A 115,343-nucleotide genomic window follows, 5' to 3' on the forward strand; every position below is an offset into this window, starting at 1 on the left:
TCGGCGACTGCGATCTCGGAAAAGTTCGATGACGGCTATCTAGTCGCCCCCAGCGGGAAGGCTTCGCCAAAGTCCCCACCTTCCCCGCCAACGGCCCGAATGGCAGCGAATGTTCCGATTGGCACATAGGGCGCTCACGCTCACGAACGGTTCAGCGACTGACTAAATTTTCACCTGTCACAGGGTAATCGCGCGGCTTACGCTGAGTGCGATCCCCCGCTCCAACATCGCGCAACCGTTCCCCGGAGACATCATGCCCCTCCTCATCCGCGGCGGCACCGTCGTCAATCACGATCATTCGCGCCGCGCCGACGTCCTGATCGACGGCGAAAACATCGCCGCAGTCGCCAGCGCGATCGATGCGCCCGCGGGCACCGCGATCATCGATGCCGGCGGCTGCTATGTAATGCCGGGCGGCATCGATCCGCACACCCATCTCGAAATGCCCTTCATGGGCACCGTCACTGCTGATGATTTTGAATCCGGCACCAAGGCGGCGCTGACCGGCGGCACCACGATGGTGGTCGACCACTGCCTTCCCGATCCCGGCCAGTCCTTGCTGTCGGCCTATCAGGACTGGCGGCGCAAATCCGAGCTAGCGGTTGCCGACTATGGCTTCCACATGGCGGTGACGTCGTGGTCGAAGCAGATCCACGACGAAATGGAGATTGTCGTCAAGACCTACGGCATCAACACCTTCAAGCATTTCATGGCCTACAAGGGCGCGCTGATGGTGAATGATGACGAGCTCTACAATTCGTTCGCCCGTTGCGCCGGCCTCGGCGCGATGCCGCTGGTGCATGCCGAGAACGGCGACATCATCGCGCGCATGCAGGAGGCGATGACGGCGCGCGGCATCACCGGGCCCGAGGGGCACGCCTATTCGCGGCCGCCGGAGGTCGAGGGCGAGGCCACCAACCGCGCCATCATGATCGCCGACATGACTGGCACGCCGCTCTATGTCGTGCACACCAGTTGCCGCGAGTCGCATGAGGCGATCGCGCGGGCGCGCGCGGCGGGCAAGCGCGTCTATGGCGAGCCGCTGATCCAGCATCTGCTGCTGGATCAGCGCGAATATGAAAGCAAGGATTGGAACCATTCCGCGCAGCGCGTGATGTCGCCGCCGTTCCGCGACAAGGTGCATCAGGACAGCCTGTGGGCCGGCCTGCAAGCGGGATCGCTGCAGGTCGTCGCGACCGACCATTGCGCCTTCACGACCGAGCAGAAGCGGTTCGGGCTCGACGATTTCCGCAAGATTCCGAACGGCACCGGCGGGCTGGAAGACCGCATGCCCCTGCTCTGGACCGCGGGCGTCGGCACTGGACGGTTGACAAAGGAGGAGTTCGTCGCGGTGACGTCGGCCAACATCGCCCGCATCCTCAACATCTATCCGCGCAAGGGCGCGGTCGCCGTCGGCTCCGATGCCGATCTCGTGGTGTGGGATCCCGCGGCAACCAAGGCGATCCGCGCCAAGACGCAATTCAGCCGGATCGATTACAACGTGTTCGAAGGCTTCACCTGCACCGGCGCGCCGGCGATCACGCTGTCACGCGGCAGGATCGTCTGGAAGGACGGCGACCTTCGCGCCGAGAAGGGCGATGGCCGCTACATCGAGCGGCCTGCCTTCCCGCCGGTCCATGTCGCGAACTCGACCTGGAAGGAATTGACCGCGCCGCGTGCCGTTCCACGCGGCCCCGTCACGCCATGACGAAGCGCATAAGCCGGCTACACGCTGGTTCGGCGCAGCGTGATACGCGTCAGCTCTGATGGCCGGCCGAGCCGCAGCGCGAAGCCGGGCCACAGCCCTGTGCCGTTGTTGACATAGAGCGTCATCCCGCCGATCTGGTACCTGCCTGAGACGAAGCCACCGTTGGCGCGCCTGGCAAGCCGGTCGAGTCCGACGATCATTCCGCCGTGGGTGTGCCCGGACAGTTGCAGAACGACACCGCGCGCCGCGGCGTGACGCGCATTTAGCGGTTGATGGTCGAGCAGGATGACGGGCGCGTCGCCGGGAGCGTTGCTGATGGCTGCGGCAAAGTCCGGGCCAGGGTTACCGGTTCTGGGTGCCGACTTGTCGGTGACGCCGGCGATCACCAGTCTGTCGCCGTCGCGATCGAGAACGACATGGTCGTTCGCGAGCACGCGCATGCCCATCGCCGCGAAATATGCCATCCAAATGCGGTAGTCGAAGAAATATTCATGATTTCCCGGGATCGCATAGACGCCATCCACTGCGCGCAGATCCCGCAGCGGCTCTACGTCGGCGCGACGCGACGCAAGGTCGCCGTCGATCAGGTCGCCCGTGATCAGGATCAGGTTCGCGCCGAGGCCGTTTGCCCGCTCGACGACCGCGCGGGCCCAGGCCGCTGGAAAAAGCCGGCTAATGTGGAGGTCGGTGAGCTGCAACATCGTGTAGCCATCGAACCGAGACGACAGCCCGGCGATGCCGATCTCGATGTCGCGGACCGGCGGCACGATCGTCGCCTGGCGCACGGCGATCGCGGCGGTCAAGGCAGCGATGGCGGCAATGGCATACCGGACGCTATCGGGCACGGTCATCCCGCTATACACCAGCATTGCGGGCAGTGTGACGACGTCGAGCAACACTTGCAACATGGCCAGAAACAGGATGGTCCCGAACGCCCAATTGAAGAGGATGACGATCGCGCGCGGAAATTCGGGCGAGAACATGGATCCCGAAGAGAGCCGGCTCCAAAAATGGTACTGTGAAACTCCGAGCATCGAGGCAGCCAGGATGATCTTGATCGGCATCGGGAGCGCCAGCGGCCAGACGAAGCGGGTGATGACCAGCAGACTGGGCAGGGTGAGTATGAGGGAGGGAATTGGATGCTCCTTGCAAAACACTTGCGGCTCCAGGCGAGCCTGTGGCCGTCTTCCGCGAAATCTTCGTCGAGTGCCGCTCTTTGCCCGCCTTTTCTTGGCCTGCCTTTTCTTGGCCTGCGTTTTCTTGTCGAGACCGGCGACACCAGCGACAAAGGCGAAGCCTTTGCGCGGGGATGACGTGACGAATAGCGTGTCTACCTGCAAAGGGCGAGCGCAGATTGCGGCGCTATCGCTGCGCGATTGACAGACAAATCCTTTCCTCAGCACAATCGCCGTCACCGCGCACGGATGCGCCGCGGGCAACGATCCGCCGGCAAGGCGGACGGAAAAAATGGGGAGAAAACGACTGTGAGACGAACCATCCTGGCCTGCGCCATGCTCGCAAGCCTGTCATCAATGGCTTCCGCGCAGGTCTCGGACGACGTGGTCCGCATTGGCGTGCTGACCGACCTGTCGAGCTGGGGGCGGGATAACTCTGGCCCCGGTTCAGTCGAAGCGGCCAAGATGGCGGTGGAGGAATTCGGCCCGACCGTGCTCGGCAAGCCGATCCAGATCATCTCGGCCGACCATCAGATGAAGACCGATGTCGGCGTCCAGATCGTCCGCGATTGGTTCGACAACGGCAAGGTCGACGCCGTTGCCGATATCCCGAACTCCGGCATCGCAATCGCGGTTCACAACATGGTCCGCGAGCGCAACAAGATCGCGCTGCTCTCCGGCCCGGGCGCAAGCTCGTTGACCGACGAGCTGTGCAGCCCCAACACCGTGCACTTCTCCTATGACACCTACGCGCTATCAAAGGTAACGGCGTCCGCCGTGATCAAGGAGGGCGGAAAATCCTGGTTCTTCATCACCGCGGACTATGCCTTCGGCCAGCAGCTCGAAAAGGACGCCACCCACTTCATCAAGGAGCTCGGCGGCACGGTGGTCGGGGGCGTGCGCCACCCGACCAACACCGCGGACTTTTCCTCCTTCGTCCTGCAGGCGCAGAGCTCGAAGGCCGACGTGGTGGCGTTCGCCAATGCCGGCCAGGACACCGACAATTCGATCAAGCAGGCCGGCGAGTACGGACTGGTCAAGGGCGGCCAGAAGCTCGTCGGTCTCCTGATGTTCGACACCGACGTGCACGCGATCGGGCTCGAGGCAGCCCAGGGCACCTATATGACGACGGCGTCCTACTGGAACATGGACGACAGGACGCGGGCCTGGTCGAAGAAATTCTTTACCCGCACCAACGTGATGCCGACCATGATCCATACCGGCGTCTACGGCTCGGTGCTGCATTATCTCAAGGCGATCCAGGCCGCCGGCACCGACGACCCGCAGAAGGTGATGGCCAAGATGCGCGAGCTGCCGATCGAGGATACCTTCGTGCATGGCGGCAGATTGCGCGAAGACGGCCGCGTGATTCGCGACATGTATCTGGCGAGGGTCAAGAAGCCTTCGGACTCGAAGGAGCCGTGGGACTATCTCGATATCGTCAAGACGGTGAAGGGCGAGGATGCCTTCCGCCCGGTTTCCGAATCCAAATGCCCGCTGTTGAAGAAATAGGATGGTGACGTGACAAACGGAAATGGGACGCAAGAAGCCCAAAAAGCCTATGACGAGATATATGACTGCGATGCGCTCGTCGTCGGCTCCGGCTGTGCCGGACTGTCGGCGGCGGTTACCGCGGGCCATCACGGCCTGAAGGTCCTGGTGGTCGAAAAGGAATCGAAGTTCGGCGGCACCACCGCGCGCTCCGGCGGCTGGCTGTGGATTCCCGGTACCTCGCTGGCGAAGGCCTGGGGTATCGCAGAGAGCCCGGACCAGGCGAAGACCTACCTGCGCCACGAGGCCGGCAACAGCTTCGACGCCGCCCGCGTCGATGCGTTCCTGACCGAAGGGCCGAAGGCGGTCGACTTCTTCACCACAAAAACCGCGGTGCGCTTCGACATGCCGCTGACCTTTCCGGACTATCATGCGGAAGCACCCGGCGGCGCGCAGGGCGGCCGCTCGATGGTGACGCGCCCGTTCGACGGCCACGAGCTTGGCGACGCCATCAAAAACCTCGGCGCTCCCCTGCCCGAGTTGACCGTGTTCGGCATGATGCTCGGCTCCGGCAAGGAGATCATTCATTTCATGCGCGCAACGCGGTCGCTGACCTCGGCGGCCTATGTCGCCAAGCGGCTGTCGAAACACGCCGTCGACGTGATGCGCAACGGCCGCGGCATGACGCTGACCAATGGCAACGCGCTCGCCGGGCGGCTGGCGAAATCCGCGTTCGATCTCAATATCCCGCTGTGGCTGTCCTCGCCCGTGCAGGAGCTGATCGTCGAGGATGGCGCCGTGCGCGGCGCGATCATCGAACGTGACGGACGCACGATCCGCGTCAACGCCAGCCGCGGCGTGGTGCTGGCCTGCGGCGGCTTCCCGCACGACGTCGCGCGACGGCAGAAGATGTTTCCGCATGCGCCGACCGGGAAGGAGCATTATTCGCCGGGCCCGGTCGGCAACACCGGCGACGGCTTGCGGCTCGCCGAATCCGTCGGCGGCCGCGTCGAGGACAGTCTGCCGAACGCCGCCGCCTGGGTGCCGGTCTCCATCACGACGCGCAAGGATGGCAGCAAGGGCGTGATGCCGCATTTCATCGATCGCGCCAAACCCGGTGTGATCGCCGTGATGCGCGACGGCAAGCGCTTTGCCAACGAAGGCAATTCCTACCACGACTTCGTGCAGGAGATGATGAAGGCGGCCAAGCCCGGCGAGGAGATCGCGGCCTTTTTGCTTTGCGATCACCAGACCTTGCGCCAATACGGCCTCGGCTGCGTGCCGCCGCGCCCGATGCCAACAGGCCATCATCTCAAGACCGGCTATCTCAAGCGCGGCGCGACGCTTTCAGAACTCGCCGCGCAAGCCGGCATCGACGCGAAGGGATTGGAAGCAACGGTCGCAGAGTTCAACAAGACGGCAGCAGAAGGCCGCGATCCCGCCTTCGGCAAGGGCTCGCGCGCTTACAACCGCTACCAGGGCGACGCGCTGCGCGGACCGAACCCGTGCGTCGCGCCGATCGAGCACGGGCCGTTCTACGCCATCAAGATGGTGATCGGCGATCTCGGCACCTATGCCGGCATCAAGACCGACGCCAATGCGCGCGCACTCGACGCCGACGGCCGCCCGATTCCGGGCCTCTATGCCGCCGGCAACGACATGGCCAGCATTATGGGCGGCAACTATCCCGGCGCCGGCATCACGCTGGGGCCGGCGCTGACGTTCGGGTACATCGCGGGAAAGCATATCGCGAGCGTGAGCACATAAGCAGCGCGTCATTGCGAGGAGCGATAGCGACGAAGCAATCCATCCACCCCTACGGGCGGTGAGAATGGATTGCTTCGCTTCGCTCGCAATGACGGGGATAGCGCAATGAGCGCGATCTGCCGTCGTCAGGTGCCCGCCCGATCCTTCACCCGCCGCGCGACGATTCCGAGCAGACGGCCCAGCGTGCCGCTGGCCGGTCCTTTCTTCCGCGCCAGTGCGAGCGGGGCGACCAGGCCCGCGGCGCGGTCGAGGCGGAGATAGGCGACACCGGCGGTCTCCAGCCGCGCCATCGATTCAGGAATGATCGAGATGCCGAGCCCCGCCGCAACGAGGCTCAGCGTCGACACCATCCGCGATGCCTCCTGCGCCACCTTCGGACTGAATCCCGCTGCGCGGCAGGCGGCGATGATGCTGTCATAGAGGCCGGGTCCGGTCGGGCGGCGGTAGAGGATCAGCGGCTCGTCGGCGAGCGCGGACAGGGAAATCCGGCGGCGCGTGTCCTTGCGGGCGCGCGGATGGTGGTCCGGAACCGCGACCAGCATCTCCTCGTCCAGCAGATGAGTGATCGTGAGGCCCTCCAGCCGCTCGCTCGGCGAGCGCACGAACGCCGCATCGAGGCGGTCGGCCTCGATGGCCGCGATCAGCTCCGCGGTAGAGGCCTCTTCAAACGAGAGCGTGATCGCCGGCGCGTGCTCGCGCATTTCGCGCATCACGCCGGTGACGAAGGGATGGAACGCGGCCGAACTCGTGAAGCCGATGGCAAGCTGGCCTTCCTGACCGCGGCTCGCGCGGCGCGCCGCCTCCACCGCGAGGTCGACGTCGCGCAGGATCAGCCGCGCTTTGTCCACGAAGGCGCGGCCGGCAGCGGTCGGCTCGACGCCGCGCGGCTGCCGGCGAAATAGCGGCGCCCCGATCGCGACCTCCAGCGCGCGAATCTGCTGGCTCAGCGGCGGCTGCTGGATGCCGAGCCTGGCGGCGGCGCGGGTGATGTGGCCTTCCTCGGCCACAGTGACCGCATAGCGAAGGTGGCGCAGTTCGATCATCCGAAAGCATCCATATCTAATGGATATGTATTTTGCCGTTTCCATATATTTGAAATTTGGCGCCCGGCAAACTAGTGGTCTACCACAGTGATTTTGACTCTTTGGCGGTGGCTGGATAGGCGCGGCCGAGTTTGGCGCGGGCTTTGTCGGTTGTGAACATCCATTTGATTCGGGCTCGGGTTTTATTTCGCCGCCGTTGCCATGCTGTGATCTCATTTCGGAGCCTTTTGGGGTCGTCGATGCGGCGGCCGAGACACTGGCGCTGAAGCACGCTGATCTCGCACTCAACCATGTTGAGCCAACTGGCGTGCTTCGGGGTGTAGTGGAATTCGAGGCGGCACAGGATGCGTCGGGCCTCGGCGGGCGCGAAGGCCTCATACAGCGCCCCAGGCTTATGGATCGACAAATTGTCCTGCACGACACGGATGCAGGCGGCGTCGGGATAATGGACGTCGACGAGCTCACGCATGCAGTGGGCGTAGTCCACGGCGGCGCGGCGGTCGGTGAGCTTGACGTTGCGCCAGCCCCGATACGGATCGAAGGTGACGAAGAGATTGACGGTGCCGTTGCGGCGATACTCGTAATCGTAGCGCTCGCGCTGTCCCGGTTGGGCCGGGACCGGCTGGCGCACCTCGCCGATCAGCTGGACGGGGGTCTCGTCGAAGCAGACCAGCGGCCGGGCGGGATCCGGCGTCTCGGCGTAGAGATCGAGCACGTCCTCCATGCGGGCGACGTATTCGCCGTCGACATGGGGAATGCACCACATGTCCCTGCGCCATGGTTTGAGGTCGTTCTCGGCCAGCCGGCGACGCACGGTCTCGCCCGACAGGCTGTCGTGATCGGTGAGCTTGACCATCGTGTCGGCCAGCAGCGTCAGCGTCCAGCGTTTGCGGCCGGCAGGCGGCTTGGCGCATGCCGTCGCCACCAGCAGGGCCTCCTCCTTTCCGGTCAGCTTGCGCTCTGCGCCCGGACGCGGCTCCTCACTCAAGGCCCGCTCCAGATTGCCTTCCACGAAGCGGCGCTTGGTCCGGCTGAGGGTGGAAAGGCTGACACTCACGGTCCGGGCAATCTCCTCGTCGCTGCGGCCCCTATCGGCCGCCAGCAAAATCTGCGCCCGCTTGAGCTTGCGGGCGGCGTGCTTGCCGCCGCCGAGCATCGCCGTCAGTTCGTCGCGCTCGGCTTGGCTCAATTCGACCCGATAACGTACATTCATGCTTTGCCTCCTTGTCGGAGGCCGGGACGAATCGATCCATGAGTCAAAAATCAGGCGCGCGCTTAACCGAGAAGCAGGGTCACTACCTCGCTTTCATCCATACCTATTCGTACATGTTCGGACAGCCGCCCGCCGAAGCCGACATTCAGCGCCATTTCCGCGTCAGCCCGCCGTCAGTCCACCAAATGATCGTCACCCTCGAACGAAACGGTTTCATTCGCCGTCAGCCCGGCGTTCCCCGAAGCATCGAGATTCTCCTGCCACCCGAAAACTTGCCGATCCTCGAATGGCTCGGTATCAAAACGTCAAAATCACTGTGATGAACCACTAGGTTTGAATCGAAACGATTGATACGGAGCCGATCCGCCGATGGACGCCGCACCCGCCACAATGACGATCAAGCAGGACACTCCGAGCGTTGCCGACTTGTTCACCGGCTTCTTCATCCTCGGACTGACCGGCTTCGGCGGCGTGCTGCCGCTATCGCGGCGCATGATGGTGGAGAAGCGCGGCTGGCTGACCAGCGCCGAATTCACCGACCTGCTCGGGCTCTGCCAGTTCCTGCCCGGCGGCAACATCATCAACATGTCGGTGGCGGTGGGGCTGAAGTTTCGCGGCATTGCCGGCGCCTTCGCGTCGATCCTCGGTCTGATCGCGGCGCCGACGGCCGTCGTGATCGCGCTCGGCGTGGTCTATGACCGCTACGCGAACGAACCGACCGTGCGTCATTTGTTCGGGGGCCTGGCCGCCGCCGCGGCAGGGCTTTTGATCTCGATGGCGATCAAGATTGTCTGGCCGCTACGGCGGGACGTGGTGGGGCTGTTGATCGGAGCGCTCTGCGTGCTGGCGATCGCGGTGTTCAGACTGCCGCTGCTGCCGACCCTGCTGACGCTGGCGCCACTCAGCATCTTGCTGAAATCGAGGTTCACGCCATGAGCGGAACCCTCGTCACGCTCGCGCTGATCTTCGCTGAACTGTCGCTGCTCGCCTTCGGCGGCGGCAACACCATCCTGCCTGAGATGCAGCGTCAGGTCGTCGATATCAATCACTGGATGACGGCGCAAGAATTCAGCGCGCTGTTCGCGCTCGCGCAGGCGGCGCCCGGTCCGAACATGATGGTGGTCCCGCTGGTGGGCTGGCATGTCGCTGGCTTCGCAGGCGTGCTGGTGACGTCGCTTGCGAAGTTCGGTCCCTCCTCGCTCGTGACCGGCTTTGCGCTCAAGCTCTGGGAGCGCTTCAAGGACCGGCCGTGGCGGCGGAAGGTGCAGGCCGGACTGGTTCCGGTCACGGCGGGCCTGGTCACGGCCAGCGCCATCGTCATCACCCACGCCTCGGCCGCGAGCTGGAGCCTCATCCTGATCGCGGCACTGGTGGCTGTCGCCACGACCACAACCCGCATCCATCCGCTGCTCGCACTTGCTGTGGGCGCGGCGATCGGCCTCACCGGCATCGGGCAGCTGTAACGGCAGCATCGGCCGGCGCGAGCACGCGCGCGCCCCGCGCTCATCCGCGCATGTGGCCATTTGACCCAAGCCGGGCATCAGCCGTCGAATATTTCAGAACGACGCTTTACGTTGGCACGACCAGATGCGGTGGAAGCGCCTGGAGTTCCACAAGCCAGCCCGGAAGCAGACCGGATGCGTTGGTGTCAGCATCTTGCCGAAGAGACGCGATGGGACCGATCACCTACAGCCTCTGCAACAAGGACATCATCGGGCTCGCCATGTGGATCACCGGGTTCTGCGCGTTTCCACCGCTGATCCCCGCGACCGAAGTTTCCCTGCGCGATCCGGGTTTGATCCTCAGCAAGGAGTTCAACGCGCCGGTCGACACATCGTATCTGCTGAGCCTCAGGTTCGTTTTTCCCTCCGCGGAAGCCCGCATCAAGGACCGGTTGGTGGGCGACGGCCGCAGCAGCGACTACTGCAACGGCGACATCGCGTATGACACTATCCCCGAACACGAACGCCCCGGGCTCGGCCTTCCGATTCCGTTCAAGGTCGTCGTGCGCGGTGAGCCGGACGGAGCTGCCGTGGTCGAACGGACCTTCCACTCCCTCTGTCATGTCGCCCACGCGCGAATCGACAAGCACAGGAATGTCGGTCGATTGCACCTCGACAGGGGCACTTATCGTATCGAGGTCACCAATCTGCAGCCGCAGCTCGCCTTCGGCGACATCACGATCGAGATCAGTCTCGTCAGCGGCGACGCGAAGTGATGCCGCGCCGATCCTGATCTTGCCATGTCCTTTACGCGGTCGCCTCGTCGCTGACCGGCGAGGTGATGACCAGGAACACGAGATCGACCAGGCCGGAGTTCGAGATCGCGTGCTCGACGCCGGGCGGCAGGAAGATCACGTCATGCTTGCGCACAACCATGCTTTCGCCCGCGATCTCCATCAGCCCTTCGCCCTCGAGCACATGATAGATCTGCTCCTGGACCTGATGCTTGTGCCGCGCGACATGGGCCATCGGCTGATACAGCGAGATGCGATAGTCGAGATGATGCGAGCCCGCGGTCTCCGGCATCACCAGCGGCTTCGACAGCGCGCCGCCGAAATGATTGGGAAATTCGCGCCATGGCACCTCGGCGATATTGCGGATCGAGGCGCCGTTTCGTTCTGAAGCCATTGCAGTCTCCATGCTGCCACGATTGGATCAGGGCCGCTGCGATCACGCGGGCTGATAACGCGTGCCGATGCCCGGCTTGCTCTGGCCGAGCCCCGGCAGTTCCCACACGCCGGCGCCGGACGGATTGACGTCGGCGGCGATGTCGACGTCGATCAGATACGGCTTGTTGGCGGCAATCCCCTTGCGTATGGCCTCACCGAGGTCGCCGGCGCGATCGACGCGCACACCCTCGACGCCGCAGGCGCGAGCCATCGCGGCAAAATCCGGATTGTAGCGCTGGCCGGAGATCGCATCGTGGAAGTCGGTCGCAAGCTCGCGGCCGCCGAGATAGCCGCGCTGCAGGCCGCGGATCGAAGCATAGGCGTAATTGTTCCAGACCACCCAGACGACGGGCAGATTGTATTCGACCGCGGTGCCGAGCACGTTGGCGTGCATGAAGAAGGCGCCGTCGCCGCACACCGACACGCAGGGCCGGTCGGGTGCGGCGAATTTCGCGCCCATCACGCCGGCGACGCCGAACCCCATCGGGCCAAAACCCATCGAGCCGATCAGCGAATCCGGCCGCCGTGGCTTGCAGAAGCCCAACAGCCAGTTGTGATGCACGCCGATATCGCTGACGAGGATCGCATTCTCCGGCAGCGCCTTGTCGATCTCGGCGGCGGCGCGCTGCGGATTGATCGGCGAGGTGTCGTCGGAAAAGCCCGGCGCTACGAAACGGTCCCACTCCTTGCGGTAGGTGTCGATCTGCGCCAGCCACTTCTGGCGCGCATCGGCCTTCGCCGTGACGCTGGCACGGCGATCCAGCTCGGCATGCACCTGTTGCAGGAAAACGCGTACGTCGGCCATCAGGCCGAGCGCCACCGGGTAGTTGCGGCCGATCTCCTCTGGGTCGATGTCGACATGGATCAGCCGCGTCGGCGGGATCGTGAAGGAGTAGCCGGGAATCCACGAACTGGAAGTGCGGTCGTCGAAGCGCACGCCGAGCGCCAGCAACACGTCGGCCTGCCGCGTGGCGTGGTTGGCCTGATAATGCCCGGCGCGCGCGACGAGGCCGAGCGCCAGCGGATGATGACAGTCGAGCCCGCCGAGGCCGCTTGCGGATGCCGCGACGGGAATCTGCAGACGTTCGGCGAGCCGCTTCAGTTCCTCGGCAGCGCCGCCATAGCGCACCCCCTGCCCGATCAGGATCACCGGGCGATCGGCGGCGAGCAGCATGTCGACGGCCTTGACGACGCCTTCGGGATCGGCGCCGCAACGGCTGGAGATGTTGGCGTTCCAGGCTTGCGCGTTCGGCGCCTCCTCCGCCGCGGACTCCATGAACACGTCGAAGGGCACGTCGAGCACCACGGGGCCCGGCCGGCCTGATGTCATCGTCTTCCACGCCTGCCGCACAGCGAGCGGCACCATCTCGCCGCGGGTCGGCTGGAACACCTTCTTGCACATGGTGCGCACGGTCGAGGGAAAGTCGGCCTGGTAGTGCCGATACATCTCCTGGAAGGCGCCACGATTGAACTGGCTGGTCGGCACGTTGCCGGTCACCGCCATGAACGGCACCGAGTCGAGGAACGCATTAGCCAGCGAGATCGGCAAATTGGCCGAGCCCGGACCGCAGGACGTGAACGTTGCAGTCGGCCGCCCGGAGACACGGTAGTACACATCGGCCATGAAGCCGGCCACGCTCTCGTGATGCACGGAGATCGTCTTGATGTCGGCCGAGCGTTCGTAGAGCGCGTCGATGAACTGGATGTTGCCGTGGCCGCAGAGGCCGAACACCTGCGGCACCTTCTCCTGGATCAGATAGTCGACGATCACCTGAGCCCCGTTGAGCATGTTGCGCGACATCGACTGCATTCTCCCTCGGGACTCAAAGGCGGCCGGTTGACCCGGCCTTGGCGGGCAAACCGTATGTCTCATAATACTGTACGTCAATTGCTATTGTGGTATACGAATCTTGGGGCGTCGTGTCGAGCGCCAGACAAAAAAGAGGCTCCGTGAAACCGCGCACCAAGGACAAGACCGCCGCAAAGCCCGCTAGCTTGCGCAAGGCCGCGATCGCCAGGCTCGTGCAATCGCCGCATCGCGATATCGACGAGGAGGCCGAGAGCCGTGCGCGCGGCGGCGTGCAGTCGCTCGGCCGCGCCTTCTCGATCCTCGAAGAGGTCGCACGGCATCGCGACGGCATCGGGCTTGCGGATCTGAGCAAGCTGGTCGGATTGCACAATTCCACCACCTTCCACCTTGCCAAGACGCTTGTCTCGCTCGGCTATCTCCGCCAGGAGAAGGATTCAAAGCGCTATCGCATCGGCCGTCCGCTGTTTGCGCTTGCCGCGAACGCGCTCGACGAGATCGAGATGGTGAACGTCGCGACGCCGATCCTGGAGGATCTGTCGCGCGAAACCGGCGAGAGCGGCCATTTCGCCGTGCGCATGGGCGATGCGGTGGTGGTGATTGCGCGAACCGCTGGCCCCGGCGCGTTCCAGCTCACCGACCGCGTCGGCGTAGTGCGGCCGGCGCATTGCACCGCGCTCGGCAAGATCATCCTTGCGTCATTGCGGCCGGATCAGCTCACCCGCTACCTCGAGCGCATCGAGTTGAAGCCGTCGACGCCGAAGTCGATCACCGAAGGTCCGGTGCTGCTGAGCGAGATCGCCGAGATCAAGCGCAGCGGAATTGCCTTCGACGATGGCGAGTACAATGCCGAGGTGCGCTGCATCGCCGTTCCCGTGATGGACTTCACCGGCCAGACCATCGGTGCGCTCGGCATATCCGGACCGATCTGGCGGTTGACCAACCAGGCGCTGCAGACTCACGCCAAGGCGGTGCGCGCCACCGCCAATCGCCTCTCTGTCGAGTTCGGTGCCAAGGGCGTCGTCAGGGATCTCGCCAAGCCTTGAGACACAAGCCTTGAGACACAAGCCTTGAGACACAAGCCTTGAGACACAAGCCTTGAGACAAAAACCCTGAGGCACAGGCACGCATCAGACCAAAGGCGTGTAACCGCTGTTAAGCGTTGACAGCGGCCGTCGCGTCCGGAAATATCCTCCAATAATAACAACAGGTCTCTCACAATGTCGCATAAGTGACGGGAGACAACGCGGCACGCCCCCGGGAGGAGACCATGATCCGCCACAGCCGACGTAAATTCCTGAAAGGCAGCGCTGCGCTTGCCGGCGCCGCCGCGATCGGATCGCCATCGATCGTTTACGCGCAGGCCGAGAAGATTAAAATCGGCCACCTGACACCGCTGACCGGCTTCCTCGGTGCACTCGGCGCCTATGCGCAGCTCGGCATCCGCATGGCGGAGGAGGAGATCAACGCCGCTGGCGGCGTGATGGGCCGGCCGCTCGACATTCTCTCGGAAGACTCGGTCAATCCCGCTACAGCGGCGACCAAGGCGCAGCGCATGCTCGACCAGGACGGCGTCGCGGTCTTGATGGGCGAAATCAACTCGGCGTCGGCGCTGACCATCATGCAGGTCGCCGAGCGCAACAAGCGGCTGTTCATGCAGATCGGCGCGCGCTCCGACGCGCTGCGCGGCAAGAACTGCAACCGCTACGCCTTCCACGTCGACATTCCCTCGACCGTGATGGTGAACGCGGTCGGCAAGGCGCTGGTGCGCGCGGACATGATGAAGGACAAGAAATTCTACACGCTGACCGCGGACTACATTTTCGGCCACGATCTGGCACGCGCCGCGAAGGCATTCTTCGACGGCAATGGCGGCAAGCTGATCGGCGACGAACTGGTGGCAACCGACGTGACCGATTTCAGCCCGTATCTCCTGAAGATCCGGCAGTCGAAGCCCGACGTCGTCTGCTCCAACCTCGCCGGCAACCAGGTCACCAACCTGATCAAGCAGTATGCCGAGTTCGGCCTGCCCTATCCGATCGTCGGCTTCAATCTCAACACCGCGGACGCCTGGGCCGCCGGCGACGGCAATCTCAGCGGCACTTGGCCGACGGTCTGGTACCACACCCTGGATGTGCCGGCGTCGAAGACTTTCGTCGCCAACTTCGCCAAGAAGTACGGCAAACCGCCTGAGAACCACGCCTGGATCGAGTACGTCTCGCTCAGGATGATGGCGCAGGCGATGAACGAGACCAAGTCGACCGACACCGACACGCTGATCGGCTATTTCGAGAAGCAGACCGAGTTCGACATCCTGAAGGCCCGCAAGGCCTATTTCAGGGCCTGGGACCATCAACTGATGCAGGAGGCCTATCCGTTCACGGTCAAGCCCAAGGGCAAGGCCAAGGATCAGTGGGACACGCTCGAACTCGGCGCCGCGATCCCCAACCCCAACGAGCCGCTGGAATCGATCGCGCTGACGAAAGAGCAGAATCCTTGTTCGATGTGAGCCCGCACGCAATGCGGTGGCCGCAAACTCAGTTCACCTCTCCCGCTTGCGGGGGTCGAGACGAGCGAAGCTCGCTCTTAGGTCGACGCGCGCAGCGCGGCGGGTGGGGCTTTCTCCGCGATGTGACTCGTTGCGAGACCCCCACCCCAACCCTCCCCCGCAAGCGGGAGAGGGAGTCCAATCCCTGCGCGGACACAGTTCGACCTAGTCTCACCAGGCTCTAGACAATGCAACTCGGGTTCTTGCTGGAACAGGTGGTGAATGGCCTCGTGCTCGGGGGCTACTATCTGCTGATCGCGCTCGGCCTGTCGCTGATCTTCAGCGTCGGCGGCATCGTCAATCTCGCCCATGGCGCGTTCTACGCGCTTGGCGCCTACCTGTCGGTCGAGATCACGCGCGCGCTCGGCTTCGGCCCGGCGATTGTGCTGTCGCCGTTGGCGGTCGCGCTGCTCGGCATCCTCTTTGAACGCTTCATCCTGCGCCGCTTCTACACATCGGATCCGATCCTGAGCCTGCTCGTGACGTTCGGACTCGCGCTCGTTGCCGAGCAGGCGATCCGCATGATCTGGGGCGCGGCACCGCTGTCAGCCTCGATCCCGTCAGCGTTTCGCGGCTCGATCATCGTCGGCGACTTCCTGTTCTCGCGCTATCGCCTGCTGATCCTCGCGGTGGTCGCGGCCGTGCTGCTGGGCGTCTGGCTGTTGCTGCACAAGACCTCGTTCGGCCGCGTGGTGCGCGCCGGCATCCAGCGGCCCGACATGGTTGCGGTGCTCGGCATCCGGCTGGAGCCCTACATGACCGTGATCGTGATGCTCGGCGTCGGCATGGCCGCGCTCGGCGGCGCGTTCTTCGCGCCGATATCAATCGTGCATCCGGCGATGGGCGCCGAGATCATCACGATCGCCTTCGTCGTCGTGGTGATCGGCGGGCTCGGCAGCTTCTGGGGCGTGGTGCTCGCGGCGCTGCTGGTCGGGGTCGTCAGGGGCATCACCATCCACTTTGCGCCGGCCGCGGGCGAGGCCTCGATCTACATCCTGATGTTCCTGGTGCTGCTGGTGCGGCCGCGCGGCCTGCTCGGCGAGCGGATCGAGAAGTTCGAATGATCGTATCCGCGACGGAGAAATATCGCCCGCTGCTGTTGGCGACGCTGACGCTGATCGCGCTGCCGTTCCTGCTGCGCGTGCTCGGGCTGTCCCTGAACAGCGGCACGATGGTGGTGGCGCTGGCGATCGCAGCGTTAGGGCTCAACCTCTGCATCGGCTACACCGGCCTCGTCTCGTTCGGCCACGGCGCCTGGTTCGGCATCGGCGCCTATGCCGCCGGGCTGATCCAGCTGCATTATTTCCCTGGCGAGATCTGGCTGCCGCTGCTGCTCGCCATGGTGGTGGTCGCTGTCACGGCGACACTGGTCGGCATCGTCATCCTGCGCCGGCGCGGCGTCTATTTCTCGCTGCTGACGCTGGCGCTCGCGGCGCTGACCTACACCACCGCGTTCCGCTGGAGCAGCCTGACCGGCGGCGAGGACGGGCTCGGCGGATTGAAGCGGGGCCATGTTGGACCGCTCAATCTCGACGATACGCTGACGTATTATGTCGTGGTCGCGCTGATCGCAGTCGGCGTGCTCTATCTGCTGCTCCGGCTGGTGCGCTCGCCGTTCGGCCACGTGCTGGTCGCGATCCGCGAGAATCCATTGCGCGCGAGCTTCCAGGGCTACCGGATCGAACGCTACAAGCTCGCCGTATTCGTGATCTCGGCCGTGGTCACCGGGCTCGCCGGTGGCCTGACCGGCTTCCAGAACTATCTCGTATCGGCCGACGCGGTCTCGGTGCCGTTTTCCGGCGAGATGCTCGCGATCGTCGTGATCGGCGGCATGCGCAGCATGCTTGGTCCAGCGCTCGGCGCGCTGTTCTTCATCCTGTTCCGCGAACTGCTCTCGATCTGGACGCCGAACTGGCTGTTGTGGTTCGGTCTGATCTTCGTCGCCTTCGTGATGTATTCGCCCAACGGTCTGGTCGGCATCTGGTCGCAGGTCGCGCGCCGCCTGTGGCCCGCGCAGGAAGAGGCCGCCGCGATGAGCCGGCGCAAGACCTATGACGGCCTGCTGCTGCCGGACTTCCTGATCCCGGAAACCCGCGTCGGTGTCGTGCTCGAGGTCGCCGGCGTCTCGAAATCGTTCGGAGGCATCCGCGCGGTGTCGAATGCGAGCTTGAAACTTGCCGCCGGCGAAATTCACGCACTCATCGGTCCGAACGGCGCCGGCAAGACCACGCTGTTCAACCTGGTCTCGGGGCTCTATCCGACCGACCGCGGCACGATCACCCTCAACGGTCGCGCGATCCAGGGCACGCCGCCGGACCTGATCTGCCATCAGGGCCTGTCGCGGTCGTTCCAGATCACCAATCTGTTCAAGGGCCTCTCGATCTACGAGAATCTGCGGCTGTCGCGGCAGGCGCAGCATCCCAAACGCTTCAACTTCTGGCGCGACATCGACAGCTATACGGACATCCACGCCGAGACGCAGGCGCTGGTGAAATTCCTCGGGCTCGAAGGCATCGAGACGATCGAAGGCGGCGCACTGTCCTATGGCGGCCAGCGGCTGGTCGATCTCGGCATCGCACTCGGCTCGAAGCCGAAGGTCCTGCTGCTCGACGAGCCGCTGGCGGGGCTGGCCGCCGCCGAGCGCGAGCGCGTCTCCAACCTGATCCGGTGCGTCGCGGCGAAGATCCCGATCCTGATCGTCGAGCACGACATCGATCGCGTGCTCGGCTTCTCGCACCAGGTCACCGTGATGAACCAGGGCGAAGTGCTGATGACGGGATCTCCAGCCGAGGTGCGCTGCGACGGTCGGGTGCAGAAGATCTACACCGGCTCGGGCATTCCGCCGGTCGAGCATGCGGGACATGCCGGCGCCGCGGCGGATACCGCGCCGCTATTGCGCGTCGATCGCGTCAACAGCTTCTATGGCAAGAGCCATATCTTGCATGACGCGACCTTCGATGTCCGGCGAGGCGAGATCGTGGCGCTGCTCGGCCGCAACGGCGCCGGCAAGTCGACGCTGCTGAAGACGCTGGTGGGCCTCGTGCCGGCAGCCTCCGGCAGCATTGCCTTCGACGGCCGCAACATCTCCCGCCTCGCAGCGCCTGACATCGCGCGGCTCGGCATCGGCTACGTGCCACAGGGGCGCGGCCTGTTCGCCGGCATGACGGTGCGGGACAATCTGGCGCTCGGCCGCCTCGCCCGCGCAACCGACGGAATCCGTGGCGTGGTCTGGAGCGAGGCTGACATCCTCGACCATTTCCCGCGGCTGAAGCAGCGCATGGACGTCGCCGCCGACTATCTCTCCGGCGGCGAGCAGCAGATGGTCGCGGTCGCCCGCGCGCTGTCGGGCAATGTCGAACTGCTGCTGCTTGACGAGCCGTTCGAGGGACTGGCGCCCGCCGTGATCCTCGACCTCTTCAAGGTGTTCGACCGCCTGCGCGACAAGATCTCGATCGTGATCGTCGAACACAATCTCGATCTGGTGCTCGCGCTTGCCGACCGCGTCTTCGCGCTGGAGCGCGGCGCGGTGTTCCACGAGGGCCCGGCCAACCAGTTGCTGGTCGATCTCGACTACAGGAAGAAGGTACTGTGGTTGTGACGACGCGGGGTCAGGTATCGTCGTTAACACCGGCTTGCTATATTAGACCGCGACTCATTGGACGATGAACTCACGGGGACCATGGCAAGGTCGGTACAGACGAGCGGACTCGTCTACAAGCGCTGTTATGTCGATTGGGGTGGGCGCTGCGCCTATTGCGGCACGGGGCTGCCGCGGATGAAGCGCGTCGGCAAGGTCCAGGCCAGCGTCGACCATTTCATTCCGCTGGCCAAGGGTGGCCTTAATTCGCGAGGCAACCGCGTGCTGGCTTGCTATCCCTGCAACCTCGCCAAGGCCGACATCGACCCGCGCGAGACCCGACAGTGGCCGCACATCGAACAGCGCCTCGCCGAGCTCGCCACCGCGCCGAAGATGGGTCAACGGAAGCTCAAGATGCTTGCGCTCGAACTGGCCGCGCAGGTGTTTCCCCAGCGTGATGCCGATGTGAACGAAGAGAATTCCCTCATGTCGCCGGCGCCGATCCGACACGGCCGTCCGAACTGACCATCGTCAGCGGCAGCAAGACGGAAACGTTCAAGCGCGCCGACTGATTTTTCATCGGCCGCGCTTAACTCTCACGCGGTAGCGGAGCCCGTCACTCGCCGCCGGATCCGCCCTGCACGATCTTCTCGCTCAGCCTCGCGTCGACGATCTCGACCGTGCGGTCGATCTCCGCGCTGGGCGTGCCGAGCCGATGCGAGATCAGTTTCACCAGCAGGTCGACGCGCTCGATGAAGGGCGCGCCGGCCGCCACCGCACGGGCGGCCGAGGACGGCTTGAGCAGGCTTTCCGCCGCCTTGGCATATTTCCCGAACGGGACCTGATCCGCAGGATCGGCTCCGAGACGGCGCGCGATGGCGTCGACATGATCATAGATCGACTGCGACAGTTTCAGATCGCCGTGCACGGCGTCGCGGATCGACTGCGGCTCCGATGGCGTGATGCAGCGGTAATTTCCGGTCAGCAGCTGCCCTATCTCAAGCGGATTGGTGCGGCGGCATGTTCATGATCGACAGGCACGGCAGCTTCGCCGCCGCGATCTTGATCATCAGAACACGAACCGTGTGGTTGGTGTATTGCGGCTCCTGCATCGCAAGACCGACCAGATCGTAACGGGACACATCGACGTCAGCCGGCGTGACGGCATCGAGCTTGCCCGGCAGGTCGCGCGAGACAATCGAGCGGTGGTCTTTTTCGTCGCGCAGCTTGATGCGAACTTCGGTGCCCTCGCGGTTGATCAGCTCCGCGGTGTTCTTCCGGCAGACGAGGGTCACGTTGTGACCCGCCATCAAGAGCTTGGTCCCAAGCAGGGAGCCGTACGAGGCTCCCAGGATCAGAATGTTGCGCGCCATGCTCTCTCTTTCAAAGCCAATTCCGGAAGCCAAGTCTGGTATACCACGGGAGCAACCACTTGCCGCACGGCACGCCGGTGTCCAGCGCAAAGTGATGGACGCGACAATTGCGCTTCTCGCGCGACAATCCCGATGCAAGACTCAAATCACGCGATCGCTGAAATCGTTCGGGAACCGCGACTTAGGTCTAATGTCGCCGCGGCTTTATTCCTCACTGCGGGAAGAGGCGATCCGGGGAGATATTAACTGAGCGCTTGCTCACTTTTGCGGGACAGTCAGGCGCGACCCATGTCCGAACCGGACTTGTCAATCCCTGGTTCGCGCAGTATCGCTACCGATGTTGCGCTGCAAAGTCAGCGACCAACTATCAAACAAACTCAATCGTCAACGAGGAAACGACAAGACATGCGCCATCTTCCCTTCGCCGTGGCTGCGGCTGTCCTGATGCTTGGTGGCGCGGCGTCCGCGCAGGAAACCGTGAAGATCGGTTATATCGATCCGCTATCCGGCGGTGGCGCAAGCGTTGGCGAAGGCGGCCTCAAGACGTTCCAGTACCTTGCCGACGAGTTGAACGCCAAGGGCGGCGTCCTCGGCCACAAGGTCGAAATCGTGCCGCTGGACAACAAGACCAATCCGCAGGAAAGCCTGATCCAGGCGCAGAAGGCGGTCGACGCCGGCATCCGTTACATCACGCAGGGCAACGGCTCTTCGGTCGGCGCTGCGCTGGAGGATTTCGTCACCAAGAACAACTCCCGCAACCCCGGCAAGGAACTGCTCTACTTCAACTACGCCGCGGTCGATCCCGCCTTGACCAATGAGAAGTGCAGCCACTGGCACTTCCGCTGGGATGCGGGCTCGGACATCAAGATGGAAGCGCTGACCAACTACATGAAGGATCAGCCGTCGATCAAGAAAGTGTACCTGATCAACCAGGACTATTCGTTCGGCCAGTCGGTGCGTACTGATGCGCGCAAGATGCTTGCGGCCAAGCGGCCCGACGTCCAGATCGTCGGCGACGAGCTGCATCCGCTGCTCAAGGTCACCGACTTCTCGCCCTACATCGCCAAGATCAAGGCGTCCGGCGCCGACAGCGTCGTAACAGGCAATTGGGGCCAAGACATCGCGCTGCTGCTGAAGGCCGCGGCCGACGCCGGCCTCAAGGTCAACTGGTACACCTATTATGCCGGCGGCGCCGGCGGACCGACCGCGATCAAGCAGACCGGCCTTGATCACCAGGTGTTCCAGATAACCGAAGGCTTTGCCAATTCCGGCAACAAGGCGGCGATGGATTTCGAGAAGGACTTCCGCGCCAAGACCGGCATCTCCGTGTGGTATCCGCGCGCGGTCAACGAGATGCGGATGTTCAAGGCGGCCGCCGAGAAGGCCAACTCGATCGATCCGGTGAAGGTCGCGGCCGCGCTCGAGGGCATGAAGTTCGACGTGCTTGATGGCGGCGACGGCTTCATGCGCAAGGACGATCACCAGTTCTTCCAGCCGATCTATATCTCCTCGCTCGGCACGCTGGCCGACAAGACCAAGGAGCCGTTCGACGAGGAGAACACCGGTTGGGGCTGGCACCTCGTCTCCAAGATCGACACCGCGCAGGCGATGGTTCCGACCACCTGCAACATGAAGCGGCCCTGATCGGCCCTTCCTGTCATTCCGGGGCGATGCGAAGCATCGAACCCGGAATCTCGAGATTCTCAGGTGCGCTAGTGCGCACCTTGGTTCGCTCGCTAACGCGCGTGCCCCGGAATGACAGCCATCTCATTTCGTTCGACAGGTCTTTGCCCACGTGAACCATTGTTGTCTCAATCGAGTGCGCCATGGCTGAGTTGATCGTCATTTCGACTCTCAACGGCGTGCTGTTCGGCATGCTGTTGTTCCTGCTGTCGAGCGGGCTGACCGTCATCTTCAGCATGATGGGCGTGCTCAACTTCGCGCATGCCAGCTTCTACATGCTGGGCGCGTTTTTCGGCTATCAGCTGACCCGCTGGATCGGCTTCTGGCCGGCGCTGGTGCTGGCGCCGCTATTGGTCGGCGCCGTCGGCATGGCGGTCGAGCGCTATGGCTTGCGCAACACCCACAAGCACGGGCATGTCGCCGAGCTGCTGCTGACCTTCGGTCTTGCCTTCGCCATCGAGGAAATCGTCTCGATGATCTGGGGCAAGAGCCCGATGGATTACCGGGTTCCCGCGGCGCTCGACTTCCCTGCCTTCACCATCTTCGCCACCAATTATCCGGCCTACAAGATCTTCATGCTGGTGGTGTCGGTCACCATCTTCGTGGCGCTGCTGATCACGCTCAAGAAAACCCGGGTTGGCCTTATCGTGCAGGCCGCGCTGACGCATCCGAGCATGGTCGGCCATCTCGGCCACAATGTCGGGCGCGTGTTCATGCTGGTGTTCGGCGTCGGCAGTGCGCTTGCGGGCCTCGCCGGCGTCATCGCCGGTCCCTCGCTGGTGACGCAGTCCGACATGGCGGCGCTGCTCGGCCCGATCCTGTTCGTGGTCATCGTGTTCGGCGGTCTGGGCTCGCTGCCCGGCGCCTTCATCGCATCGCTGTTGATCGGGCTGATCCAGACCTTTGCGGTCGCGCTGAACGGTTCGCTGGCGAGCCTGTTCGGCCCGCTCGATCCGAGCCTTGGACCCTCAGTTCTCACCGACATCTGGAATGTCACGATCGCGCAGATCGCGCCGATCCTGCCCTACGTGCTGCTGGTGTTGATCCTGATCTTCCGCCCCATGGGCCTGTTGGGGACGCGCGAGTCATGAGCAATGCTGCCACGCCCGGCCCCACCATCGCCAAACAACAAACCGGCGGCGCCTTGAGCTTCTATGGCGTCTGGCTGATCGCGGCCGCCCTGCTCGTGATCCTGCCGTTGATCTTCTCCTCCGGCGGCTCGCTGACCTCGTTCAGCTTGATCGGCATCGCCATCATCTTCGCGCTCTCCTACAACATCCTGCTCGGCCAGACCGGGCTATTGTCGTTCGGGCATGCGGTTCAGTACGGCCTCGGCGGCTTCCTCGCCGTTCACACCATGAATGCGGTGGCCAATCACCATTGGCCGATCCCGTTGCCCCTCATCCCGTTGTTCGGCGGCTTCGGCGGCCTCGCCTTCGCGATTCTGGTCGGCTGGGTGATGACCAAGCGCGCCGGCACCGTGTTTGCGATGATCTCGCTCGGCATCGGCGAGCTGGTGGCGTCGTCGTCGCTGATTCTGCGCAGCGTATTCGGCGGTGAATCCGGCATCACCACCGACCGTACGGCGCTGGCGCCCATCTTCGGCTGGACCTTCGGGCCGCAGCTTCAGGTCTATTACCTGATCGCCTTCTGGGTGATCGTCTCGGCGATCGCGATGTATGCGCTGACCCGCACGCCGCTCGGGCGGATCTGCAACGCGGTCCGCGACAATCCGGAGCGTGTCGAGTTCATCGGCTACGATCCGCACGTGGTCCGCTATCTCGCCTACGGCTTCGCCGGCTTCTTCGCCGGCATCGCGGGCGGTCTCTCCGCGATCAATTTCGAGATCGCCAACTCGGCCTATCTCGGCGCGACGCAATCCGGTCTGGTGCTGTTTGCGGCATTCATCGGCGGCACCGCCTATTTCTTCGGTCCGATCCTCGGCGCCATCCTGGTGACGTATCTGCAATTGGGGCTGACCGATCTCACCACGGTCTGGCAGCTCTACTTCGGCATCATGTTCATCGGCATCGTGATGTACGCGCCGGGCGGCATCGCTGGCATCCTGATGAAGCACCGGCCGCTGATCCGCGCCGGCAATCTCGGCACCGTCATCCCGTCCTATCTGGTCGCGGCTCTCCCGACGCTGGCGCTGGCGCTCGGCGTCATCCTGTCGATCGAGACGGTCGCGCGCTACACGTCGAGCGAAGGCGGCGGCAACACCATCAACATGTTCGGCATCCCCTTCGTGGCGACGGCGCCGACGACCTGGGCTGCCGCAGCCGTTCTCGTTGTCGGCGGCTTCCTGGTCTCCCGCATCACCTGGCGACGTGTCACCGAAGCCTGGGATCGCGCCGCTACCGTGGCGCGCGATCGGGGGTATCTCGCATGACATCAGCCATTGAAGTCAAAGCCGTCGAGAAGCGCTTCGGCAATGTCAGCATCATCCGCGATCTCAATCTGAGCGTCGCCAAAGGCGAACGCCACGCCATCATCGGCCCGAACGGCGCCGGCAAGTCCACGACGTTCAACCTGATCAGCGGCCACATCGAACCGACCTCGGGCGAGATCCGCCTCAACGGCGATGTCATCTCGGGCCTTCGTCCCTTCGAGATCAACCGGCGCGGATTGTCGCGCTCGTTCCAGGTCACCAACGTGTTCGCCCGCATGACGGTATGGGAGAATGTCCGCTGCGCCGTGCTGTGGGCGACCGGCCACCGCTACGCGTTCTGGAAGAACGTCGACAGCCTGCCCGAGGTGAGACAGCGGACCGCGCAGATCCTCGACGACATCCATCTCGCGCATCGCCGCGATGTGCCGGCAGGATTGTTGACCTACGCCGAGCAGCGCGAGCTCGAGATCGGCATCACCATCGCGGGTGGCGCCAGTGTCATCATGCTGGACGAACCGACCGCGGGCATGAGCCATGCGGAGACCGAGCGCGCCGTCGCGCTGATCCGCCGCCTGACCGAGGGGCGTACGCTCGTGATCGTCGAGCACGACATGAGCGTGGTGTTCGGCCTCGCCGACCGCATCTCGGTGCTAGTGTACGGACACATCATCGCAACAGGCACGCCCGAGGAGATCCGCGGCAATCCGAAGGTCAAGGAAGCCTATCTCGGCGAGGAGGTGGTCTGATGCTCGAGGTCAGAAATCTTCACGCCTATTACGGCAAGAGCCATATCCTTCAGGGCGTCGATCTCGATATCGCCGCCGGCGAGGTCGTCAGCCTGTTGGGACGCAATGGCGTCGGCCGCTCGACGACCGTCAAGGCGATCATGGGCGAGGTGCCGCCGCAGGGCACGATCCGCTTCAAGGGCCAGGACATCGCAGGCCTGCCGAGCCACAAGATCGCCCGCCTCGGGCTCGGCTACGTGCCGGAGCATCGCGATATTTTCCCCGGCCTCACGGTTCGCCAGAACCTCATCCTCGGCATCAAGGATCCGCGCCGCCCGGGCAAGTGGCGGCTTCAGGACATGCTCGACATGTTCCCCAATCTGGCCGCCCGCGCCGACACGCCGGCAGGCGTGCTGTCGGGCGGCGAGAAGCAGATGCTGACCACCTGCCGCACGCTGCTCGGCGATCCCGAGTTGATGATGATCGACGAGCCGACCGAAGGACTTGCGCCACTAATCGTGCAGCAGGTCGGCGATCTCATCGCGCGCATCGCGAAGGCCGGCGTCGCGATCCTGCTGGTCGAGCAGAAGCTCTCGATCGCGATGAAGATCTCGAACCGGGTCTACATCATGGGCCACGGCCGCGTCGTGTTCGAAGGCACGCCAGACGAGCTCAGGTCGAATGCCGCCATTCGCGAGGAATGGCTCGAGGTGTAACGCACGGCGCTGCGGCCGCAACGCGCCACTCCGCTAGAGCATTTTCGGTTCTGATTGAATCAGAACCGAAGCTCTAGATTCTTGTTTTGACGCGTTTTCTTCACGCGAACCGGCGTCCACTTCGCTCAAAAACGCTCTAGGTCGATGAAGCCGCGCCTGCCGCAACGTCATCGAAAAGCGCACGCTGATCGGCACACTCAGCATTTCCCGGATTCGCCCTGAAGCGAGCTTGCGAGGAGCTTCGCCGGATTTGCCGTACCTGTTCGCGATGCATAGAACCGCCTTTTTGGCGCTCGTCCCATGTCGCAGCGGACGGCAACTCGATCACCCGGCCATACCGGGATCTGATCTGTGGCACCTCCCGATACCGGCTCTTCACGATGGCGTGTCTACGGGAATCGCGTCCTTGTTTTTTTCATAAGCAAGCTTACCATTTTCATAAGCAAGCTTATCATAAGCTCGCACAGGAGTTACCGCTGTGGAAATCGAAACCCCCACGCTTGGCTTTTTGCTGCACGAAGTCGCGCGGCTGCTCAGGAAAAGGTTCGAGCAGATTTCCCGTGAATCCGGCTTGACGCGGTCGCAATGGCAGGCGCTGGCGTATCTGGATCGGAACGAGGGCATCAACCAAAGCGGATTGGCTGACATCCTCGATGTGGAGCCGATCACGCTGTCCCGCATCCTGGACAAACTGGAGGCCTGCGACCTGATCGAACGACATTCGCACCCGTCCGACCGGCGGGTCCGGCTGCTCCGGCTTAGGCCGGCGGCCCGGCTTAAACTGGTGCAGGCGCGTCAGCTCGGCGAGATCACCCGCTGCGAGGCATTGAGCGGCCTGTCCGAAGAGGAGGGCTTGCACCTGATGGAGACCCTGAAAGTCCTGAAATTCAACCTCACCGAAGCGTGCGATTCGTCAATGGAAAAGCAGAAGCGAGCAAGTCATGGTTAGTACCGGCGACGCAAATCCCAAACGGCATGGTGCCGACGCCGAAAACGCTGTTCTCCAGGGCGATACAAAAGGCGCCGAGGACAAGGTCTATCGTTTGATGCGCCATCCGCCCGAAGCAGCGGAGGCTCCGGAGATCGATGCTCCGGCCGAGCCGACAGCGAAAGAGTGGCCGGGCAATCGCAGGCCGCATGGCGAACCACAGCAGCAGCCTGCGTCGGCCGCTCCGGGAGCACCAAAAAAATCCCGAAAGCGAATTGTGATGTTTGCGTTGCTGCCGGTTGCGCTGATTGCCGGCGGCTATTTCTATGTGACCGGCGGCGCCGTCATGTCGACCGACAATGCCTACGTTCAGGCCGACACGGTCGGATTATCGACCGACGTTTCCGGGATTGTCGCCGGCGTGCTCGTTCACGACAACCAAAAGGTCGCGAAGGGCGAGGTGCTGTTCAAGCTCGACGATCTGCCATTCCGGCTGGCGCTGGACCGCGCTGAAGCCCAGATCGGAACCACGCGCAACGATCTCCTGGCCCTGCAGGCCAGCTATCGGAACATGCAGACCCAGGTCGAGCAGGCCAAGATCAACGTCGATTTCAACAACGTCAACTTCAAGCGCCAGCAGCAATTGATCACCAACGACTTCACCCCACGAGCGACATTCGACGCGGCTCGCAACACGCTGCAAGCATCGCAGCAAACGCTGGCCTCGCTGCAAGCGCAGCTTGCCGGAATAGCTGCAAACCTGAACGGCAATCCGGATGCGCCGATCGAGGATCATCCGCGCTACAAGGACGCGCTGGCGGCACGCGACGAGGCCGCGCGCCAACTCTCCCATACCATTGTCAAAGCTCCCTTCGCCGGCATCGTGACCAACGTGCCGTCGTTGCAGCCCGGCCAATACCTCACCGCTGCGGCGACGGCCTTCAATATCGTGTCGATCGATCATGTCTGGGTCCAGGCCAGTCCGAAGGAGACGGAACTGACCTATGTCCAGCCCGGCCAGAAGGCCACGATCGAGGTCGACACCTATCCCGGCAAGCACTGGGCCGGCACGGTCGACAGCATCAGCCCCGCATCGGCATCGAGCTTCTCGCTGCTGCCGGCTGAAAATACCAGCGGCAACTGGGTCAAGGTGGTCCAGCGTATTCCCATGCGTGTCCGGGTCGACAATGCGCCGGGCAAGCCTGCGTTGCGGGTTGGCATGAGCGTCGAGCTGAATGTCGACACCGGGCACGAACGTGGGCTTCCCAACTTCATCACCGACCTGCTCGGATTCTCGGAAGCCGCAAATGACTGAGTCCGCAGCCGCCGAGGCCCGGCCGATCAACCGGCCTGCCATCACGGCGTGCGTGATCCTCGCCGTGATCATGCAGGCGTTGGACACCACGATCGCCAACGTGGCGCTGCCGTACATGCAGGGAAGCGTTTCGGCCAGCTCGGACCAGATCAACTGGGTGCTGACGTCCTACATCGTGGCTGCCGCGATCATGACTCCGCCGTCCGGATTCCTCGTCAGCAAGTTCGGCCGGCGGCGCGTCCTGATGGCCGCGGTCACCGGCTTCGTTGTCGCTTCCGTGCTGTGCGGCATCGCGCAGTCGCTGGTCGAGATCGTGGCGTTCCGGCTGCTTCAAGGCTTCTTTGGCGCGGCGCTGGTGCCAGTGTCGCAATCGATCCTGCTCGACATCTACACCCCCGAAGAGCGGGGATCGGCGATGGCATTGTTCGGCGTGTCCGTGATGGTCGGGCCGGTGCTCGGCCCGGTGATCGGCGGCTGGCTGACGGACCATTACACCTGGCGCTGGGTCTTCTATATCAACGTGCCGCTTGGCGCCCTCGCCTTCGCCGGCATCTCGATCTTCCTGCGGGAAACCAAAACCAGCGCCGCCGCCAAGCTCGATTGGATCGGATTTGGCAGCCTGAGTATCGCCATCGCCGCCATGCAGGTCTTCCTGGATCGGGGGGCGCAGCTCGACTGGTTTTCCTCCTTTGAGATCCTGGTCGAGGCCGTCGTCGCGGTATCGGCGTTCTATGTCTTCCTTGTTCATACCTTCACGGCCGGCGATTCCTTCGTCAATCCGAGGCTGTTCCTCGATCGCAACTTCACGGTGGGAATGCTGTTCATTTTCATCGTCGGCGTCACCTATCTGGCGTCGCTGGCGCTGATGACGCCCTATCTGCAAACCCTGATGGGGTACCCCGTCGTCACGGCCGGGCTCGTGATGGGCCCGCGCGGATTGGGCACCATGGTCTGCATGTTTGTGGTCGGCAAGCTGATCGGGCGGATCGATACCAGGGTGCTGCTCACCATCGGTCTGCTGCTGACGGCGTGGGCCATGTACGACATGACCGGCTGGAATCCGAACGTTTCGCAATGGACGATCGCGGTGACCGGGTTCATCCAGGGCGCGGGACTTGGATTCCTGTTCGTTCCTCTGACCACCGTGACCTTTGCCACGCTTGCGCCGGAGCAGCGGGCCGACGCAACCGGCCTGTACAATCTCTCACGAAACGTCGGCTCCAGCGTCGGAATCTCGGTCGTTTCCTATCTCCTGACCAGGAATGGCCAAATCAACCACGCCATCATCGGAAGCCATGTCACAGCGGTCAATCCGGGTTTCAGGAGCAGTGTCATCGCGAGCGCCTGGAGCCCATGGACCGCCTCGGGTCGGGCCGCGCTCGATCAGGTCATCCAGAACCAGGCGTCCATCATCAGCTACATCGACGACTTCAAACTGATGATGATCCTCTCGCTCGGCGCCCTTCCCCTCGTGCTGTTGTTGCGGCGTGCCGCATCGGAGGCAAGCAGCGACCACGCGATGGTCATGGAGTGAAGCCGCGTTGCTGCCCGCCATGGCGCCTGGCCAGTCCACTCAACGGAAGGAAACGCAAATGAAGAAAATTCTGCTGCCGCTTGCGATGCTCGTGAGCCTGTCGACCGATGCCTTTGCCCAGCACGCGGGCACCGACCAGGACGAGAAGGCTTGCACCCACGATGTTCAGCGGTTCTGCCACAAGTGGATCGATCAAGGCGATTTTACAATTCTGGCCTGCCTGAAGGAGAATCGGACCAGGCTACATCCGGCTTGCCGAGACGTGCTGATCAGCCACGGGCAATAGCAGACGATCAATGACCAACGGCGGATGACTGACCTCACATGGAGTGTCGCCATGCAAAAGCCCGCGCCCAACGAATTTGGAGCCGATCTGGTCGCAACCATGAGACGGTCATTGGATTTGGCCGTAACGCAAGTCGCCGAAGGGTCACGCACGTCCGCAACCAAAGCCAGGATGGCGCAACGGATTGTTCAGTTGGCCTCGGAAGGTGTGACGGACCCCCGGGAGCTGGTCGCAGCCGCGATTGATGAGGCAAGGAAATCCGAATAGACAGCATCGGCGTTGTCCCGGGGGTCGGGCCCGATCACCCATCAGCCCAGGGGCGCCTTCCGCACCAACCCGACGGCGCAAACCCGCGCGTCAGAAGGTGAAGAGCACGGAGGCGTACCAGGAATATCGATCGGTCTGGTCGGTGTTCTCGATCCCCCGCCTGACATAGCCGAGCAGATGATAGTTGTCGGTCACGTCGTAACGCCATCCGACGCCGAGGCTCGTCGAAGCGGGCGTGCCCTGGGAGTCGGCGGTCTGGTGGAATAGCTCCGCGCCGATCTGAAGCTTGGGCAGCAGCTGATACGTCAGGACCGCGCCGGCCTGGCAGAAATTCGCGGCGCGGATTTCGTTGAAGGTGCAGCCGCCACCGCCGAAGGCGGACCACGCTTTGCCGAAATCCTTCTGGACCCAGATCGGCAGCAACACCGACACGTGATTGTCTCCAACGATCTCCGATCCGCTGGGCAGGAACACGCGCGGGAACACACTGACATCCAGTCCGAACGTGTCCTGGTGCAGGAACCGATATTTTGCGGCGACTTCGACATTGCCGAGGCCGACATGCGTGCCGCCTTCCGTCGCATCGGCATAGCCTGCCGGTATCGTTGCGGTAAGCTGGAGGTCAGGCGCCGCGCCATAATTGAAGTCGATTCCGGCCTCGCCCGCCGTGCCTGCGCGCATGTTGGTGCCATTCGTGAACGTATAGATCTCGAAATGGCCGGTATCGGTCGGTTCGGGATCGTCGGCGACATAGGGCGGACCCGCCGAGGCGGGCCGCGCGAGCAGCGCAAGCAAGACCGCAGCAACCGGAACCGAACCGACCAACACTCCCCAACGTCCGAGCATGCCTCGCCCAACATCTCGACTTGCGTCGATGTAGTACATACTACATCATATCGCGGTAAGTCTATTTTACTACAAGGCGGAATAATGGTCGCGAAAGCGGGAGCCGGCGCATCTTCGGGCGAGTTCGACCGCAGATTGGCGCAGGCGAAGCCGCAGCTTGCCGCGACCGGATTACGCGTCGCCAAATTCATCGACGAGAACCGGCAGGTCGTGCTGGCGAGTTCCGCGGCCGCGCTCGGCGCGCGCATCGGAACCTCCGACGCCACGGTGATACGGACGGTCCAGAGCCTCGGTTTCCCGAGCCTTGCTCATCTCAAGGCAGCGATCCTCAAATCCGGAACGAGTTCGACGCCGGCCGACGACATGCGGCTGACGCTGGCCGATATCGAGAAGAGCACCGGCAAGGCGCTCGACGGTATCCTGCAGGCGCATGCCGAGGGTCTGGCCGTTCTGCAATCGGCAAAATGCCGTACACAGATGACTGCCGCGGTACGGTTGCTCGACGGCGCCGCGCGCATCGCGGTGTTCGGAATCGGCCCCTCGTCGGCGCTTGCGGCCTATGTCGCGACGCTGCTGTCGCGCAGTGGCCGGCAGAGCCGCACGATCAGCGCGACTGGTTCCATGCTGGCCGATCAACTGCTCGATCTGCGTGCGGGCGATGCGCTGCTGATCCTCGCTTATGGCCGTCTCTATCGCGAGGTGAAGGCGGTGTTCGCGGAGGCGAAAGCGCTCGGCCTTCCGAGCGTCTTGATTACCGAGGCGGACGAGACGCCGCTCGCGCAACTCGCGGATATCTGCGTGGCAATTCCCCGCGGACGTCCCGGCCGGATCGCGCTCCACGGCGCAACGCTCGTCGGTCTCGAAGCCTTTGTGCTCGCGCTCGCCGCCGCGGATCCGGACGCGGCGTTGGCCTCGCTCGACAACCTCAACCGTCTGAGGCGCGCGACCGAGGCGCAGGTCAGGAACGAGAAAACCGCTCAGGGGCAGGCTGGACGAAAGAGAAGGACTTCTGCATGGATCAGGACATCGAAACAAGCAAGGTTCCGGAAGTCACGCTGATCTTCTGGATCATCAAGATCCTCGCCACAACACTCGGCGAGACCGGCGGCGATGCCGTGTCAATGTCGATGAACCTCGGCTACGCGGTCGGCAGCGCGATCTTCATCGGCATCTTCGCCGCCGCGGTCGTCGCCCAGATCATGGCCCGCAAGTTCTACCCGTTCCTCTACTGGTTCGTGGTCGTCGCCACCACGACGGCCGGCACGACCATGGCCGACTTCGCCGACCGGTCGCTGGGCATCGGCTATCCCGGCGGATCGTCGCTGCTGTTCGCGCTGCTCATGATCTCGCTCGCGGTCTGGTACCGGTCGGAAGGATCGATCTCGGTCAACACGGTCTCGACGCCGCGGGTCGAGACATTCTATTGGGTCGCGATCCTGTTTTCCCAGACGCTCGGCACCGCGCTCGGCGACTGGATGGCCGATACCAATGGCCTCGGTTATGACGGCGGCGCGCTGGTGTTCGGGATCGGGCTCGCCCTGATCGCCGCAGCCTACTTCTTCACGTCGCTCTCGCGGACCCTGTTGTTCTGGGCCGCGTTCATTCTGACCCGGCCGCTGGGCGCAACCCTGGGCGACCTGCTTGACAAGCCGCTCGTCAATGGCGGCCTCGCCTTCAGCCGCTATTATGCATCGGCGATCCTCGCAGCGCTCATCATCGCGTGCGTGGTGCTGCTGCCGCAGCGCGCGGGTACCCATCCCGGCAGGCGCGAGGCGACCCGCGCCTAGAGCGTTTTCGAGCGAAGTGGAGACCGGTTCGCGTGAAGAAAACGCGTCAAAACAAGAATCTAGAGCTTCGGTTCCGATTAAATCAGAACCGAAAATGCTCTAGGCGGACGGAAAGGACGATCCCGTGAAGACGATCCACCTCCCGGCGCTGGGACCTCGCTATTGGACCGCGCTTTGTATCGCGAGCATCTTCGGCGCCAATATGGGCGACTTCTTTGCCCATGATCTCGGCCTCGGCCATGTCGCTGGTCTGCCGTTCCTCGCCCTTGCGCTCGCCCTCGTGATGATGGCCGAACGTTTCGACGGTATGCGGCATCAGTTTTATTACTGGTGCGCCATCATCATCGTTCGCACCGCCGCGACGAATTTCGCGGATTTCGCGGCGGGCGATCTGAAGCTGCCGCGTCTCTGGGTCATGGTAACCTTGGCGGTCGTGCTCGCCGCTGCTGTACGGCTGAGCTGGCAATTCGGCTGGCGGCAACGGGCAAACAAGGCGGACGAGGTGCTATGTGCCGATCTCGGCTATTGGGTCTGCATGTTCCTCGCAGGCACGCTGGGCACGGTGATCGGCGACTATTGCTCGCATAATTTGAAGCTGCACGACGCCGGCGCAGCGGTCCTGCTCTCTCCGATTGTGGCGGCCTTATTCGTCGCCGGGCGACAGGGACGGCTTCTCCTGCTGCCAGTTTACTGGGCGACGGTGGTCGCGATCAGGGCTGCGGGCACGGCAGTCGGCGACTACCTTGCCGGTCGAGACATGCTTGGTCTGCCCTTGAGCACTCTGGTCACCGGAATTGGTTTCGTTGTTCTCCTGGTCGCGTGGAAGGAACGACCGAAATCCGAAGACGCGATGGCAGCCACCTGATACGGCCCTGGCATCTCACGCTCGCCTGCCCACTCCGCGCGTCGAAGGAAAAGCAAGACGCTATCGCGACGGTCTTGAAGCGTTACGGCCCGACGTATCGAGGCGCTAATCACTGATTTGCCCGACGGCGCAAGCCTTCGCGTGAAAAATATTCCGATTTCCAGAAGTGTAACTCAGTGATATAGATGACCGATCCCACCCGATTGAGGGGCGAGCGCACGTCACGAACGCGCGGTGGGATGCGGTGGACGCGGATTGCGCAACAGACGAGTGCGCATGAGGCGGACGGCGAAGTCGTGCAGGCCTGACGCCCTAGTGGCAGGTGTCCTGTCACAGGAGACTGACGTCTCTTGCTGATGGCGGTGACAAAAGAGCCCAGTCTCACCGGGGAGAGCACGTATAAGCCGTAACCCATCGCGCAGGGAAAGCCGGAGTTCCCGGTTACACCTGTGGTCCTACCCCGGTGCTTTTTGTTGCACCGGGCCCATGCGTGCGATCGGCACCCGGCTTTCCCTGCGCCCTCTACAAAGTAAGAGGGCAAACGAAATGCAAAGCTCGGACAAATCGTGTCGCGAGAATGCGGACTCGTATTTCGCATCGCTGTTTGACACGTGAATTGGAGAAGCGTGGCTTGCCCAGCCGTAGCTCGCGGCGGCGGGACCGCCTGCGCCCGTTGGGCTTCGGCGTGGCATCCTTCGCACGCTTCGCGAGCGAAGGATGGTGGGCGCGACAGGGATCGAACCTGTGACCCCTACCATGTCAACGTGGGGGTCATGCGCGCATCTCGTTGATTTTTATTCGCTTTCGGTCAGGCCGGTGACGGCTCGTAAGACCCGGTTTTCACGCTTTTTCGCGGTTTTGTGGAAGTCTCGTGGAAACGGCGTTGGTCCGACCGGAGGCTCATCATGAGCGCCGGAACGCCGAACAAGGCCGGCATCCCCCTCATCGATCACCTCCCGTCCGACCGGCGAGACGAGATCATCCTGATCGGCCGGGAGGCGCGTAGCCGCTTTGGCTACGCCTTCCAGGAGGTCTTCGATCACCACCTCGCCCTGTTCGACTACCTCGCCGGGCGGGGCGCCACCGCGGTCATGATCGGGCGGATGCTCCGCGAGGTCGGCATCGCCCGGCAGGACGGCACCCCGCTGCCGGCCGGGACGGTCAGCAGCGCCCTGTCCCGGGCGCGAGAGCGCGCGGCCCGCCCGGGCGCGCCCGTGCACGCCCCTGCAGTGTGCGGCATGGACATGCAGGTCCCTGCAAGAGCCGGCAACGACCTGCACGCGCCTGCAGACCGCCGCCGTGAGGCAGGACTTCCCGCGCCCCCTTCAGGACGTCCGGCTTCCCCGCCGCCCGCCCCCTCGCACTTTCCAGAAATTCGGCCGTCGCCGAATTCGCCGGCAACCACTCAGGTGCCAGCGGTCACTCGCCGCTCGGCGGAACTTCTCGAGCGGTTAAGGAGCAAGCAAGATGACGACTAAGAAGAAAACCGTGCACTTTCAGCCCGCCGACCTGGTGGAAGTCGTTGCCGACGGGACCAGCGTCGGCAAGTCGACCGTCGCCAACCGCCTCTGCCATCTCTTTCGCGAGGCTGGACGCCCGGTGACGCTCGTCAGGATCGAGACGGGGCGTCGCCAGACCGCGGAAACGGGGGCGGCCACCAGGGAGGTCTATATCAAAACCGAAGACTTCGCGACCGCCGCAAGCCGCACCGGTGGCCTGTCCGGTGTCCTCACCGCGCTCTGGGACGAGATCCTCGATATCCAGCGAGCGGGTAGCGCCGTGGTGGTGGACTGGGCCGGCGGATCCAGCACGCATAGGCTGGACGTGCTCGCGAGCACCGGCTTCGACACGACGCTGGCGGGGCTCGGTGTGCGAGGGCTGTCCCTCGTGCTGACGACGTCGTCGACGGAATCGATGAGCCAGGCCGGTACCTATCTGTCGGGCATCGAGACGATCGCTCCCGGTTTGCAGCGTGCGCTCGTCTTGAGCGGCCGCGCCGGCAATTTCGACTTTCCTCCCCTCAGCGAGCAGGCCGAAAGCTTGGCCCGCCTGCAGGCGGGCGAGATTCCGGTCGTCACCGTCCCGCGCGTCGCCGGGAGGGCCCTCGAAACCTGCGCCGACGCCGGCCTCGACGTCGCCAACGCCATGATGATGGACGGGGATGCGCTGGCGCGACGCATCGGCATCGACCTCTTCCGCTCGCGCGCCTGCGCTTCCGAACTGGCCTTGTGGTGGCGCCAAACGGGCAACACGCTGGCCAGGATCGCGGAGCGGGCGGATGGCCATCCCGCCGCATAGGCTGGCCCGCCGCGTGGCTTTCCTGCTCCGTCAGCGTGAACAACTGCGCTCGCAGGCGGCCGCTTACGCGCTTCGGCACTACCGGGCGCACAGGCGGCTGCCGCCAGGCTACGTCACGGCGCTTCTTCCAGGCGCCACCGTGCGGCGCATCCGCCTGCGCGGAGAGATCGAACACGTCCTCGGCATTTCGCGCATTTTGATTCAATTGGACGACATTTTCTTGTAAACGCGCCATGCCACAGTGCTATTTGTCATGGACTTGACAAGCGCCGAACCAAAGCATAGGAATCATGCCACAGTGAACTTAGTCATATCCAGTAGTGCTGTTAGGCATACGGAGTCAAGCATCGTGCCCATCAACCTCGACGAGCTCTCGCCCTACCAACTGCTCTCGACCGCCGAGGTCGCCGGAACATTGGGCATCAGCGCCGGATCGGTGCGCAAGGCGGAGAAGGACGGCCGGCTCAAGGCGATCAAGGGATTCCGCGTCCTGTATTTCTCGGTCAAGGCGGTGCGCGACTTCGTTAGCGCAAACGGAAGCTCCGCGCCGGTCGCTCCCGCCGCGCAGGACTCGGCGGGCGATGCCGGCCCGATGGACATGATGCGCTGATGGCATACGTCAACATCCAACAGATCGGCGAATACAGCGTGTTGCGATGCCGCGACAGGGTTTATCTCTCCATCTACGACGTGGAGACGAAGCAGACGATCTGCCGGTCGCTGCACACGAGCGATCCGGCGACCGCGATCGCCACTGTGCAATCCTTGACTGAACGCCGTGGCGACGGTCACGTGGAGATGGTGCGCTGATGGCGTACACCAAAATTCACAAGATGGGCGAGTACGCCGTGTGCAGCCACAGCACGACGGACCACCTCTACGTCGGCGGCTACGACAAGGAAAAGCAGGCGTCCTTCTATCGTTCCCTGGGCACGACCGACCTCGAGACGGCCCTCGTTACCGTGCGGTCCCTGATCGAGCGCGGCGTGACCGGTGACCCAAAGGACGCGCTCGTGCAGAAGCCGCTCCGCACCGTGAGCGAAGTGCTCGAATTCAACCGTCCGAAAGCCGAGGCGCAGGCGTCCGCCGAGTTCAACATCATCGCGATGGAGCGCATGGAGCGCCTCATGGGCGGTTCGATGCTGCAGCACATGGTGCCCAGCACATTCGAGGCATTCCGTGACGCCGCCATGGCTGAGGGTCTCGCCCTGTCGAGCGTCGACCGGACGCTCACGGTTTTTCGCAAGGCCTGCGCGGTAGCGATCGCCGAGCGCCGCCTGCCGCAGCATCATGTGCCGAACGTCCCCTACTTCTGCACCAAGAATATTTTGCGCGCGGCGCCTCTAAAAGGCAGGTTGATGGAGATCGCGGAGATCGCGGCACTCATCGACGAGGCCCAGTTCATACATTTTTTGATCTGCCTCGTCTGGCTCGCGAATCTCGGCTGCCGCATCGGCGCCCTGCTCGACGCGATCGCGGAGCAGATCGATCACCGCCGTGGTCTCGTCGATCTCAATCCCGCCGGTCGCGTCCAGACCAGCAAATGGAGGCCGACGCTCGTCATTTCCGAGACGCTTCTGCCGTGGACGATCGGCCTCCCGCCCGGCCATCTCGTGCAGTGGCGCGGGCAGCCGGTCGGCGAGATCGATACCGCTTTCGACGCCGCCTGTCGCCGCGCCAAGCTCGCACCCGGCGGCAACACCTACTCCCTCAGGCACGCCCTCGGCCGCCACATGCGTGCGCAGGGCGTCGCCGACGATCAGATCGCGCTCTGGCTCGGCCACATTCAGCCCCCCCAGTCCAATCAGACAACGATCATCTACTCGCCCTACTCCCCCCTCTACCTCCGCGACGCGAAGCTCGCCGCAGAGCAGTTCGTTCGCGAAATCGCCCGCCACTGCCGCCGTCACGATCCGCTGCAGCCGCCGTGGATGAAGGCCTAGGAGATCGACATGACCCGCAAGGCGAGGACCGAAACAGACTACCTCGACCGCGCAAGGCGGATCGCCGAGGCCGAAGAGAAGGCGGCGGGCCGCAAGCTTGGCCCTGTGGAGCTCGTCGGCGTCGTGATGCTCAGGGACCTGAGCCCTTCTAGCGTGCGCCAGTATCGGTCGGCGCTCATTCACGCCATGACTCAGGCAGCTCAGCGCCAGCCCGAACACGCCGCCGCACTGAACGCCGCCATCGTCCTGCTCCGCGACTGGCGCGCCGAGGGCGGCACCACCGGCAAGCGCACGTCGCAGTGGAAGCAGAAGAACGACGTCGCCGACGACCTTTTGCGGATTCGCCATCGCGCGCTCTCCACCATGAGCGAGAACGCCGACAAGCTGGTCGCCTGCCTCGACTGCGGCGAACTGACCGGCGCCCGCTTCGTCGAATGGCCGACCGCCATGTTCGGGCCGAGCACGACGGAAGGCTACGCATGGGAGCTGACGCTTGTGAACGGCAAGAACAGCAACGGCCGGGCGCATGGCGAGACCCGCACCCTGCGGTGGACCGAACTGCCGGATCGTTTCGTCTCGCAGATGATCTTCTGGATCGGCATCGCCAAGACCGCCGCGGCGGAGGGGCGCTTCGATACGCTGCAGGATACGCTCGAGTCCCTGATGCGCAGGGTAACGAAGGCGCTGTTTCCGCGCCGCACCGAGGCCGAGCACCCGACCTTGTCCTCGGTGCGCCACGCGGCGGCGGCGCGGTTCAAGGCGGCGTACGTCGCGACCGCGACCACCGAGGAGGAAAAATTGCGCGGGCTTGCCATGGTGGCCGCGTTGCTCGGGCATGCCTCCGATACCACGGCGACGGAGCACTACGCGCGCGCGGACGGCCGCAACGGCCGCTATCCGGTGCCGGTCCCGGACGCCCTCGAAATCGCCCGCGTCCGCCGGCGTTATTTCGAGCCCGATCTCGACAAGGATCCGAGCCCGGATACGAGCGGCACGGACCGGTTCGTTTAGCAGCGTGGCGCAGCCATGCCAGCAGGAAATACAGGAGATCTTCAAGTGACAGAGCACCGCATCAATCTGCGCATGCCTTACTACCAGTCCTATAGGTTGTACCGCGGCCGCAGAGAGCTGGGCGTTCGTCTCTCGGAGAACGTCCCCATCATCGTCCGTGAGGTCGATCCCATCGAGGCGCCGATCGCCTATCGCGTTCATACCGATGATGACTACGTGTCCGATCGTCTGCATGAAGTGCGATCCTTCGAAAGCACGTTCTGGTGGCCGATGAGACCGTCGGCATGAGGACGGCGCCGACGGACAGCGATCTGTTCCGCGTGCTCGAGCAGTTTTCCCGCTTTCAGGCCCCCTCTCTGATTCAGGGGCACCGGTGCTCGGTCGCGGCGGCGCGCGACGTCGTCAGACGTCTGGAGGATCTCGGCTGCACGCCCCTCGCTCAGGAAGACGAAGATGCGCTCGCGGCGCTGTGAGCCTAGCGCCCAATACCCATCATGAACGACACGAACGGAGCCCCCATGCCGAACCCGCAGTTCTTTTTCGCCCAGCCTCAGTTTCGCGCGTCCGCCTCCGACCTTACGCTTGCGCTGGCCAGCGACTACTACCGATTCGAGGTGTTCGCCACGGCCGAAGATCGCGACGCATGCTGCGGGCCCACGGCACACCCCGACGTCAGGTACGTGCGGGCGACAATGCAAGACGTTGTGCAGAGCGATATCAGACTCGATGACATCGGGTGCGGGGTCCCCCTCGGTCACCCGCATTTCGAACTGATCATGGCACCCCTGTTCGATGCTACGATGGAGAAGCTGTTCCGCGACATGCCGAAGAGGTTGAAGTCGGGAACGCTCGCCTCGACCGAAATGCTCATCGCTCGCACCCGTTATACGATTGCCGCCGAATGCGACGGCGAGTGGGTCTTTTTCCCGGTCGAGGCCATGACGGCTTTCGAGGATGCCGATTCAAGCGTCACGGACCGGACCGTGCAGTGGCTGCACGACCGACTCGTCCTCACGACGTCACCCTCGCCGCCTGGCGCACGACCGAGTTAGCCCGGCCGGATCGGCATCGATCGTCGGTAGCCGCCGACCGGCGCTGCGCCGCAGAACCATCGATGGTGAAGGAGGGCCGTACTAAGTTGGTGTACAGCATCGGCGGCGAATCGCGTGGATTCCTGCGCCCATACCAAATGCTGGACTTCTGCGTTCTGCGCCACGCGGCACCGGCCATATCGGTGACTCGGCCGAGCGCCGTAAAGTGTCGGCGCTCGGCGGATATTGAGGAGAAATGCAGTCGCTACTGATAATCCAACATGAACTCGCGCATCGAGCGCGCCATGGTAACGGGGACGACCACCTCTACCCGGGAAGCAAGAAGGTCCTCGGCGTGGTCTCTCGCCTCCAGCTTGCTCATGAAGCGTGTCACCTCGTAGGGAGCTCCCACTTCGACGCGGCTGATGAGGAGATATTCGTCCGACACGTAGACAGGCGGGTAGGCATCCTGGATCGAATGGATGGCGTCTTCCGCCGTTTTCAGATCCGTATGAAAAGCCGAGCGGAATTCCTCGATTGCATCGAGCTCCCCGTCCTCTCGCAAAAACTGAAGGATGGCGTCCATGGGGTTGGCGCGCCTACTCATAAGGGTTGATCTTCCTGGAGAATGATCAAGCACGCCGATGGAATCGCAGCGCAGCACCGCTGCGCGTCCATCGACGGCTCGTGGGTCACAAGGTTTCAGGGCGCCTTATGGGCTTGGAGCGGCCTTACTCTGGAGAGGCCACTCCGCCGTTTCGCTACAGAATAGCCTGGCAGCATCAGTCCGGCGCCCCTCTCCCGGGACGCGCAACCGCTTTCTGGAACGGCGGACACGACCAAGATAGTCGGCGCGAGCCGAGCGGGCAAGCCTTCCGCAAAACATGATTAAGTCACGTTAACGATCGTCCGCTTCGAGATGCCGAACCGGTATGCGAAAGTCCTATTTCGCATGATTGACAAACTTGAGACTCCATGACACAGTGCTCTTATGCAAGATGGCGAACTGATCGTCAGCGAGTTCGCGCCCGGCCGAAGTTGATGACGGCGCCCTAACCGATACCAAAGCAAACCGACCGACGCACCCAGGAGACCAGCATGACGAAGCCCACCTCGATGTCCTCGCCGAACAGCGACCCGCGCGAACTCTTCATTCGCAGGGTCTTCGCCAGGCGCGTCTACGACACCGAGACGGCGAAATTCGTCCACGTCGTCTGCGACAAGGGCGGTCACCTCGCGTTCGATTTCCACGCCGAGTACACGGCGATGTATCGGACCCGGCGCGGAACCTTCTTCCTCGCCGGACAGAGCGGGGCCTGCGGTTGCTGGAAGGCGTACCGTGACGGTGGCTACCTGCCCGGCCAGGGCATCAGGGTGCTCGAGTCCAATGAAGCCCGCCGTCTCCTTGAACAGACGCGCGGGCCCCTTGCCGCGTACTTCGCCGTGACCGAGGATCCCAACGGGCAGCAGGGAGCCCACTGGAGATAGCGATCCGCAGCACCGCGCCAAAGGCGCGATGCACTCAAAGCCGAACGAGCCTCGCCGAGAGAGACAAGACGATGACCCGCAAACCGACGCCCTTCCTGCGCGACGTAAACTTCTTCAGCGAGAACCTCCAGGCCCCCCTGTACGGACATGAGGCGCCGCGCGAGGGCGAGGACAGCGGGGTCTACTATTTGGCGGTCGGAGTGGATGCGGAGGACATGAAGGCGCACCTCAAATCGCAACTTGCCTCCCCGCTCTGGCTGCGCCGCTGGATCTGCGATCCGGAAAATCCCTATGCGATCAAGCTTGTCGTTTTTCCGTACCGTAGCGTTGCGGAGGGCGCGATGGCGATCTATGCCGCTCTGGGCGTGCCGTCCGTCGAAGTCTCGGTCGAAGACCTGCCCCTCCTGCTCGAAGATTGCAACCAGATGCTCGTAGCGGAGGCGGACCGGCTAGTTCTCTGGCTGCTCGGCATTCGCCTGGGACCTATCCAACAATCGTTGGGGCAGCACCGCGACGACGAGATTACCAAATGCCTGCAGGACCCGCAGTCCGCGCGCGAGGCATGCTGGCTGCTGAATGCTCGCGACAAACTTTACGGTCGCAACGTCGTCGCCAAAGTCGGTGAACTGCCGTGGTCGGTCCGCGTGACAGAATGGGAAATCCTGCCCGCGCGCGCGGTGCACAAGGACGGCAACGCCGTCTATTTCGAGGGCGAATGGCGGTTCATGCCGCTGACCAACTTCTGGCGCCGCTACGGCAATCCGCAGTGGACCCCGTATCGCGACCTTCCGCGCGAATGGCGCTTCGATCTGGCGCGCGCCAACCTCCCCAAGCCGCAAAGGGTCGAGTTCAATGACGACGATGACGACGACTGCACCTTCATCTCCGATCCCGACGACGTCGACGAAAGCTTCGCCAATTCCATGTAGCGCCGAACCGAGCTTGGCGCGCATCAATAACGATCTCCTACTCTCCGGTTTCCATGATCTGCAGAACCTTTTACGGGAACGCTTTGAACCTCCGACCCTCAGATTCGTAGTATGTGTTCGGGCCTTTTCGACGGTACGCGACGACACGTTGCCATACTCCCGCCCTCCAAATAAGCTACTGATTAATCGTAGGATTTCGTACGGTGGCGAACTGTAGCGTGGTCCCACCTCGATAACTCTCATCGAGAACTTTCCCAGACTAAACCCAGACTAAGACATGGTGGGAGCGTGTATGACTGATCAGCGCCAGGTTCTGACCGACAAAGGCATTGAGCGTCTAACGCTGGCCGAAGAGGGGCAATACAAGGTCCGTGACAGCGAACTACCGGGCTTCTTCGTCTTGGTTGGCAAGCGCCGGAAGTCTTTCATGGCTCAAGGTGAATTTTGGCGCGACGGGGTTCGTGAATTCGCTGCCCAAGTGAAACTCGGCGACTTTGGTAAGACGACCACGCGCCAAGCGCGAGGCAAAGCAAAGGACGTGCTCGGGTCGATCGCCAAAGGCCAACGTCCCGGTGAGGCTCTCAAGATCAAGCTCGGCTCAATAACGCTTCGGCAGGCCTGGGAGCGCTACCGGGACGCGCACATGGAACGGAAGGGTCGCAGTTCAGGGACCATTGCAAACTACCGAGATCATATGGAGCGGCTGTTCAAGGATTGGCTCGACAACCCGCTCGCTCGACTCGGCCGACAGCCAAATCTAGTTGTTGAACGGCACGACAAGATCACGAAGGACAGCGGCCCCTATATTGCCAATGGCGCCATGCGCAGCCTACGGGCAGTCTACAACCACGCCCGGAAGACCAATACTGATCTTCCCGCTACGAACCCAGTCTGCGCCATCGACTGGAACAAGGAGCATCGACGAAACACCGGGATGGGACTAAACGATGTCGGTAACTGGTTGAAGGAACTCTACGTGTTGGATAACCCGCTAAGGCGGGAATTTCACCTGTTCACCCTTCTCAGCGGGTCACGGCCGACTGCGCTGAAGAAGATACGTTTGGAGCACGTCGATATTAGACAGAGGCTAATCCATATCCCGAGCCGAAAGGTGGAGAGGAGAAAGCATTCGACATCCCGCTATCGCGGCCGATGATCCGCTGCATCACCCGCGCAATCAGATGGGGGCGGATCATGTATCCCGAGCAAATGAACTCGTGGTTGTTTCCAGCCGACAGCGAAGTTGGGCATCTCGCGGAGCACAAGGAAGAACGCGACGTCCTTTCCAAATGGGGTAACGATCTGCGGCAGAGCTATCGCACGCTCGCGCAAACGGCAGGTGTTTCAGAGCTCGATATTCATCTGCTCATGAACCATTCGCTACCGGGCGTGAACGCAGGGTACATCACGCGTGACCGTCTAGTAAGAGATCACTTACGCCAACAACAGCAGAGAATATCTGAGCTAATTATTCATAGCCTCGACGTAAAGCGAGATCCTTCGTTAGTCCGGTGGCTCGCAAATGCGAGAGCCGAGGAGACTGCCTATCAGGCTGAACCACGCCAGACGGCGTCGATGGCTGCATAGACTGCAAGCTGTGGCCTATCGTTAAGCGTTGCCCTCCGAAGGCAAAAGGCCCAATTGTGTAACCCATGTCTCCGGAATGAACTGTCACCCATCCCTCAGGAAGGGCATCCATTACAGCTTCGTGACCTCCGCGACAGACCGATTTGGATTCTCGGGTTGGCGGAATTCAGGTTGAGGCTCGAGCTGCCCGGATAGTTCGAACATGTACGGACCTAAAGCTGGATCATATACGTCAGCGTCTGACCTCTTCCAGCCCAGCTTTGTCCACGCCCTCACCGCCGTCATTTCACGGGCCAGTTCATCATAGCAGACCGTCCACGCCTCACGGACGGCGGGCGTTAGATCTTCTCCAAGCACCTGTTCGAGGGTCCAGAGCAGCGCATTCCCTCACCGCGTCGTAGTCGGCGAACTTGACGCCATACTCCATATGACGGGCGGCAAGATCACCGATCGCAGGCGAAACCTTATCCCGCTCCGGTAGATTGTAGACGACCATAGCGAGCATGGTCATCAGCTTGAGGCCTTGAATGCGCATGTCGTTCTTGAACAGCGGCCGGAAACTCGCACAAGCATTGTTGCGAGCCTGCACCGCCTCGCGATGGTACCCTTCTACTTGGTTCAACAATTGGACTGAAATGTTGCATGGCTTGCGATTTTTGTCTGCGTAGTTGAATGTCGCCTCCGCGGCTGGGGAGGCACGATATAGTGCTCCGCAACGCTCCGATGGCGGTGCTCTCATCGCCCGTTTCCAAGCTTCTGTGGCCCGTTGCGTAGTCGCAGATATTCTTGGCACGGCGTCCGGGCTTCGACCCGAACCCCGAGCCCGATTATTATAATCATTGCCAAGGCCAGCATCGGTTTCCGCGTCATAGGGCATACTCGCAAGTGCTAGTGCCACCGGATACGCAACAGCATTCCCGTCTTCGTATTCAGTGCGAGTCTTTATATCACGATGGCCGCGCTCGGCGTTCCCCTGGTCTGTTCGGTGATGTCTACTCCAAGACCGCACGCCAAAGCTTGTGACCCATACGAGACATCGGCGAATGCGGCAAAGGGGGTTCTGAGCCGACCAGGCCGAAGCCAGTTTTCAATTTCGCTCCTCGCCCCCGAAGGAATTCGTTCGCGAAGCAAGGTTGATCTGCAATATCCAGCAAATCAACTTTGAGACCTGAGCAAAGGGCGTGTCGAAACGGTCGGCACCCTATCTGCGTGCGGCTCCAGCGATTAGAATGCGCGCAATTGTGGCGACCTAATCTGGCCACTTTGAAGACGTCGCGGCTAAATCGAAGGAATTTTGGCGAGCTGCGCCTCCGCCTGCGCGGCGAACGCCCCCGCCTCTTCGTGTCTCATCGAGATCCACTCGATCTCGCTTTTCTCGAGCGAGCGGGCGATCAGATTGAGGGTGTCGCCGACGACGCCATAACAATGCTTGACGCCTGCACTTTGCAGGGTTTCGACAATGATATCCGCGACCAGCTTGCCCATGACATAACCCATGCTGTGACCGTTCCTGCCACAGCGTGCTGCACCCAACTGCGCTGTCGGGGATTGGATCGGAATGCGAGGACTTGAACCCGCCTGCGCAGACGGCGCGCGGCTGCGGATGGCGCAGCTTTCAGCCGACGTCCTCGGTTCCGGATTGGATCTGGCCGAGCATCTGCACGGCGCGGGTCCGAGCAGGAAATGAAATTCCGGCCGGCATTCGATCAAGACTCGCGCTGAGATATTCGTAAGCTTCCGGCAAGCGATCCTGATTCAGCAACAGCCCGGCGAGGTCCGTCGCGGCCGTCAATTCGAACAGGGTGGCGGACTGGCGTTTGGCCCAGTCGATTGCCGATAGCAGGCTTTCTTCGGCGTCGAACTGATCCTCCGCGGATCGCGACGCCAGAATGAGCCCTTTCATCCTGAACAGGGCGGGCATGTGCAACAATTTGCCGGCGCGCTGCTGTTGCTCGATTGCATTCACCGTGAGGGTCAGCGCTTGCTCATGCTCACCGATGTCCGCGAGGGCCACGGCCAGATCGCAGGTAAAATCCATATTCAGCATCTCGTGGCGCTGGATGTGAAGCTCTTCCAGGGCTCGCTTCAGCAATTGGATCGCTTCAATGCGATTGTCTTGAAGGAGCAACCATTGCCCCTTCAAGCCTGTCGCTATGGCGCGATACGGCATCAGGGAATGCGTGACGGAGAGCTCGCTCAGTTCACCGATGTACTGGTTCGATTGCCTCAGGTCCGCCATGGTTAGAAACACAGGAAGGACCAAAGCCAGGGATCGGCAAAACGTGGCAGGGTTGCCTGACCTCTTGCCTTCCTCTCTGGCGCGCCTTGCATAGTCCAGCGATTGGTCGAGCAAGCCCCTGTACAGGAGAGAACGTGCCATGCCGACAAGCAGGAAGCTCGTATAGTGAAAAAGATATGGTTCCGTTCGAGAGCGTGGTCCCGACGCCAGGTGCCGGAGACCCGATTCGCAATGCAATTGGGCTGCGAGGTGATTTCCCAACAGATGTTCGGAGGCCGCCAACATTGCCTCCGCCAGCGCCAAGTCGTCGTGATACCCCGTCCTCAACGCCAGTTTCTTGCTCCGGACGGCGATGTCGGTCGCACCTCGAATGTCCATGATCCAGTGCGAATACATGAAAAGTCCGCTTAGGATCCGAAGCTCGTAGGCGAGATCTCCCCGTTCGATCGCAATCTCCAGCGCGTTCGCGAAAGCGGTCCGGACGTGTTGATCGTTACCTTCCGTGTGCATCAAGGCCAGCGGTATCGATGCAGAGATTTGCATTGCGCGGCGGGAGTGCCGATGCGGATGTTCCAGGCTTGCCATCGCGCGTTCTGCCCATGCCTGGCATTCGATCAGCAGCGACAGCTCGAGAAACACCTGCGTGGAAGCGGCGGCCAGTCGCGTTGCCGTCTCGGCATCGCCGTGCGGCCCAAAGCTCCATTCGAGCGCCGCACGGACGTTGCTCAATTGGTCGGAATAAGCCGCAACTCTTTCAGCGCCCGGCAGAGCCGATAGAGCCGCCCTCAGCGTTTCGAGGTGCCCGGCGAGGTATTCTGCATGCCGGCCAAAGACCATGTCGACTTCAGCATGCTCCTCCAGTTTTGCCAGTACGTAGGCTCGGGTCGTGTTCGGCAACCGATATTGTGCCTGCGCGGCATCGATTCGGGTTACTATCAGTGACTTCTCAACCAGGCCGGCGACCGCGTCGAAAATTTCGTCGGCGCCAACGCCGGGTCCACTCGCGACAGACCGCGCGCCGTCCAGGGTGAAATGGCCGACGAAAGGAGCTATGCGTCGAAAGACAATCCTCTCTGCGTGGGACAGCAGATCGTAGCTCCAATCCAACGTCGCCTTGAGCGTCCGATGTCTGGCAACTGCCGTCCGATGGCTTAGTTTCAGCAATTCCAGCCGGGACACTAGGAGATCAACCGTGCTCTTGAGGCCAAGGGCGGCGACCCGCCCCGCTGCCAACTCGATTGCCAACGGAATCCCATCCAGCTTTCGGCACAGCTCCGCGACGAATGGCGCTTCCTTGTCGGTGAGAACGACGCTACCTGCTGTCGCGGCCACCCGCCGTACGAACAGCTGCACTGCCGGATATCGCAGCACCGCATTTGCCGTTTGCTCTGAGCCGTCTGACGGAAAATCAAGTGGGAGAACCCGGCAGCAATGCTCACCTTCGACCTTCAGTAATTCTCGGCTCGTGGTCAGAACATGGATCTCTTCCGTTTGTTGGTAGAGTTGTTCGGCAAGCGAGGCGACCGCCTCGATCACATGCTCACAGCTATCGAGTATGACGAGAAGTTTTCGCGACCGAATGAGGTCGACCAGCTCCAGGCTTGGATCTTTCGATTTGAGTGCAAGTCCCAGGGAAGTCGCGACCGCCACAGCAACATGGCGCGGATCGGTGAGGCTTTCCAGATCGACAAAATAGATCTCGCTGCCAAACCTCTCGGCGACGGTGCGGCCGACGGCCAAGGCAATGGTCGTCTTGCCGATGCCACCGGGGCCGAGCAACGTTACGAACCGGTCATTTCGAAGCTTGTCGCTGACCTCCGTGACGACCGTCTCGCGTCCGATCATCATGATCGGTCGCACCGGAAGCCTGCCTTGGTGCCAGGACCTGGCGTTCCCGCTTTCCGTGGCGCCTCCAAGCGGAACCACCGTGCCGACGAACGAGTAGCCCCGTCCCTTGATGTTTGCGATGTAGCGGTTGCCGAACTGGCCGTCACCAAGCGCCTTGCGGATCGCGGCCACGTGGACCCGGATGCTCCCCTCCTCGACGGTCACATCCGGCCAGACGTGATCGATCAACTCCTGCTTTGCGATCACCTCACCCGGACGCTCGACAAGGTAGATCAGGATGTCGAGGGCCCTGCTGCCGAGGGGCAGCACCACGCCGTTGCGCCGAAGCCCCCTCTCCCTCCTCGAAAGCTCAAAGGGGCCAAACAGCAGATTTCCACGAAGCTGATTGTCAGCCATGGCTCTTGGCACGGGCTTGGGGTGTTTCTCCTGGATGTTCAATGATCCGCGCGAAACCCAAGCGTGCGTTCTTGATAGACATCAGCTTGCCTTCGGCTCCACGCGCGGATCTGAAGGGATCAGCGCGCGGCGACCGGCATGCGAGCTGCATACAACCGACGATGCCCGGCGCTTCCCTCTCGCTAACAGAGATCGTACACTTTCACCATTGTTTGCATCCCCCGAATGGGGGGAGGACCGACGTGGGTAGGGGGAGCCCTTGATCCAGCCACACTCCAGCCATCTGACAGATGGAACGGGCATCCTGCCCGGCGGAGGGCCGCTGCCTTTCCTCGCGACCAAGATCTTGCCGGCACGCTTCCGCGGGCTGGTCGCACGTCCCCGGCTGCTCGCGATCATGTCCGAGCTCCCGGCCAAACGACTTGCCGTCATCAAGGCGCCGGCGGGCTTCGGCAAGAGCTCACTGGCAGCCACTTGGGTCGAGACGCTCGAGCAAGACGGCAATGCCGTTGGGTGGCTGACAATCGATTCGGACGACGATGAGGCCACGCGGTTTCTGTTTTACGTCTCGCAAGCGCTGCATCAGGCCTGTCCGGACGTCGGCGCCGGCGCGATTGGGCTGATCCTCGAGAACAATTTGATCGACCCGACGGCGGTCCTTTCGAGCCTGATCAACGATCTGGCAGAGATAGAGGACGACGTTTATCTGTTTCTCGAGGACTATCACTGGGTCAGCGCGTCTCGCATTCATCAGACCGTTGCGTATTTTCTGAAGCACGCACCGTCCCACTGTCACGTGGTGCTGACGACGCGTACCGAACCTCCCCTGCCGCTCGCAACCTTGCGCGCCCGGAACCAGTTGATCGAGATCGATGCCGAAGCGCTGCGGTTCGACATGCAGGAGACAAAGGCGTTTCTGGACGGCACCAAACCCGGAGCTCTTGAATTCCCCGACGTCCAACTCCTGCAGCGCAAGACCGAAGGGTGGCCTGCCGCGCTGCGAATTATCTCATCCATGCCTTCGCAGTCCGGATCCGGCCTGAAGGAGTATGTCCATAATCTCTCGGGTTCGCAGCGTCCAATTGCCGCCTACCTGACCGAGATGCTGGATGGGCTTCCGGTCGAATTGGTAGACTTCATGCTGCGAACGGCCGTTCTGGATCGGCTCTCCGGTCCCCTGTGCGAGGCCGTGACAGGTTTGAGCTCGAGCCGCACGATCCTGGCATCGCTTGCCCAGCGCCAGATGCTGCTCACACCGCTCGACAATGATGGCGTCTGGTTTCGCTATCACACGTTGCTTGCCGACTATCTGCGACAGCGGCTGGAGGCGGACCGCGGCATCGAAGTTCCTGAACTGCACGGGCGTGCGGCCCTTTGGTACGCATCCCACGAATTGTGGACTGAGGCGGTCCAACACGCGATTGCAGCCGGCGCTTCCGATCGTGCGATCAGCTGGATCAACAATTGCGCAATGGCTTTGATCAAGAGAGGCGACCTCTTCACATTGCTGGAATGGCAGCGCCAGTTTCCCGACGAGCTCATGCGAGGTCAGTGTGAGGTCCGATTGGCGATTGCCTGGGGATTGGCGCTCGCGCTTCGTTTTGATGAGGCCCTGAAGCTCGCAGCCGACATAGAAGGCGATATCGCTGCAACGCCTCTGCCGGACGACAATTTGCTGTGCGAATGCCAGGCAATCCGCTCAGTTGCCATCGCGCTGAAGGATGACAGCGAAAGCGCGCTACCTCTGGCACAGGATTGCGTGAACCGCTCATCCGATCCCTGGACCGCGAACGTTGCCTCAAACGTCGTGCGCTTCAGCCATATGAAGACGGGCAACCTCAAGCAATTCCATGCGACGCCGTGGATTCCCTATTCGGTCGAGGAGGATCGCAGGAACGTATTTGCCTCTGTGTATCGACACTGCCTGAACGGGCTCGCAGAAGAGCGGCAGATACGTCTCGCGGCGGCAGATGAGCACTACCGCGAGGGCTTTCGGATCGCCGAGCAGGATGTCGGGCCGAATTCAGTTGCGGCGGCCTTGCCTGCAAGCCTGATTGCGCGAATCAAATACGAGCAAGGCTTGCTCGATGTGGCGGAGGCCTGGGTGATCGATCGCATCCCGTTGATCAACTCGGGGACGATGCTCGACTGCGTGTGGAGCACTTATTTCGTGATCTCCCGGGTCGCCGCTGCGCGGATGAACTTCGAGCGGGCCCGCACCCTGTTGGAGCGCGCTGAAAATCTCGGCGTCGCGCGGGATTGGGGAAGGCTCTCGGCCGGCGTGATCGCGGAGCAGGCTCGGCTCTATTTGAACGATGGCCGGCTGGATGAAGCCGCCGCATGCGTCGATCGCCTCGAACGCCTGGCACGGAAATACCCCGCACCGAGGCCTGGCGCCTGGTCGGAGATTGGATGGTACCACAGATTGACCCGCGCTCATCTGCTGGACGAGCAAGCGCGTCCCGGCGAGGCCATTTCAATCCTGCAACAATTGCAGCACGAAGCCGAAGCCATGGAGCACCGTCAGTTCCTGATCAGCATTGCGATCCGCCAGTCGGCAGTTCAGCTCGGGGCGGGCAAGGCCGCGGAGGCTGTGAGCCGCTTCCGCCGCGTGCTTGCCGCGTGCTCGGCGGCCGGCCTCTATCGGACCGTCCTGGACGAGGGGCCGGTCGTTTCCGAGCTTCTCCGGGTGGCCCGCGAGGGCGGACACGTCAACGCGGACATGATCCCTTACGTCGACCGGCTCGCGGCGGGCCTGCAACGAGCACGACAGGATCGTGCGGCGCCGAGCTCGAGCGCACGGATTCTCAGCGCATTGAGTCCTCGCGAAACTGACATTCTCACGCTGATCGCGGATGGATTGTCCAACAAGGAAATCGCCCGAAGCCTCGCTATCGGTCCTGAGACCGTGAAGTCGCACCTCAAGAGCGTTTTCACCAAGCTCGGTGTGGAGAAGCGTGCGCAGGCCGTCTCACGCGCACAGACCCTGGGCATCGTCACCACGCAGTGAAGCTTTGCCCCATTCACCCGGCTTGCCGCGCTCGAACGCTGGTCTGCTCGAGGATTCGCCTCGCCGACACGAGATCCGGCGTCTCGAAGCCTTCGGTAAACCGGCCGTAAACGGCTCCGATGAGATCATGGGCTCTTCGGATTTGCCCTCGATCAATCCACAGCCGCGCAAGCTCCAATCCTGCCCGCAGTTCGAACGACAGTGCCGATTGCTGCGCAGCCAGGGTCATTGCCTCCCCGAAACACTCGGCAGCCAGATCGCGCTGCTGGGATTCCCCGCACGCAAGGACCGAGCCTTTCGCCAGGAACAGCGCCGGAAGGTGAAGAGGCCTGTTCGATCCAAGCTGCGTGGCGATCGATCCATGAATGAGATCCAGCGCTTCCGCGCGCTGGTTTTGTTTGGCCAGACCGACGGCCAATTCGGAGACAAAATCCGTTACAAGCATTTCGTATCGAAGGACCCGCAGCTTTTCCAAGCTGTCCCGCAGATGACACATGCCATCCTCCGCCTGGCCGACGCGGACCAGATAGCGCCCCTTAAGTCCCACGGCGACGGCGCGAAATGGCTCCAATGAATATTTCTCGGCGGTGAGCTCGAGCGCGGAGAGGTTTGGCTCGGCCTGTCTCAGCTCGTCGATCCAGAAATAGAGAGGCATCGTCAGAATCAGGGCTCGACACAACGCGATCGGATGGTCCGATCGCTCTGCTTCCTCGATGGTTCTCTTGGCATGACTGGCGGCCCTGTCGAGATTGCCGGCGAACCAGTGCGATCGGGTCAGGTTGAACAGCGAGGTCGTGCGCAGATCAAACAGATATTGAGTTGCGTTGAACCGACGGGAAGCAGGTGCCCCGCGCAGGGCCCGCTCGAGGTATTTCGGCGCGCGAACGTGGTCCGCAAGCATATAGTACGCTGCTCCCAGCATCGAATCCGCAAGCGCCGCATCCTCCGGATTTCCAGTCTTGTTCGCTACAGACTCCGCGCGAAGCGCAACTTCAAGACTGCCCGCCGCGTCGATCGTACGATGGAGATACATCGACAGACCGCTGAGAAGACGTAGTTGCTGGTAGGCATCCTCGTGCCGCTCCGCGAGCGTCAACGCCTTATTGAACGCATCGCGAACCCTTTCACTGTTCCCGGCCGTGAACATCAGCGACAAGGCGAGCGAAGCATGGATTTCGATCTGGTCCCGCGGGTCGTCGTCCGCAGCAATCCGATCGATCGCCTTCTCCATCCAATCCCGGCACTCTAGGAAAAGCGACTTGGCCAGAAGCAGTTGCGAGGCGACCGCCGCCATCCGTGTGGCCGAGCGATCGTTTCCATCGAGACCAAAGCTCCATTCGAGCGCGGCACGGACATCTCCAAGATTGTGCTGTGTCGCGTCAGCCAGGGATTGGTCGGGCTCCAGATCGAAGAGATTCTCGCGGCTATCTTGCAGCGATCGGCTCAGATGGCTGGCGTGGCGCGCCGCCGTGCAATGATGTTCACCGCTCTCAGCCAATTTCTCCCAAGCATACGAGCGCGTGGTGTCGAGCAATCGGTAAAGCATCCGCCGGTAGCTGGGCCACGCCACGATCAGCGATTTGTTGACAAGGTTTTCGACCACACCCTCGATCTCGGACCGGTCAATTCCTCCCTGCTCCGCAACCGCACAGGCTGCTTCCATCGAAAAGTGCCCGATGAAGATCGCGACACGCCGGAGCACAGTTTGTTCGACCTCGGACAGGTGATCGTGGCTCCAGTCCAGCGTTGCCTTGAGGGTCTGATGCCGTGGATTCGCCGTTCGGCGGCCGAACTTCAGGAGATCGAGGCGCGAACCCAACCTTGCCACGGTATTCCCGACGCCGAAGACGGCGGCTCTTCCAGCGGCGAGCTCGATGGCGAGCGCAATGCCGTCGAGCTTCCGGCAAATCTCGGCAACCAGGGGAGCTTCGTCGTCACTGAGCGAAAAGCTGCCGCGGCGGGCACTGACACGCTCGGCGAACAACCGTGCTGCCGGATAGGCAAGCACCTCTGACGCGGTTGGCCGCGGCTGCTCTGGCGGGCAGTCCAGTGGACAAAGACGAAGTATGCGTTCGCCGGGAACGCGCAAAGTTTCCCTGCTGGTCGCCAGTATGTGGATTTCCGGGGCATTCCGGAAGATATAGTTGGCGATCTCCGCGGCTCTCTCGATGACATGCTCGCAACTATCGAAAATGACAAGCGCCCTACGCGCGCGCAAAAAATTGAGCAACGCCTCCTTTGGATCGACCGGCTGCGGGGCGAGCCCGATCGCGGAAGCGACCGCGCCGATGACCTGCTCATTGCCGCTTGCCGTTGAAAGATCGACAAAGAATACCGCCCCGGAGAAGTCGGCCAGCGCCCCCTGCCCCACCGACAGGGCAACCGTTGTCTTGCCTATGCCCCCGGCACCCAAAATTGTAATCAGGCGCTGTTCCGTCTGGAGCAGACGCTGAATTTCAAGGACGACGCTGTTGCGGCCGACCATGCGGCCCAGTGCCGGCGGCAGGTTGGACAATCCCGAAGATGCGCTACCCCTGTCGCGGTCGGCTGGAAGTCGCGTGACAGGCGCAATGAAACTATAGCCGTGGCCCTGGATGTTCGCGATGTACTTGTTGCCGAACTGACCATCGCCCAGCGCCTTGCGCAGCGCCGATAGATGGACGCGAAGACTGCCTTCCTCGACCGATACGTCAGGCCAGGCCTTCGCGATCAGTTCGGACTTGGGGACAACCTCACCGGCGTTTTCGAGCAGCGCTATCAGGATGTCGTAGGCTCTGCCACCAAGTGGAAGGATCTGGTTCGCCTTGCTGAGAGAGCGCTCGGCGACATTCAGCTCGAATGGGCCAAACCGAAGGCGAATTGCACTCGATGAGCCAATTGATTGGACCGACATGACCAATTCCGCCAAGACCGTCGACGATTTGGCTGTGGCACCATTCGCCGTCAGTCTTGTGCAAACGCACCTCCAGCCCGTCAAGTGTTATCCGAAACCTCCTTCAGCAACAAGCCTGTCACTGCATCGAGTTGGCGGCGCCATCGTGCGAATGTGAAACGGCCAATACCTGCCTGGCAAGCCGTAGATCGCGGCTCTCAAGATCGTCCCGAAACTTCGCGTGAGTGGCTTGCAAAGTACGCCACGCCGCTTCCTTTTGTTCGGTTGACCGTTCGGCAATGGCGAGGCTTGTCGCGGCCCTGAGCGCCCACGACAGGCTCGCTTGCCTGTTTGCAAGCTCGAACGCCCGCTGAAAGTATTGCCTGCCGACCGCCAATCCCTCGCCGCTGCTCAGAGCCAGTTCGCCCCTGATGCGATGCAGCTCCGGGCCATACCATCGGCTTTCGCCGAGATCGATCCTCGCGCGCTCAAAGATATCAAGTCCTTCCCTCGGCCGGCCCGCGATGGCCATGCACATCGCAAACTCCGCCTGCAAGAACCAATCGAAAATTCCGTAGCGGGCCGCAGACAGCTTCTCGAGACCCGCGTAAAGCATTGCGGAGGCTACACTGATTTGTTCCGCTCGCCTGATTTCGTAGATGGCTTGCATGCCAAGACCAAGGCCCTGGTAGTTGTGCAGAGCGAATTTCCCGGCATGGGTGACGAGTTCGTCCACGAGTGCCTCGGCTTCGCCGTCATCCGGATTCGTGAAATATGCGATGAGGCCCGCAAAGGTCAGCGCACCGCAAAGGTTCACGGTCCGGTTGGATTGGCGCGCTTCGGCGACCGCCATCTGATTGAACCTGCGGGCTTGATCCGGAGAGCCGCGCAGCCACGCCAGGGTCGCAAGACCGGCCAAATTGTCGACCTTGCGATCATAGCCAAATCGCTTGATCAGCATTTGTCGGGAAGCCTCGTCATCGCGATGTAGCGACAATTCCAGCAGGCCCTGAGCTTCCATGATCCGGCCGGCGTGGTAGTAGGTTATACCCCGCATATAGTTGGCCGTTGCAATGGCGCCGATACGACCCGTTCCTTCCGAAACCTCGCCGCCGCGGTCCGCCAGCCTGATCGCTTCCGCATAGTTTGGAACGCGCAATTCGTGAGCCCACAGCACAAGCACGGCGTCGATCTGATAGTCGATGTCTTTGAGTCGCTCCGCGAGAAGCAGCGCCTTGGCCCACGTCGCGTAGGATTTCTCCGTCATGCCCCCCGTGAACATCACGCAACTCGCGAGGGCCGACTGAAGGACCATCTCCTGCCGTGTGCCTGAATTCATCTCGTCGAGATGGCTTATGGCCTTTCTCATCCATTCCACGCATTCGGTGAGCAGGGCCATGCCCATCCAGGCGCTTGCCGATGCCGCAGCGAGTTCAACGCCGATTTTTACATTGCCCGTGGTAGAAAACGCCCAATTCAGAGCCGTTCTGAGATTATCGACCTCGATCCCGAGCGCCTTGGACCAGCCCGATATGTCCATCGCGGCGCCCTGCTTGAACAGGTCGGTGAAATAAAGGGCGTGACGGCGGCGAAAAAGGTCCTGCTCATCGCTCCTGGCCAGTCGCTGCAGGGCAAACGCGCGCGTGGGGTCGAGCAAGCGCAGCCGCCCGTCCTGTCCCTGAGCCGCAATCATCGATTTCGAACGAAGCTCCCAGACGCAATCCGATACATTTGCTTCATCCACTGTCTCATCGGCGACAATGGCGACTGCCGCTTCGAACGTAAATCCGCCGGCAAATACGCTGAGCCGATTCAGTACGCGCTTCTCTGCCTCCCCGAGCAGGTCGTAGCTCCACTCCAACGTGGCGTTCAACGTCTGGTGCCTCGACGGGGCGGTTCTGCGTCCCACCCATGACAGGTTCAGTCGCTCGTCGAGCAGGCTTGCGGTCTTACCAAGACCAAATATGTCGACCCTGCAGGCCGCGAGTTCGACTGCTAACGGAATGCGATCGAGCCGCCGACAGATTCCCGCGGCAATCGGCGCATCCGCATCCGTCAGCGCGAAGTCACTTCGCACGGCCCGCACGCGGTCGACCAGCAGTTGAACAGAAGGGTATCGCAGCGCGTCGCGCGCTGCCAGGTCGTCGTCTTCCGGAGGACATTCAAGCCCACCGAGTTCGTAGATATGCTCCCCCTCAACGCGCATGGCCTCCCGGCTGGTTGCGAGCAAATACAATGTCGGGACACGGCGAATCAGCTCTTCTGCGACGGTCGACGCTCCATCGATCAGATGCTCGCAACAGTCGAGAATCATGAACGTTGGCCTGTCCTGCAAACGATTGATCAGGGCAGGTACGACATTGCTCGTTTGCACCGGCATGCCGAGTGACGTGGCGATGGCGGGCGCGACGAATGAAGCGTCGCCGAGTGCACTCAGGTCGATAAAAAGAACCTGGCCATCGAATGCCGCGCCCATGTCATGGGCAACGGCAACCGCCACCGTGGTCTTGCCGACGCCGCCGGGCCCGACGATCGTGACAAACTTCTGCGCGGCCAGCTTCGCCTGGATCTCGGCCACGGCGTCTTCGCGCCCAAGCATCCGCATCAAGCGCGCAGGCACTCGGGGCCTCGGAGGCGCCTTGAGATTCTCCCACCCCTGCGAGGCACGCGAGGTGACTGGTACGACGAAGCTGTACCCCCGGCCGGGTATGTTCGCGATATATCGCCTGCCGGGGTCGCTCTGATCGAGAGCCTTCCGCAGCGCTGAAATATGAACGCGCAGGCTAACCTGTTCCGCTCCTCTCTCCGGCCAAACGCGTTCGATCAGGGTTCTCCTGCCGACGACCTTATTTGCCTGCTCCACCAGGACGATGAGGAGATCCATGGCGCGCGCGCCGAGCGGCACGACTTTCGCGTCGTTCGTCAGAAGTCGATTTGCGATCGACAGTTCGAAGGGACCGAAGCTGAGGACTGTCCCCTGCTGACCGTTCATCGGATACTCTCGTCCATGTCGGCTCTCGGAGTGAGCTCGCAGGGAATTCCGAGCTCGCGTCGCCAGTTGGCCGGGCTTTGACCAAAGGCGTGCCTGAAGAGCCTGCATAGATGTGCTTGATCGGAAAAGCCCACGCTCAAGGCTATCTCGCTCAGTGACGCCGCGCTGGTCATCATCAGGTGGCAGGCTCGCTCCAGTCGCCTTTTCACCACGTAGGCATGCGGCGACTCCCCAACGGCCAGCTTGAACTTCCGGGAGAAGTGCGCCGGGCTTCGACGTGCAACCGCACTGAGATCCCGAATATGAATGGTCCGGTGCAGATTGCTGTCGATGTAAGCGCGCACGCGCAGGATTTGCCACGCCGCCAGACCGGCCCTTGTGGAGCCGTTAGCGCCCGAGCAGCGTTCGATCTCCGCTTGCAGGATGTGGGATGCCGTGGCCAGCGACACCCTAGCTGCATCTCGATCACGCTCCAGCTCTCGCCTTGCCGTTTCAAGCAGCGTGGCCAGGCTGTTTGCAACTAGGCTGAACTGCTGGTCGGATGCCAAGGACGATTCTGGTGCGGTAGCCGGAAGTCCTGCCATTATCATTCCCTCGACGGTCAGTCCCACAGCCCGGCGAGAGAGTGCAGCAAGGGGAGCGTCTTGGCTTGTTAAGTAGTGTTCTGAACAGTTAAATACGGGCAAATGCTCCGTTGTTGAGCAAACATTCAAAAATGAGTAAAAGTCTTTTATTTCCAAATGGATCGCTTACGTGCCCCGGTCTTCCAGGACCTTCAGATCGCTGATCGAGTAGGAAAGTGAGTAGCGGAATCCCGACTCGATCCGCCTCGGCGCAAGCGCATGGATTTCTTCACCATCCGTTTCTGGAAAATTGAGTTCGCCCGTCCCGATCCATGCGCCGGCAACGGTGAGATTGTCCGTGACCGACATCGCCAGTTCGTTGACGGCAGGCTTGTCCTGGCAGCCGGCCACCAGTCTCTGGAAGTATCGCAGCAAGACCGTCGGACGGCTGAGCAGAGACAAGCCGTCCTCGACCGGCTTGCACAAGGTGACGCACGCCTCCGCAAGCCGCAGCCCATGTGCCGACAGGCTAGCGCCAAACCGGCTGCCGGGCGCGATCGGCGCCGCGGCGGGCCCAGAGGCGACAAAGGAGCGGGTCTGAAAGATGCTGCCCATCTTCTTCGGAAACCCCTGCGTCCAGCCGCGCGCCAGCGCAGCATCGTTGTCGACATAGATGTACGGACACCACATGACGGGCACGTCGGCATACATCGCGTCGACCAGGACAAACGCCTCGCGGTATTGATAACGAGCGGGCTCGAGATATTCGTCATCCTGGGCGGTGAACTGCCAATCCAGGAACATCATGACGGCGTGACCGTTTGACACCGGATCCGGGGAAAGACCGCTCGGCAATGTGGCTGCTGTCGCGTCGGGGTCTGTCCAGAACTCTATTCCGACAGCATCGCCGGCATAGTGCCAGGGTGGCGGCGGCGTGAGAGCAGCCTGGCCGAATGGCGACTTCGGAACTGTAAAGCCCTTAAGCATTCCTGTGTCCTGGTGCATCGCGTTTGGCACAGAGGCTACCGGAACCAGCCTCGCTGGATTTGATTGAAATGCGTCGATTTGTTGATTCCTGCCGCAATCCGGATTGCTAGGCGGTCAGATCCGCCAGAACCTCGATATCGGTGACGGAATGGGAAAACGAGAACCGGTATCCGCGCCCCACCCTGAGCGGCCCCAGCATTTCCAACTCCTCACCATAGGCTTCCGGAAAATTGAGTTCACCCTCGCCGATCCAGATGTTCGTAATCAGCGGATGAGCCGAAACGCATCGAACGAACTCGTCCACGGCCGGCTTGTCGTGCATGCCTGCGGAGAGCCGCGGAAAATGCCGCCGCCCGACAATCCGCCGATCGAGCATGCCGACAAGATGTTCGGCCCTTTCGCGCAAGGTGACGCTGGCCTGCACGAGCAACCGGCCATGGGCGGACATGCAGGCCGAAAATCTGCCGTCATGGACGAGCGGCGCCGAAGCCATGCTCGCAGCGGCAAAGGTGCGGGTCAGGTGCACAGTGCCGAACTTCCTCGGATAACCCTGAATCCAGCCTCTCATCAATGCAGCGTCGTTGTCGACGTAGCAGTATGGGCACCACGCTATTCGCGTCCCCTTCCACATCGCGTCGAGGAGAACGCTGAATCCGCGACACTGATATCTGGCCGGGTCCAGATGCTCATCGTTCTGCGCTGTGAACTGATAGTCCGTGAAGAGTGCAACAGACCGGCCGCGACATTGCTCATCAAGCTCCACTCCCGCCGGAAGGATATGGGCCGATACATCGGGATCATTCCAGAATTCCACCGCGAGCACGTCACCCGCGAAGTGCCAGGGGGGCGACGGGACCAACGCGGCAATGCCAAGGGGGGACCGAGGAGCCGTAAATCCCTTGAGCATGTGCTCGCCCCACCACAGCCGTACAAGGCGTATCATTTCAACATAGAACGTTAGCGTTGGTATTGCGCCAACGCTTGAACAAACGCGTGATGACTTGGCGGCTTTTGCGTACCCGCCGTTGATGCAAGCCGGCAATCGCACTCACAAACGCACCACAAGACAGACGGATTGCCAGATGGTGAGCGGCTTTATCGGATCAGTCGCTCCGATGAACCCGTTCGAGCTCGCGATTGCCTGCCCGCCACGCTCTTCAATGTTGCATCCCCATGCTCATCCGCGCCCGACGGCATTATCATGTTCGCGTTCATATCTGCCACGATCCACATCGTTCCGGCGATCACGACGACTACGATGAGAACGCCAAAGGCGAGCGCCAGCACGTTGTTGGTGCTTTCCCGCCCGCTGCTGATGTGCAGGAAAAACACCAGGTGAATGCCCATCTGGGCGATGGCGAGGACAGCGAGCCCGAGGAATACGCCACCCGACCAGAGCACCGTCGTGTTTGCAGTCCAGAACGATGTGGCCGTGAGAAGAAGCGCCACAAATAGGCCGATCGTGTAGACGAGAAACTCGGACGGAGCCGATGCGTCCATCTCGCGGCTCGGCCTGTCTCCGGGTGCACGTTCGTGTCGAGCTTCGGTCATGAACTCACTCCCATCAGATAGACCACCGTGAATACCCCGACCCAAACGATGTCGAGTGCGTGCCAGAACAAAGAGAAGCAGAGCAGGCGGTGCTGCACTCTCGCAGCGAATCCGAATACCGCCACCTGCACCATCATCACGATCAGCCAGATCAGCCCGAGCGCGACGTGCAGCCCGTGGCATCCGACAAGCGTGAAGAATGCTGACAGAAACGCGCTCCGCTGCGGCGCAGCACCGATGGCGATCATGCCCAGGAACTCGCGGATCTCGAGACTAAGAAACGTGGCTCCGAGCGCGAAGGTGATCAGGGCGCCCAAATAGGTCCTGAGGTAGCGGCGCGAATTGATGGCCAAGGACATCATTCCGCAGGTGTAGCTCGAAACGAGAAGGCAAACAGTTTCGATCGCGACCGTAGTCTGATTGAACAGCTGGGCACCGGTCGGCCCGCCGGCCGTGGAGCGAACGAGGACCGCGTAGCTCGCGAACAGCGCGGCAAACATGATGATGTCACTCAGCAGGAAGATCCAGAACGGGGCTGCTCGGTTGGGGCCAATCATGCTCAAACTTGTCAGTTGATAAGCTTGAACCTGGAGTCGCGCGCTGCGATCGCATGATTTTGGATAGTTCGAGCACAATTCGACAAGCGCTCTGCGCACGCTTTTCCTAACGCAGGTCATCGTTCGAGCAGACGCTTTACCTGATGGAGAACACCAATGAAGACGACTTCGCTCCCGATGATTGCGGCCGCCTGCTTTATCGCCTCATCATCTGTGGCACACGCGCGTTCGACTTATGACGGCTCCTGGGATCTCGTCTTCGTGACCCAAGGAGGCGCATGCGACCCCAGCTACAACTTCGCCGTCAACATCTCCGACGGAGTCATCACTCATCCCAATCTCGTGAAATTCAAGGGATTCCTCACGAGATCCGGTTCGGTTCGCGCCTCGGTGACAGTCCACGATAAATTCGCGTCCGGCACCGGCAGACTTTCCGGGACCTCGGGTCGCGGAAGATGGAGCGGCTATGCGGCAAGTGCGCGATGCTCGGGCTACTGGACCGCGCAACGCAATTGACCAGTCCGAAAACGTGATGACGCACGGTCGTTCAATGCACCGCAGCGCCATCCAAGAATAATCGGCCGCTCCCCGGTATCTATCCTGACGGGGCGGCTGGCCCAACAGAGTCGATACACCCATGACGACAGTTCTGACCAGATCGTTCCCGCAGGAAAAGCAGCCATCAATACAGGCGCCGCCGGGCAAGAGGCGCGTCGTGATCGTCGGCGGTGGCTTTGCCGGTATCGCCGCTGCGCGGGCCCTAAAGCGCGCCGATGTCGACATCACGCTGATCGACCGGCGCAATCACCACATCTTTCAGCCGCTGCTCTACCAGGTCGCCACCGCTGTCCTGGCGCCATCCGAGATCGCGGCACCGATCCGGCAGCTCGAGGCGAAGCAGAAAAATCTCAGCGTGCTGCTCGCCGAGGTCAAGGGCATTAACCTGGGAGCGCGTACCGTCGAGGCCAATTGCCCGGAAATTGGCAGTCGAAAGCTTGAATACGATTTCCTCGTGATCGCAACCGGAATGCGTCCGAGCTATTTCGGTCATGACGAGTTCGCGCGGTACGCACCGGGCCTCAAGAGCCTCAACGACGCCGAAACGATCCGGACCAGGATCCTGAGTGCGTTTGAATTGGCGGAATCGACTGAGGACGAGAAGGAACGCGCTCGCCAAATGACCTTCGTCCTGGTGGGCGCCGGCCCCACCGGCGTCGAGCTTGCTGCTTCGATCGCGCAACTGGTCTCAGTGACCCTGCGCAACAATTTCCGCAAGATTAACCCGGCCAAGAGTCGAATTGTTTTGGTGGATGGCGGCACTCGGATCCTGCCGACCTTTGCGGAATCACTATCACAAAAGGCGGCCAAGCGACTTGCGAAACTCGGCGTCGAGGTGTCCACGGGCGTCAAGGTCGAGAAGGTCGACGACCAGGGCGTGATCGCGGCCGGCGTCCGTATTCCCAGCGCCACCGTACTGTGGACAGCAGGTGTCAGCGCCTCCCCGGTCGTAAAAATGCTGGGGACCCAGACGGACCGCGCCGGGCGCGCATTCGTCGGCGCTTTCATGGACGTCCCCGAGGCGCCCAACGTCTTTGTCGCGGGAGATGCAGCGACGATAACCCAGGATGGTCATCCTGTCCCCGGCGTGGCGCAGGCCGCCATTCAGCAGGGACGATTTGTCGGGCGTGTCATCGCCAACCGTGTCCGGGGACACAAGGAAGGCCGGCCGTTTCGGTACCGCAACAAGGGCAGCATGGCGGTGGTCGGCAAGAACTTCGCCATCCTCGAGACCCGCCATTTGCGCAGCAGCGGCTTTGCGACCTGGCTGATATGGGCCGCGCTGCACGTGCTGGCGCTGCCGCAGCTTCAGAACAGGTTTCGAGTCCAGACGCAGTGGCTCTGGTCGTATCTGTCGGGGCAAAGGAGCTCACGGCTGATTTCCGAAGAGCCGCGATCGTTCTCGTCATAATTGTGGTCAGCCCGGCCCGGTCGTCATCATTTTCGGCAATTGGTTGAGGACTGCACCTGTGGACGCCTCCATCATCTCCGCGCTCGCCGCCCTCACCGGGGCGGCCGTCGGCGGCTTGACGAGCGGAATTGCGAATTGGCGGAGCCAGCGAAGCCAGGTCCGCGCGCAGTGGGTTCTTCACGAGGAGACTCGCCGGCAGACTCTGTACAGGGATTTCATCGAAGACGCCGCCAAATGCTACATCGATGCGCTGCAACACGATAAAGCCGACATTCCCAGCCTGGTCAGCCTTTACGCCAAAATGAGCGCGATGCGGGCGATATCTTCAAAGCCGGTGGTCCATCACGCCGAAGACGTCACCCGAAAAATCCTGGACACCTATCTGGAGCCCGACAAGAGCTTCGTCGAACTGCGCGAAATGGCCATCGATGGCACGATCGATCTGTTGCATGATTTCAGCCGGGCGTGCCGCGACGAATTCGAGCAAATGCGGCCAGTGCATTTTTAGCTCGCTCGTCAGGTGCGCTGCCCCTGGGATCGGGTCGTCTCGGCCCAATTGGCGAACGCCTGCACGAATCCTTCCAGAAATTTGCGGATGCCGTCGCCGGCGAGCTTGCCATGCTCATCGAACAGCTTGTCGACATGACCAAGATAGGCGTCAGGCTGCTGCAGGGTCGGCACGTTTAGGAACACGAGCGACTGCCTGAGATGATGATTGGCGCCGAAGCCTCCGATCGCCCCGGGCGAGCCGCTGACGATCGCACCTGGCTTGCGGTCCCAGACGCTGCGTCCGTACGGCCTGGAACCAACATCGAGTGCGTTCTTGAGGACGGCCGGCACCGACCGGTTATATTCCGGCGTAGCGAACAGAATCGCGTCGGCGGCCTTGATGCGCTCTCTGAACGCGGTCCATTGCGCCGGCGGAGCTGCAGCCTCGAGATCCTCATTGTAGAACGGCAATTGTCCGATCTCGACGATGTCGAGCTTCATCGAGGACGGCGCCAGCGAGATCAGTGCGTTCGCCAGCATCCCGTTGAACGAAGCCTTCCGCAGGCTTCCAACCAACACGCACACATTCATCGGCTTTTCCATGGTCATGCAGTCGCTTGAGACTTGATGTTTCGCGTGAAGTCAGGCTTGCGCTTTTCCACGAAAGCGGTGAACGCCTCTCGTGCGTCTTCGGAGCGGACTTGCGTACTGAACTCTTCGTTCTCGGCCTTCATCGCCGCCTTGATCTGCTCGCGAAATGGCTCCTTCATGAGCCGCTTGCTGGCCTGTAGCGCAGCCGCGGGCTTCGCTGCCAACTTCCGGGCCGTGTCGGTTGCCTTAGCCCGGAGATCGTTGTCGGCGACGACTTCAGTAGCCAGACCCAGCTCCACCGCGCGCCTGGCATCGAAGGGAACCCCCAGCAAGATCAGCTCGGCCGCGCGGAGGACCGATCCGCGCCGGCACGGAGCAGCTCGATCCGAACTCCGGAACGACAGCCAGATTGATGAAGGGCATCTGGAATTTTGTGCTCTCGCCGGCGTAGATGAGGTCGCAGTGCGTCAGCATGGTGGTGCCGCCGCCGATGGCGGCGCCGTGGACGGCGGCGACCAATGGCTTGTCGAAGTCGACCAACGCATTCATGAGGGCGGCCTGTGGCGATTCGCCGGGGCCGGGAGGATTCTTGAGAAAGTCGTCGATATCGTTGCCGGCGCAGAACGAATCTCCCGCGCCGTGCCAGAGGACGACGCGTGTGCTCTCGTCATTCGCCGCCGCGTTGAAGATGCCTGCGAGAGCCACGTACATGGCTGACGTCATGGCGTTCCGCTTTGTCGGGCGGTTCAGCTGGATGCGCAGGATGCCTGCGGCATGTTCGGTAACGATCTCATCCATGGTCGAAATCCTGGTCCCTCTGGTGAATTTCACTGCAAGCGCAGGTTCGAGGCGGCTTGCGCCGCCCCGACCGTGCCGTCGCGCTAGGCCGCGTGTTCCTTTGCCTTCGGAATGGCACCGCTCGCACGCAGACCATCGATCTCGGCCGCGCTATATCCCAATTGCCGGAGAACCTCGTCGTTGTGTTCGCCGATCGTCGGGGCACGCTTTGCCGACACCTTGGCGACACCATGCACCTGAAGCGGGCTGGAGATCGTGGACGTCAGCTTGCCGCCGGCGCCCTCGAGCGGAACGATGATGTCGTTCGCCCGGAGCTGCGGGTCGTTGATCACCTCCTGCGGCCCGCGCACCGCTCCGAAAGTCACGTGAGCGCCGTTGAACACCTCGTACCAATGTGCCATCGGTTCCGCACAGAAGGTCTGGTCGAGAATCGCCGTGAGCTCCGTCATGTTCGCCATCAGCTTCGCCGGGTCGGAGAACCGCGGATCAGTCAGGAGATCGGGGCGGCCGATCGCCTTCGCCACAGCCTCCACCTTGTCGGGCGTGATGATGAGAACGAACCAGGTATCGTCCTTGGCGCGATACACGTTCATGGCCGCATTTGCGGGGTGCATACGGTCATGCAGCCCGAAGAATTTCGCATCGCACAGCGCCGCCTGGATCGAGACGCTGGCGGACCATACGCCTTCGGCGAGCAGCGAGGTCGTGACATGTGCCCCCTCGCCCGTGCGCTCGCGACGATACAAGGCGGTGACGATCGCCGAATAGAGCCCGACGGCGGTGGCATTGTCGCCGCTGCCGGCCACCGGCCAGGTTGGCGGCGCACCGGCATCGCGGGTCATCGAGAGCAACCCGCTACGTGCCCAGTATGACGTGATGTCAAAGCCGGGAAGATTCGCATCCGGTCCCTTGTCGCCGAAGCCCGTGAGGTCGGCGTAGATCAGCCGCGGGTTCCACCCCACCACATCTTCATATTCGAGCTTCAATTTCTTTCGCGCGGGATGCGGCGTGTTGACGATGAGAACGTCGGCCCATTTGACCAGCTTCTCGAGAACCTGATGGGCGCCCGGAGTTTTCAGATCCAGCGCCATGCCGCGCTTGTTGCGATTGGCCAGATGCCATGGATAGGCATCGTCAGCGACCGGCTGCGGCGGCATATGGTTCGCATGTCGCCACAGCTCGCCGCTCGGCGGCTCGACCTTGATCACGTCGGCGCCGAAATCGGACAAGATCACGGCGGCGCTGGGGCCCGCGATGAAGCTCGCGAGGTCCACCACCTTCAGTCCGGAGAAAATGTTGTCGTTTGCCATGGGCGTCCTTTCCAACTCCTCGTAGAGAGCGGCATTGTTTCAACGTCCGCGAAACTGCGGCGCACGTTTCTCGAGGAAGGCGGCGGTGCCTTCCTTCTTGTCTTCGGTGGCGGCACAAATGCCGAAGAAGGAGGCTTCCAGCACAAGGCCTTCGCTTTGGCTCGTCTCCATCCCCTTGTTGGCCGCTTCCAGCGAGAACTTCACAGCGATCGGCGCGTTGGCCATGATCTGCTTCAGGACCGTCTCGGCGCGATCGATCAGGCTGGCAGCGGCAACGACCTCGTTGACGAGGCCGATGCGATAGGCTTCCTGCGCGGAAATCGTCTCGCCCGTGAGGATCAACTGTAACGCTCGGCCCTTTCCGACCAGCCGCGGCAGCCGCTGCGTGCCCCCGCCACCAGGCAGCAGACCCAACTTCACTTCCGGCTGCCCAAACTTGGCGTGCTCCGCTGCGATCCTGATGGTGCAGGCCATCGCGGTCTCGCAGCCGCCACCCAGGGCAAAGCCGTTGATCGCCGCGATCACCGGCTTGCCGAGATTCTCGATGAGGTCCAGCACGCCCTGCCCGAACCGACTGGACTCCTCGGCGTCGTAGGCGTCGACATGTGCGAGTTCACTGATGTCGGCGCCGGCGATGAACGCCTTGTCGCCCGCGCCGGTGAGGATCACGCCGCGCACCGACGCGTCTCCTTTTGCGTCCTCGAACGCGGCGTGCAGATCGGTCCAGGTCGGCGTGTTGAGCGCGTTGAGCACTTTTGGCCGATTGACCGTGACGTAGGCGATCGAACCCTTTTTCTCGTATTGGACGTTTGCAAGGGCCAGCGCCGCTCTGGGTACGGAGTTTGGTGCTGTTGCAGGCGAAGGGGTGAACGGTGCAGTTCCCGAAACCATAGTCGTGTCTCCTGGGTGGGGCAGCCGGAGCCGGTGCGCCGGCCCCGCTGAGAGGTCAGAGGAAAGCGCCGTGACCGGTAATGGCCTTGCCGACGATCAGATTCTGCATCTGATAGGTGCCTTCGTAGGAGTAGAGCGCCTCGGCATCGGCGAAGAAGCGCGCGACGTTGTAGTCGGCGACGATGCCGTTGCCGCCCAGCACTTCGCGGCCCCATGAAACCGTCTCGCGCGATTTCGAGGTGCAGAACGCCTTCGCCAGTGCGGCGTGATGGTCGCCAAGCTTGCCTTCGTCATCGAGCTGGGCCAGACGGAGCATCAGGCACTGGCACGCGGTCAGATTGCCAAGCATCTTGGCGAGCAAATCCTGGATCAGCTGGAACGAAGCGATCGGCTTGCCGAATTGCAGTCGCTCCTGGGCGTATTTGAGGGTGGCTTCGTATGCGCCCATCTGGATGCCGGTAGACGCCCAGCCCACCATGTAGCGCGTCATCCGCAGCACGCGCGCGGTATCGCGGAACGAATTGCCACCCTGGAGGCGGTTCGCTTCAGGCACCCGCACGTCCTCCAGCGTGATCTGGCCGTTCTGCACCACCTTGAGCGCGATCTTGTGCTCGATCTTCTCGACGCTGAAGCCGGGCGTCGACTTGTTCTCGACGATGAAGCCTTTGACCTGATTGTCGGCAAGATCGCGCGCCCAGATGATGGAGATGTCGCACCATGGCGCATTGCCGATCCACCGCTTCTGTCCGTTGAGAATCCAGGTATCGCCTTCGCGCTTGGCCGTCGTGGTCAGACCGCCGCTCGTTCCGGAACCGACCAGCGGCTCGGTGAGGCCGAAGCAGCCGATCTTTTCCCAGCGCGCCATCGCCGGCAGCCACTTTTGCTTCTGCTCCTCGGAGCCGTCGAGATAGATCGAGCCCATGGCGAGGCCGCTATGCACGCCGAAGAACGTGCAGAACGAAGCATCGGTGCGCGCCAGCTCCATCGCGACGAAGCCGAACAGCTTCTGGCTCCCGCCGGCGCAGCCATAACCCTCGAAGCCGAGCCCGCCGAGACCGAGCTCCTTGAATGACGGCAGCAGCTCGAACGGAAACGCGTCCTCGGACCAGTATTTGTTAATGACCGGCTGGACCTTGGTCTCCATGTAGGTCCGCACCTTCTTGACGAGCGCTTTTTCGTCGGGAGTGAGAAGGTCGACCAGCTGATAGAAGTCGCCATTGGGCACGGGAGCCGGCTTCGGCGCGGCGGTTTTGCTTGCTGGGGTTGCGGTGGGCATTTGCGATCTCTCCTCGCTGCGGCTCGGAAGCCGGAAAAGTGAAGGACGGGTTGGACGTGTGATTGAACTCGCCGGCGGTGCCGATTTCGTCAGCTCGGCGTCGTCAGCTCGGCGTCGTCAGCTCGGCTTGGAAGCTTTCTTGCGCAGCTCGATCAGACCGAGCAGAACTTCGTCGCGCTCCGCCTCCAACTCCGCGATGGTGCGCGATCCGGCCTCGGCATGGACGCTGTCGATGAGCTTCTTTTGCACATCCGGCGTCAGCACCGGGGAGCCGAGGGTCTTCCACCAGGCCGTCATAGGGCCGGTGAACTGCTGGAAGAAGTGCTCGATGCCGCCCGGACCGCCGCCGAGATGGTTGAGCATCAAGCTGCCCATGACGCCCCAGCGCAGGCCCGGGCCCCAGCTCAGGGCGGTGTCGACGTCCGCGGCGCTCACCACGCCCTCGGCGACAAGGTAATAGACCTCGCGGCTCAGCGCCGCCTGGAGACGATTGGCGACATGGCCCGGCATTTCCTTGTTGAGGCGCACCGTCCGTTGCCCGATCGACGTGTAAAATTCCGTAGCGCGCCGGATCGTGGCTTCCGAGGTCTTTGCTCCGCCGACGATCTCGGTCAGCGGAATCAAATGGGGCGGGTTGAACGGATGGGCGATGACGCAGCGCTCGGGATGGGCCGTGGCCCCTTTCTGGATTTCGCTCATGGTGAGCCCCGACGAGCTCGATGCGATGATCACGTTGGGCGGCAACAACTCGTCGAGCTGGCCATAGAGCTTCTGCTTGAATTCGATCCGCTCGGGCCCGTTCTCCTGGACGAGGTCGGCGCCGGCGAGTGCCTGCGCGATGTCGGGCGTGAACTTGAGGTTCGACTGCGACGCTCCGGGCGACAGGCCCAGTCGCTCGAGCGCCGGCCAGGCCGTCTCGACGAACTTCCTCAGCGCAGCTTCGGCGTTCGGCGCGATATCGGTCGCGACGACCTGAAGTCCCTTGGCGAGAAACAGCGAGCTCCAGCTCGCGCCGATCACACCGGTACCGATGATGGCGATGCGGCGAATGGGCTTGGTGTCGGTCATGTCATTCTCTCCAATGCGTTGGTCAGACTTCGGCATAGGCGATGCCGGTGAGGTTGCCCTGGGCGAAGAGGAAGTTGCGCTCACCGGATCCATCGAGCCGCGCGGAGTAGATCGAGCCGGCGAAGTCGGTCACGAACATGCGATCGTTCGGGACGTCAAGCGCGATGCCGATCCCCTCCATGAGATGGGTCACTACGATCTCCGACTCGGCAGGCTTGTTGTCGATCGAAGCCCGGTTCACCGTGTTGCCGCGCGGAGGGTCGCCGCGGTCGGTCCAGTAGAGAATCCGGCTTTTGTGATCGATCTCCAGATCGATCGGCTCCGGCAGACCGTCATAGAAGATCTCGATGTCGGATCTTGTGGCTACGGTCTGGCCCGCAGGTATTTCGACATTGGCGCGGAAGATGCGGCCGAGCCCGGCATTATCGGGGCCCTTTTGCGTCCAGTAGATGCGCCCGAATTTCGGATCGATCGCCAGCCCGACGCACCATCGCGTCTGGTCCTTGCGATCGACTTCGCCGTGCCCCGCCTCGATCAGCGTTTCGAGCCGCGAGCCGTCGAGATTGCAGCGCATGAGGCGCATACCCTCGCGATCGCACCAGTAGAGCTTGCCGCCCTTCTTATCGAGGATGATCTGCTTCGGCGTGTGAGTGTGCCCTTGCGCGACGATTGTCTTGCGGTTCTTGCCGTCGACGTCGGCGCGCTCGATGGACCCGTCGTCCAGGCTCGGGATGCCCATATTGGTCCAGTAAATATGGCCAGCCTCGACATCCACGACAATGCCGTCCGGAAGGTGGCACCCGGTCACGATGGTCGTGCGTTCGGAGCCATCCGTTTTCATGGCGTGAATGCAGCCTGCATTCAGTTCGAGGACGAAGAGACGAGGAATCGTGAGGTTTGATTTCGTGACGGCGTTTGGCATGTCGCACCTGCATCCTGGCCCGACCACGGACCGGTTCGGGTGACGCGACTATGACGCAATCGTCGCCATTCATCTTGGACAGGAATGTCATCGCTGGGATGGGTCTGCTGCTCGATCCCTCGCGGTCCAGCCCGCGACCACAGATGCGAGAGCAGCAGCTTTCAACAAGTCAGACATCAAACGTCCAAGCGTGGGCAACGAGCAGGTTACATGGTCGGCTCTGACTCAAGAAATTCATCGCCTTGCGATCGCAGCTGGACCTGACAGCCGAACAAATTAAATGACCATCCGGCCATCAGAAAGGGAGTCAGGCATGGACGTGCCGAGCTCTGACAACGACGTTCAAAGCAAACCCGACGCGCGGAGTGACGGACGGGTGAAAACCGCGCACAACACGATACGCACGCCCTCCATCATTGTCGGTGTCGTTGCGGCTGCCGTTGTCGGGCTTTCCGTCTTCTATCTGTTGCGGCCTGAACCCTTGCTGGTTCAGGGCGAGGTCGATGCAACGCGGCTCGATATTGCGGCACGCGTTGACGGACGGGTCGGCAAGATCCCTGTCGAACGCGGTCAGAACGTTGTTGCCGGCGCGGTACTCGTCCAGATCGACAACCCAGAAACGCTGGCCAAGCACGAGCAGATGAAGGCAGCCAAGGCTGTTGCGGACGCGCAGCTTGCCAACGTGCTAGTCGGAACGCGCGCGGAAGTGATCGCGGCACGGAAGGCGGAAATGGAGCGGGCGCAGGCCGCGCTCGTGCTGGCGCAGAAGACGTACGATCGCACGCACACTTTGACCGATCAGGGCAACGCGCCGCAGGCCCGCCTCGACCAGGCGACCGATGCCCTGCATGAAAGCGAGCGCGCGGTCGACCAAGCCAAATCGGCCTATGAGCAGGCGGTCAACGGCTACACCAAGGAGGAACGGGCCATTGCCGGGAGCAATGTCGAAAAAGCCAGCGCCGACATCCAGAGCGTCCAGTCGATCATCGATCAGCTGGTAGTCTACGCGCCCATCGCCTCCCAGGTCTACCAGCGCAACGTGGAGCCTGGCGAGTACGTGTCGCCGGGCGTCCCGCTCGTCACCCTGATCAATCTAGCCGACCTCTGGGTCCACTTCGATCTTCGCGAGGATCTCGTCAAAGGCCTGAAGGTTGGCGATCGCTTCGATGTCCGTATTCCAGCGCTGGGCGACCGCTCTGTCACCGTCGAGGTCAAGCTCGTCGCCACCAAGGGCGAATATGCGAGCTGGCGGGCCACGCGTGCGACCGGCGATTTCGATCTGCGGACATTTTCGATCCGCGCCTACCCGGTGCAGCCGGTGCCCGAGCTGCGACCGGGAATGAGCGCCTATCTCGACTGGCGGTGGCGGCCATGAAGCCGGCGCCCAGGCCTGGATTTCTGCTGGTCGCGCGGCGCGAGTGCCGCTGGCTGTTCCATGACCGCGTGGCGCTGCTCCTAATCTTCGGCGTGCCTCTGTTTGCTTTCGTGGTGCTCACCACGGTCTTCAGCCATCCGGTCATCCGCGGCCTCGGCGTAACCATCGTCGACGAAGACAAGTCGGACGCCTCGCGGGCGCTGGTGGAATATGTCGCAGCGTCGCCGAGCCTGAACATCGTCGACCGCTCCGGGACATTGTCCACGGCGGTGCAGGACATCCGCTCGGGCAAGGCGATCTCGGCGATCCATATCCCGCCGGATTTCGAGCGCGACCTCGAGGCGCAGCGCCGCCCGCAGGTGGTCGGCTTCTATAACCAGCAGTTCCTGACGGCGGCTGGCATCGCGTCCTCGGGTCTGAGCGATGCGATGTCCGCGGCGGCGGCCATGGCCGCTCCCGCCAGGCGTGCCGCGCCTGCTGCGACTTCGATCGGGACGCTCTCGAGCGAGACGATCGCGCTGGTCAACCCGCAGAAGAATTATGCACAGTTCCTGCTGCGCGCGCTGCTGCCGACCATCATCCACGTGGTGATGACGCTCGCCGCAGGCTACTCGGTCGGTTCCGAATTCCGCCGCCGCGATGCGCGGGCCTGGCTCGCGAGTGCCGGAGGCGATCCGGTGACGGCGCTGGCGGGCAAGCTCGCGCCGCTGTTCTGCATCTTCCTCGTGATCATGCTGACCGAGCCGTTGGTGCTCGAAGGCGCGCTCGAAGTCCCCTTCAAGGGCGACCTGCCGCTGATGATTGCCGCCGGCTCGCTCCTGATCATTGCCTATCTGTCGCTGGGCGCCCTGCTGCAACTGCTGGTCCGCGACCTCGCGACCGGGCTCGGGCTTGCGGGCCTGTTTGCCTCTCCCGCATTCGGCTATGCCGGCGTCGGATTTCCCACCGTCGGCATGAACGCCTTTGCGCATGTGTGGAGCGCGATCCTGCCGCTGCGCTGGTACATGGCCGTCTTGCTGGGACAGGCGGCGCGCGGATTGCCGGTTGCGGAATCCGCCGTCCCGTTCGCGGCGCTCGCGGGCCTTGCGCTGCTGTTCGCCGGCCTCGCATGGCTGCGCATGGCGAGCCTGACGCGCAAGGGCTGGTTCGAGACGACGCCACCTGCCGAACCACCCGCGATCGAGCCCCCGCCGCGCGGCATCGGCGGCGCCTTCACCGCGGAGTGGCGGCGCGTGCTGGGAACGCGAAGCGCCTTCAGCGTGCTGTTCCTGGCACCGCTGGTCTACGGCATCTATTATCCGCAGCCCTATCTGAACCAGATCCTGCGCAAGCTTCCGATCGCGGTGGTCGACAATGATCTCAGCGATCTCAGCCGCCGGATGGTCGAGACGCTGGATGCGAGCGGCGCATTGAGCGTTGCGGTTCGCGCCCGCACGCTTGCGGAGGCACACACCGCAATCGATCGCGGAGAGGCCTTTGCCGCCGTCGACATGCCGGCGGGCACCGAGCGCGACGTGCTCAAAGGCATCACCGCGCACATCCCGGTCTATGCGGATGCCACCTACCTCTTCGTGTTCAGGTCAACCGCGAGCGGCGTGGCCACCGCGCTTGGCGCCCTGACCTCCGAGTTGGTGTCGCGCGGCGGTCGCTCGGATGGCAGCCTCGTCAAGGCGAAGCTCGCAAGCTCGAGCCCGGCCGACGTTCTGCTTCAACCGATCTTCAATCCGGTCGGCGGCTATGCGAGCTATGTCGTTCCGGCGGCCTTCGTGTTGATCCTCCAGCAGACCCTGCTGATCGGCGCGGCGATGCTGACTGGCTCGGCGCTGGCGGGCGCCGGCGGCGCGTTCAGTGGGGTGCTCGGCCGCGGCGTCGCGCATCTGACCATCTACCTGCCAGCGGTTGCGCTCTATCTCATCGTGCTGCCGCGGATCTACGGCTTCTCGACGCTCGGCCATCTGCCGCAGATCTTCGCGCTCGCGACCATCTTCCTGCTGGCGACGAGTTTTATGGGACAGGCGGTCGGCGCCTGGTTTACCCGACCAGAGAATGCGACCATCCTGCTGCTGGCGACCAGCTTGCCGCAGTTCTTCATGGCCGGCTTTGCATGGCCGCGCGAAGCGATTCCCGATGTGGCCCTCACCTTCGGTCGGATTTTCCCTGCCGATTCCGCGATCGACGGTCTCGTGCGCATCAATCAGCTCGGCGCCGGTATCTGGGAGGTCACCCATGACTGGCTCGGCCTCTGGTTGCTGGCGCTGGTCTATTTCGCGCTCGCGGTGATCTCGGCCTTTGTCGTCAAGAGGGGACAGCGACATGCACAAGGCTAGCCGCGCCGCCACGATTGCGATCCCGCTCGTGCTCGTCGCGGGCGCCTTGGTCTATTCCAGCCGTCGTTCCGAAGCGCCGCCTGCCATCGTCGGTGTCGTGCGCACGACCGAGGTCAGGGTGGAGCCGGAGGTCGCCGGCCAACTCCAGTCGATTGCGGTCGAGAAGGGCGCCACTGTGCGCGCCGGCGCTATTCTGGCGCGGCTCTCCGCGGTGGAGTTGACGGCGCAGGCGGACCAGGCGCGGGCTGCGCTGGCATTCGTGACCGCCAACCGCAACAATGTCTATGCCGGCGTCCGTCGCGAGCAGGTCGACTCGCTGAAAGCCGCGATCGCCAAGGCCAGCGCCCGTCTCGACTTTGTGCAGGCTCAGCTCACCCGGACCAGCACGCTTGCGCGCCAGAGCTTTGAATCCCAGCAGTCGCTCGACCAGGCCGAGAACGACGCTGCCAGCGCGCGCGCCGACGTGGCGGAGGCCCAGGCCAATTACGATGCGGCCGTGGCGGGCCCGACCCGGGAAGAGCGCGCGATCGCCGACACGCAGGTGCAGGCCGCTTCTGCCGCGGTGACCGTGCTCAAGCGCCGCCTCGACGAGATGGTGTTGCGCGCACCGGCCAACGGCGTGGTCAGCGTCATCGCCGCCGAGGTCGGCGAAAATGTTCGCGCGGGTCAACCGATCCTGATGGTCGAGGCAGCGGGCAGGCAATGGCTCTCATTCAACGTGCGCGAGGACCATCTCGATCGTCTCGCGATGGGAGCAACAGCGAACGTGATGCGGCGCGGCGCCGATGCCGCAACCAAGGCGGTCGTCACCGAGCTGCGGCCGCTCGGCGTGTTCGCCACCTGGCAGGCCGAGCGGGTGATTGGCGATCATGACCGCAACACGCTGCGCCTGCGCCTCGACCCGAAGGGAGGGATGGCCGGCCTTGAGCCGGGCATGACCGTTTGGATCGAGAACTAGCAAGAGCGCGCAAGCCTTTGCGAAAAGGCCTCGTGTCCGACCTGTCCCATTTTTACGCCATCGCCGCCGATTTCCGCACGTGCGTTCAGTACCTCTTCGCCAAATCAGGATATTCGGCTTTGATGAGATCAATCGCACTTCAATCGATCTGGAGCGGAGAGTACGAGAGCGTGTCGAGAGACACGCGAAACAGTTGATCCAAAAAGCGAGCATCAGAAAGTGTAAGGCAGCCGATTTGTCAGAATGAAATCCGGCTCTCTCGCTAAGTCTTTGAAAGGGCTGGAGCGGGTGAAGGGAATCGAACCCTCGTATTCAGCTTGGAAGTCGCCGGATTTTCCAGTGTTCTCAATAGCCATTCTGACATTTCAACGTGTTTTGGCCGATTGAGGTAGCTACAGAATTTCTCTTTGTCAGAATGACGATTGCCATCCCGCGGCCATCTGCCCCACGAGCCCGCAGGGGCGCGTATCCATGCGGGCCTGACGTCGCATCTCCGTGACCTATGACACAACGACGTTTCGCGCCTGTTCGTACACAGCAACACCCATGATGGAAGCCTAAGCCGCATTGCAGTTCAGACGAATCAATAATGCTGGTGCACAAAGATCCCACTCGATACCCCACTTGCCCGTTTGGTCCCTGCTGATCCCGCACCGAAATGATTAAGCGTGATCCACCCTTTGGCTACATCCAGGGCGTGGGCATTCGACAAACGATAACAATATAGACTTAGCGCTTCGCGCACGCCCAGTCCCACCAAGGTTCGATCGTAGATTCGGCGGCCTCGTCGCGCAAAAGGCCCGCCGGGGTATATCTTCCGGCCGATCTGCGGCTGCACAGTTTTAAATCGGGGAGGCGCAACACCCGATTCGGCGATTGGCTGAGAGCGCCATTCAACACGAAGTGAGTGCGGTCAGCACTCGTCTTGGGCGCGGTTTGGCGGCGTAACGTTCGCCCCTAGCCCCGGCTGCGCTCGGCGCTGATCGCTAGGCAGCAAGCAGGGCCCGCTTGTCCTGAAAGTCGCGTACACCGTCATTTTCGACACACGCACGCTCGGCGACAAGTCCATGGGCATCGCATCACCGACTCGTGACAACCAATTACTGGACATATTGGTCCATTTAATTATTTTATGGACTGTATCGTACAGAAAAACGTTACGCCTCCGGCAAGCGGTCGGGTGGCCGTTATTCCGGTCTAGTTCTTTCGCGCGAGCCTCGTCAGCTTGGACTCCCGCGGCAGCAAAGGAGAGTAGTCATGTTTGACAACGATGTCCTGGAACAGGGCGGGCCCGCACTTAAGCGCATCGAAAGCCTGCAATCCGCCCCAGCCTTGCAAAGAGAATCGGCGCCGTCCTGGAACGAGCACGCGCGGGCGCCTGCGGGTCCTGCCGACAAGCAGCCCGAGTCTCCGCCCGGGTCTGGTGAGGAGCGGAAGCCGCGCAGGCGTAGTCTGCTGCGCCGCCGCCCGGTCGAGTCCGCGATCGGCGCGCTGCTTCTCGCCTCTGCATTGGGCGGCGGGTACCTCTACGTTGATCACGTCACGCGTTTTCAGTCGACCGACGATGCGTTCATCGCGGCGCGGCAGTTTTCGATCGCGCCGAAAGTCTCCGGCTACCTGACCGCCGTCCCCGTCACCGACAACGAGCATGTCAAAGCCGGCGATGTGATCTCCCGCATCGATGACCGTGACTATCGCACGTCGCTCGAGCAGGCGCAGGCGCAAGTCGCCGCGGCGCAAGCCAGCATCGAGAATCTCGACGCGCAGCTCGATGTGCAGCAGTCCCAGATTGCCGCCAACCAGGCGCAGGTGGACCAGGCGCAGGCGGCGCTCGTGTTCGGGCAGCAGCAGGCGGCGCGCTACCAGCACCTCGAGCAAACCGGCTATGGCACGGTTCAGAACTCCCAGCAGTACACCTCGCAACTGCATCAGCAGCAGGCTGCGCTTGCAAGCGCGCACGCAACACTGAAGCTGGCGCAGCGGCAAGTCGAGGCGCTGAAGGCGCAACGCAACAGCGCTGTTGCAAGCCTCGCGCAGGCCCAGGCCCAACGCGACCAGGCGCAACTCAATCTGTCCTACACGGTGGTGACGGCGGCCCAGCCGGGGCGTGTCGTCAACCTGGGCGCCGCAGTCGGTCAATTCGCGCAGGCGGGGACCGACCTGACCATGTTCGTGCCGGACGAAATCTGGGTGACGGCGAACTTCAAGGAGAATCAGCTCGACCATATGCGACCCCGCGATCGGGTAACGCTCACGATCGACGCCTATCCGGAACGGAGGATCCGCGGTCATGTCGATAGCGTCCAGCCCGGGTCCGGTACCGCGTTCTCGCTACTGCCGGCCCAGAATGCCACCGGCAACTACGTCAAGATTGTCCAGCGCGTGCCCGTCAAGATCGTCATGGATGATCCGCCGGCCGACGTCGCGCTCGGCCCGGGCATGTCGGTCGTCCCCACCGCGCGAGTCGAACTCGAGCCCGTCCCTCTTTGAGCGGCTGAAGAGGTTGTTCCCATGAGTGCCGCGAAAATCAAAGCCGTCCCTCCCGCATCCGCAAATGGCATCGCGGTCAACCCGTGGGTGATCGCCGTCCTGGTCGCGCTGGCAAGCTTCATGGAGGTGCTCGACACCACCATCGCCAATGTCGCGCTGCCATACATTGCCGGCGGCATGGGGGTGAGCGAGGACGAAGCGTCCTGGGTAGTCACCACCTATTTGGTCGCCAACGCCATCGTCCTGACCGCCTCGAGCTTCCTTGCGAGGAAATTCGGCCGCAAGACCTTCTTCCTGATCTGTCTCGGAGCATTCACGCTCGCCTCGCTCCTGTGCGGCTTTGCCCCGAATCTGAATGCGCTGCTGTTGTGCCGCATTTTGCAGGGCTTCGGCGGCGGGGGCATGGTGCCGGTCGCCCAGTCGATCCTTGCCGATGCGTTTCCGCCGGCCAAGCGAGGCCAAGCCTTTGCCGTGTTCGGCGTCGCCGTAGTGGTGGCCCCGGTGGTCGGGCCGACACTCGGCGGCTGGCTGTCGGACAATGTCTCCTGGCAGTGGTGCTTTCTGATCAACGTGCCGATCGGTTTGATCGCGTTGGCGCTGATCTCGCTGATTCTGCGCCCGGACGCTCGGACCGGGCAGCAACAAGGCGCCAGGTTCGATACCGTCGGATTCATTCTTGTTGCCACCTTCCTCGGCGCTCTGGAGGTCGTGATGGACCGTGGCCTGGAGGATGATTGGTTCGGCTCGTCCTTCATCGTAACGTTCACGGTCATCTGTGGCTTTGCGTTCGTGCTGATGATCCCTTGGGGTCTAACCCGCCGCAATCCGATCATCGACCTGCGGATGGTGGCGACACGCCAGTTCGGCGCCTGCTTCCTGGTGATGCTGGCGACTGGCGCGATCCTGCTCGCGACCACGCAATTCCTGCCGCAACTGGTACAGCAGGATTTCGGCTACACCGCCACCTGGGCCGGCCTCGTGCTCTCGCCGGGCGGGGCCGTCACCATGGTGATGATGTTCGTGGTCGGCCGTGTAGCAGCCAAGGTGCAGCCCAAATATCTGATCGTCGCGGGCGCGGTCCTCTGCGGACTTTCGATGTACGCCATGACCAATGTGTACGCCGATCTCGGCTTCTGGTTCATGGCGCGCTCGCGCATGCTGCTTGGCGTCGGACTGCCGCTGGTCTTCGTGCCGATCATGGCCGCCTCATATGACGGTCTTGAGCCGACCCAGACCGACCAGGCTTCGGCCTTGATCAACGCAGCGCGCAACACCGGCGGCTCGATCGGCGTCTCCGTTGTCTCTAACGTGTTGGCGCACCGCCAGCAGTTCCACCAGAGTCGGCTCGTCGAGCAGGTGATTCCGTCGAGCACGAACTACCAGGATACGTTGCAACAGATCACGAACTACTTCGCGTCGCATGGTAGCTCGCTGGCGTTGGCGCATGACCAAGCCGTTCAATGGATTGGCGCGCAGGTGCAGGCGCAGGCGTCGTTCCTGGGCTACATGGATGCGTTCTGGGTGCTGATGCTGATCTCGCTTTCCGCCGTGCCGCTCGCGCTTGCCCTGCGCAAGGTCAAACTCGGCGGTCCGGTTCAGATAGGACATTGAAACTGAGCATTGAACAAACCAGGAGGTTGATATGCTGCTGCATCTGCCGATCGTAATTCTGGCGACGTTTCGCCTATTCCCGTTTCCAACTCCGTCCCACAGTTCGACATCGCGAGAGAATGTCATTTAGAGGGCGGCTCGACCTCCACCTTCGACCGCTGCTCGCGAGACGAGACTTCCGCGCTTTCTGAACTTAAGTCGCAATGGGCTCAGTTCGGCGACACGGATCATATGGGCTGCGTGGCCACAACCACGATTGGCGGCTTTGCAAGCTACGTCGAACTATTGACCTGCCTGGAAATGGCACGCGACGGCGCAAGCCCTAACACCAATCCCGACGACTCGTATGCGAAGTCCGGATCGCGACCGAGGCAGGTAGGACGGGAAGGGGTAACCATCGGCGAAGGAAGGTGAGATCCCGTTAGACCAGCGATACGGAGAACGGAAATGAACGTCCAGATCAAACCGAGCGTCGGTGGAGCGCAACTTCTTCTTCCTTTCGAGCAAGTGGCTCCGGTGTTGCAGGAATGGCGGTACGCTGGGCGCGTAGCAGGCCGGAGTGTACGAAGCGCTGGCCGAATCCCGCGTACACCCGGATTGGATTGCCAGCATTTCGATTGGAGGTATCAACGCGGCAGGACAGTCGGGAGTGACTGGCAACGGATTTGTAGGAGTTCTGCTTTGCGTTGCCAGCGTCACGTTCTGCGACAATGGGCCGCCAAGCCCTTTAGCGACCGGTCGTGAGGCGGTGAAAAACGTCGCCCAGGAGCCACCCTTCTCCGCCGCCGGACTAACAGTGCTGACTAAGTGCTCCTGGCTGGCCGGCCCGATCGAGCCCTCTTATACGTCTTGTCAGCGCTGTCAGGTTCGGCACCCGTTGACCAGGCGCGGACCAGCGTGTCGATGGCGTAGCGGACCCGCTTTGCAATAGCTTTCGAGGATGGAGGACCAGCTAGGCCCAGGCTCTGGCGCACTTCGCACATTCCAAGCCACGCACCAATCAGCTCTTCGGCCGCGAGCTCTGGATCATCGATCGCCAGGCCTCCTCGCTCGGTCAGTCCCTTCAGGAACGCAGTAACCTGCTTCAGGATTTCGCCGCGGCCTGCCGTGTAGAACACGGTCGCCAAACGCGGCTGGTCCGCAGCGCATTCCGCCATCAGCCGCGTCTCTCTGACGACCTCGGGCCGCGTGAGGATCGACACGACAACTTCTCCGAATTCAGCGAGCCGCTCCAGCGAAAGGTTCAGGTTCGACCCAACCGGGAGGTCCGGCAGGTGCGTGGTCTTCCTCCTGCGATCGAAGACAGCGGCAAGCAGGGCCGGCTTGTCCGCGAAGTTTGCGTACACCGTCATCTTCGACACACCGGCGCGCTCGGCGACCAAGTCGATGGGCGTCGCAGCGATGCCGCGATCAACGAAAAGATCATACGCCGCATCGAGAATCGCCTCGAGCTTGGCAGGGTCACGAGGCCGGCCGCGGCCTCCAGGTTTGCGTTCAATAGACATCACTGACTTGTGACTCCTTAATTACTGGACATTATCGTCCACTTAATTATTTTATGGACGACGGCGTATAGCAAATAGCTACCCGTTCCGCAAGGCGCGGCAGCGGTTCTACTGTGGAGCGCGAAAATGGCCCTCAAGTTCTGCAATCTGCCGGCGGTCGACGAAGACCAGCGGTCATCCGCAATTGGGCCAGTCAGGCCGCCCCGCATCAGGCTCTTCAAGCCTTCCGCAACCCATCGTCACGCCGACTTCGATGCAGGAGACGGCGAGCACTGCAGCAACGATATCGACGTCGGCAGTGGGAGCGTCGGACAACAAAAGACCGCCAAAATCCCGCCTCGACTACGCATTCTATCTGCAGCGGCGGAGCTGTTTCTCAGGCACGGTATTGCCGGCGTCAGCGTCGAGGCGATTGCAAAAGCAGCCGGGAGCGCTAAGCCGACGCTCTACAATCATTTCGTTTCGAAGGACGAACTCGTTGCAGAATATTTGCGCGAGTCCGCCAAGCGGCTCGATGTCTGTTGGGCAGGCATCGGTCCGCTCGGCTCTGCCAGTGCTCTTGTTCAGCTCGTTAGCTGGCTTTCGGAGATGGCTGACGGCCTTGCGAACGGATGGGCCTCCCGGCTCGCCATGGCGGCGGCGGAGTTGAAGGAAAAATCGCACCCGGCGCAGTGTGTGATCAATACGTACAACGCCCTTCAACGCAGACGGCTCACTCGGCTGTGCCGTGCTGCCGGGCTCCGCAATCCCTCCATGCTTGCGGACGCACTGCTCCTGCTGTTCGACGGCGCCTGCATCAAGGCACCGCGCGTCGGTCGCATCGAGCTCAGCTCCCGCTTTCTCCTCCTGAGCGAAGCGATGATTGCCGCGCACGCAAAAACGCCGTCGGCGCGGCGCTAGGTCTAACAACCCAACTGAGATCGAGATGGCGCCGTTCGATCTGCTGCTGGATCAAACAAGTGAAATCGAGGAGTAAATCATGGAAAATTCTTTAGCTCCGACAACACGGCCCACGCATGATGAGCCCGTCTCTGAGCGGAGAGCTGACGCGCCGGCACCCTACCGAGGGTTTGACGGGCAATATATCAACGGATCATGGCGCCCCGGAAGGCACGGTGGCGTGCGAGTCGACACGAACCCGTATTCCGGCGTCACGCTCGCCGAAACGATCATGGCAAACCAGAGCGACCTCGACGAGGCCTATCATGCCGCGGCGAAGGCGCAGGTCTCCTGGTCAGATCGTCTACCGGCCGAACGCGCGGCCGTCATGTTCTGCTCGGCAGCGATCATGGAGGCGCGGCACAGCGAGATCGTGGACTGGCTGGTCCGCGAATCCGGGAGCACCCGTGTCAAAGCCGAGCTTGAATGGCAGTTTGTGCATGCCGTGACGCTGGAAGCCGCGTCCTTCCCACATCGCATGGAAGGAAAGATTCTTCCGCTCGACGAGGCTGGGAAGGAAAGCCGGGCTTATCGCCAGCCGCTCGGGGTGATCGGCGTGATCAGCCCGTGGAACTTCCCCATGTACCTGTCCCACCGTTCGATCGCCCCTGCGTTGGCGTTGGGAAATGCGGTCGTTGTCAAGCCGGCGGAAGATACGCCCGTCACGGGCGGGCTTCTCGTTGCGAAGATCTATGAAGAGGCCGGACTGCCCCCTGGTCTTCTCAACGTCGTCATCGGCCCGATTTCGGAAATCGGCGATCCATTCACCCTGCATCCGATCCCCCGCTTGATCTCATTCACCGGCTCAACGCGAGTGGGCAGACATATCGGGACACTCGCGATGCAGGCGCCTCAGCTCAAGCGAGTGGCGCTGGAGCTTGGCGGGAACGCGCCGCTCGTCGTGCTCGACGATGCCGACTTGGAGCACGCGGTGCGGTCTGCCGTTGTCGGCCGGTTCCTGCATCAGGGCCAAATCTGCATGAGCACGAACCGGATCATCGTGGATGCGAGCATCTACGATGAGTTCGTCGATCGCTTCACCGCTCACGTGAAGACACTCAAATATGGTGATCCGAACGATCCATCGGTTTCGATCGGACCCATCATTAACGAAAAACAATTGCTCGGTCATCTGGCCCGCATAGAGCGAGCGCGCAAGGAGGGCGCCCGTGAGCTGCTGGGCGGCGTCCCCGACCGACAAGTATTGCCACCGCACGTCTTCACCGGCGTGACGAATGACATGGCAATCGCACAGGACGAAATCTTCGGTCCGATCGCCCCCATCATCAAAGTCAAGGACGAAGAGGAGGCGCTGCGCATCGCCAATCAGACCGAATACGGTCTGTCGTCCGCAGTGTTCACGCGGGACCGCGAACGCGGTGTGAAGTTCGCACTGCGCTTCGAAGCCGGAATGACCCACGTCAATGACCACACTGTGGATGACACGCCGACGGGGCCCTTTGGCGGCGAGAAGAACAGCGGGATCGGCCGGTTCGGCGGGGAGTGGATTCTACGCGAATTCACCCGCGATCACTGGGTGACCGTGCGGCGTCCCGACGGTCTCTATCCCTTTTAGTTTTCCGCAACTTCATCGAAACACAGGAGACAACCAATGTTGAATCGAATCATAATTGTGGGTGCCGGTCCGACTGGACTGACGGCCGCGCTGGAACTGTCGCGTTTCGGCGTCCCCGTACGCATCATCGACAAACAAGCCGCTCCTGCAACGACTTCCCGTGCTGTCGGTGTGCAGGCGCGCACGCTGGAGTTGTTCGAGCTGCGCGGCCTGGCGGACGAGATGGTCCGGCTCGGCAATCCCGGCCCTGCCGCCAGCATCTATGCTGCGGGCAAGCGCGTCCTTCGGCTCGACTTCACGCGGGTCGACAGCAGCTACCACTACAGCCTGTTCATCTCGCAGGCCGAAACCGAGCGTATCCTGCGCACCGCGCTCGAGAGGCTGGGCGTCCGGATCGAACGCGGCGTCGAGCTGGTTGGTCTGGCGCAGGACGTGCTCTCCCCCGATCCGAACCCGGTGAGGGTCGTGCTGCGCCACGCCGACGGCCGGCTGGAGCAGGCCCAAACGCCCTGGCTCATCAGCGCCGAAGGCGCCCACAGCGCCGTGCGGGCCACCCTCGACCTTCCGTTCGAGGGCCACACGCGGGAGGAGCAATATGCTCTGGGAGACGTGCACGTCGAGGGCGAGCTCGCTGAGACTGACGCCCACATTTTCTCCGCCGCTCAAGGCTTCATGAGTGTGTTCCCCATGGGCGATCGGCGCTTCCGCGTGATCGCCGCCAATCCGCTCAGCCGCCCCAGCAAGGACGCGGCGCCCGCACTTGCCGAGTTGCAAGCGATCTACGACCAGCGCTCGCCTATCCCGGCGCGGTTCCGGGACATGAGTTGGAGCTCTTGGTTCCGCATCAACAGCCGGATTGCGGCGCGCCTGCGGGTTGGCCGCCTGCTGCTCGGCGGCGACGCGGCCCACATCCACGCCCCGGCCGGTGCTCAGGGCATGAACACCGGCATCCAGGACATGATCAACCTAGCGTGGAAGCTGGCCCTGGTGGTGAAGGGGCACGCGCCCCTTGCGTTGCTCGACACCTACGAGCAGGAGCGGCTGCCCGTGATGCGCGACGTGCTGGCCAAGACGGATGCGCTGACTGACACCGTACTCTCCGAGAAGCAGGTCGGCCCCTGGGCTCAACTCGCGGAGAAAGCACAAGACGCTATAGCTAACCAAATCACGCAGCTTGCGATCGGCTATCGGAACAGTCCGCTCTCCGCCAGCTACGTGCAGGAAGGGCTGCATGCCGGCGACCGCATGCCGGACCTGCCGGTGCGCCATCGCAGCGAGGGTGGTGCTGGCTGGCAGGAAGGACCGCTGTTCCGCTTGCTTGATCCGTCCCGGTTCTCGCTTCTGGTTGTGCGTTTCGCGGAATCGGCAGCGGCTCCGGCCGATGTGTATGAGGCCGCGCAGCCGTGGTGCCCCCTCATTGGCATTGTCGAGGTGGCACCTTCGCCGAAAGCCCGCGAGCGCTTTCAGGCGGTCTTCGGCCGGTCGGATGGCGTATTTCTGGTGCGCCCTGATGGCTACGTCGGTTTCGCCAGCGGTAAGCACGCGTCGGCGCGGCAACTTGATGCGTATTGTCGCCAGTGGCTGGGCGCGCCCAAGCCGGTCAAGCAGACGTTCCGGGCCGATGATGCCCTTGAGATCGTCGGCGATGTCTGCGGTGAGGGCGACACGGCGCTCGTCTTCCTGCACGGCTGGTGCGGTGACCGCGAATACTGGAAGCACCAGATCGGTCCCTTCGCTGCCGATTACCGCGTCGTCGCACTCGATCAGGCCGGGCACGGCGAATCCGGCAAGGACCGTAAGGCGTGGACAGTTGCCAGCCTGGCCGGCGACATCGAGGCGGTGGTCAAGACGTTGGGTCTGAAACGCGTGATCCTTGTCGGCCACTCGATGGGAGGCCCGATCGCCCTACTGGCCGCCAAGCGGATGCCTGGGACCGTCGTCGCGGTGATCGGCATCGACAGTCTGCACAATGCCGAGTCCCAGATTCCAGAAGAGGTGAGAACGAAGTTCTTGGCGGGTTTCGAGAAGGACTTCAGGGCCACGATGCGCGTGGTGGTCACCGGCATGGTCCACGAGACGACAGGTCCGGAGCTGACGGAGTGGCTCGTTAGGCGGGCCGAGTTGCAGGACCCCAGGATGGGACTGCCCCTCATGCGCGACCTATTCGATGTCGACACGGTAGCGGCATTCAAGCAGGCCAGCGTGCCAGTGCGGTGCATCAACTCTGCCGGCGGATATCAGTTCTTCACTCCCACGGCCGTCGAGACCAACAGGAAATACGCCGACTTCGGTGCGGTCACCATCGAAGGAGTCGGCCACTACCCTATGCTGGAAAAGTCGGACGAGTTCAATCGCAGACTCCGGGACGTGCTCAAGGAGTTTGCGACCAAGACCGAGCCGGTCTCGTCCGGCATGGGAAAGCTCGGGAAGCACAAGCGGACTGAGGCCGCTGAATGAAGTCCAGGACTTTCCACGAAAAAACAGGAGCGAGATCATGACCAGCGTTCATGACGTGACATATGACCTGTTGCGCAGGCATGGCGTCACTACGATCTTCGGCAATCCCGGATCAAACGAGTTGCCGTTCCTCAAGGACTTTCCGGCGGACTTCCGCCACTTCCTGGGCCTGCATGAGGGCGTGGCCGTGGGCATGGCCGACGGGTACGCCCAAGCGACCGGCAAGCCGGCGCTCGTCAATCTTCATTCGGCGGCTGGTACCGGCAACGGCATGGGAGCGCTCGCCAATGCGTGGAATTCCCATACGCCACTGATTTTGACAGCCGGCCAGCAGACTCGCGCGATGATCGGCGTCGAGGCATTGCTGACAAACCTTGACTCGACACAACTGCCGCGCCCCCTGGTGAAGTGGAGTTATGAGCCGGCGATCGCTCAGGATGTGCCGCTGGCGATGAGCCGGGCGCTGCACATGGCGGCGTTGCCGCCATCGGGTCCGGTCTATCTCTCGGTGCCCTATGATGACTGGGCGGCCGAAGCAGAACCGCAATCGTCAGCTCTGCTCGACCGCCAGGTTCATGCGGTCGGATCGTTCGATGCGCCGTCACTGTCGCGCGTCTCCGAGCGTCTAAACGCTGCCAGAAATCCCGTGCTCGTCCTCGGACCGGAGGTCGACGCGCGTCGCGCCAACGCTCATGCGGTTCGTCTGGCCGAGAAACTTCACGCGCCTGTTTGGGCAGCGCCGTCGACGCCACGCTGTCCGTTCCCAACCACGCATCCCTACTTCCGGGGTCTGCTGCCGGCAGCGATCAAGGGGATTTCGACGGCGCTCGCCGGGCACGACCTGATCCTCGTCGTCGGGGCTCCTGTTTTCCGTTACCACCAATACGAGCCTGGGGCATATCTCCCCGATGGAGCCGATCTGATTGCTGTGACTTCCGATGCGCAGGAAGCAGCCCGTGCGCCGGTGGGTGATGCAATCGTTGGAGACATCCACGCGACGCTGCAAGCTTTGGCCGCGAACGTGCGCAAGTCCGAACGTTCGTCGCCTACGCCGCAGGAAAGACCAGCACCCGCGGAAATGGGTGCAGTTCGGTTGTCGCCCGAAGCGGTTCTCGACGTCATCGCTGCGACGGCGCCCCGAGACGCCATCTATGTGAACGAGTCGACGTCAACGACCAACTTCCTGTGGCGCCGACTGCCGATGCAGGAACCTGGAAGCTACTACTTCGGGGCGGCGGGTGGGCTCGGCTTCGCGATGCCGGCCGCACTTGGCGTTCAGCTCGCTGAGCCCTCTCGGCGTGTCATCGCCATCATCGGCGATGGATCGGCAAATTACAGCATCACCGCGCTCTGGACTGCCGCCCGCTACAAGATCCCGGTCATCTTCCTGATCCTGAAGAACGAGACCTATGGCGCGCTGCGCTGGTTCGCCGAGGTGCTGAAGGTGGACGCCGTGCCCGGGCTTGACTTGCCCGGCATCGACTTCCTCTCCCTGGCGAAGGGCTATGGCGTGAAGGCCGTGAGCGCTCCCACGACCGGCGATCTCAAGCAGACGCTCACAGCCGCGCTCGGCTCGCAAGCCCCAACCCTGATCGAAGTGCCCACCCTCGCCGAGGGATTCTGACGGAGCTCGCCATGTTCACGAAACCTGTCAACGTCGAGGACTACCGCGCCCTCGCCCAGCGGCGCCTGCCCAAGATCATCTTCGATTATCTCGAAGGCGGCGCCGACGATGAAACCGGCTTGAGGTACAATCACGAGGTCTTCGACCGCTACCGGCTGATGCCGCGCCGTCTCGTCGACGTCAGCAAGCGCGACATTGGCATCGAACTGTTCGGGCGACGTCAGGCTGCTCCCTTCATGATCGGGCCCACCGGTCTGAACGGCGCACTTTGGCCGAAGGGCGACATCTTGCTCGCCCGCGCGGCGGAACGGGCGGGCATTCCTTTCGTGCTGTCGACCGCCTCGAATGATTCGATCGAGGATGTGGCAGCCGCATCAAAAGGCGACTTCTGGTTCCAGCTCTACATCATTCAGCGCGAGCTCGCGGAGCAGATGGTGCGTCGCGCCGAGGCGGCTGGTTACTCCACGCTTGTGCTGACGACCGATGTCGGCGTGAACGGCAATCGCGAACGCGATCTGCGTAACAACTTCGGTCTGCCGATGCGGTATACGCCAAGGCTGATCTATGACGGCCTCACGCATCCCCGGTGGTCGCTCGACTTCATGCGCAATGGCATGCCACAACTGGCGAATTTCGCGACTGCCGACTCCTCGAATGTCGAAGTCCAGGCAGCCGTGATGAGCCGACAGATGGATACCAGCTTCAGCTGGGAGGACCTCGCCTGGCTGCGCAAACTCTGGCCGCGCAAGCTGTTTGTGAAGGGCATCCTGCGCCCCGACGACGCGGAGCACTGCATCGCAGCCGGCGCCGATGGAGTGATCCTTTCCAACCATGGTAGCCGCCAACTCGATACGGCTGTTTCATCACTCGAAGTTCTCGCGGAAACCCGGGCGCGGATCTCGGCGCCGATCCTGATCGATAGCGGCTATCGCCGCGGCAGCGATATCGTCAAAGCGCTGGCGCTCGGCGCGAACGCCGTGCTGCTCGGGCGCGCGACGCTCTATGGCTTGGCGGCGGCTGGTGAAGCCGGCGTCGACCACGTCCTTCGCTTGCTCGAGGGTGAAGTGGATCGGACCTTGGCGCAAATAGGATGCCCATCGGTCACCCAGCTTTCGCCGGACTACGTCATGTCTGACGGATCGAGGCCCGCGACCTCGGCACCATCGGTTCGTAACTCAGTTGCTGCTTGAGTTTGCGGGGTCAAGGCTTCGCGGTCTTACAACAGGAGAAACGCATGACCGATCCAGTCCTCATCGTCGGCGCCGGGGCGACCGGCTTCACCAGAGGAGGCCGGACGATGACGTATGCCGACACGCAAGTTCTTTTCTGCGACCTGCAGCCACAGATCATCGCACGCAGCCGAACCAATTCGCCCAAGGCACTTGCCGCCGCCGCCGCGGTCCTGGCAAGAGTTGCCCGCATTCTGGGCCTGCCGATGACCTTCAGCATGGTCCCTGAGAGTGGGTCTGCGCCGGAGCTGATCGCGGAGCTGCAGGCCTTTGCCTCCCCGCAGACACTGTTCACACGTGTGTCCGCCAGCCCGTTCCTCGACCACGCGACCGCACGGGTCATGCGCGCGTACGGCCGCAAGACGCTTGTCATCGCCGGCTTCGCGACCGAAGTCGTCAGCCTGCACGCGGCGCTGGGGGCGATCGGTGAAGGCTATGCCGTGCAGCTTCCCGTCGATGCAAATGGAGGCCTGTCCGCACGCTCTGAAGACGCGGCCTTCCGGCAGATCGAACATGCCGGCGGTGTCATCACATGCGTGGCGACACTGGCCACGACCTTGGCACCCGACTTCGCGACATCGCCTGGCAGGGAGGTGTTCGCGGAGCTCGAAGCCATTCGATTGAGCTGAACCAAAGAGGAGAAAGCATATGAGAATTCCCGATCTCACCGTCCGGGAGATTCGAGCCCGGCCCGTGGTCGCGCCGCTGCCACGTCCGATCAGGACGGCGTCAGGTGACGTGCTCGATGCCCCGCTGCTGCTGATCGATGTGTTAACGGACGCCGGGGTGACTGGGCGGGCCTACGCGTTCGCCTACACGTCGCTCACCCTGCGTTCGCTTACGCAGTTCGTGCGCGACATCGCTCCTGAATTCGTCGGAAAACCCGTGAGCCCGCGCACGCGAATGCGGCAGATGGAGAAGCGTCTCAAGCTGGTCGGCTGGCAGGGATTTGCCGGCATGGTGGTCGGCACTCTCGATATGGCGCTGTGGGACGCGCTCGCGCACGCGATGGACGTTCCCCTTGCGGTGTTGCTCGGCGGCGAGCTACGGCCGCTGCCGGCGTATGACAGTTTCGGCATGCTCGACCGCCGAACCGACTTGGCCTGGCTCGAAGCGTCCGTCGCGAGCGGCTTCAAGGCGATCAAGATCAAGCTTGGCGCAGAAGATCTCGAGAGCGACGTGGCCATCGTCGCCGATGTGCGGCGGATGATCGGCGACGGTGCGCGGTTGATGCTCGACTTCAATCAGTCGCAAACCACCGCCAGCGCGGTCGAGCGCATCCGTTGGCTGCAGGATTTTGACCTAACCTGGGTGGAAGAGCCGGTGGCGGCCGAAGATTTTGCGGGCCATCGCGCCGTTCGCGAGCGCGTCCGCCCAGTGCCTATTCAGACAGGGGAGAATTGGTGGTTCCCTCATGGGATGGCGAACGCCATCGCGGCTGGCGCCTCCGACCTTGCGATGGTTGACATAATGAAGATCGGCGGCGTCACCGGCTGGCTTTCGGCGATGGCGCAGGCAGAAGCGGCGGCGCTGCCGTTATCAAACCACACCTTTGTCGAACCGAGCGCGCATGTGATGGCCGTCGCGCCGACGGCTTCCTGGTTCGAATATCTGGACATTGCAGGCGCCGTTCTGACCGAACGGCTGCTGCCGGTTGAAGGCATGGTCACCGCGCGCGGGCCCGGGCTCGGGCTGGATTGGGACGAGCACGCAGTCGCGCGCTACGCTTTCTCGTGATGGGCGAAACAGGCGCGGGGGACCATCCGCAAAAGCCGAAAAATCCAGTGTTCGTTGGAGAGAAGCATGAAATCGTGGGTATCGGTGGCTATTGCCCGGCAATACATGAGCGTGGTGATGAGTCCCGATGCAATCGGGTTTCATCGCCTGATCCTGGCAGAGGGGCCGCGCTCTCGCGATCTCGTCGAGAGTTTTTACTGCGTGGGCCCGGACAGGGTGACCGCCCGCCTTGCCAGGGCGCTTCGAACCTGGGCCAGGCATGGCCGGATCTGCACGGTCGACGCCGAGCGGATCGCAATGCAGTTCTTCGACGTCGTTCGGGGCGAATTGCATTTCCGCGCTTTGGCCGGCCGCCAGACGATCTCGGCGCTGCCATCGAGAGCAACATCCATCATGCCGGACGGACGTTCTGGCGTGCGCTCAGACCGGGAGGATCGTAAAATCTGAAACCGTGGTTGACCTGCGCAGCTTTTCTTCTTGCGATCGGAGGACTTCCCCATGTCGATTGATCTGAAAACAATCACCGTGTTCCTTGACGCCACCGCTTCGGGACGGAAACGGGCGCTTCACGCCGCCGCCCTGGCGCAACGCTGGGGCGCCCATCTGGTCGGCGTGCACGTCACCTTCGCGGGTGTGACTTTGCCTCCCTCGATGTCCTACGCTCGCGGCCGCGAGGCTGCGAAGCACGTGATCGCCTATGAACACCAACTCGATGCCGCAGCCGAGGCCGCTGCAGCGGTCCTTGGGGCGCAATTTCAAGCCATGTGTGCAAGACTTGGCTTGCCCGGCGAGTTTCGTCCGATCGGTCGGGGATGGAGCGCAGAGGACGCGGTCGCCAACTCGCTTCATTCCGACCTGGTCGTGGTCGGGCATCCAATGCCGAATGGCCTTCCGGAGCATATGTCGCCCGAGCGGATACTGCTCGCGAGCGGAGTGCCGCTTCTCGTCGTGCCCAACACCTGGGAGGGCGAGACGATCGGGAGCAGGATTCTGGTCGGCTGGAACGCGACCCGGGAGGCTAGACGCGCCGTATCCGACTCACTGAACTTTCTCGTTGCAGCAAAGTCTGTGACGGTTCTGGTGATAGATCCGGGGAGCCGCCCCCAACATGGTGACGCACCGGGGGCCGACATCGCCATACAGTTGGCCCGCCATGGCGCACATGTTGACGTCGAGCGGGTGAGTTCTTCAGGCATTCCGGTCGCGCAGGTCATTGTCCGCTATGCCTTGAAGAGAGCATCCGACCTGTTGGTCATCGGGGCCTATAGCCACGCCCGCTTGAAGGAAGTCCTGTTCGGGGGCGTGACACGGACCCTGCTGGCGCGAATGCCCGTGCCGGTTCTCATATCAAGATGATCAACCGGCCCAATCGGTTTCGTATGCGACAACTTTCTCAGCAATGCCGACGAAGTCTACTAACCGCACAACAGCGGGAACTCGCGTTCCCTGTCAACACGCTCCGATGTTATCCTACTTTGGCTGCCGCTGCGTTTCTCACAACCAATGAGGTCTCCGCGCGCTATCGAGGAGAAGTCAGCGCGGGCACTTTGAGGAACTGGCGCTCGAAGAAAATCGGACCGTCGTTTCTAAAGATTGGCAAGGCAGTCCTCTATCCGCTCGCTGAGCTAGAGGCATGGGATCAGAAGAATCTCGTGATCTGCCGTGCTATAAGTACATCGAGCGGGACGGAGCTTGAGACATCGGGATGATCACGAACAATCACCTATTACAGCGCCCAGACACATATCCCAGCGCGATTCTCGTCATCGATAACTCTCTATAAAATCAATACGGTAAACGTTGGGAGTCGATTGGTCCACAAAGATCCCACTCGATACCCCACTTGCACGGTTGGTCACCCCGGATCCGGTTGCCGCAATGATCGACGGTGATCTCTGCGCAATCAGCAGGAATTTGGGCGTGAACTCATAAAATCGGCTTGTTGGATAGGGATCGCTCAACGTCCGCTTCCACCCAAATACCGACCAACGAGCGGACATTCTGAAATCGACGCTAAGGGCCAATCTCGGACAGAGGCATGGCAGCGGCTATTTTTTGTTGGTATCAGCAGCGGCCGAAAAGCCGGTTCGACTACGCGTTCCTACCCAGCCCCCGCCCTCTCACGCCGCGGTCTAATGACTGGGTTCTTGGCGACGCCGGCGCTTGCCGCCATGGTCTATCGTTGAGTGGCGGTCCCGTAGGTAACCGCTCCAATTCCGAATGCGAGCATCACGAGCGGAATCTGGATCAGCGATATCTGGGATTGCGAGTTCGGTCGGTGCAAATGCGTTAAGCCGATAAGCGCCCGGAAGATTGAGCTAGAGGCCGTTGAGTTACAACGACTGCTACGCCTCCGAGCAACGCACATGACGCTGCTACAAGACGGAAAGTGAAGGGCTCGGACAAAAGGACGTCTCCACCAATTGCTGCAATTGCCGGTACCAAAAGCTGTAAAGCCGAGGCATGCGTCGTGGGCAGATAGCGTAGTGCGAAATACCACATGCCGTATCCGATGCCCGATGCGACTGCACCTGACGCAATGGCCAGAAAGAATCCGGTTCCGCTCATGTGGAAGTCCTCCAAAAACCAGACGCTACATATCGCCGTCAGCGGTACGCAGCCGATGAAACTGCAGGCATTAGCTTTGATCGGATCGTCGACACCCTTGGCAAACAGAGAAAAAGCGCCCCACGCGATTCCGGAAATTATCATGAAGATAAGGCCGACGGGATCCGGCGCCGTGATACCGGGCATTACAAGATAGACCAACCCAGCGGCGGCGAGGCCGAGGCCCGCCCACGATAATTTTCGCAAGCGCTGGCCTCGCCGCAAGACAACCCCGAACATCGTCATCTGAACGGAACCGAAAAGGATGAGCGCGCCGGTCCCTGCGCTCAAACGAGCATATGCGAAGGAAAAGAAGATGAGATAGGTGAACAGCGAGGCCGTCGAGCGCCAATTCGCTTTTGTAAGGCTTGGAAGCTTCCGACGGCCGATAGCGATCAAACCGGTGAGGATGGTTGCGGCAGACAGGATGCGCACCGTTGTGAAACTCGCCGGGTCGATGAGCCGAGGGGCCAAGGCCAGACGGCAGAGTATTGAATTCGCAGCAAAACAAAACAGCGCCAGTGCGGTCAGAGTGACGTTTCGGAAATCTTGCACGCGCTTGAACCTTCACTGAGGGGGAGGCCCGACCAGCGGCGATTTCGACGCTGGTCAATCTGCACTCAACGCGTCCGTTCACCCGGCATTGCACGGTCCAGCCCTTCGCGAAGTGCCGCCGCCTCCGCGGACGCATAGCCAGCATCGGCATGCCGTACGATTCCGATCGCGGTATCGTTGTCCATGACGCGGGCAAGCCGTGCGGCCGCGTCTGCCGAACCGGTGGCAATTGTGGTCACGCCAGCGGACTGCCCCCAGTTGCCAAGCCCGTGGATAGCCACCAGGTCGGCGCCGGAAGCACAGTTCAGCAGGGCATTGAGCAATGGCCAGTCGGAAATGGCGTCCGACCCGTCGACCATGTTTTCGGTTTCCCGATGCGGCAACGCGGCAGAACCGGAATCCAGGTGATCGCGGGTAAAAGCAATCGGCCCCTTCAACTCTCCGCGGTTGACGAGATCGTTGACCGCTAGTGCGAGCCGCTTGCGTTCGCCATGTCCGAGCCAGCCAATCCGCGCGGGCAAGCCCGTGAATTGTACGTGTTGCCGTGCAGTTTTGATCCAGTTGCTGATGCGATGATCCGCCGGGAATAGGTCCATCACGAGATCGTCGATTGTATGGATGTCGGTTGGATCGCCGGAGACAGCGATCCAACGGAAGGGACCAACACCATCGCAGAAGAGCGGTCGAATATAGAGTTCGATGAAGGAGCCGAACCGGAACGCATCGGACACGCCTGCCTCGAGCGCGTGTTTGCGCAAATTGTTTCCGTATTCAAACACAACGGCCCCTCGTTCCTTCAGCACGAGCATCGCCCGCACATGCTTGGCGACGGTAGCTAGCGAACGCTGCTTAAGTGCTTCGGAATCACCGTCACGCAAGGCTTGCATCGCGGCGACGCTCAGGCCTTCGGGAACATAGCCGCGCAACGGATCACAGATAGTTTGGTCAGTCACGACGTCGGGGGTGATGCCTCTGGCTACCAGTTCTGAGAGGACCGTCGCAATATTGCCGACGAGTCCGATCGACAGTCCTTGCCGCGACGATCGTGCTTCCACGGCCCATTGGAGCGCCTCGTCGAGGCTCGACGTCATGCGCTGGCAGTAGCCGGTAGCAACGCGGCGTTTGATGCGCTCCGGATCGACTTCGACGACCAGGATAGCTGCGCCCGATAATTGACCGGCCAACGGCTGCGCACCGCTCATGCCGCCGCAACCGCCTGTTACGATCAGGCGTCCCGCTAGGCTGCCACTAAAATGCTGGCGCGCGACGGCGCTGAAGGTTTCAAAGGTACCCTGGAGGATGCCCTGGCTGCCGATATACTGCCATGCGGCGGCAGTCATGCCTGGCATTACAGTCAGGCCCTTGGCTTCCAGAGCACGGAAATCGTCATCGCCAGCCCACGCACCGACGACGTTTCCGTTCGCCATCAAAACCAGAGGCGTCGTACCCTGCGAGGGAAAAATCCCGGCAGGCTTGCCGGATTGCATCACGAGCGTCTGATCCTCCTCCAGCCGCTTGAGAGCGGACACTGTCCGGTCGAAGCTTTCCCAGTTGCGCGCCGCTTTCGCCCACGACATGTAGACGACGAGATCGGCGGGGCTCTCCGCATTTTCGAGGTTGTTCTCCAGCAGACGCAGGATCGTTTCCTGCCGCCATCCCTTGCATCGCAGCACCGGGCCGCGTGCAGCTATGATGGGCAGAGAATTCGTCACCCGTTCACTCCCGTTGTGATGTGTGATGCAGCAGGGCGCTGCGGCCTGGCAAAATCGCCATCCTCATCGACCCGCCGTATGGTTTCGTAGAGCGCGGCGGCTCCGGCCTCGACCTGGTTCTGCTCCGTCCATTCTTCCGGACAGTGGCTCTTGCCATTCTGGCTGGGGACGAAAATCATTGCCATTGGCGCAATCCTCGCGAGGAATGCCGCATCGTGCCCGGCGCCGCTCGCCATAGTTCGCGTTGAGAGTCCTAGGCTCGTTGCTGCGTTGACGACATGATTGCGCAGCCGATTATCGCAGAGCGCAGGCACTGAATCAGAAAGCAGCGTGAATTGACGACGCTCGACCCGAGCCCAATTGGCCGCGTCACGACTCGCGCGGCCGATAGTGCCGACAAAATCAGCAAGCGCATCGTGATTTTCGCAGCGGGCTTCGATCACCAAACGGACATGCCCCGGCACGACGTTTGCTGCATTTGGCTCATTTTGGATGACGCCGGTCGTGGCGACGAAATAAGCGTCGCCAGCGGCCCGCTTCTCTGCCTCCGTTCGCACGGCGGTAATGGTAGCCGCGGCGGCCACCAACGCATCCTTGCGCAGGTCAAGCGGCGTCGTCCCGGCATGGTCGGCCTCGCCAGCGAAGACGACTTCCAGTCGCGTGATGCCAACGATCGAACTGACGACGCCCAGGTCGATGCCGCTGGTTTCGAGCACCTTGCCCTGTTCGATATGCAATTCCAAGAACGCGCTGACGTCGTTGCGTCGCGGCTCTCGCAATCGATCGGGATTGCCGCCCATCCGTAGCATAGCTTCGTCGAGCCGTTCACCATTCGGTTCGCGGAACGCGAGCATGGCGGGCTCGAGATGTCTGGTCAAAGCGCGGCTGCCAACGCAGGACAGGCCATATTCACTGGGCTCCTCGCTCAGGAAATCGACGAGTTCGACAGAGCTGCGGGTGCGGATGCCGTGATCGCGAAGTGTTCGGATCGCTTCGAGACCTGCGAGGACACCCGCAATGCCGTCGAAGCGCCCGCCCGACGGGACGGTGTCGCTATGCGACCCGAGCATGATCGTTCCGGCTGCGGGATCGCTTCCCTCCAGACGGCCGATCAGGTTTCCTCCTTCGTCGAGCCTCGCCGACAGGCCAGCCTCGGCAAACCGTTGTGTCAGCCAGGCCCGTCCTTCGAGAAACAGCGGCGTGAAGCAGCGCCTTGTATACGGTTTGTCAGGGTCGGTGAGTGTGGCGAGCGCCATGAGATCGGCCCACAACCGCCCCCCATCCACACGAACATTAGCAGTGTTTGCCATCGGCTTCAGCCGAATGCCTGTTGCAGATACGAATAGAGGGGCACCCCGAGCGCCTGCTCGACTTTCGGAAAGACCGCCGGGTCGAGCGCGCCCTTGCCGACCGGAAATCCGGACCGGTGTGCACTGATGATGGCAACCTCGCTGCCGACCGCCAGTTGTGAGATCGCAACGGGATTGCCGGTAACAGGATCGAGCGAACCAATGTGATCCGGGAAGGTTGCCACCCTGCGTCCGCCACGATCGGCGAGCATGAACTCGTTGAAGACCCCGAGCGTGACTTCACCCGCATCATCACGCACCGTGATCCGGCCGACATCGAAGCCTGCGGTGTAGGCGACATCGTTTGCCACCACCTTGCCGACGACGAGAACCTCGCCTTTGATGAAATCGGCCGTCGCTCGCACGCGCTGGGCTCCGCTCGCGGCAAGCATCGCGTGTCCGAGTTCAATCTGGAACGTGATAGCGCCCGCCGCACCGTTAGCTCGCACGAAGGATGCCGTCATCGGGCCGCGCGCCGCCGCCACTAGGCCGCCGTTCTGGATCGACGCCTGTCGCATCAGGCTCGACGTCGAAAGGATATCTCCGCGCGCGACGACGGTCATAGGTGAACCGTTCTCCTTGCCGCCGCTGCTGCAGACCTGAATGATCGCAATGTTCGGTCGCGACGCCAGTCCCATGCCACCCATCTCGACCGTCGGATGGCCGCGTCCATTGGCGGCGGCGTCGACATAGGGAATGCCGAGCGTCGCTGCAACTAGCCAGGCATTAAGCCCGGGAACGTGCCCGCACATCACCCCGGCTGGCTTACGGTCGATTTCCGAAACCAGACGGTTGGCTGCCTCCGCATAATCGCGCAACGCCAGCCTCGGATCGGCATATCCGGGCGCACCGACCGAGGTCGAGGTGATGAGGATATCGTCATCTGCGAACTCATCGAGCGAGACCAATTCAACCGGCGCGAGTTCGAGCGCCAGCTTGCCGGCCACGTCGTGGCGTTCCAGTGTGCTGTTGGTACCGCTGCCCCCTGCTGACAGAAAAAGCCCGGAAATCAGTGCGGGCTGCAGGTCAGCTTGGGTCAATTTCCGTCTCATGGAGGCCTCACGTTAGGTTGGAGTACTGGCGGATCACGCGACTCCGGCCGCAGCAACCCCGAGATAGGTGTCGAAAATGCTAGAGTCGCCCTTCAGGAGGCCCGGAGGGCCTTGATAGACGCTTTTTCCCGATGCAAGCACGCAAACATCATCCGCGACGTCCAGCGCGCGCGTGGTGTTCTGTTCAACGAGCAAAATCGTGATGCCTTGCGCCCGCAGCTTCAGTAGCGCCTCCAGGCAAATCTCGACATTCTTCGGCATCAGGCCGAGCGAAAGCTCATCGACCATCAGCAATTGCGGATGAGCCATCAGCGCTCGCCCAATGGCGAGCATCTGCTGCTCGCCGCCAGACATCAGCCCCGATCTTTGGTGACGTCGCTCCGCAAGCCGCGGAAAGAGTTCGAACACCCCCTCCATAGCCTGCTTCTCCATCGATGCCGGGTAGGCGTAGCCGCCGACCATCAAGTTTTCCCGCACCGTGAGGTCGCGGAACAGCAGCCGGCCCTCCGGCACGACGGCGATGCCAAGCTTGGCCCGCTTGACCGCTGGCAAACGCACCAGATCCTGATTTTGCCACGCGACGCGGCCGCTCTGGATCGCAACGTGACCCATGATCGCCATGATCAGTGAAGTCTTTCCTGCGCCGTTCGGCCCCAGGAGGGCAGTGAGCTTGCCTGGCTGAAGCGTCAGCGACAGGTTCTCGACCGCGCGGACGCGACCGTATCCGCATGAGACGTCGGCGAGTTCAAGCATTGGCGGGCTGCGCCTTTCCGATATAGGCATCGCGGACTTCGGGAAGGTCGATCACGGCCTGGCATGGGCCCTCGGCGATGAACTGCCCGCGATCGAGAACGGCGAGGCGGGTGGAAATATTGAGAACCTCGGCAAGATTGTGCTCGACGAGAATGATCGTCAGGCCCTCTTGATTCAGCTCTGCGATGGTCTTGGCGAGAGCGGCGGCCTCGCGTTGGTTCAGCCCGGCAAGCGGCTCATCGAGCAAGAGAATATCCGGATCTAACGCCAGGGCGCGCGCGACTTCCAAACGCTTGAGCTGACCGAGTGGCAATTCCGCGGGATTGCGATCGAGAACCGCGCCGAGCCCGAGCCTCTCGAGAACGGCGGCCGCGCGGCCGCGCTCTTCGCTTCGACGGAACTCAAACAGCGAATGCAGCGCTGAAGCAGTGCGCTGCCTGCCCGCAGCAAGAGCGACGTTGTCGATCACACTTAATCGCGTAAAAGGCCGCACGATCTGGTGTGTGCGGGCGAGGCCGGCTCTTACCCTGCGTTCCGTAGGCAGACGCGTGATGTCGGTGCCGCGCAAATACACGCTGCCCTGCTGCGGATAGAGCGCGCCGGTCAACAGATTGATGAAGGTGGTTTTGCCCGCGCCGTTCGGACCGATGAGGCCGAGCAACTCGCCTTGCTCGATCGACAGGCTCGTCCTATCAACGGCATGGATGCCGCCGAAAGTGATGCGCAGATCGTTGGCGACAAGGAGGCTCACGGCCGTTCACAAAGGGTAGATTTTGCCAATCCCGCCAATCCGCCGGGACCAAACATCATCACGACGATCAGCAGCGTGCCGTAGACCAGCAGCCGATAGTCTCCCGTGAAGCGGAAGACCTCCGGAAACATAGTAAGCAATATCGCTCCACAGATTACGCCAAACGTTGAGCCGATACCGCCGACGACGACCATACAGAGCGCCAGCACCGAGACGCCGAAACCAAACGTGTCGGGAACGATGAAACGAACGAAATTCGTATATAGCCCGCCCGCGAGTCCTGCGAGCGCGGTTCCGATACCGAAAGCGACAAGCTTATAGGCTCCAACGCTGATGCCGACTGCGCGCGCAGCACCGTCATCCGAGGCCACGGCCTGGAAAGCAAAGCCTGTCCAGTTACGGCCAAGATAGAGGCTCAACGCTGTGGTCGCGACGGCCATGGCCAATACCAGCGCGGCATCGCCGCCTTCGCCGAAACCCGATGCGGGGATCCCGGAAATTCCGAGTTCGCCTCCGACCATCGGCAGCTTACGGACGACGCCAAGGAACAGAAAGCCGACGGCCATCGTCGTGATCGCCAGGAAATCGTCCTTGACACGCAGCGAGGCCAATCCGACGGCCACGCCGATCAATCCTGCCACGAGCGCGCTCATGACGAGCGCCGGTAGCAAGGGGATGCCTGCGAGCAGAAGCAGAGCTGTCGCATAGGCGCCGACGCCGTAGAACGCCGCATGCCCCAAACTCACCTGGCCGCAAAAGCCCGTGATCAAATTGAGGCTCAGTGCTAGGATCACGTTGATCCCGGTGACGGTGAGCAGCCCAATGACATAGCTGCTCATGCTGCGGCCTTTGCGCCGAGCCCTTGCGGCCGGATCATCAAGATGACGATGAGTACGAGCGCGGCGATGGCATCCCGGTCCAGGTAGTCGCCGAGCGCGATGGTACCGAACGATTCCGCTACCCCTAGGAGAAGGCTGGCAATCAATGCGCCGCGGGTGCTGCCCAGGCCGCCAAGAACGATGATCGCCAACGCCTTGTAACTCACGACGGCGCCAAAGGATGGTTCGACGAAATTGTTGAGCAGCGCGACAAGGACGCCGGCGATGCCGGCAATGGCCGAGCCGATCGCGAAATTGATGTAGCGCACCGTCAGCACGTTGACGCCAAAGCTGATAGCCATGCGCGGGTTGGCCTCCGTGGCGCGCCACCCCACGCCGATTCGCGTGCGTTCGAGGAATATGTAGAGGACGCCGAGCAGCACAATCGTCGTAATAACAAGTGCGACCTGTGTCTGGTTCAACCGGATTCCCAAGAAGTCCATCGTGTTGAGGAAATACGGATTGTGCCGGAATGAAATCCCGTTTTCGCCAAATATGATGCGGAAACCATCCTCGAGGATAAGCAGCACGCCGAGCGAAGCAATCAGCGCCACGAACGGAGGGTGCTTCAACAACGGCTGATAGATTACCCGGTAAACAAGTATACCTGCGATCACGCTGACGAGGATCGCGGCCGGAAAGGCTATCCAGAGCGATCCGGTCTCATTCGCCACGACGACCCCGGTGAAGGCGCCAAGCGTGAAGATCACGGCGTGTGCGATGTGCAGGATGCGAAGCAGGCCGTAGACCATGGTCAGCCCCATGGCCATCAGGGCATACATGCACCCGTTAATGAGGCCGTTCACAAGCAGGTCGAGATAGTACACGCCGTGTCCCCACTCTGGAGCGCCATTGTTCTGCAGAAGGCGCGAGGAGCGCTCTTCGCCTTGGCCTTACTTTCCGTCCTCATCCGTTACGTCGGAGAAGTGCGTGAACTTCCCATTCTTGATGACGATCACCGGCATGGACATCATGATTTCGTGGTGATCGTCGAAGCCGACCAGTTTACCATGCATCGCGGGGAAGTCCTTGGTGGCCGCGAGAGCGTCGCGAACCTTGGCAGGATCCGTCGAGCCTGCGCGCTTGATCGCGTCCGCCGCCAGCATGACTGCCGTGTAGACGGCAGCCGCCGTGCTTTCCGCTTCGTTACCCTGACGCTGTTTGAGCTCCGCCATGAAATTCTTGAAGACGGGCGAAGGATTATCCCTGTTCAGTGCGTTGACGACATAGATTCCATCCGCCGCCGCTCCGGCGATATCGATGAAGGTTTGCGAGTCGAACGCCTGGGCGGCGACGATTGGAACGGTCACGCCGGCGGCGCGGAGTTGGGCGACCAATGGCCCTCCGGTGAAGGCGTAACCGGTCACGTAAAGCGCCTCGGGGTTGTCGCGCTTCACGCTGGCCACGACCGACCCGAACTGCCGATCTTTTGGCGAATAAGTGTACTCCCTAAGGATTTCGATGCCCGCTTTCGCCGCGACACCCTTGAAACCTTCAAGCAGAGAGACGCCAAAGTCGTTGTTAATGCTGACGATCGAGATGCGCTTGAGCTTGAGGGTCTCGGCCAGGAATTTTGCCGCAACCCGGCCTTGTGGCGGCGCCAGATGGAAAGTGCGGAAGACATAGTCGCCTGCCTTGGTGATATCCGGATGGACGGCGTAGGCGGCGATATAGGGAATATGAGCCTCCTGAAAGACCGTCGCTGCCGCGCGTGTCGGCTCCGAATAGCTTCCTGAAATTGCAAACTGCGTGTGATCCTCGCCGATCATCTTCTTCGCCAGGATGACCGCTTGCGAGCCCTGCGCCTGATCGTCATATACTTTCAGCACCACCTTGTTGCCGAGAATTCCGCCCGCCTTGTTCAGGTCGTCGGCGGCTATTTCCGCGGCAATGCGGGCCGATTTTCCGTCGGCGGCGGCAAATCCGGTGAGCGGCGCATGCATGCCGATGCTGACGTCCTCGGCCGACGCGGTACCAATTCCCAGGGCGCCGGTCAGGACAGCAAGCGCTGCGGCATGGATATAGAGACGAGTCATCTGCTCACCTTCTCCTTGTATGCCGGTCGAAATCCTCGTCCCGGTCCTTCAGATAGTGACCGAGCCCCGCCGCGGGTTGAAATATTATTCGGTGAGGGGTGCTATAACTTTCGATGATTGTCTTGACCCAGGTCCTTTTGCAAGGTCCTGCATCGAACGGCCGCCATCGTGAATGCGCTTTGTCAGGATGTCGATGAAGCGGGTGACGTTTGCGGAAGGTCTTGAACTGGTCCGCCGGATCAGGGACAGGCTGCGCTCAACGCTTGGCTCCTTGATGACGTTGACTTGCAACTCGTTCGCTTGAGCGCGCTTGTAGATCGCGCTGACGGGAAGAACCGTCGCCCAGTCGTCAGCCTTTACCAGGTTGAGCGTCATCGCCATCGAGTCGATCTCGAGTTTGGGTGCAAGGCTCAGCCCGGCCTCGCTGAATGCCCGCTGGATAATTTCGCGCAATCCGTGTCTTGCCGACGGCAACACAAGCTTGAGGCGCAGGACATCGGAAGCCCTGACCGGCCCCAACGGCAGCACGTGCAGCCGAGGATTCGTCACCACCACCATCGCATCACGAGACAACGGCGTGACCAATAATCCGGATTGGCGGACGTCCGTGTCCACGATCGCGAAATCCAGCATTTCCTGAACCGTCCACCGGCGCAGACTTGTGCTGAAACCCTCGGTTAGCCTGAGTTCGGACCCCGTCGAAAGCCGGTTCCACTCTGAGATCGCGTCTGCGATGGTCACAGCCAGCAAGCTCTCATCGTCGAGCACGGGAAGGATGCCGATCCTGATCGGCGCGGCCCCCTGGCGCCCGAGGTCGCGGATCTGACGCCGCGCCTCCGCCAAATCCGACAAAATAGGTTCGCACAGGCGGCGAAGCAGCACCGCTCTTTCCGTTGGCATAATGCCGTGCGCCGTGCGGACAAACAATTTGTGTCCGACGCCTTGCTCCAGCTTCCTGAGCGTATTGCTCAGCGCCGGTTGCGACACACCGATGTCTGCCGCTGCCCGGCTGATATTGCCCCGGTCATAGGCCGCATCGAAGACACGCAATTCCCGAAACGTGAGTTGGTCCTTTGCCTCTTTTTCGTTTTCGTGCCGCAGTTTGGCAATGTGATGCTTGGCGCCGGATCGAGGCGACTCGGTGCTCTTGCCCGACCGTGGCAATAAGGCGCGCAACACATCGCTGAATACTTCCGCAATGACTCCGATGATCCGCCGGTCTGCGTTTCCTACACTCTCGATCCTCCATATCGGATCGCTCGGATGGCAATCGGCATAGGCGATCTGAAACCGCTGCTGGACGGAAAAGCCCGGCATGCAGCTCAAAGGCAAAAGAACGGCATTGCTGGAGCTTGAGGATGTCCTTTCGAGTTCCGCGATCCCGAGATCCTCCTGCGCCAAAGCGATCCCGGCGGACTTGGCAAAATCTTCGCCGAGCGCGGCAATCGTCGGCGGCAGCTTTGGCATGACGACCTTCAGCTGCTTTGCAAAACTGGAAATCTTGGAGAGCGAAAGCAGACCTTCCGGCAACGTGGTTTCACCCCGGCGTGTGACAAAACCCCAGCGGTCGCGGACGTCGAGCGTATCGAATATGTCGCGATCGGCGCGCGCCTCAGCCACCGCCCTGATCTCGTCATTCGTGGTCACGGGGCCGCCAAGGAAGTCGATCAGCCGCAGCTTGACGTGCGGGTGGCTCTTGCCGAGAAGCCGCGCCACCGCCTGCAGGGCTTCGGCCATCAGGCTTCCCCGGGGCGCCATCGGCGCGGCAAGTGCGATCCGCAACGCCTCATCCTGCAGTGACGAACGCACGTAGCGCGACACGAACTCCATCTCGGCCGTCAGGCCTTGGGCGAGGCGATAGAAATGCTCGCCTGCGAGGGTGGGAACCAGGCCGGCGCTGCTACGCTTGCACAGATCGGCCCCCAGTTCGTGTTCCAACTGGCTGATCTGCATACTGACATTGGACTGCACGGTGCCGATGCGCTCTGCAGCCGCGGCGATGCTGCCGTAGTCGCAGGCCCTCAGGAAATAGCTGAATTGGCGGAATTCCAAGTTTGCTCCGGGCCCAATGCCTGTCGTGGCGGGGCCTTCAATAATAGTTATACCATCCATCGCAAGCAAGTATTGGCGTGACCAAGCAACGACACGGATGATCGCCCTGCAATCGATCAGGCGTCACAAGGAAAAGTCGTGACACGCAACATCAAGGCACAGCGTGGCAATGTCCTGCGCTGCCGAGGTTGGCGGCAGGAAACCATCTTGCGGATGCTCGAGAACAATCTCGAGAACGCGGAAATACCGGAATCCCTCGTGGTCTACACCGGTGCGCGCGTGGCCCGGGACTGGGAAGCCTATGACCTGATCAGCGAGAGGCTCAAAACCCTCGAAGACGACGAAACCCTGATCATCCAGTCGGGTAAACCGATTTTCCGGCAGCGCACCCATGAGCGGGCGCCCCGTGTTCTTATGGCGAACGGCAATGTGCTGGGGCGCTGGGCGGATGATAGGAACTATTATGAGTTGCAAAGAAAGGGACTGACGTTCTACCCCGGCATGACCGCGGCTGCGTGGCAGTACATCGGCAGTCAGGGCATCATCCAGGGAACGTACCAGTCCTTCATGGGTGCCGGCGAACAGAGTTTTGGCGGCGATCTCGTCGGTCGCGTCATCCTCACCGCGGGATGCGGAGGTATGGGTGGCGCGCAGCCACTCGCCGGCAAGCTGGCAGGCGCCGCGATCCTTTGCGTGGATCCGAGCGCGCGTAACATCCGTCGTCGCGTCGATGTCGGCTATTGCGACCGGATGACGGAAAGCGTCGATGAAGCCATCAGACTCATCGAAGAGGCGCGGCATTCCAAGACGCCGCTTTCCGTTGGCCTGGTTGGTAATGCGGCCGACGTTCATCCGCTTTTGTTGTCGCGGGGCTTTCAGCCCGACGTCGTAACGGATCAGGTCAACAGCGATCCATTCCGCGGCTATATCCCGAGCGGAATGACGCCCGACGAAGCGTTCCAGGCGATGCGGACCAATCCCGAGGGTACGGCGAAGCGCGGGTTGGAATCGCTCGTCAGCCAGGTCGCCGCTATGCTCGAATTCAAGCGTCGGGGAGCGATCGTATTCGAGTACGGCAACGACATTCGTGAGCGTGCGGCCGACGCTGGCCTCAAGGAGGCCCTCGAGATCGGCAGTTTCATCACGCTCTTCATCCGGCCGCTGTTCTGCGAGGGCAAAGGCCCCTTCCGCTGGCTTGCCGCGTCGGGCGACAACAAAGATATTGCGTATATCGACGAGCTCGTCCAGCGCACCTTCCCGCACAATCAGGCCATCAACCGCTGGATATCACTAGCGCGCGAGCATGTACCGGTTGAAGGACTGCCGGCGCGCATCGGTTGGCTCGGATATGGCGAGCGCAGCAAGCTGGCGCGATTGGTCAATGCCGCGGTAGCCAACGGCGAGCTTTCCGGACCGATCGCTTTCACTCGCGATCATCTCGACTCCGGTTCGGTCGCCTATCCCTTGCGCGAAACCGAGAACATGCCGGATGGCAGCGACGCCATTTCGGATTGGCCGATTTTGAATGCTCTGCTCGCCTGTGCGGGTGGCGCCGATCTCGTAGCCGTTCATTCGCACGGTAACCGTTGGCAAAGTGCTGGCCAGACGGTCGTCGCCGACGGCAGTAAGCTGGCGGAGGCGCGCATAACGGCCGTGATGGATGGCGACACTGCGATGGGTGTCGTGCGTCACGCCGAAGCGGGCGTCGAAGCGGCGACGAAGACGCGCGGCGCCAACCGGCTGGAGCCGTAATGGAAATTGCCCGATGTGCAAGTCGCGGGAGCCAACATGAAACGACGGCTGGGGCGTGATGATGTCGAGGCCGCGATCCTCGGAGGGCTGCTGTTGTCGGCGGGCGGCAGCGGCGGTTCCGGCATCGCGCGCAACCGCGCCATCGGCGAGATGGCGCTCGCCTATAGTGGTGTCGATCTGATCCACCCCAACGAGCTTGCTGCTGACGAACTCGCCATCGTAGCAAGCGGCATCGGCGCACCTGCGTCGTCCAAGCCGCGCACCGAGCCCCGCCACGCGATCGAGAGTGGCCGACTGTTGCTGCGCGAAATAGACAAGCCGGTGACCGCCGTGATGCCGGCGCATGTTCCCGGACTGAACGCCTGGCTCCAAGCGTCGGTTCTCGGTCTCGACCTGCTCGATGCCGCGACCAACGGCCGCGGCCATCCGACCGTGAAATTGGGCTCGATGGGTCTCGCGGCGCGTCCCGACATTTCCATCACGCAAGCTGCCGTGGGCGGGCGTCGCGGCGAAACGGCTCTGTCGGTGATCGCCACGGGCGATATTGGCTCGACGTCGGAGATCATGCGTAGCGCGGCAGCGGCGAATGGCGGGCTTATCCTTGCAAGTCGCGGCCCATTCCGTGTCGACTATATCCGCCAATTTGGCGCCGTTGGCGCGCTTGGTTTTCAGATCGGCCTCGGTAGGGCGATACTCGAGGGATCCGTCGCGGCCGAAGCGGCGGCTCGCTTTGTGCGGGGAGAAATTCTGGTCATCGGGCGAGTAGCGGCAAACAGCGTCGCGTTCGATGGCGCCTTCGATGTCGGCCGTATCGAAATCGACAGCGGCGGGCGGGTCCGCCTTGGCGTTTGCAACGAATTCATGTGCGCGGATCGAGCCGGAGAACGTGTCTACACTTTCCCCGATCTGGTCGCGACCGTTGACCCGAAAACCGGCGTCGGTCTCGAAATCTCCGAATTGAAGGTAGGGACCGAGGTCGCCGTAATCGCAGCCAAAAAAGACAGGCTTCCGCTCGGCGCGGGCGTGCTTGATCCCGCTGCTTATGACGAAATCGAGCACGCGATGAAGACCGATCTCAAGACCGACGGCTCGCGGGAAAACATTCTGCCAAGAACGAAGTGAGGACAAGCGATGATCAAGCTTTATGACAGCCGGTTATCCGGCAACGCCTGGAAGGTCAGGATACTGCTCGGCAATCTCGGCATTCCGCTTCAGCGGGTCACGTATGCGCTTCCCGAGGGCAAGACCTACACGCCGGAATTCCTGGCGAAGAATCCGCTGGGAAAGATTCCGGTTGTCGAATTGGACAGCGGTGAAACGGTGTTCGAGTCGAATGCGATCCTGGTTTATTTCGGGACCAATACACCTTTCTTGCCGGAGGATAAACTCGCCAAGTCACGCGTGATGCAGTGGATGTTCTTTGAACAGGCAGAGGTGATGATGAACCTGGCCCAACCGCGTTTCTTCATCGGCATCAAGAAGGACAAGCAAGCCAATCTGGATTTGATCAAGTCGAGATGGGAAGCAGGCTACAAGGTCCTGAAGATCATGGACGACCATCTTGCGGCCAACGCGTTTTTCGTCGGCGGCCGGTACAGTATCGCCGACATCTCGCTCTACACCTACGCCAGCGTGGCGCACGAGGGCGAGTTTGAGATGCAGCGCTTCCCCAACGTGCTGGCGTGGTTCGAACGTGTTCGCAACCAACCCGGCTATGTACCGCTGCTGGAAGATTGATCGACTGTGCCAGCTAAGCGGACCACACTCACGGCAACGCACTGGGGGACTTACGTCGTCAGCTCCGAAAATGGACGGCTGACCGACGTGGAGCCCTGGAGCGGTGATCCGGATCCATCTCCGATCGGCCGCTCCTTGATCGGGGCCGTCGATGGGCCGGTCCGTGTCGCGCGCCCATCTGTGCGCCGCGAATGGTTGGAGGGGAATCGCTCGGGGCGCCGCGGCTCTGATCCGTTCGTTGAGGTCTCATGGGACGAGGCGCTGGATCTCGTCGCGGCCGAGTTGGAGCGGATACGCTCCACGCACGGTAACTCGGCGATCTATGGCGGCTCCTACGGCTGGGCCAGTGCCGGCCGCTTCCACCACGCGCAGAGCCAAATTCATCGGTTTCTTGGCATGATCGGCGGCTACACCAGTTCGGTGCTGACTTACTCTTCCGCCGCAGGCGAGGCCATTCTCCCTCACATCATCGGCAGTATGGATGGCCTCGTTGGCTATCATTCCACCTGGGACGGTATCGCCGAACAAGGCGGTCTCGTCGTCGCCTTCGGCGGGTTGCCACGGCGTAACTCGCAGGTGCAGGCTGGCGGGCTTGGCCGGCACGAGGTGCAAGGTGCTGTCCGCCGCGCTGCGGAACGTGGCGTCCGCTTCATTACTGTCTCGCCGGTTCGTGAGGACAGTCCCGACATCGTACCGAGTGAATGGTTGCCGCTGCGTCCTAACAGCGACGTTGCGGTGATGCTGGGGCTAGCTCATGTACTGATCACCGAAAATTTGCACGACGAAGCCTTTCTCGTTCGCTATTGCGTGGGTTTCGACGCGGTCCGCGCGTATGTGCTGGGCGAGAGCGACGGCGTCCCAAAGACGCCGGCATGGGCTGCGTCGCTCGCGCAGATGGACCCAAACCGCATCGTCGCGCTGGCACGGGACATGGCCGCCGGCCGCACCATGATTATGGTCAATTGGGCCATTCAGCGCGCTGATCACGGTGAGCAACCCTATTGGATGGCGGTGACGCTTGCGGCGCTACTTGGTCAGATTGGGTTACCGGGTGGCGGCTTCGGCTTCGGGTATTCGTCGACCAACGGCATGGGGCGACCGGAACTCGGATTTCGCTGGCCCGCCTTTCCGCAGCAACGCAATCCAATCTCGAGCTTCATTCCGGTCGCGCGGCTGACTGACATGCTGCTCGATCCAGGCGGTCGGGTCGATTTCAACGGCCAGGTTCTGACCTATCCGGATATCCGGCTCATTTATTGGGCCGGTGGGAATCCGTTCCATCACCATCAGGATCTGAACCGACTGGTCGGAGCCTGGCAGCGGCCAGAGACGATCATCGTCCACGAGCCTTATTGGACCGCGACGGCACGTCATGCCGATATCGTCCTGCCGGTCACGACCACGCTCGAGCGCAATGACCTTGCTTTCGCCGGTCGCGAAAACCTGGTGGTCGCCATGAAGCAAGTGATTGCCCCGATCGCGGAAGCGCGCGACGATTTCGCGATCTTCACCGACCTCGCTGCGCGACTCGGGGTCGAGGCAACCTTCACCGGTGGGCGCAACGAGGATGCATGGATTCAGTCCATGTATGCAGACGCGCGCGCGACCGCCGCGTCGCATGGCATCGCGCTGCCGCCGTTCGCGGAATTTTGGAAACGCGGATATGTGGAGGCCGAGCGCCGGACCACGTTCAACGTCCTGCTCGGTTCGTTTCGCGAGGATCCAGAACGCCATCGTCTCGACACGCCTTCCGGACGGATCGAGTTGTTCTCCACCCGCATCGCCTCGTTCGGCTATGATGATTGTCCTGGACATGCCGTTTGGCGTGAACCCGTGGAGTGGCTAGGCAGTCCGCTTGCGGTGCGCTATCCGTTGCACCTGCTGTCGCCGCAACCAGCCGACAAGCTGCACAGCCAGTACGATCATGGATCGGTTAGCCGGGCCGGCAAGGTAGCAACCCGCGCGCCGTTGCGGATGAATCCGGCCGACGCCGCGGCCCGCGGCATTCGCGATGGCGACGTCGTCAAGGTCTTCAACGATCGCGGCGCCTGTCTGGCCGGCGTCGTAGTGACGGACGCGGTGCTGCCGGGTGTGGTGCAATTGCCAACAGGGGCCTGGTATGACCCGGCAGAGCCAGGGGTACCCGGCTCGATCGAGAAGCATGGCAATCCCAACGTCCTGACACCCGATCACGGCTCCTCTCGTCTCGCCCAGGCGCCGAGCTGCAACTCGACCCTGGTGGAGATTGCACGGTTCGACGGAAAACCGCCGGCCGTGACGGCGTTCGAGCCGCCCGAGTTTGCACCAAGGCCGATAAAATCTTTCGAAAACAAGAAGGTGATCCAATGAGTGATTTCGATCTGGTCGTCACGGGACGCGTCGTACTGACCAATCGTGTGATCGACAACGGCTATGTGGCGATCAGGGGTGGGCTGGTGGAGCGGGTCGGTGAGGGGCCAGCGCCCGCTGCCGGGGAGCGCCAGGATTTCGGCAAGGCATTCGTGCTTCCCGGGGCAATCGATGCCCAGGTGCATTCGAAATCGCAGCTCAACCAGGAAGACTTCATCTGGTCGACCCGCGCGGCTGCCGCTGGTGGCGTCACCACAATCGTCGACATGCCCTATGACGCCGGCTTCCTGGTTTGTACTGGCGATCGCGTTCGGCAAAAAATAGAAGAGGCCGGCGCACAATCGCGGGTCGACTTCGCGCTCTACGGCACCATCGCGCCGGGGGATGGCGCCAAGCACATAGCTGGCATGGTCGAGGCCGGCGTCTCAGCGTTCAAATTCTCCACCTTCAACACCGATTCAAAGCGTTTCCCAAGGATCGCGCCGCAGGTGCTGTACGAATGCTTCAGCGAAATCGGCAAACATGGACTTGCCGCCGGCGTGCACAATGAAAACGACGAGATGGTGCGGGCCGCGATCGCTGCGGTGGAAACGGCGGGAGTAACCAACTATCTAGCCCACGGAAGGTCGCGCCCTCCGGTGACGGAAACGCTGGCGATGGCCGAGGTCTACGAGATCGGCGCACAGGCTGGCTGCTCGGCCCATGTGGTGCACTGCTCGGTCGGCCGCGGCTATGAGCTGTGCGAGAGTTATCGCCGCCAGGGTTTTGATGCCACCGTCGAGGCCTGCATCCACTATCTCTTTCTGGACGAGGAGAACGATGTGGCGCGGTTGGGTGGCAAAGCCAAGGTCAATCCTCCGATTCGCCCCCGCGCGCAAGTCGAGGCGCTGTGGCGGCATCTCGCCGCCGGGCATGTAACTGTCGTGTCGACTGATCACGTCAGCTGGTCGGAGGACCGCAAGACCGATCCGAACATGCTGAAAAATTCCTCGGGCGTGCCGGGTCTCGAAGTGCTGTACGCGCTTCTGATCAAAGGCCTCACCGAACGTCATCTGGACATCAGCCATGCGTCGCGGCTGCTCGCCGCCAATCCGGCGCGGCTGTTTCGCATTGGCCATCGCAAAGGTGCGATCGAACCTGGGCGCGACGCCGATCTCGTTGTCATGGCGCATGCCCCCCATCGGTACGATCCGAGCGCCAGCGGCCACAACTTCGTGCGCTGGAGCCCCTATGAGGGGCTCGAATTGCCATACAGAGCAGTCGCGACGTTCCTTCGCGGGCGCATTGCCTTCGATGGCCGAAAAGTAATGGCGGAGCCCGGGACCGGCGCCTTCGTGCGGCCGGGCTGAGCTCGCGGGAAGCGTCATAGCGATACAGGCCACCCCCCCGTGAGCGAGTCTGTGCCGACATACATCCTTATTTAGCTTCGACCCCTTCATCGACTTGACGCGTTGGACGTCATGGCCGATCGACCCCAGCACCCCGCGAATAAACAACTGGGTCGTTGAGGCTGAATGACACGCTTGGCGCAACTGCCTAGACTAGGCAGCCAAGCGTCGCTCCTCTTCGACTTCCCCTGTGTCACCGCCTGAAGCCCTCATCAAGAAGCGGTCCAAGGCGGCTCTTCGTGACCCACGGTCCAACGCATAAGCAGTCTGCTTGAACTCAATGCCGTCAAGGAGCCCCTGAATGTAACCCGAGATTGTGTCCGCAGCCATGATAAGCGCCGTATCAAGCGTATGAATGTATTTGCTCGCCACCGAACCTTTTTTGGCATGACCTACCAGGGCCGGGATGGTCACCTCAGTAAAACCGAGATCGTTGGCGATGCTCGCGAAGCTGTGACGCAGGACGTGCGGCGTCACATGGGATAGCGGGGAACCCTCGAAGAGATGCTTCCAACGGTTCGGGAAGCTGCCGAACGCGTTGTCCTCACCCTGCCCCGGAAAAACGTATGTACTGACATCGTCGGTACGCCGTCGCTCGAGATATTCGACGACAGACAGCCCAATGGGGCGGATGGACTCACCCTCTTTACTATCCTCCAACCGCAAGCAGCTCGCTTCGGTGTCGGCCTCCGTCCACTTCAATCCGATCATCTCGCTTCGCCGGCAGCCGGTGCGTTCGTGCTGACTCTTGGAGGGGTGGCACTGGAGTTGCGGGGACGCGGATGACGGACGGCGCCGCCGGCATGTCGGCTTCGGTCAGCGCCTTGGCTTTCCGAATCGCCGAGCCCGGCTGCTTAAGCGCGCAGCGACGCAAACCCACAGACGCAACAGCCGCAACTTTTTTGATTCAATTTGAATTGCTTGTCGCTCCAATTCGCGGCGGGCGGTGATCGCCGAAGTCAGCTTGGGTAGAGTCGAGGATGGGCGCGGTAGCTTGGGGCCAATGGCCAACGCCCCGTTTCCCATCCCCGCTCATCAAACCGGACGAGCCGATTAACGCCGGACAGGCCAACGGCAGTAGCACCTGAAGCGTCCGCTCTGGAAACGACGCTTCGACGACCCGATCATCCTGTCGGATGGCCGCGTGCTCCACACCCTACTCGACGCGTCGACCTACGCGACGACGAATGTGACTTGGGTCACGGCGAGCTTCCGAGGCCGCACATAAGGTCCCCCTATCGCCGGAATGATCCGGTTTGCAAGGGAGAGCGAAGATGTCCAAGTCTGTTGTTGCTGTTTGCGTCACCATCGCACTTTTGTCAGGGTCGCCGGCTTTCGCAGGTGGCCACGGTGGCGGCGGAGGTATGGGCGGCGGCGGAGGTATGGTCCGCAGTGAAGGCGGGCACTCATTCGCGCCACTCGCGACACCTGTTCGCGATCATCGCGGTTCTGCGCAGGGAGAAGGCGGAGCATCCGTGACCAACACGCCGAGCGCTGACCATGGCCGCAAGTGCGGACAGACTATCGCGTGCGGAGCCAGTCCATATCCCACGACAGGTACGCGCGACCATCGCGGTTGAAGCAGGCCCGACCGATAACCAATTCTTCACCGATCGCGGCGACACTCTCGACGGGCCGCGTAGCGCAATAGGCCCAGAGCCGTCGCGCCTTTCTCAACCCGGTAGCGGCGGCTTTTGTTTGCCGGGGTCGGTTCACCGACCGAGCTTTTTGATGCAAATCGGTTGGCCGTTGGGGACAGGGGTGCAATCCCAATCCGGACCGAAGCCATTATTCGGCTTAGAACTTGGAGACCAATAGAAACCGAAAGCGAGAAGGCAAAGCACAACGGCGATGAACAGAATACCCATGACATCACCGCGTTTTGGGTACGGCCGAGGCCATCTCATGGCAGTATCGCCCCCTTAAATTCGAAGTCCGCGTTCTACGGCCATGCGGCGATGAACAACTCAAAAAGAAAACACCGGGCGACAAAGTCACCCGGTGTTGAGAACGCCGTCCGTAGGTTCGATTACTTGAGCGATGTGCTGATCGAAGTGAAGGTGGTGCTCAACGCCGTGCCGACACCATTGACAGCCGCGATGATGGCGATGGCAATCCCGGTCGCGATCAGGCCGTATTCGATGGCGGTGGCACCGGCTTCGTCCCGCAAAAACCTAACGACAAAAATCTTCATGACAGTCCTGCCCTTATTGGTTTGCTCGGACCCGGTTGAGTTCCGGTTCCGAAAACAGGTAGTATTACGTAAACCTCTAAGGTTGTCTAAACGCGTGAGATGTCAATTTGCGCGAAATCTGATTTGAAATGTACGCAAAGTCCGTGCGGAGGCGCTCCGTCCAAAGATTGCAGGGCCAGAGGCCCCGGGGAAGCCAATGGCCTATCGTCTCGCCCCTAGCAAAAAGGCGAAGACCTTGGCAGCGGCTCGAAGGGTCGGGCCCGGAACGGCGCCCTCGACGATTTCAAGCGGGCGGCGCTGGAAGGAGATTTCGAGGACAGCAAGGAATTGAAGGGCGCGCCCCAGCTTGCCGTCGTGAAGGTCGACATCGTGGAGGCCTTCAGGAGCTACTGTGACCGCCCCAAAGTCATCAAGGACGGCCTCGAAGGAAAGACCGCCGAACGGTGGGAGCCGGTCATCAATCAGTTCATGAAGTTCATCGGTCATCGCGACCTCGCCCGCGTCACGCAACATGACGCCGTCAGATGGCGGAACCACAAGCTGAAGGAAGGCATTGAGCCGAAGTCTGTCCGAGACGTTTGGCTGGCCGCGCCGCGGTCGATCTGTACGCACATGATCAACGAACTGATCGGAATGTCTTTCTCGTCGCCGACCCTGATCCGAAGGCCGATGCTCGCCAACCTAGTGTCAAAGTCGACGCGGCTGGTCGCACTGGCGAGCGCTTGCGCGACCATCTCGCGCACGCGCGGCAAATCGACACCGTTTCGCTTGCACCGCTGATGATCAGCTTCATCGAAGCTCGCGGGATGATCCGGTGGCACAACACCCCGCAGCGCCGCCGCCGTCGTGTAATCTCCCTCACGTTCCAGCGCCGAGACTATTGAACTCATGCGAGGAGCCGCAACAATGCTGTGGCCCCACGGCACCTCCAGGACTCGCGAGATTTTGGAGTGAATGTTCCAGTCATGCGACGACAACATGACGCGTCCGGAGATTGGATCGACCACCTCCGGCGCTAGGATGTGAAAATGGCGCGGCGATTTATTTTCATTTGTGGCCTTCGACTCCACAGGCCATTTTCGCCCACGACGCCAATTACCTCGATAAAACAACGCGGTTCGGCGGTTACGACTACTCTGACGACTACAATGTGGACTACGGCAGCGGTCAGCACCGCAGAATCGCGCGGTCGCCCACGCCAGTCAACAGCCTTCGGGCCAGCCCCTCCTGCACGTTTGAATCATAGTTGACGCGTTGCTGCCGGCCCGGGGCCGCCTGAAGGCTCATCCCCAAGCATTCGATAGATAGCCGCTCTCTTCGGTAAAAACGCTTCGCCAAAGCCAGATGCACGGATACACGCTTCGACACTTGCACACCTGGGGCAGGCCGGAAGCGTTGTTTTTCGAGGTTTCGGCGTTCGAAAGTGGCGGTCGGATGCGAGTGAGCTGGCGGAGAGGGGGGGATTCTCTGCCAGGGTCCCAAGGACCTCGAAAACTGCAGGAAAAACAGCGTTTCCGGACAACCGCGGCGGGTTGTGTGTACCGCCAGTATGTACCGGGGCCGGCAGCTCAGTTCAAGCGAATTCGCGCGAATGGTAAACGCTTCCCCAACGTCGTTCGCGCCAGAAGCGGGCGCTCGATTTCGGTCATTACGAGGCGGCGGGTCGTTCAAAGCTGAAGTCCAGTTAGGTTCTCCCAGACCGTCTCACCTTCCTGGTGCTGGCCTGCGGTTTCGGCACTTTGCCCGTGTCGACCGGAATCTGCTTCAGCCGATCGACAAACCATCGGCCGGCGGGACCTGGCGGCGACTTGGTCTGCCACACCACCGACATCGTGAGAATCAGACCATCCGGCGGCACGTCCTCGATGGGCAGCACAGAAAGGCGCCCCTCTTCCAGATCCTTGCGCACGACATGCAAGGGCATGCCGCCCCAGCCGAGACCGTTGAGCAAGAAATGATGCTTGGCGAAGAGGTCGGCAAGCCGCCAGGTCGAGGACGACATCACGCCGAATTCGCG

At 62.2% G+C, this 115,343-nt stretch carries 103 protein-coding genes and 3 pseudogenes (1 of these 106 only partly in view); 64 read left to right on the forward strand and 42 right to left on the reverse strand.

The annotated features are described in order from the left end of the window. The first annotated feature begins 253 nt into the window (after positions 1-253). Complete coding sequence (hydA, locus tag ACP2YO_RS41320) at positions 254-1,708, forward strand: dihydropyrimidinase (RefSeq protein ID WP_426436934.1); 1,455 nt, start codon at positions 254-256, stop codon at positions 1,706-1,708. Positions 1,709-1,725: 17 nt separating this feature from the next. On the opposite strand, the gene ACP2YO_RS41325 is transcribed toward hydA, so the two are convergent. Then, positions 1,726-2,844, reverse strand: coding sequence for a metallophosphoesterase (locus tag ACP2YO_RS41325; RefSeq protein WP_426443445.1), 1,119 nt, complete (start codon positions 2,842-2,844; stop codon positions 1,726-1,728). A 3-nt stretch (positions 2,845-2,847) separates the two neighbouring features. Here ACP2YO_RS41325 and ACP2YO_RS41330 point away from each other — a divergent pair, with 3 nt between their 5' ends. The 3 genes from ACP2YO_RS41330 (at position 2,848) to ACP2YO_RS41340 (ending at position 6,141) form a co-directional block, all read left to right on the forward strand. Next, a complete protein-coding gene (locus ACP2YO_RS41330) occupies positions 2,848-3,021 on the forward strand; it encodes a hypothetical protein (RefSeq protein WP_426436935.1) in 174 nt (57 codons plus the stop codon). A gap of 171 nt (positions 3,022-3,192) precedes the next feature. Beyond that, positions 3,193-4,395 carry an ABC transporter substrate-binding protein gene (locus tag ACP2YO_RS41335; RefSeq protein ID WP_426436936.1) on the forward strand — a complete coding sequence of 401 codons (1,203 nt, stop codon included), beginning with the start codon at positions 3,193-3,195 and terminating at the stop codon, positions 4,393-4,395. Positions 4,396-4,404: 9 nt separating this feature from the next. Beyond that, complete coding sequence (locus ACP2YO_RS41340) at positions 4,405-6,141, forward strand: FAD-dependent oxidoreductase (RefSeq protein WP_426436937.1); 1,737 nt, start codon at positions 4,405-4,407, stop codon at positions 6,139-6,141. A gap of 125 nt (positions 6,142-6,266) precedes the next feature. Here the strand turns inward: ACP2YO_RS41340 and ACP2YO_RS41345 are convergent, their stop codons facing one another. Further along, positions 6,267-7,184, reverse strand: a complete 918-nt coding sequence (locus ACP2YO_RS41345; RefSeq protein ID WP_426436938.1) for a LysR family transcriptional regulator — start codon at positions 7,182-7,184, stop codon at positions 6,267-6,269. A 79-nt stretch (positions 7,185-7,263) separates the two neighbouring features. Beyond that, the gene (locus ACP2YO_RS41350; RefSeq protein WP_426435538.1) at positions 7,264-8,397 is read right to left on the reverse strand and encodes an IS630 family transposase; all 1,134 of its coding nucleotides are present in this window, start codon (positions 8,395-8,397) and stop codon (positions 7,264-7,266) included. Positions 8,398-8,435: 38 nt separating this feature from the next. On the opposite strand from ACP2YO_RS41350, the gene ACP2YO_RS41355 reads away from it, so the two are divergent. The 4 genes from ACP2YO_RS41355 to ACP2YO_RS41370 all read left to right on the forward strand — a co-directional run bounded on the left by ACP2YO_RS41355 (position 8,436) and on the right by ACP2YO_RS41370 (position 10,615). Then, complete coding sequence (locus tag ACP2YO_RS41355) at positions 8,436-8,717, forward strand: LexA family protein (protein ID WP_283039996.1); 282 nt, start codon at positions 8,436-8,438, stop codon at positions 8,715-8,717. A gap of 49 nt (positions 8,718-8,766) precedes the next feature. Continuing rightward, positions 8,767-9,333 (forward strand): chromate transporter, encoded by a 567-nt coding sequence (locus ACP2YO_RS41360; RefSeq protein ID WP_426436939.1) that lies wholly within the window; start codon positions 8,767-8,769, stop codon positions 9,331-9,333. After that, positions 9,330-9,860: a chromate transporter gene (locus ACP2YO_RS41365; RefSeq protein ID WP_426436940.1), complete on the forward strand. Its 531-nt coding sequence runs from the start codon at positions 9,330-9,332 to the stop codon at positions 9,858-9,860. The genes ACP2YO_RS41360 and ACP2YO_RS41365 overlap by 4 nt, the downstream gene beginning before the upstream one ends. Before the next feature lie 209 nt (positions 9,861-10,069). Further along, positions 10,070-10,615, forward strand: coding sequence for a hypothetical protein (locus ACP2YO_RS41370; protein ID WP_426436941.1), 546 nt, complete (start codon positions 10,070-10,072; stop codon positions 10,613-10,615). Between the two features lie 31 nt (positions 10,616-10,646). Here the strand turns inward: ACP2YO_RS41370 and ACP2YO_RS41375 are convergent, their stop codons facing one another. After that, complete coding sequence (locus ACP2YO_RS41375) at positions 10,647-11,027, reverse strand: cupin domain-containing protein (RefSeq protein ID WP_426436942.1); 381 nt, start codon at positions 11,025-11,027, stop codon at positions 10,647-10,649. Between the two features lie 42 nt (positions 11,028-11,069). Then, positions 11,070-12,869 carry a thiamine pyrophosphate-binding protein gene (locus tag ACP2YO_RS41380; protein WP_426436943.1) on the reverse strand — a complete coding sequence of 600 codons (1,800 nt, stop codon included), beginning with the start codon at positions 12,867-12,869 and terminating at the stop codon, positions 11,070-11,072. 149 nt (positions 12,870-13,018) lie between these two features. Here ACP2YO_RS41380 and ACP2YO_RS41385 point away from each other — a divergent pair, with 149 nt between their 5' ends. The 5 genes from ACP2YO_RS41385 (at position 13,019) to ACP2YO_RS41405 (ending at position 19,525) form a co-directional block, all read left to right on the forward strand. Further along, a complete protein-coding gene (locus ACP2YO_RS41385; RefSeq protein WP_426436944.1) occupies positions 13,019-13,921 on the forward strand; it encodes an IclR family transcriptional regulator in 903 nt (300 codons plus the stop codon). A gap of 224 nt (positions 13,922-14,145) precedes the next feature. Then, a complete protein-coding gene (locus tag ACP2YO_RS41390; protein WP_426436945.1) occupies positions 14,146-15,384 on the forward strand; it encodes an ABC transporter substrate-binding protein in 1,239 nt (412 codons plus the stop codon). A 227-nt stretch (positions 15,385-15,611) separates the two neighbouring features. Next, positions 15,612-16,487, forward strand: a complete 876-nt coding sequence (locus ACP2YO_RS41395; protein WP_426436946.1) for a branched-chain amino acid ABC transporter permease — start codon at positions 15,612-15,614, stop codon at positions 16,485-16,487. Further along, complete coding sequence (locus ACP2YO_RS41400; protein WP_426436947.1) at positions 16,484-19,021, forward strand: ATP-binding cassette domain-containing protein; 2,538 nt, start codon at positions 16,484-16,486, stop codon at positions 19,019-19,021. Before ACP2YO_RS41395 ends, ACP2YO_RS41400 begins: the two co-directional genes overlap by 4 nt. Before the next feature lie 81 nt (positions 19,022-19,102). After that, positions 19,103-19,525 carry an HNH endonuclease gene (locus tag ACP2YO_RS41405; protein WP_426436948.1) on the forward strand — a complete coding sequence of 141 codons (423 nt, stop codon included), beginning with the start codon at positions 19,103-19,105 and terminating at the stop codon, positions 19,523-19,525. 91 nt (positions 19,526-19,616) lie between these two features. Here the strand turns inward: ACP2YO_RS41405 and ACP2YO_RS41410 are convergent. Then, a pseudogene (locus tag ACP2YO_RS41410) lies at positions 19,617-20,373 on the reverse strand (ketopantoate reductase family protein). A gap of 405 nt (positions 20,374-20,778) precedes the next feature. On the opposite strand from ACP2YO_RS41410, the gene ACP2YO_RS41415 reads away from it, so the two are divergent. The 9 genes from ACP2YO_RS41415 to ACP2YO_RS41455 all read left to right on the forward strand — a co-directional run bounded on the left by ACP2YO_RS41415 (position 20,779) and on the right by ACP2YO_RS41455 (position 29,952). Next, positions 20,779-22,017: a branched-chain amino acid ABC transporter substrate-binding protein gene (locus ACP2YO_RS41415; RefSeq protein ID WP_426436949.1), complete on the forward strand. Its 1,239-nt coding sequence runs from the start codon at positions 20,779-20,781 to the stop codon at positions 22,015-22,017. 182 nt (positions 22,018-22,199) lie between these two features. Next, positions 22,200-23,147, forward strand: a complete 948-nt coding sequence (locus tag ACP2YO_RS41420) for a branched-chain amino acid ABC transporter permease (RefSeq protein WP_426436950.1) — start codon at positions 22,200-22,202, stop codon at positions 23,145-23,147. After that, positions 23,144-24,448 carry a branched-chain amino acid ABC transporter permease gene (locus ACP2YO_RS41425; RefSeq protein WP_426436951.1) on the forward strand — a complete coding sequence of 435 codons (1,305 nt, stop codon included), beginning with the start codon at positions 23,144-23,146 and terminating at the stop codon, positions 24,446-24,448. The genes ACP2YO_RS41420 and ACP2YO_RS41425 overlap by 4 nt, the downstream gene beginning before the upstream one ends. Further along, entirely contained in the window at positions 24,445-25,194 is a 750-nt protein-coding gene (locus tag ACP2YO_RS41430) for an ABC transporter ATP-binding protein (RefSeq protein ID WP_426436952.1), read from the forward strand. Before ACP2YO_RS41425 ends, ACP2YO_RS41430 begins: the two co-directional genes overlap by 4 nt. Then, positions 25,194-25,889, forward strand: a complete 696-nt coding sequence (locus ACP2YO_RS41435) for an ABC transporter ATP-binding protein (RefSeq protein WP_426436953.1) — start codon at positions 25,194-25,196, stop codon at positions 25,887-25,889. The genes ACP2YO_RS41430 and ACP2YO_RS41435 overlap by 1 nt, the downstream gene beginning before the upstream one ends. A gap of 478 nt (positions 25,890-26,367) precedes the next feature. Beyond that, entirely contained in the window at positions 26,368-26,838 is a 471-nt protein-coding gene (locus tag ACP2YO_RS41440; RefSeq protein WP_426436954.1) for a MarR family winged helix-turn-helix transcriptional regulator, read from the forward strand. Next, positions 26,831-28,132 carry an HlyD family secretion protein gene (locus tag ACP2YO_RS41445; RefSeq protein WP_426436955.1) on the forward strand — a complete coding sequence of 434 codons (1,302 nt, stop codon included), beginning with the start codon at positions 26,831-26,833 and terminating at the stop codon, positions 28,130-28,132. Before ACP2YO_RS41440 ends, ACP2YO_RS41445 begins: the two co-directional genes overlap by 8 nt. Then, positions 28,125-29,666, forward strand: a complete 1,542-nt coding sequence (locus ACP2YO_RS41450; RefSeq protein ID WP_426436956.1) for a DHA2 family efflux MFS transporter permease subunit — start codon at positions 28,125-28,127, stop codon at positions 29,664-29,666. The genes ACP2YO_RS41445 and ACP2YO_RS41450 overlap by 8 nt, the downstream gene beginning before the upstream one ends. 58 nt (positions 29,667-29,724) lie before the next feature. Further along, positions 29,725-29,952: a hypothetical protein gene (locus tag ACP2YO_RS41455; protein ID WP_426436957.1), complete on the forward strand. Its 228-nt coding sequence runs from the start codon at positions 29,725-29,727 to the stop codon at positions 29,950-29,952. Positions 29,953-30,309: 357 nt separating this feature from the next. On the opposite strand, the gene ACP2YO_RS41460 is transcribed toward ACP2YO_RS41455, so the two are convergent. Further along, positions 30,310-31,047 (reverse strand): transporter, encoded by a 738-nt coding sequence (locus ACP2YO_RS41460; protein ID WP_426436958.1) that lies wholly within the window; start codon positions 31,045-31,047, stop codon positions 30,310-30,312. A gap of 102 nt (positions 31,048-31,149) precedes the next feature. On the opposite strand from ACP2YO_RS41460, the gene ACP2YO_RS41465 reads away from it, so the two are divergent. The 13 genes from ACP2YO_RS41465 to ACP2YO_RS41525 all read left to right on the forward strand — a co-directional run bounded on the left by ACP2YO_RS41465 (position 31,150) and on the right by ACP2YO_RS41525 (position 40,021). Next, positions 31,150-32,124: a MurR/RpiR family transcriptional regulator gene (locus ACP2YO_RS41465; protein WP_426436959.1), complete on the forward strand. Its 975-nt coding sequence runs from the start codon at positions 31,150-31,152 to the stop codon at positions 32,122-32,124. Continuing rightward, positions 32,079-32,852: a hypothetical protein gene (locus tag ACP2YO_RS41470; RefSeq protein ID WP_426436960.1), complete on the forward strand. Its 774-nt coding sequence runs from the start codon at positions 32,079-32,081 to the stop codon at positions 32,850-32,852. The genes ACP2YO_RS41465 and ACP2YO_RS41470 overlap by 46 nt, the downstream gene beginning before the upstream one ends. A 124-nt stretch (positions 32,853-32,976) precedes the next feature. Further along, positions 32,977-33,717, forward strand: a complete 741-nt coding sequence (locus ACP2YO_RS41475) for a hypothetical protein (RefSeq protein ID WP_426436961.1) — start codon at positions 32,977-32,979, stop codon at positions 33,715-33,717. A 905-nt stretch (positions 33,718-34,622) separates the two neighbouring features. Next, a complete protein-coding gene (locus tag ACP2YO_RS41480) occupies positions 34,623-35,195 on the forward strand; it encodes a hypothetical protein (protein ID WP_426436962.1) in 573 nt (190 codons plus the stop codon). Continuing rightward, entirely contained in the window at positions 35,185-36,015 is an 831-nt protein-coding gene (locus ACP2YO_RS41485; RefSeq protein ID WP_426436963.1) for a hypothetical protein, read from the forward strand. Before ACP2YO_RS41480 ends, ACP2YO_RS41485 begins: the two co-directional genes overlap by 11 nt. Further along, positions 35,996-36,241 carry a hypothetical protein gene (locus tag ACP2YO_RS41490; protein WP_426436964.1) on the forward strand — a complete coding sequence of 82 codons (246 nt, stop codon included), beginning with the start codon at positions 35,996-35,998 and terminating at the stop codon, positions 36,239-36,241. Before ACP2YO_RS41485 ends, ACP2YO_RS41490 begins: the two co-directional genes overlap by 20 nt. A gap of 123 nt (positions 36,242-36,364) precedes the next feature. Next, on the forward strand, positions 36,365-36,625 hold the full coding sequence (locus ACP2YO_RS41495) for a helix-turn-helix domain-containing protein (RefSeq protein ID WP_426436965.1): 261 nt from the start codon (positions 36,365-36,367) through the stop codon (positions 36,623-36,625). Further along, positions 36,625-36,825, forward strand: coding sequence for a hypothetical protein (locus ACP2YO_RS41500; RefSeq protein WP_426436966.1), 201 nt, complete (start codon positions 36,625-36,627; stop codon positions 36,823-36,825). Before ACP2YO_RS41495 ends, ACP2YO_RS41500 begins: the two co-directional genes overlap by 1 nt. Further along, positions 36,825-37,958, forward strand: coding sequence for a hypothetical protein (locus ACP2YO_RS41505; RefSeq protein WP_426436967.1), 1,134 nt, complete (start codon positions 36,825-36,827; stop codon positions 37,956-37,958). The genes ACP2YO_RS41500 and ACP2YO_RS41505 overlap by 1 nt, the downstream gene beginning before the upstream one ends. Before the next feature lie 9 nt (positions 37,959-37,967). Beyond that, positions 37,968-38,969: a hypothetical protein gene (locus ACP2YO_RS41510; protein ID WP_426436968.1), complete on the forward strand. Its 1,002-nt coding sequence runs from the start codon at positions 37,968-37,970 to the stop codon at positions 38,967-38,969. Positions 38,970-39,014: 45 nt separating this feature from the next. Then, positions 39,015-39,257, forward strand: a complete 243-nt coding sequence (locus ACP2YO_RS41515; protein WP_426436969.1) for a hypothetical protein — start codon at positions 39,015-39,017, stop codon at positions 39,255-39,257. Next, entirely contained in the window at positions 39,254-39,442 is a 189-nt protein-coding gene (locus tag ACP2YO_RS41520) for a hypothetical protein (RefSeq protein ID WP_426436970.1), read from the forward strand. Before ACP2YO_RS41515 ends, ACP2YO_RS41520 begins: the two co-directional genes overlap by 4 nt. A 45-nt stretch (positions 39,443-39,487) precedes the next feature. Continuing rightward, positions 39,488-40,021, forward strand: a complete 534-nt coding sequence (locus tag ACP2YO_RS41525; RefSeq protein WP_426436971.1) for a hypothetical protein — start codon at positions 39,488-39,490, stop codon at positions 40,019-40,021. Between the two features lie 244 nt (positions 40,022-40,265). Here ACP2YO_RS41525 and ACP2YO_RS41530 read toward each other — a convergent pair whose 3' ends face one another. Further along, positions 40,266-40,586: a hypothetical protein gene (locus ACP2YO_RS41530; protein WP_426436972.1), complete on the reverse strand. Its 321-nt coding sequence runs from the start codon at positions 40,584-40,586 to the stop codon at positions 40,266-40,268. Between the two features lie 512 nt (positions 40,587-41,098). Here ACP2YO_RS41530 and ACP2YO_RS41535 point away from each other — a divergent pair. From ACP2YO_RS41535 to ACP2YO_RS41550, 4 genes are all read left to right on the forward strand, one after another. Continuing rightward, positions 41,099-41,488 carry a hypothetical protein gene (locus ACP2YO_RS41535; protein WP_426436973.1) on the forward strand — a complete coding sequence of 130 codons (390 nt, stop codon included), beginning with the start codon at positions 41,099-41,101 and terminating at the stop codon, positions 41,486-41,488. Positions 41,489-41,559: 71 nt separating this feature from the next. After that, positions 41,560-42,417, forward strand: coding sequence for a hypothetical protein (locus ACP2YO_RS41540; protein ID WP_426436974.1), 858 nt, complete (start codon positions 41,560-41,562; stop codon positions 42,415-42,417). A gap of 292 nt (positions 42,418-42,709) precedes the next feature. Next, positions 42,710-43,573, forward strand: a complete 864-nt coding sequence (locus ACP2YO_RS41545; protein WP_426436975.1) for an integrase arm-type DNA-binding domain-containing protein — start codon at positions 42,710-42,712, stop codon at positions 43,571-43,573. A 38-nt stretch (positions 43,574-43,611) separates the two neighbouring features. Further along, positions 43,612-44,004, forward strand: a complete 393-nt coding sequence (locus tag ACP2YO_RS41550) for a hypothetical protein (protein WP_426436976.1) — start codon at positions 43,612-43,614, stop codon at positions 44,002-44,004. A gap of 322 nt (positions 44,005-44,326) precedes the next feature. Here the strand turns inward: ACP2YO_RS41550 and ACP2YO_RS41555 are convergent, their stop codons facing one another. The 3 genes from ACP2YO_RS41555 to ACP2YO_RS41565 all read right to left on the reverse strand — a co-directional run bounded on the left by ACP2YO_RS41555 (position 44,327) and on the right by ACP2YO_RS41565 (position 48,487). Next, on the reverse strand, positions 44,327-44,743 hold the full coding sequence (locus ACP2YO_RS41555) for a hypothetical protein (protein WP_426436977.1): 417 nt from the start codon (positions 44,741-44,743) through the stop codon (positions 44,327-44,329). 539 nt (positions 44,744-45,282) lie between these two features. Further along, positions 45,283-45,489 carry a thiamine pyrophosphate-binding protein gene (locus ACP2YO_RS41560; RefSeq protein WP_426436978.1) on the reverse strand — a complete coding sequence of 69 codons (207 nt, stop codon included), beginning with the start codon at positions 45,487-45,489 and terminating at the stop codon, positions 45,283-45,285. Positions 45,490-45,619: 130 nt separating this feature from the next. Beyond that, positions 45,620-48,487, reverse strand: coding sequence for an ATP-binding protein (locus ACP2YO_RS41565; RefSeq protein ID WP_426436979.1), 2,868 nt, complete (start codon positions 48,485-48,487; stop codon positions 45,620-45,622). A 259-nt stretch (positions 48,488-48,746) separates the two neighbouring features. Here ACP2YO_RS41565 and ACP2YO_RS41570 point away from each other — a divergent pair, with 259 nt between their 5' ends. Further along, positions 48,747-51,497, forward strand: coding sequence for a LuxR C-terminal-related transcriptional regulator (locus tag ACP2YO_RS41570; protein ID WP_426436980.1), 2,751 nt, complete (start codon positions 48,747-48,749; stop codon positions 51,495-51,497). 13 nt (positions 51,498-51,510) lie between these two features. On the opposite strand, the gene ACP2YO_RS41575 is transcribed toward ACP2YO_RS41570, so the two are convergent. From ACP2YO_RS41575 to ACP2YO_RS41605, 7 genes and pseudogenes are all read right to left on the reverse strand, one after another. Next, positions 51,511-54,474 carry an ATP-binding protein gene (locus tag ACP2YO_RS41575; RefSeq protein ID WP_426436981.1) on the reverse strand — a complete coding sequence of 988 codons (2,964 nt, stop codon included), beginning with the start codon at positions 54,472-54,474 and terminating at the stop codon, positions 51,511-51,513. A 34-nt stretch (positions 54,475-54,508) separates the two neighbouring features. Next, entirely contained in the window at positions 54,509-57,361 is a 2,853-nt protein-coding gene (locus ACP2YO_RS41580) for an ATP-binding protein (protein ID WP_426436982.1), read from the reverse strand. Continuing rightward, complete coding sequence (locus ACP2YO_RS41585) at positions 57,358-57,909, reverse strand: helix-turn-helix domain-containing protein (RefSeq protein WP_426436983.1); 552 nt, start codon at positions 57,907-57,909, stop codon at positions 57,358-57,360. Before ACP2YO_RS41585 ends, ACP2YO_RS41580 begins: the two co-directional genes overlap by 4 nt. Before the next feature lie 201 nt (positions 57,910-58,110). Beyond that, a complete protein-coding gene (locus ACP2YO_RS41590) occupies positions 58,111-58,911 on the reverse strand; it encodes an acetoacetate decarboxylase family protein (RefSeq protein WP_426436984.1) in 801 nt (266 codons plus the stop codon). A gap of 106 nt (positions 58,912-59,017) precedes the next feature. Beyond that, positions 59,018-59,953: an acetoacetate decarboxylase family protein gene (locus ACP2YO_RS41595; protein ID WP_426436985.1), complete on the reverse strand. Its 936-nt coding sequence runs from the start codon at positions 59,951-59,953 to the stop codon at positions 59,018-59,020. Positions 59,954-60,006: 53 nt separating this feature from the next. Next, positions 60,007-60,462 (reverse strand): cytochrome o ubiquinol oxidase subunit IV, encoded by a 456-nt coding sequence (gene cyoD, locus ACP2YO_RS41600; RefSeq protein ID WP_426436986.1) that lies wholly within the window; start codon positions 60,460-60,462, stop codon positions 60,007-60,009. After that, a pseudogene (locus tag ACP2YO_RS41605) lies at positions 60,459-60,992 on the reverse strand (cytochrome (ubi)quinol oxidase subunit III); the annotation flags it as partial. The pseudogene ACP2YO_RS41605 and the gene cyoD, both read right to left, overlap by 4 nt. 183 nt (positions 60,993-61,175) lie before the next feature. Here ACP2YO_RS41605 and ACP2YO_RS41610 point away from each other — a divergent pair. The 3 genes from ACP2YO_RS41610 to ACP2YO_RS41620 all read left to right on the forward strand — a co-directional run bounded on the left by ACP2YO_RS41610 (position 61,176) and on the right by ACP2YO_RS41620 (position 63,496). Beyond that, a complete protein-coding gene (locus tag ACP2YO_RS41610) occupies positions 61,176-61,535 on the forward strand; it encodes a hypothetical protein (protein WP_426436987.1) in 360 nt (119 codons plus the stop codon). A 121-nt stretch (positions 61,536-61,656) separates the two neighbouring features. Continuing rightward, positions 61,657-62,988, forward strand: coding sequence for an NAD(P)/FAD-dependent oxidoreductase (locus tag ACP2YO_RS41615; RefSeq protein WP_426436988.1), 1,332 nt, complete (start codon positions 61,657-61,659; stop codon positions 62,986-62,988). Between the two features lie 58 nt (positions 62,989-63,046). Beyond that, positions 63,047-63,496 carry a hypothetical protein gene (locus ACP2YO_RS41620; RefSeq protein WP_426436989.1) on the forward strand — a complete coding sequence of 150 codons (450 nt, stop codon included), beginning with the start codon at positions 63,047-63,049 and terminating at the stop codon, positions 63,494-63,496. A gap of 8 nt (positions 63,497-63,504) precedes the next feature. Here the strand turns inward: ACP2YO_RS41620 and ACP2YO_RS41625 are convergent, their stop codons facing one another. The 8 genes from ACP2YO_RS41625 to ACP2YO_RS41660 form a co-directional block, all read right to left on the reverse strand. Continuing rightward, a complete protein-coding gene (locus ACP2YO_RS41625) occupies positions 63,505-64,080 on the reverse strand; it encodes an NADPH-dependent FMN reductase (RefSeq protein ID WP_426443446.1) in 576 nt (191 codons plus the stop codon). Between the two features lie 2 nt (positions 64,081-64,082). Further along, positions 64,083-64,367 (reverse strand): enoyl-CoA hydratase-related protein, encoded by a 285-nt coding sequence (locus ACP2YO_RS41630; RefSeq protein ID WP_426436990.1) that lies wholly within the window; start codon positions 64,365-64,367, stop codon positions 64,083-64,085. Then, positions 64,345-64,866, reverse strand: a complete 522-nt coding sequence (locus ACP2YO_RS41635; RefSeq protein ID WP_426436991.1) for an enoyl-CoA hydratase-related protein — start codon at positions 64,864-64,866, stop codon at positions 64,345-64,347. The genes ACP2YO_RS41630 and ACP2YO_RS41635 overlap by 23 nt, the downstream gene beginning before the upstream one ends. An 83-nt stretch (positions 64,867-64,949) precedes the next feature. Further along, complete coding sequence (locus tag ACP2YO_RS41640) at positions 64,950-66,176, reverse strand: CaiB/BaiF CoA transferase family protein (protein ID WP_426436992.1); 1,227 nt, start codon at positions 66,174-66,176, stop codon at positions 64,950-64,952. Between the two features lie 39 nt (positions 66,177-66,215). Further along, a complete protein-coding gene (locus ACP2YO_RS41645) occupies positions 66,216-67,067 on the reverse strand; it encodes an enoyl-CoA hydratase-related protein (RefSeq protein WP_426436993.1) in 852 nt (283 codons plus the stop codon). A 55-nt stretch (positions 67,068-67,122) separates the two neighbouring features. Then, entirely contained in the window at positions 67,123-68,343 is a 1,221-nt protein-coding gene (locus tag ACP2YO_RS41650) for an acyl-CoA dehydrogenase family protein (RefSeq protein WP_426436994.1), read from the reverse strand. 117 nt (positions 68,344-68,460) lie between these two features. Continuing rightward, the gene (locus tag ACP2YO_RS41655) at positions 68,461-69,411 is read right to left on the reverse strand and encodes a 3-hydroxyacyl-CoA dehydrogenase NAD-binding domain-containing protein (protein ID WP_426436995.1); all 951 of its coding nucleotides are present in this window, start codon (positions 69,409-69,411) and stop codon (positions 68,461-68,463) included. Between the two features lie 22 nt (positions 69,412-69,433). Next, the gene (locus ACP2YO_RS41660; RefSeq protein ID WP_426436996.1) at positions 69,434-70,333 is read right to left on the reverse strand and encodes a 3-hydroxyacyl-CoA dehydrogenase; all 900 of its coding nucleotides are present in this window, start codon (positions 70,331-70,333) and stop codon (positions 69,434-69,436) included. A 313-nt stretch (positions 70,334-70,646) separates the two neighbouring features. On the opposite strand from ACP2YO_RS41660, the gene ACP2YO_RS41665 reads away from it, so the two are divergent. The 5 genes from ACP2YO_RS41665 to ACP2YO_RS41685 all read left to right on the forward strand — a co-directional run bounded on the left by ACP2YO_RS41665 (position 70,647) and on the right by ACP2YO_RS41685 (position 79,094). Then, positions 70,647-71,708, forward strand: coding sequence for an HlyD family secretion protein (locus ACP2YO_RS41665; protein ID WP_426436997.1), 1,062 nt, complete (start codon positions 70,647-70,649; stop codon positions 71,706-71,708). Further along, entirely contained in the window at positions 71,705-74,035 is a 2,331-nt protein-coding gene (locus ACP2YO_RS41670; RefSeq protein ID WP_426436998.1) for an ABC transporter permease, read from the forward strand. The genes ACP2YO_RS41665 and ACP2YO_RS41670 overlap by 4 nt, the downstream gene beginning before the upstream one ends. Next, complete coding sequence (locus tag ACP2YO_RS41675) at positions 74,022-74,993, forward strand: HlyD family secretion protein (RefSeq protein WP_426436999.1); 972 nt, start codon at positions 74,022-74,024, stop codon at positions 74,991-74,993. Before ACP2YO_RS41670 ends, ACP2YO_RS41675 begins: the two co-directional genes overlap by 14 nt. A gap of 1,257 nt (positions 74,994-76,250) precedes the next feature. Then, positions 76,251-77,483, forward strand: coding sequence for an HlyD family secretion protein (locus tag ACP2YO_RS41680; RefSeq protein ID WP_426437000.1), 1,233 nt, complete (start codon positions 76,251-76,253; stop codon positions 77,481-77,483). A gap of 21 nt (positions 77,484-77,504) precedes the next feature. Then, complete coding sequence (locus ACP2YO_RS41685) at positions 77,505-79,094, forward strand: DHA2 family efflux MFS transporter permease subunit (protein WP_426437001.1); 1,590 nt, start codon at positions 77,505-77,507, stop codon at positions 79,092-79,094. An 803-nt stretch (positions 79,095-79,897) separates the two neighbouring features. Here ACP2YO_RS41685 and ACP2YO_RS41690 read toward each other — a convergent pair. After that, complete coding sequence (locus ACP2YO_RS41690) at positions 79,898-80,599, reverse strand: TetR/AcrR family transcriptional regulator (protein ID WP_426437002.1); 702 nt, start codon at positions 80,597-80,599, stop codon at positions 79,898-79,900. Between the two features lie 126 nt (positions 80,600-80,725). Between ACP2YO_RS41690 and ACP2YO_RS41695 the strand changes: the two genes are divergently transcribed. The 10 genes from ACP2YO_RS41695 to ACP2YO_RS41740 all read left to right on the forward strand — a co-directional run bounded on the left by ACP2YO_RS41695 (position 80,726) and on the right by ACP2YO_RS41740 (position 91,870). Continuing rightward, positions 80,726-81,499 (forward strand): TetR/AcrR family transcriptional regulator, encoded by a 774-nt coding sequence (locus ACP2YO_RS41695; protein ID WP_426437003.1) that lies wholly within the window; start codon positions 80,726-80,728, stop codon positions 81,497-81,499. A gap of 220 nt (positions 81,500-81,719) precedes the next feature. Then, positions 81,720-83,114, forward strand: a complete 1,395-nt coding sequence (locus ACP2YO_RS41700) for an aldehyde dehydrogenase family protein (protein ID WP_426437004.1) — start codon at positions 81,720-81,722, stop codon at positions 83,112-83,114. 36 nt (positions 83,115-83,150) lie between these two features. Then, positions 83,151-85,571 (forward strand): alpha/beta fold hydrolase, encoded by a 2,421-nt coding sequence (locus ACP2YO_RS41705; RefSeq protein WP_426437005.1) that lies wholly within the window; start codon positions 83,151-83,153, stop codon positions 85,569-85,571. Positions 85,572-85,608: 37 nt separating this feature from the next. After that, a complete protein-coding gene (gene mdlC / locus ACP2YO_RS41710; protein WP_426437006.1) occupies positions 85,609-87,195 on the forward strand; it encodes a benzoylformate decarboxylase in 1,587 nt (528 codons plus the stop codon). Positions 87,196-87,206: 11 nt separating this feature from the next. Further along, on the forward strand, positions 87,207-88,385 hold the full coding sequence (locus ACP2YO_RS41715) for an alpha-hydroxy-acid oxidizing protein (protein WP_426437007.1): 1,179 nt from the start codon (positions 87,207-87,209) through the stop codon (positions 88,383-88,385). Positions 88,386-88,429: 44 nt separating this feature from the next. Beyond that, positions 88,430-89,053 (forward strand): isochorismatase family protein, encoded by a 624-nt coding sequence (locus ACP2YO_RS41720; RefSeq protein ID WP_426437008.1) that lies wholly within the window; start codon positions 88,430-88,432, stop codon positions 89,051-89,053. 19 nt (positions 89,054-89,072) lie between these two features. Next, positions 89,073-90,161 carry an enolase C-terminal domain-like protein gene (locus tag ACP2YO_RS41725; protein ID WP_426437009.1) on the forward strand — a complete coding sequence of 363 codons (1,089 nt, stop codon included), beginning with the start codon at positions 89,073-89,075 and terminating at the stop codon, positions 90,159-90,161. Between the two features lie 66 nt (positions 90,162-90,227). Beyond that, the gene (locus tag ACP2YO_RS41730) at positions 90,228-90,608 is read left to right on the forward strand and encodes a TetR/AcrR family transcriptional regulator C-terminal domain-containing protein (protein WP_426437010.1); all 381 of its coding nucleotides are present in this window, start codon (positions 90,228-90,230) and stop codon (positions 90,606-90,608) included. A gap of 51 nt (positions 90,609-90,659) precedes the next feature. Then, positions 90,660-91,517 carry a universal stress protein gene (locus ACP2YO_RS41735; RefSeq protein ID WP_426437011.1) on the forward strand — a complete coding sequence of 286 codons (858 nt, stop codon included), beginning with the start codon at positions 90,660-90,662 and terminating at the stop codon, positions 91,515-91,517. A 119-nt stretch (positions 91,518-91,636) separates the two neighbouring features. Continuing rightward, positions 91,637-91,870: a helix-turn-helix domain-containing protein gene (locus ACP2YO_RS41740; RefSeq protein WP_426437012.1), complete on the forward strand. Its 234-nt coding sequence runs from the start codon at positions 91,637-91,639 to the stop codon at positions 91,868-91,870. Positions 91,871-92,450: 580 nt separating this feature from the next. Here ACP2YO_RS41740 and ACP2YO_RS41745 read toward each other — a convergent pair. The 10 genes from ACP2YO_RS41745 to ACP2YO_RS41790 all read right to left on the reverse strand — a co-directional run bounded on the left by ACP2YO_RS41745 (position 92,451) and on the right by ACP2YO_RS41790 (position 103,906). Continuing rightward, entirely contained in the window at positions 92,451-93,323 is an 873-nt protein-coding gene (locus ACP2YO_RS41745; RefSeq protein WP_426437013.1) for a DMT family transporter, read from the reverse strand. 65 nt (positions 93,324-93,388) lie between these two features. After that, positions 93,389-95,062 (reverse strand): urocanate hydratase, encoded by a 1,674-nt coding sequence (locus tag ACP2YO_RS41750; RefSeq protein ID WP_426443447.1) that lies wholly within the window; start codon positions 95,060-95,062, stop codon positions 93,389-93,391. Beyond that, positions 95,032-96,291: a Zn-dependent hydrolase gene (locus ACP2YO_RS41755; protein WP_426437014.1), complete on the reverse strand. Its 1,260-nt coding sequence runs from the start codon at positions 96,289-96,291 to the stop codon at positions 95,032-95,034. Before ACP2YO_RS41755 ends, ACP2YO_RS41750 begins: the two co-directional genes overlap by 31 nt. A 59-nt stretch (positions 96,292-96,350) precedes the next feature. Continuing rightward, the gene (locus ACP2YO_RS41760) at positions 96,351-97,424 is read right to left on the reverse strand and encodes a DUF917 family protein (RefSeq protein ID WP_426437015.1); all 1,074 of its coding nucleotides are present in this window, start codon (positions 97,422-97,424) and stop codon (positions 96,351-96,353) included. Between the two features lie 45 nt (positions 97,425-97,469). Further along, positions 97,470-98,189 (reverse strand): ABC transporter ATP-binding protein, encoded by a 720-nt coding sequence (locus ACP2YO_RS41765; protein WP_426437016.1) that lies wholly within the window; start codon positions 98,187-98,189, stop codon positions 97,470-97,472. Continuing rightward, positions 98,182-98,850 carry an ABC transporter ATP-binding protein gene (locus ACP2YO_RS41770; protein WP_426437017.1) on the reverse strand — a complete coding sequence of 223 codons (669 nt, stop codon included), beginning with the start codon at positions 98,848-98,850 and terminating at the stop codon, positions 98,182-98,184. The genes ACP2YO_RS41765 and ACP2YO_RS41770 overlap by 8 nt, the downstream gene beginning before the upstream one ends. 86 nt (positions 98,851-98,936) lie before the next feature. Further along, positions 98,937-99,779, reverse strand: coding sequence for a branched-chain amino acid ABC transporter permease (locus ACP2YO_RS41775; protein ID WP_426437018.1), 843 nt, complete (start codon positions 99,777-99,779; stop codon positions 98,937-98,939). Further along, positions 99,776-100,645, reverse strand: coding sequence for a branched-chain amino acid ABC transporter permease (locus ACP2YO_RS41780; RefSeq protein ID WP_426437019.1), 870 nt, complete (start codon positions 100,643-100,645; stop codon positions 99,776-99,778). The genes ACP2YO_RS41775 and ACP2YO_RS41780 overlap by 4 nt, the downstream gene beginning before the upstream one ends. A 66-nt stretch (positions 100,646-100,711) precedes the next feature. Continuing rightward, on the reverse strand, positions 100,712-101,761 hold the full coding sequence (locus tag ACP2YO_RS41785) for an ABC transporter substrate-binding protein (RefSeq protein WP_426437020.1): 1,050 nt from the start codon (positions 101,759-101,761) through the stop codon (positions 100,712-100,714). Positions 101,762-101,938: 177 nt separating this feature from the next. Beyond that, complete coding sequence (locus ACP2YO_RS41790) at positions 101,939-103,906, reverse strand: LysR family transcriptional regulator (RefSeq protein WP_426437021.1); 1,968 nt, start codon at positions 103,904-103,906, stop codon at positions 101,939-101,941. 138 nt (positions 103,907-104,044) lie between these two features. On the opposite strand from ACP2YO_RS41790, the gene ACP2YO_RS41795 reads away from it, so the two are divergent. Genes ACP2YO_RS41795 through ACP2YO_RS41815 form a run of 5 tightly spaced genes read left to right on the forward strand, consistent with a single transcriptional unit; the run spans position 104,045 to position 111,093 of the window. After that, positions 104,045-105,658, forward strand: coding sequence for a urocanate hydratase (locus tag ACP2YO_RS41795; RefSeq protein ID WP_426437022.1), 1,614 nt, complete (start codon positions 104,045-104,047; stop codon positions 105,656-105,658). 36 nt (positions 105,659-105,694) lie between these two features. Beyond that, complete coding sequence (locus ACP2YO_RS41800) at positions 105,695-106,780, forward strand: DUF917 family protein (protein ID WP_426437023.1); 1,086 nt, start codon at positions 105,695-105,697, stop codon at positions 106,778-106,780. A gap of 9 nt (positions 106,781-106,789) precedes the next feature. Continuing rightward, positions 106,790-107,395: a glutathione S-transferase family protein gene (locus ACP2YO_RS41805; RefSeq protein ID WP_426437024.1), complete on the forward strand. Its 606-nt coding sequence runs from the start codon at positions 106,790-106,792 to the stop codon at positions 107,393-107,395. A gap of 6 nt (positions 107,396-107,401) precedes the next feature. Beyond that, positions 107,402-109,744, forward strand: coding sequence for a molybdopterin guanine dinucleotide-containing S/N-oxide reductase (locus ACP2YO_RS41810; protein ID WP_426437025.1), 2,343 nt, complete (start codon positions 107,402-107,404; stop codon positions 109,742-109,744). Then, positions 109,741-111,093, forward strand: coding sequence for a dihydroorotase (locus ACP2YO_RS41815; RefSeq protein WP_426437026.1), 1,353 nt, complete (start codon positions 109,741-109,743; stop codon positions 111,091-111,093). Before ACP2YO_RS41810 ends, ACP2YO_RS41815 begins: the two co-directional genes overlap by 4 nt. A 192-nt stretch (positions 111,094-111,285) precedes the next feature. Here the strand turns inward: ACP2YO_RS41815 and ACP2YO_RS41820 are convergent. Continuing rightward, positions 111,286-111,864: pseudogene (locus ACP2YO_RS41820) on the reverse strand (tyrosine-type recombinase/integrase); the annotation flags it as partial. A gap of 50 nt (positions 111,865-111,914) precedes the next feature. On the opposite strand from ACP2YO_RS41820, the gene ACP2YO_RS41825 reads away from it, so the two are divergent. Further along, complete coding sequence (locus ACP2YO_RS41825; protein WP_426437027.1) at positions 111,915-112,082, forward strand: hypothetical protein; 168 nt, start codon at positions 111,915-111,917, stop codon at positions 112,080-112,082. Positions 112,083-113,161: 1,079 nt separating this feature from the next. On the opposite strand, the gene ACP2YO_RS41830 is transcribed toward ACP2YO_RS41825, so the two are convergent. The 4 genes from ACP2YO_RS41830 to ACP2YO_RS41845 all read right to left on the reverse strand — a co-directional run. Next, positions 113,162-113,326: a Flp family type IVb pilin gene (locus ACP2YO_RS41830; RefSeq protein WP_426437028.1), complete on the reverse strand. Its 165-nt coding sequence runs from the start codon at positions 113,324-113,326 to the stop codon at positions 113,162-113,164. A 201-nt stretch (positions 113,327-113,527) separates the two neighbouring features. Continuing rightward, positions 113,528-113,812 (reverse strand): hypothetical protein, encoded by a 285-nt coding sequence (locus tag ACP2YO_RS41835; RefSeq protein WP_426437029.1) that lies wholly within the window; start codon positions 113,810-113,812, stop codon positions 113,528-113,530. Further along, positions 113,809-114,396, reverse strand: a complete 588-nt coding sequence (locus ACP2YO_RS41840; RefSeq protein WP_426437030.1) for a hypothetical protein — start codon at positions 114,394-114,396, stop codon at positions 113,809-113,811. Before ACP2YO_RS41840 ends, ACP2YO_RS41835 begins: the two co-directional genes overlap by 4 nt. 614 nt (positions 114,397-115,010) lie before the next feature. Continuing rightward, positions 115,011-115,343 carry the end of a LysR family transcriptional regulator gene (locus tag ACP2YO_RS41845; protein WP_309182274.1) on the reverse strand. Its footprint extends 627 nt past the window's final position, so the window shows 333 of its 960 coding nt (coding positions 628-960); the start codon falls outside the window, past its right edge — the gene reads right to left on this strand; it ends in the stop codon at positions 115,011-115,013.

This window comes from Bradyrhizobium genosp. P, assembly GCF_049949265.1.
In the GTDB taxonomy this organism is placed as follows: domain Bacteria; phylum Pseudomonadota; class Alphaproteobacteria; order Rhizobiales; family Xanthobacteraceae; genus Bradyrhizobium.

What these genes read in the sequence shown, in the direction of transcription:
- hydA (WP_426436934.1), top strand. Translation starts at nt 254, where the DNA reads ATGCCCCTCCTCATCCGCGGCGGCACCGTCGTCAATCACGATCATTCG.
- ACP2YO_RS41330 (WP_426436935.1), top strand. Translation starts at nt 2,848, where the DNA reads ATGCTCCTTGCAAAACACTTGCGGCTCCAGGCGAGCCTGTGGCCGTCT.
- ACP2YO_RS41345 (WP_426436938.1), bottom strand. Translation starts at nt 7,184, where the DNA reads ATGATCGAACTGCGCCACCTTCGCTATGCGGTCACTGTGGCCGAGGAA.
- ACP2YO_RS41350 (WP_426435538.1), bottom strand. Translation starts at nt 8,397, where the DNA reads ATGAATGTACGTTATCGGGTCGAATTGAGCCAAGCCGAGCGCGACGAA.
- ACP2YO_RS41355 (WP_283039996.1), top strand. Translation starts at nt 8,436, where the DNA reads ATGAGTCAAAAATCAGGCGCGCGCTTAACCGAGAAGCAGGGTCACTAC.
- ACP2YO_RS41360 (WP_426436939.1), top strand. Translation starts at nt 8,767, where the DNA reads ATGGACGCCGCACCCGCCACAATGACGATCAAGCAGGACACTCCGAGC.
- ACP2YO_RS41365 (WP_426436940.1), top strand. Translation starts at nt 9,330, where the DNA reads ATGAGCGGAACCCTCGTCACGCTCGCGCTGATCTTCGCTGAACTGTCG.
- ACP2YO_RS41370 (WP_426436941.1), top strand. Translation starts at nt 10,070, where the DNA reads ATGGGACCGATCACCTACAGCCTCTGCAACAAGGACATCATCGGGCTC.
- ACP2YO_RS41375 (WP_426436942.1), bottom strand. Translation starts at nt 11,027, where the DNA reads ATGGCTTCAGAACGAAACGGCGCCTCGATCCGCAATATCGCCGAGGTG.
- ACP2YO_RS41380 (WP_426436943.1), bottom strand. Translation starts at nt 12,869, where the DNA reads ATGTCGCGCAACATGCTCAACGGGGCTCAGGTGATCGTCGACTATCTG.
- ACP2YO_RS41390 (WP_426436945.1), top strand. Translation starts at nt 14,146, where the DNA reads ATGATCCGCCACAGCCGACGTAAATTCCTGAAAGGCAGCGCTGCGCTT.
- ACP2YO_RS41395 (WP_426436946.1), top strand. Translation starts at nt 15,612, where the DNA reads ATGCAACTCGGGTTCTTGCTGGAACAGGTGGTGAATGGCCTCGTGCTC.
- ACP2YO_RS41400 (WP_426436947.1), top strand. Translation starts at nt 16,484, where the DNA reads ATGATCGTATCCGCGACGGAGAAATATCGCCCGCTGCTGTTGGCGACG.
- ACP2YO_RS41405 (WP_426436948.1), top strand. Translation starts at nt 19,103, where the DNA reads ATGGCAAGGTCGGTACAGACGAGCGGACTCGTCTACAAGCGCTGTTAT.
- ACP2YO_RS41415 (WP_426436949.1), top strand. Translation starts at nt 20,779, where the DNA reads ATGCGCCATCTTCCCTTCGCCGTGGCTGCGGCTGTCCTGATGCTTGGT.
- ACP2YO_RS41420 (WP_426436950.1), top strand. Translation starts at nt 22,200, where the DNA reads ATGGCTGAGTTGATCGTCATTTCGACTCTCAACGGCGTGCTGTTCGGC.
- ACP2YO_RS41425 (WP_426436951.1), top strand. Translation starts at nt 23,144, where the DNA reads ATGAGCAATGCTGCCACGCCCGGCCCCACCATCGCCAAACAACAAACC.
- ACP2YO_RS41430 (WP_426436952.1), top strand. Translation starts at nt 24,445, where the DNA reads ATGACATCAGCCATTGAAGTCAAAGCCGTCGAGAAGCGCTTCGGCAAT.
- ACP2YO_RS41435 (WP_426436953.1), top strand. Translation starts at nt 25,194, where the DNA reads ATGCTCGAGGTCAGAAATCTTCACGCCTATTACGGCAAGAGCCATATC.
- ACP2YO_RS41445 (WP_426436955.1), top strand. Translation starts at nt 26,831, where the DNA reads ATGGTTAGTACCGGCGACGCAAATCCCAAACGGCATGGTGCCGACGCC.
- ACP2YO_RS41450 (WP_426436956.1), top strand. Translation starts at nt 28,125, where the DNA reads ATGACTGAGTCCGCAGCCGCCGAGGCCCGGCCGATCAACCGGCCTGCC.
- ACP2YO_RS41455 (WP_426436957.1), top strand. Translation starts at nt 29,725, where the DNA reads ATGAAGAAAATTCTGCTGCCGCTTGCGATGCTCGTGAGCCTGTCGACC.
- ACP2YO_RS41465 (WP_426436959.1), top strand. Translation starts at nt 31,150, where the DNA reads ATGGTCGCGAAAGCGGGAGCCGGCGCATCTTCGGGCGAGTTCGACCGC.
- ACP2YO_RS41470 (WP_426436960.1), top strand. Translation starts at nt 32,079, where the DNA reads ATGGATCAGGACATCGAAACAAGCAAGGTTCCGGAAGTCACGCTGATC.
- ACP2YO_RS41480 (WP_426436962.1), top strand. Translation starts at nt 34,623, where the DNA reads ATGAGCGCCGGAACGCCGAACAAGGCCGGCATCCCCCTCATCGATCAC.
- ACP2YO_RS41485 (WP_426436963.1), top strand. Translation starts at nt 35,185, where the DNA reads ATGACGACTAAGAAGAAAACCGTGCACTTTCAGCCCGCCGACCTGGTG.
- ACP2YO_RS41490 (WP_426436964.1), top strand. Translation starts at nt 35,996, where the DNA reads ATGGCCATCCCGCCGCATAGGCTGGCCCGCCGCGTGGCTTTCCTGCTC.
- ACP2YO_RS41500 (WP_426436966.1), top strand. Translation starts at nt 36,625, where the DNA reads ATGGCATACGTCAACATCCAACAGATCGGCGAATACAGCGTGTTGCGA.
- ACP2YO_RS41505 (WP_426436967.1), top strand. Translation starts at nt 36,825, where the DNA reads ATGGCGTACACCAAAATTCACAAGATGGGCGAGTACGCCGTGTGCAGC.
- ACP2YO_RS41510 (WP_426436968.1), top strand. Translation starts at nt 37,968, where the DNA reads ATGACCCGCAAGGCGAGGACCGAAACAGACTACCTCGACCGCGCAAGG.
- ACP2YO_RS41520 (WP_426436970.1), top strand. Translation starts at nt 39,254, where the DNA reads ATGAGGACGGCGCCGACGGACAGCGATCTGTTCCGCGTGCTCGAGCAG.
- ACP2YO_RS41525 (WP_426436971.1), top strand. Translation starts at nt 39,488, where the DNA reads ATGCCGAACCCGCAGTTCTTTTTCGCCCAGCCTCAGTTTCGCGCGTCC.
- ACP2YO_RS41530 (WP_426436972.1), bottom strand. Translation starts at nt 40,586, where the DNA reads ATGGACGCCATCCTTCAGTTTTTGCGAGAGGACGGGGAGCTCGATGCA.
- ACP2YO_RS41535 (WP_426436973.1), top strand. Translation starts at nt 41,099, where the DNA reads ATGACGAAGCCCACCTCGATGTCCTCGCCGAACAGCGACCCGCGCGAA.
- ACP2YO_RS41540 (WP_426436974.1), top strand. Translation starts at nt 41,560, where the DNA reads ATGACCCGCAAACCGACGCCCTTCCTGCGCGACGTAAACTTCTTCAGC.
- ACP2YO_RS41545 (WP_426436975.1), top strand. Translation starts at nt 42,710, where the DNA reads ATGACTGATCAGCGCCAGGTTCTGACCGACAAAGGCATTGAGCGTCTA.
- ACP2YO_RS41550 (WP_426436976.1), top strand. Translation starts at nt 43,612, where the DNA reads ATGTATCCCGAGCAAATGAACTCGTGGTTGTTTCCAGCCGACAGCGAA.
- ACP2YO_RS41555 (WP_426436977.1), bottom strand. Translation starts at nt 44,743, where the DNA reads ATGAGAGCACCGCCATCGGAGCGTTGCGGAGCACTATATCGTGCCTCC.
- ACP2YO_RS41560 (WP_426436978.1), bottom strand. Translation starts at nt 45,489, where the DNA reads ATGGGCAAGCTGGTCGCGGATATCATTGTCGAAACCCTGCAAAGTGCA.
- ACP2YO_RS41565 (WP_426436979.1), bottom strand. Translation starts at nt 48,487, where the DNA reads ATGGCTGACAATCAGCTTCGTGGAAATCTGCTGTTTGGCCCCTTTGAG.
- ACP2YO_RS41580 (WP_426436982.1), bottom strand. Translation starts at nt 57,361, where the DNA reads ATGAACGGTCAGCAGGGGACAGTCCTCAGCTTCGGTCCCTTCGAACTG.
- ACP2YO_RS41590 (WP_426436984.1), bottom strand. Translation starts at nt 58,911, where the DNA reads ATGCTTAAGGGCTTTACAGTTCCGAAGTCGCCATTCGGCCAGGCTGCT.
- cyoD (WP_426436986.1), bottom strand. Translation starts at nt 60,462, where the DNA reads ATGACCGAAGCTCGACACGAACGTGCACCCGGAGACAGGCCGAGCCGC.
- ACP2YO_RS41610 (WP_426436987.1), top strand. Translation starts at nt 61,176, where the DNA reads ATGAAGACGACTTCGCTCCCGATGATTGCGGCCGCCTGCTTTATCGCC.
- ACP2YO_RS41615 (WP_426436988.1), top strand. Translation starts at nt 61,657, where the DNA reads ATGACGACAGTTCTGACCAGATCGTTCCCGCAGGAAAAGCAGCCATCA.
- ACP2YO_RS41625 (WP_426443446.1), bottom strand. Translation starts at nt 64,080, where the DNA reads ATGGAAAAGCCGATGAATGTGTGCGTGTTGGTTGGAAGCCTGCGGAAG.
- ACP2YO_RS41635 (WP_426436991.1), bottom strand. Translation starts at nt 64,866, where the DNA reads ATGGATGAGATCGTTACCGAACATGCCGCAGGCATCCTGCGCATCCAG.
- ACP2YO_RS41640 (WP_426436992.1), bottom strand. Translation starts at nt 66,176, where the DNA reads ATGGCAAACGACAACATTTTCTCCGGACTGAAGGTGGTGGACCTCGCG.
- ACP2YO_RS41645 (WP_426436993.1), bottom strand. Translation starts at nt 67,067, where the DNA reads ATGGTTTCGGGAACTGCACCGTTCACCCCTTCGCCTGCAACAGCACCA.
- ACP2YO_RS41650 (WP_426436994.1), bottom strand. Translation starts at nt 68,343, where the DNA reads ATGCCCACCGCAACCCCAGCAAGCAAAACCGCCGCGCCGAAGCCGGCT.
- ACP2YO_RS41655 (WP_426436995.1), bottom strand. Translation starts at nt 69,411, where the DNA reads ATGACCGACACCAAGCCCATTCGCCGCATCGCCATCATCGGTACCGGT.
- ACP2YO_RS41660 (WP_426436996.1), bottom strand. Translation starts at nt 70,333, where the DNA reads ATGCCAAACGCCGTCACGAAATCAAACCTCACGATTCCTCGTCTCTTC.
- ACP2YO_RS41665 (WP_426436997.1), top strand. Translation starts at nt 70,647, where the DNA reads ATGGACGTGCCGAGCTCTGACAACGACGTTCAAAGCAAACCCGACGCG.
- ACP2YO_RS41670 (WP_426436998.1), top strand. Translation starts at nt 71,705, where the DNA reads ATGAAGCCGGCGCCCAGGCCTGGATTTCTGCTGGTCGCGCGGCGCGAG.
- ACP2YO_RS41675 (WP_426436999.1), top strand. Translation starts at nt 74,022, where the DNA reads ATGCACAAGGCTAGCCGCGCCGCCACGATTGCGATCCCGCTCGTGCTC.
- ACP2YO_RS41680 (WP_426437000.1), top strand. Translation starts at nt 76,251, where the DNA reads ATGTTTGACAACGATGTCCTGGAACAGGGCGGGCCCGCACTTAAGCGC.
- ACP2YO_RS41685 (WP_426437001.1), top strand. Translation starts at nt 77,505, where the DNA reads ATGAGTGCCGCGAAAATCAAAGCCGTCCCTCCCGCATCCGCAAATGGC.
- ACP2YO_RS41690 (WP_426437002.1), bottom strand. Translation starts at nt 80,599, where the DNA reads ATGTCTATTGAACGCAAACCTGGAGGCCGCGGCCGGCCTCGTGACCCT.
- ACP2YO_RS41695 (WP_426437003.1), top strand. Translation starts at nt 80,726, where the DNA reads ATGGCCCTCAAGTTCTGCAATCTGCCGGCGGTCGACGAAGACCAGCGG.
- ACP2YO_RS41705 (WP_426437005.1), top strand. Translation starts at nt 83,151, where the DNA reads ATGTTGAATCGAATCATAATTGTGGGTGCCGGTCCGACTGGACTGACG.
- mdlC (WP_426437006.1), top strand. Translation starts at nt 85,609, where the DNA reads ATGACCAGCGTTCATGACGTGACATATGACCTGTTGCGCAGGCATGGC.
- ACP2YO_RS41715 (WP_426437007.1), top strand. Translation starts at nt 87,207, where the DNA reads ATGTTCACGAAACCTGTCAACGTCGAGGACTACCGCGCCCTCGCCCAG.
- ACP2YO_RS41720 (WP_426437008.1), top strand. Translation starts at nt 88,430, where the DNA reads ATGACCGATCCAGTCCTCATCGTCGGCGCCGGGGCGACCGGCTTCACC.
- ACP2YO_RS41725 (WP_426437009.1), top strand. Translation starts at nt 89,073, where the DNA reads ATGAGAATTCCCGATCTCACCGTCCGGGAGATTCGAGCCCGGCCCGTG.
- ACP2YO_RS41730 (WP_426437010.1), top strand. Translation starts at nt 90,228, where the DNA reads ATGAAATCGTGGGTATCGGTGGCTATTGCCCGGCAATACATGAGCGTG.
- ACP2YO_RS41735 (WP_426437011.1), top strand. Translation starts at nt 90,660, where the DNA reads ATGTCGATTGATCTGAAAACAATCACCGTGTTCCTTGACGCCACCGCT.
- ACP2YO_RS41755 (WP_426437014.1), bottom strand. Translation starts at nt 96,291, where the DNA reads ATGGCGCTCGCCACACTCACCGACCCTGACAAACCGTATACAAGGCGC.
- ACP2YO_RS41765 (WP_426437016.1), bottom strand. Translation starts at nt 98,189, where the DNA reads ATGCTTGAACTCGCCGACGTCTCATGCGGATACGGTCGCGTCCGCGCG.
- ACP2YO_RS41775 (WP_426437018.1), bottom strand. Translation starts at nt 99,779, where the DNA reads ATGAGCAGCTATGTCATTGGGCTGCTCACCGTCACCGGGATCAACGTG.
- ACP2YO_RS41785 (WP_426437020.1), bottom strand. Translation starts at nt 101,761, where the DNA reads ATGCATGCGCCGCTCACCGGATTTGCCGCCGCCGACGGAAAATCGGCC.
- ACP2YO_RS41800 (WP_426437023.1), top strand. Translation starts at nt 105,695, where the DNA reads ATGAAACGACGGCTGGGGCGTGATGATGTCGAGGCCGCGATCCTCGGA.
- ACP2YO_RS41805 (WP_426437024.1), top strand. Translation starts at nt 106,790, where the DNA reads ATGATCAAGCTTTATGACAGCCGGTTATCCGGCAACGCCTGGAAGGTC.
- ACP2YO_RS41815 (WP_426437026.1), top strand. Translation starts at nt 109,741, where the DNA reads ATGAGTGATTTCGATCTGGTCGTCACGGGACGCGTCGTACTGACCAAT.
- ACP2YO_RS41825 (WP_426437027.1), top strand. Translation starts at nt 111,915, where the DNA reads ATGACGGACGGCGCCGCCGGCATGTCGGCTTCGGTCAGCGCCTTGGCT.
- ACP2YO_RS41830 (WP_426437028.1), bottom strand. Translation starts at nt 113,326, where the DNA reads ATGAAGATTTTTGTCGTTAGGTTTTTGCGGGACGAAGCCGGTGCCACC.
- ACP2YO_RS41835 (WP_426437029.1), bottom strand. Translation starts at nt 113,812, where the DNA reads ATGACCGATGAACTTCATGAACTGATTGATGACCGGCTCCCACCGTTC.